This window comes from Chromobacterium sp. CCUG 76385, assembly GCF_059916625.1.
On sequence record NZ_JAUCGU010000008.1, the window covers coordinates 54,060 to 137,607 of the forward strand.

General features: G+C 62.5%; 76 protein-coding genes and 1 other RNA gene. 37 read left to right on the plus strand and 40 right to left on the minus strand.

What is annotated here, in order from left to right; genetic code table 11:
- Positions 1–158: 158 nt before the first annotated feature.
- An RNA gene (ffs, locus tag QUG01_RS07710) (signal recognition particle sRNA small type) lies at positions 159–257 on the minus strand.
- A gap of 159 nt (positions 258–416) precedes the next feature.
- On the opposite strand from ffs, the gene argE reads away from it, so the two are divergent.
- Positions 417–1,583 carry an acetylornithine deacetylase gene (argE, locus tag QUG01_RS07715; RefSeq protein ID WP_500829613.1) on the plus strand — a complete coding sequence of 389 codons (1,167 nt, stop codon included), beginning with the start codon at positions 417–419 and terminating at the stop codon, positions 1,581–1,583.
- Between the two features lie 130 nt (positions 1,584–1,713).
- Positions 1,714–3,096, plus strand: coding sequence for a sodium-dependent transporter (locus QUG01_RS07720; protein WP_500829614.1), 1,383 nt, complete (start codon positions 1,714–1,716; stop codon positions 3,094–3,096).
- Between the two features lie 45 nt (positions 3,097–3,141).
- On the opposite strand, the gene QUG01_RS07725 is transcribed toward QUG01_RS07720, so the two are convergent.
- On the minus strand, positions 3,142–3,675 hold the full coding sequence (locus QUG01_RS07725) for a hypothetical protein (RefSeq protein ID WP_500829615.1): 534 nt from the start codon (positions 3,673–3,675) through the stop codon (positions 3,142–3,144).
- Between the two features lie 10 nt (positions 3,676–3,685).
- Between QUG01_RS07725 and QUG01_RS07730 the strand changes: the two genes are divergently transcribed.
- Entirely contained in the window at positions 3,686–4,891 is a 1,206-nt protein-coding gene (locus QUG01_RS07730) for an amino acid aminotransferase (RefSeq protein ID WP_500829616.1), read from the plus strand.
- A 341-nt stretch (positions 4,892–5,232) separates the two neighbouring features.
- Positions 5,233–5,586, plus strand: coding sequence for a hypothetical protein (locus QUG01_RS07735; protein WP_500829617.1), 354 nt, complete (start codon positions 5,233–5,235; stop codon positions 5,584–5,586).
- A 56-nt stretch (positions 5,587–5,642) separates the two neighbouring features.
- Here QUG01_RS07735 and QUG01_RS07740 read toward each other — a convergent pair whose 3' ends face one another.
- From QUG01_RS07740 to QUG01_RS07750, 3 genes are all read right to left on the minus strand, one after another.
- Entirely contained in the window at positions 5,643–6,299 is a 657-nt protein-coding gene (locus QUG01_RS07740) for a TetR/AcrR family transcriptional regulator (RefSeq protein ID WP_043625371.1), read from the minus strand.
- A gap of 69 nt (positions 6,300–6,368) precedes the next feature.
- Complete coding sequence (locus tag QUG01_RS07745) at positions 6,369–7,214, minus strand: mechanosensitive ion channel domain-containing protein (RefSeq protein WP_500829618.1); 846 nt, start codon at positions 7,212–7,214, stop codon at positions 6,369–6,371.
- Positions 7,215–7,221: 7 nt separating this feature from the next.
- Positions 7,222–8,832, minus strand: coding sequence for a peptide chain release factor 3 (locus QUG01_RS07750; protein WP_500829619.1), 1,611 nt, complete (start codon positions 8,830–8,832; stop codon positions 7,222–7,224).
- A 170-nt stretch (positions 8,833–9,002) separates the two neighbouring features.
- On the opposite strand from QUG01_RS07750, the gene QUG01_RS07755 reads away from it, so the two are divergent.
- The 8 genes from QUG01_RS07755 (at position 9,003) to QUG01_RS07790 (ending at position 17,296) form a co-directional block, all read left to right on the plus strand.
- Positions 9,003–9,620: a riboflavin synthase subunit alpha gene (locus QUG01_RS07755; RefSeq protein WP_500829620.1), complete on the plus strand. Its 618-nt coding sequence runs from the start codon at positions 9,003–9,005 to the stop codon at positions 9,618–9,620.
- Positions 9,617–10,279, plus strand: coding sequence for a Dph6-related ATP pyrophosphatase (locus QUG01_RS07760; protein ID WP_500829621.1), 663 nt, complete (start codon positions 9,617–9,619; stop codon positions 10,277–10,279). The genes QUG01_RS07755 and QUG01_RS07760 overlap by 4 nt, the downstream gene beginning before the upstream one ends.
- The gene (gene ribBA / locus QUG01_RS07765; protein WP_500829622.1) at positions 10,188–11,432 is read left to right on the plus strand and encodes a bifunctional 3,4-dihydroxy-2-butanone-4-phosphate synthase/GTP cyclohydrolase II; all 1,245 of its coding nucleotides are present in this window, start codon (positions 10,188–10,190) and stop codon (positions 11,430–11,432) included. The genes QUG01_RS07760 and ribBA overlap by 92 nt, the downstream gene beginning before the upstream one ends.
- A gap of 61 nt (positions 11,433–11,493) precedes the next feature.
- Complete coding sequence (ribH, locus tag QUG01_RS07770) at positions 11,494–11,961, plus strand: 6,7-dimethyl-8-ribityllumazine synthase (protein WP_043625362.1); 468 nt, start codon at positions 11,494–11,496, stop codon at positions 11,959–11,961.
- A 71-nt stretch (positions 11,962–12,032) separates the two neighbouring features.
- On the plus strand, positions 12,033–12,482 hold the full coding sequence (gene nusB, locus QUG01_RS07775) for a transcription antitermination factor NusB (protein ID WP_043625360.1): 450 nt from the start codon (positions 12,033–12,035) through the stop codon (positions 12,480–12,482).
- A 69-nt stretch (positions 12,483–12,551) separates the two neighbouring features.
- The gene (gene thiL / locus QUG01_RS07780; protein ID WP_500829623.1) at positions 12,552–13,502 is read left to right on the plus strand and encodes a thiamine-phosphate kinase; all 951 of its coding nucleotides are present in this window, start codon (positions 12,552–12,554) and stop codon (positions 13,500–13,502) included.
- Positions 13,486–13,986, plus strand: a complete 501-nt coding sequence (locus QUG01_RS07785) for a phosphatidylglycerophosphatase A family protein (RefSeq protein WP_500829624.1) — start codon at positions 13,486–13,488, stop codon at positions 13,984–13,986. Before thiL ends, QUG01_RS07785 begins: the two co-directional genes overlap by 17 nt.
- Before the next feature lie 163 nt (positions 13,987–14,149).
- Positions 14,150–17,296: a DNA translocase FtsK gene (locus tag QUG01_RS07790; RefSeq protein ID WP_500829625.1), complete on the plus strand. Its 3,147-nt coding sequence runs from the start codon at positions 14,150–14,152 to the stop codon at positions 17,294–17,296.
- 70 nt (positions 17,297–17,366) lie between these two features.
- On the opposite strand, the gene QUG01_RS07795 is transcribed toward QUG01_RS07790, so the two are convergent.
- The 3 genes from QUG01_RS07795 to QUG01_RS07805 form a co-directional block, all read right to left on the minus strand.
- The gene (locus QUG01_RS07795) at positions 17,367–17,846 is read right to left on the minus strand and encodes a hypothetical protein (RefSeq protein ID WP_500829626.1); all 480 of its coding nucleotides are present in this window, start codon (positions 17,844–17,846) and stop codon (positions 17,367–17,369) included.
- Between the two features lie 194 nt (positions 17,847–18,040).
- Entirely contained in the window at positions 18,041–18,178 is a 138-nt protein-coding gene (locus QUG01_RS07800; RefSeq protein WP_161792991.1) for a hypothetical protein, read from the minus strand.
- 115 nt (positions 18,179–18,293) lie between these two features.
- The gene (locus tag QUG01_RS07805) at positions 18,294–19,490 is read right to left on the minus strand and encodes a vWA domain-containing protein (protein WP_500829627.1); all 1,197 of its coding nucleotides are present in this window, start codon (positions 19,488–19,490) and stop codon (positions 18,294–18,296) included.
- Positions 19,491–19,673: 183 nt separating this feature from the next.
- On the opposite strand from QUG01_RS07805, the gene QUG01_RS07810 reads away from it, so the two are divergent.
- Genes QUG01_RS07810 through QUG01_RS07820 form a run of 3 tightly spaced genes read left to right on the plus strand, consistent with a single transcriptional unit; the run spans position 19,674 to position 23,231 of the window.
- The gene (locus QUG01_RS07810) at positions 19,674–21,104 is read left to right on the plus strand and encodes a coniferyl aldehyde dehydrogenase (RefSeq protein ID WP_500829628.1); all 1,431 of its coding nucleotides are present in this window, start codon (positions 19,674–19,676) and stop codon (positions 21,102–21,104) included.
- 1 nt (position 21,105) lies between these two features.
- Positions 21,106–21,624 (plus strand): twin-arginine translocation signal domain-containing protein, encoded by a 519-nt coding sequence (locus QUG01_RS07815; RefSeq protein ID WP_500829629.1) that lies wholly within the window; start codon positions 21,106–21,108, stop codon positions 21,622–21,624.
- On the plus strand, positions 21,621–23,231 hold the full coding sequence (locus tag QUG01_RS07820; protein WP_500829630.1) for a GMC family oxidoreductase: 1,611 nt from the start codon (positions 21,621–21,623) through the stop codon (positions 23,229–23,231). The genes QUG01_RS07815 and QUG01_RS07820 overlap by 4 nt, the downstream gene beginning before the upstream one ends.
- Positions 23,232–23,319: 88 nt before the next feature.
- Here QUG01_RS07820 and QUG01_RS07825 read toward each other — a convergent pair whose 3' ends face one another.
- A complete protein-coding gene (locus QUG01_RS07825) occupies positions 23,320–23,688 on the minus strand; it encodes a CZB domain-containing protein (RefSeq protein WP_500829631.1) in 369 nt (122 codons plus the stop codon).
- Between the two features lie 360 nt (positions 23,689–24,048).
- Positions 24,049–26,091 carry a site-specific recombinase gene (locus QUG01_RS07830; protein ID WP_500829632.1) on the minus strand — a complete coding sequence of 681 codons (2,043 nt, stop codon included), beginning with the start codon at positions 26,089–26,091 and terminating at the stop codon, positions 24,049–24,051.
- Positions 26,092–26,236: 145 nt separating this feature from the next.
- Between QUG01_RS07830 and QUG01_RS07835 the strand changes: the two genes are divergently transcribed.
- Genes QUG01_RS07835 through QUG01_RS07845 form a run of 3 tightly spaced genes read left to right on the plus strand, consistent with a single transcriptional unit; the run spans position 26,237 to position 28,176 of the window.
- A complete protein-coding gene (locus QUG01_RS07835) occupies positions 26,237–26,821 on the plus strand; it encodes a TetR/AcrR family transcriptional regulator (protein WP_500829633.1) in 585 nt (194 codons plus the stop codon).
- A 51-nt stretch (positions 26,822–26,872) separates the two neighbouring features.
- Positions 26,873–27,364, plus strand: coding sequence for a DUF4442 domain-containing protein (locus QUG01_RS07840; RefSeq protein WP_500829634.1), 492 nt, complete (start codon positions 26,873–26,875; stop codon positions 27,362–27,364).
- Positions 27,361–28,176 (plus strand): crotonase/enoyl-CoA hydratase family protein, encoded by an 816-nt coding sequence (locus QUG01_RS07845; RefSeq protein WP_500829635.1) that lies wholly within the window; start codon positions 27,361–27,363, stop codon positions 28,174–28,176. Before QUG01_RS07840 ends, QUG01_RS07845 begins: the two co-directional genes overlap by 4 nt.
- Positions 28,177–28,255: 79 nt before the next feature.
- Here QUG01_RS07845 and QUG01_RS07850 read toward each other — a convergent pair whose 3' ends face one another.
- The 5 genes from QUG01_RS07850 to QUG01_RS07870 all read right to left on the minus strand — a co-directional run bounded on the left by QUG01_RS07850 (position 28,256) and on the right by QUG01_RS07870 (position 35,685).
- Positions 28,256–29,458 (minus strand): branched-chain amino acid ABC transporter substrate-binding protein, encoded by a 1,203-nt coding sequence (locus QUG01_RS07850; RefSeq protein ID WP_199152774.1) that lies wholly within the window; start codon positions 29,456–29,458, stop codon positions 28,256–28,258.
- Positions 29,459–29,746: 288 nt separating this feature from the next.
- Complete coding sequence (hemH, locus tag QUG01_RS07855) at positions 29,747–30,835, minus strand: ferrochelatase (protein WP_500829636.1); 1,089 nt, start codon at positions 30,833–30,835, stop codon at positions 29,747–29,749.
- A 48-nt stretch (positions 30,836–30,883) separates the two neighbouring features.
- Positions 30,884–33,187: a DNA translocase FtsK gene (locus QUG01_RS07860; RefSeq protein ID WP_500829637.1), complete on the minus strand. Its 2,304-nt coding sequence runs from the start codon at positions 33,185–33,187 to the stop codon at positions 30,884–30,886.
- A 57-nt stretch (positions 33,188–33,244) separates the two neighbouring features.
- A complete protein-coding gene (locus tag QUG01_RS07865) occupies positions 33,245–34,348 on the minus strand; it encodes an anhydro-N-acetylmuramic acid kinase (protein WP_500829638.1) in 1,104 nt (367 codons plus the stop codon).
- Positions 34,348–35,685 carry a peptidoglycan DD-metalloendopeptidase family protein gene (locus QUG01_RS07870; RefSeq protein WP_500829639.1) on the minus strand — a complete coding sequence of 446 codons (1,338 nt, stop codon included), beginning with the start codon at positions 35,683–35,685 and terminating at the stop codon, positions 34,348–34,350. The genes QUG01_RS07865 and QUG01_RS07870 overlap by 1 nt, the downstream gene beginning before the upstream one ends.
- A gap of 200 nt (positions 35,686–35,885) precedes the next feature.
- Between QUG01_RS07870 and QUG01_RS07875 the strand changes: the two genes are divergently transcribed.
- The 6 genes from QUG01_RS07875 (at position 35,886) to QUG01_RS07900 (ending at position 43,445) form a co-directional block, all read left to right on the plus strand.
- Positions 35,886–36,884, plus strand: a complete 999-nt coding sequence (locus QUG01_RS07875) for a hypothetical protein (RefSeq protein WP_500829640.1) — start codon at positions 35,886–35,888, stop codon at positions 36,882–36,884.
- Positions 36,885–36,890: 6 nt separating this feature from the next.
- A complete protein-coding gene (recJ, locus tag QUG01_RS07880) occupies positions 36,891–38,579 on the plus strand; it encodes a single-stranded-DNA-specific exonuclease RecJ (RefSeq protein WP_500829641.1) in 1,689 nt (562 codons plus the stop codon).
- 113 nt (positions 38,580–38,692) lie between these two features.
- Complete coding sequence (locus tag QUG01_RS07885) at positions 38,693–40,243, plus strand: DNA recombination protein RmuC (RefSeq protein ID WP_500829642.1); 1,551 nt, start codon at positions 38,693–38,695, stop codon at positions 40,241–40,243.
- Positions 40,236–40,397 carry a hypothetical protein gene (locus QUG01_RS07890; RefSeq protein ID WP_500829643.1) on the plus strand — a complete coding sequence of 54 codons (162 nt, stop codon included), beginning with the start codon at positions 40,236–40,238 and terminating at the stop codon, positions 40,395–40,397. The genes QUG01_RS07885 and QUG01_RS07890 overlap by 8 nt, the downstream gene beginning before the upstream one ends.
- Before the next feature lie 393 nt (positions 40,398–40,790).
- Entirely contained in the window at positions 40,791–41,801 is a 1,011-nt protein-coding gene (locus QUG01_RS07895; RefSeq protein ID WP_500829644.1) for a BMP family lipoprotein, read from the plus strand.
- Between the two features lie 231 nt (positions 41,802–42,032).
- A complete protein-coding gene (locus tag QUG01_RS07900; protein ID WP_500829645.1) occupies positions 42,033–43,445 on the plus strand; it encodes a cytochrome P450 in 1,413 nt (470 codons plus the stop codon).
- 34 nt (positions 43,446–43,479) lie between these two features.
- Here QUG01_RS07900 and QUG01_RS07905 read toward each other — a convergent pair whose 3' ends face one another.
- The 7 genes from QUG01_RS07905 to QUG01_RS07935 form a co-directional block, all read right to left on the minus strand.
- Positions 43,480–44,448: a diguanylate cyclase domain-containing protein gene (locus tag QUG01_RS07905; RefSeq protein WP_500829646.1), complete on the minus strand. Its 969-nt coding sequence runs from the start codon at positions 44,446–44,448 to the stop codon at positions 43,480–43,482.
- Between the two features lie 221 nt (positions 44,449–44,669).
- Positions 44,670–44,849, minus strand: a complete 180-nt coding sequence (locus QUG01_RS07910; protein ID WP_500829647.1) for a hypothetical protein — start codon at positions 44,847–44,849, stop codon at positions 44,670–44,672.
- Between the two features lie 501 nt (positions 44,850–45,350).
- A complete protein-coding gene (locus QUG01_RS07915) occupies positions 45,351–48,428 on the minus strand; it encodes an ATP-binding protein (RefSeq protein ID WP_500829648.1) in 3,078 nt (1,025 codons plus the stop codon).
- A 3-nt stretch (positions 48,429–48,431) separates the two neighbouring features.
- Entirely contained in the window at positions 48,432–49,334 is a 903-nt protein-coding gene (locus tag QUG01_RS07920) for a transglycosylase SLT domain-containing protein (protein ID WP_500829649.1), read from the minus strand.
- A gap of 25 nt (positions 49,335–49,359) precedes the next feature.
- Positions 49,360–50,268, minus strand: a complete 909-nt coding sequence (locus tag QUG01_RS07925) for a type 2 periplasmic-binding domain-containing protein (RefSeq protein WP_500829650.1) — start codon at positions 50,266–50,268, stop codon at positions 49,360–49,362.
- Positions 50,269–50,300: 32 nt separating this feature from the next.
- Complete coding sequence (locus tag QUG01_RS07930) at positions 50,301–50,672, minus strand: response regulator (RefSeq protein WP_500829651.1); 372 nt, start codon at positions 50,670–50,672, stop codon at positions 50,301–50,303.
- Between the two features lie 26 nt (positions 50,673–50,698).
- Positions 50,699–51,631: a GGDEF domain-containing protein gene (locus tag QUG01_RS07935; protein ID WP_500829652.1), complete on the minus strand. Its 933-nt coding sequence runs from the start codon at positions 51,629–51,631 to the stop codon at positions 50,699–50,701.
- Positions 51,632–51,896: 265 nt separating this feature from the next.
- Here QUG01_RS07935 and QUG01_RS07940 point away from each other — a divergent pair, with 265 nt between their 5' ends.
- Positions 51,897–52,217 carry a hypothetical protein gene (locus QUG01_RS07940; RefSeq protein WP_500829653.1) on the plus strand — a complete coding sequence of 107 codons (321 nt, stop codon included), beginning with the start codon at positions 51,897–51,899 and terminating at the stop codon, positions 52,215–52,217.
- Positions 52,218–52,328: 111 nt separating this feature from the next.
- A complete protein-coding gene (locus tag QUG01_RS07945) occupies positions 52,329–53,534 on the plus strand; it encodes an MFS transporter (protein WP_500829654.1) in 1,206 nt (401 codons plus the stop codon).
- Between the two features lie 268 nt (positions 53,535–53,802).
- Here QUG01_RS07945 and trpE read toward each other — a convergent pair whose 3' ends face one another.
- The 4 genes from trpE to rpe form a co-directional block, all read right to left on the minus strand.
- The gene (trpE, locus tag QUG01_RS07950; protein WP_500829655.1) at positions 53,803–55,269 is read right to left on the minus strand and encodes an anthranilate synthase component I; all 1,467 of its coding nucleotides are present in this window, start codon (positions 55,267–55,269) and stop codon (positions 53,803–53,805) included.
- Between the two features lie 130 nt (positions 55,270–55,399).
- Positions 55,400–56,068, minus strand: coding sequence for a phosphoglycolate phosphatase (locus tag QUG01_RS07955; protein WP_500829656.1), 669 nt, complete (start codon positions 56,066–56,068; stop codon positions 55,400–55,402).
- A gap of 59 nt (positions 56,069–56,127) precedes the next feature.
- Positions 56,128–56,880, minus strand: coding sequence for an SDR family oxidoreductase (locus tag QUG01_RS07960; protein WP_500829657.1), 753 nt, complete (start codon positions 56,878–56,880; stop codon positions 56,128–56,130).
- A gap of 40 nt (positions 56,881–56,920) precedes the next feature.
- Positions 56,921–57,604, minus strand: coding sequence for a ribulose-phosphate 3-epimerase (gene rpe / locus QUG01_RS07965; protein WP_500829658.1), 684 nt, complete (start codon positions 57,602–57,604; stop codon positions 56,921–56,923).
- A gap of 103 nt (positions 57,605–57,707) precedes the next feature.
- Here rpe and apaG point away from each other — a divergent pair, with 103 nt between their 5' ends.
- Both apaG and QUG01_RS07975 read left to right on the plus strand, forming a co-directional pair.
- Positions 57,708–58,088 carry a Co2+/Mg2+ efflux facilitator ApaG/CorD gene (apaG, locus tag QUG01_RS07970; protein ID WP_071108910.1) on the plus strand — a complete coding sequence of 127 codons (381 nt, stop codon included), beginning with the start codon at positions 57,708–57,710 and terminating at the stop codon, positions 58,086–58,088.
- Between the two features lie 171 nt (positions 58,089–58,259).
- Positions 58,260–60,047 carry an ABCB family ABC transporter ATP-binding protein/permease gene (locus QUG01_RS07975; protein WP_500829659.1) on the plus strand — a complete coding sequence of 596 codons (1,788 nt, stop codon included), beginning with the start codon at positions 58,260–58,262 and terminating at the stop codon, positions 60,045–60,047.
- A 203-nt stretch (positions 60,048–60,250) separates the two neighbouring features.
- Here the strand turns inward: QUG01_RS07975 and QUG01_RS07980 are convergent, their stop codons facing one another.
- The 9 genes from QUG01_RS07980 to rluD all read right to left on the minus strand — a co-directional run bounded on the left by QUG01_RS07980 (position 60,251) and on the right by rluD (position 66,661).
- Positions 60,251–60,868 (minus strand): nucleotidyltransferase family protein, encoded by a 618-nt coding sequence (locus QUG01_RS07980; RefSeq protein ID WP_500829660.1) that lies wholly within the window; start codon positions 60,866–60,868, stop codon positions 60,251–60,253.
- Positions 60,865–61,263, minus strand: a complete 399-nt coding sequence (locus tag QUG01_RS07985; RefSeq protein WP_043628080.1) for a VOC family protein — start codon at positions 61,261–61,263, stop codon at positions 60,865–60,867. Before QUG01_RS07985 ends, QUG01_RS07980 begins: the two co-directional genes overlap by 4 nt.
- 53 nt (positions 61,264–61,316) lie before the next feature.
- A complete protein-coding gene (locus tag QUG01_RS07990; protein WP_500829661.1) occupies positions 61,317–61,718 on the minus strand; it encodes a hypothetical protein in 402 nt (133 codons plus the stop codon).
- 53 nt (positions 61,719–61,771) lie between these two features.
- Positions 61,772–62,494, minus strand: a complete 723-nt coding sequence (locus QUG01_RS07995) for a metallophosphoesterase (RefSeq protein ID WP_500829662.1) — start codon at positions 62,492–62,494, stop codon at positions 61,772–61,774.
- 23 nt (positions 62,495–62,517) lie between these two features.
- Positions 62,518–63,171: an HD domain-containing protein gene (locus tag QUG01_RS08000; RefSeq protein WP_500829663.1), complete on the minus strand. Its 654-nt coding sequence runs from the start codon at positions 63,169–63,171 to the stop codon at positions 62,518–62,520.
- A 78-nt stretch (positions 63,172–63,249) separates the two neighbouring features.
- A complete protein-coding gene (locus QUG01_RS08005; protein ID WP_500829664.1) occupies positions 63,250–64,095 on the minus strand; it encodes a GNAT family N-acetyltransferase in 846 nt (281 codons plus the stop codon).
- Entirely contained in the window at positions 64,092–64,700 is a 609-nt protein-coding gene (locus QUG01_RS08010; RefSeq protein ID WP_500829665.1) for a type 1 glutamine amidotransferase family protein, read from the minus strand. Before QUG01_RS08010 ends, QUG01_RS08005 begins: the two co-directional genes overlap by 4 nt.
- A 139-nt stretch (positions 64,701–64,839) precedes the next feature.
- On the minus strand, positions 64,840–65,577 hold the full coding sequence (gene pgeF, locus QUG01_RS08015; RefSeq protein WP_500829666.1) for a peptidoglycan editing factor PgeF: 738 nt from the start codon (positions 65,575–65,577) through the stop codon (positions 64,840–64,842).
- On the minus strand, positions 65,567–66,661 hold the full coding sequence (rluD, locus tag QUG01_RS08020) for a 23S rRNA pseudouridine(1911/1915/1917) synthase RluD (RefSeq protein ID WP_500829667.1): 1,095 nt from the start codon (positions 66,659–66,661) through the stop codon (positions 65,567–65,569). Before rluD ends, pgeF begins: the two co-directional genes overlap by 11 nt.
- Between rluD and QUG01_RS08025 the strand changes: the two genes are divergently transcribed.
- The 3 genes from QUG01_RS08025 to QUG01_RS08035 all read left to right on the plus strand — a co-directional run bounded on the left by QUG01_RS08025 (position 66,660) and on the right by QUG01_RS08035 (position 69,277).
- On the plus strand, positions 66,660–67,454 hold the full coding sequence (locus QUG01_RS08025; protein ID WP_043628095.1) for an outer membrane protein assembly factor BamD: 795 nt from the start codon (positions 66,660–66,662) through the stop codon (positions 67,452–67,454). The genes rluD and QUG01_RS08025 overlap by 2 nt on opposite strands.
- Positions 67,455–67,571: 117 nt before the next feature.
- Positions 67,572–68,513, plus strand: coding sequence for a substrate-binding domain-containing protein (locus tag QUG01_RS08030; protein ID WP_500829668.1), 942 nt, complete (start codon positions 67,572–67,574; stop codon positions 68,511–68,513).
- Positions 68,510–69,277 carry a substrate-binding periplasmic protein gene (locus QUG01_RS08035; RefSeq protein WP_500829669.1) on the plus strand — a complete coding sequence of 256 codons (768 nt, stop codon included), beginning with the start codon at positions 68,510–68,512 and terminating at the stop codon, positions 69,275–69,277. Before QUG01_RS08030 ends, QUG01_RS08035 begins: the two co-directional genes overlap by 4 nt.
- A 15-nt stretch (positions 69,278–69,292) precedes the next feature.
- Here the strand turns inward: QUG01_RS08035 and QUG01_RS08040 are convergent, their stop codons facing one another.
- Positions 69,293–69,619: a hypothetical protein gene (locus tag QUG01_RS08040; protein WP_500829670.1), complete on the minus strand. Its 327-nt coding sequence runs from the start codon at positions 69,617–69,619 to the stop codon at positions 69,293–69,295.
- Positions 69,620–69,881: 262 nt separating this feature from the next.
- On the opposite strand from QUG01_RS08040, the gene QUG01_RS08045 reads away from it, so the two are divergent.
- Both QUG01_RS08045 and QUG01_RS08050 read left to right on the plus strand, forming a co-directional pair.
- Complete coding sequence (locus QUG01_RS08045) at positions 69,882–71,384, plus strand: alanine/glycine:cation symporter family protein (RefSeq protein ID WP_500829671.1); 1,503 nt, start codon at positions 69,882–69,884, stop codon at positions 71,382–71,384.
- A 503-nt stretch (positions 71,385–71,887) separates the two neighbouring features.
- On the plus strand, positions 71,888–73,201 hold the full coding sequence (locus QUG01_RS08050; protein WP_500829672.1) for an aerolysin family beta-barrel pore-forming toxin: 1,314 nt from the start codon (positions 71,888–71,890) through the stop codon (positions 73,199–73,201).
- Positions 73,202–73,260: 59 nt separating this feature from the next.
- Here QUG01_RS08050 and QUG01_RS08055 read toward each other — a convergent pair whose 3' ends face one another.
- A complete protein-coding gene (locus QUG01_RS08055) occupies positions 73,261–73,956 on the minus strand; it encodes a glutathione binding-like protein (protein ID WP_500829673.1) in 696 nt (231 codons plus the stop codon).
- 193 nt (positions 73,957–74,149) lie between these two features.
- Here QUG01_RS08055 and QUG01_RS08060 point away from each other — a divergent pair, with 193 nt between their 5' ends.
- Positions 74,150–74,758, plus strand: a complete 609-nt coding sequence (locus tag QUG01_RS08060) for an SOS response-associated peptidase family protein (protein ID WP_500829674.1) — start codon at positions 74,150–74,152, stop codon at positions 74,756–74,758.
- Between the two features lie 27 nt (positions 74,759–74,785).
- Here the strand turns inward: QUG01_RS08060 and QUG01_RS08065 are convergent, their stop codons facing one another.
- The 3 genes from QUG01_RS08065 to QUG01_RS08075 form a co-directional block, all read right to left on the minus strand.
- Positions 74,786–76,048, minus strand: a complete 1,263-nt coding sequence (locus QUG01_RS08065; protein ID WP_500829675.1) for a Y-family DNA polymerase — start codon at positions 76,046–76,048, stop codon at positions 74,786–74,788.
- On the minus strand, positions 76,045–76,464 hold the full coding sequence (locus tag QUG01_RS08070) for a LexA family protein (RefSeq protein WP_500829676.1): 420 nt from the start codon (positions 76,462–76,464) through the stop codon (positions 76,045–76,047). Before QUG01_RS08070 ends, QUG01_RS08065 begins: the two co-directional genes overlap by 4 nt.
- Positions 76,465–76,538: 74 nt before the next feature.
- On the minus strand, positions 76,539–79,382 hold the full coding sequence (locus tag QUG01_RS08075; RefSeq protein WP_500829677.1) for a diguanylate cyclase domain-containing protein: 2,844 nt from the start codon (positions 79,380–79,382) through the stop codon (positions 76,539–76,541).
- A 293-nt stretch (positions 79,383–79,675) separates the two neighbouring features.
- Here QUG01_RS08075 and QUG01_RS08080 point away from each other — a divergent pair, with 293 nt between their 5' ends.
- From QUG01_RS08080 to QUG01_RS08090, 3 genes are read left to right on the plus strand one after another with little or no spacing between them, the layout of a single operon-like run.
- Positions 79,676–81,469 carry an ABC transporter substrate-binding protein gene (locus tag QUG01_RS08080; protein ID WP_500829678.1) on the plus strand — a complete coding sequence of 598 codons (1,794 nt, stop codon included), beginning with the start codon at positions 79,676–79,678 and terminating at the stop codon, positions 81,467–81,469.
- A 21-nt stretch (positions 81,470–81,490) separates the two neighbouring features.
- Positions 81,491–82,432 (plus strand): ABC transporter permease, encoded by a 942-nt coding sequence (locus QUG01_RS08085; protein ID WP_500829679.1) that lies wholly within the window; start codon positions 81,491–81,493, stop codon positions 82,430–82,432.
- Between the two features lie 16 nt (positions 82,433–82,448).
- A complete protein-coding gene (locus QUG01_RS08090; RefSeq protein WP_500829680.1) occupies positions 82,449–83,516 on the plus strand; it encodes an ABC transporter permease in 1,068 nt (355 codons plus the stop codon).
- The last annotated feature ends 32 nt before the right edge of the window (positions 83,517–83,548 follow it).

Sequence of the window (83,548 nt, forward strand, 5' to 3'; positions counted from 1 at the left end):
CAGGGAAATTAGTGAAGTTCCATGAATTTGAAAATTCAGTTTTGCTAATGTTAGCGCAATCTTATTGTCAAGGACAATGGGATTTTGCGAGGTCGGCGAAAAAAGACGCCTGACTGTCGCAAATCTGCAATCATCTTGACGGGTAATTCTGGGGGAGGGGTGGCGAGCCTGAACCCCGGCACTTGCACTAAGTAACTGTGGCTGCTTCCTTCCGGACCTGACCAGGTTCGCTACCGTGCAATGCGGGGAGGCCCGCCATAGAGAAAACGGATTGTATTCAATATTCGACTATTTGACAAGCATTTTTATGCGGCCGCTCTTGGCGCAGATGCGAATGATTCGCCGCTATTGCCGACCGCCGGGCTTGGGTGCAGACTCAACGGCAACGCCATATCCAGAATTCGCCGAGTCCGACTATGAATCCAACCGTTGTCCCGTTGCTGGCCGAACTGATCCGTTTCGATACCACCAGCCGCCACTCCAATCTGCAATTGATAGAGTGGGTGCAGGCTTATCTTGCCGGCTTTGGTCTGGCCTGCAGGCTCACCTACGATGATGATGGCGGCAAGGCCAATCTGTTCGTGCGCATCGGCAAGCCGGGATTGCCGTTGATCGTGCTGTCCGGGCATAGCGATGTGGTGCCGGTTGATGGGCAGCAGTGGCGCTACCCGCCGTTCGAACTGACCGATGGCGGCGATGGCCGGCTCTATGGCCGCGGCAGCGCGGATATGAAGGGCTTCATCGCCTGCGTGCTGGCGCAGGTGCCTTTGTTTGTGCAATTGGCGAATGAGGACCGATTGAGGCAAGGCATAGGCATTGCCTTGTCCTACGACGAGGAGGTGGGTTGCCTCGGCGTGGGGAGGCTGATCGATGGGCTGCTTGCCGATGGCGAGTCGATTGCCGGCTGCCTGGTCGGCGAACCCACTTCGATGCGTCCGGTCATCGCGCACAAGGGCATTGCCCATTACCGTTGCAAGGTGAAGGGGCGCGCCGCGCACTCCTCGTTGACGCCGCATGGGGTCAACGCCATCGAATACGCCGCCAGGCTGATCACCCATGTCCGCAAGCTGGCCGACGCCGAAGCCGCGTTCGGCCATCAGCAGCCGCTGTACGATGTGCCGTTCACCACCATGCAGACAGGGTTGATCCATGGCGGCGTGGCGTGCAATATCGTGCCGGCAGATTGCGAATTCATGTTCGAGTGCCGCTGGCTGCCCGGCGACGAGCCGCAACGCTTGGTCGCCTCGGTAGCGGATTATGCCGAGACGCTGCTGGTGGAGATGCGTCAGGTCGCGCCGGAGGCGGACATCGTGATCGAGCCTGTGGTGTATAGCCCGGCATTCGAGTCCGACCCGGCTTCGGAAATACGCCATTACGTGGCCAGCCTGTGCGGTTGCGAGGGCGGCGCAGGGGTGGCTTACACCACCGAGGCGGGGTTGTTCAGCCAGGCGGGCATGCCATGCGTGGTGCTGGGGCCGGGCTCGATAGAACAAGCGCATCGACCGGACGAGTATATAGAGAAGACCCAGTTATCGGCCTGCTTCGACTGGCTGGGAGCGTTGACTAGCAAGCTGATCAAATAGACTCAAAAAAAGTTTTGCCTGGAGCTGCGTTAGGCCTCAAAATCCCGGCCTTGTAGTATCGAAGGTCAATGAGAGCCCGCCCGGACGACCTCCGCGCGGGCTTCTTTCTTAGGTGGTAGAGAGAAAAACAATGAGTCAGGACAAAACAAAATCGGGTGGAGCGGCCAAGGCGCGTGACGGATTCACTTCCAGCTTCGGCGTGCTTGCGGCCACCTTGGGGTCAGCGGTCGGTCTGGGCAATATCTGGAAATTCCCATATCTGACCGGCACCAATGGCGGAGCAGGTTTCTTGGTGGTGTATGTGCTGGCCACGCTGGTGGTCGGCTTGCCGGTGATGATTTCCGAGATCATGCTGGGCCGCAAGGCCAAGCGCGACGCGGTGACCACGTTGGCGACGCTGGCCCCGAAGGGGCAGCCGTGGTGGTTGATCGGGGCATTCGGCGTGTTTGCCGCCTTCCTGATCATGGCCTTCTATTCCGAAGTGGCGGCCTGGGTGTTCGCCTACATCTTCAAGGCCATTGGCGGCGATATCCTGTCGCGCGATCCCAAGGTGACGTCGGGCGCATTCACCGCCTTGATTTCCGATCCGGTGCAGTCGCTGCTGTGGCAGTGGCTGGTGCTGGCGTTGATCGGCGGCATTCTGCTATTGGGCGTTTCCAAAGGCATTGAGGCGGTAACCAAGAAGCTGATGCCGCTGCTGTTCGTGCTGCTGGTGGTGATAGGCGTGCGCAGTTTGATGCTGCCGGGCGCCAGCCAAGGCTTGGCCTTCCTGTTTACGCCTGATTTTTCCAAGATCAGCGCCGGCGTGGTGCTGACGGCGGTGGGTTTGGCCTTCTTCAAGCTGTCCATCGGCATGGGCACCATGATCACCTACGGCAGTTATTTCCGCGACGATCAGAACATCCCGGCCACTACCTTCCGCGTGATGTGCGCCGACTTGTTCGTGTCCTTGCTGGCCGGCATCGCGATCTTCCCGGCGGTATTCGCTTTTGGCTTCCAGCCGGCGGCGGGGCCGTCGCTGCTGTTCATCACCATTCCGGCGGTGTTCGCCAGCATGCCGCTGGGCCACGTCTTCATGGTGGTGTTTTTTGTGCTGACGGCGATTGCCGCCACCGGCGCGATGCTGTCCATTCTGGAGGTGCCGGTATCGGTGCTGAGCGAGCGTTTCGGCATCAGCCGCGTCAAGGCGACCGTGATCAATCTGCTGCTGTTGGCCGTGGTGGGCTCGGGCTGCGCCTTGTCCAATAGCCTGGCGGCGGATTTCAAGCTGCACGGCATGACCATGTTCGATCTGTTCGACTTTGTCACATCGAATGTGCTGATGCCCTTGGGCGGGATCTTCCTGTGCCTGTTCACCGGCTGGGTGTGGGGCTATGACCGCTTCCGCGACGCGTTGAGCAATGGCGGCAAACTGAATAACGAGGGCTTGCTCCGGGTGCTGTTCATCGTGTTGCGCTTCGTATCGCCGGCCTTGATTCTGGTGGTGATGTTGAAGGGCTTGAAAGTGTTCTAAAAAACAAGGGCCGGACCATGCAGTCCGGCCTTTTTTCTGGCGGATTCAAGTCGGGGAGCCGTCTTCGTCGCCGCTGATGACGGGCGGAGGCGCGAAGCCGTTGATGTCGCGGGCGCTTTTCTCCAGCAGCAGCACGATGGAGGTGTTCAGCGCGCCGAAGGCCCAGCTGATCAGCATGAATACGGAATAGGCCGTCAGCTTGTCGGCGAATAACGGGTGTCCATGCAGGGTGAGTTCGGCAGGGCCGAATACGGAGTAGAAGACGACGGTTGCGAGCACGGCGATGATGAATGAGGGCCAGAACAACAGAATGCCTTTTCTCATGTTTGTCTCCATGTGGCGTAAAATCGGCAGGATGACGACGGATAGGGCTTTTTGCTTGTCGATCTTGCCATCATAGGCGATTTGGACGCCGAGTGGCGCAATATCCTGCCGCGCTGGCCAGGCGTCGGGCCTGTCGGCGCCGGCCCTGGCCGTGTTAGACTGTTGTTCGACAGCGAACAACGTGCCTTCGAAAGGCAACAACGCAATCCGTTTTTCATGGTCGACTGAAGCGTGTCGGCCCATCTGCAAATTCATGGAGTCTGATATGACCTCTTCGATCTTCGCCGGCGTGGAGCTGGCGCCCCGCGACCCCATTCTTGGTCTGAATGAAGCCTTCAATGCCGATGCCCGCAGCACCAAGGTGAATCTTGGCGTGGGCGTCTATTCCAACGATGACGGCAAGATTCCGCTGCTGGCGGCGGTGCAGGCGGCGGAGAAGGCCAGGCTGGAGGCGCTGCCCGCGCGCGGCTATCAGCCTATCGAAGGCTCCGCGGCTTACGACGCGGCGGTGCAGAAGCTGCTGTTCGGCGCCGACAGCGAGCTGCTGTCGGCTGGCCGGGTGGTGACCGCGCAGGCCTTGGGTGGCACCGGTGCCTTGAAGATAGGCGCGGACTTCCTGAAGCGGCTGAACCCTGCTGCCAAGGTTTACATCAGCGACCCGTCGTGGGAGAACCATCGCGCCTTGTTCGAGTCGGCCGGCTTTGAAGTGGAAAACTATCCGTACTACGAGGCGGCCACGCGCGGCGTCGATTTCGCCGCGATGAAGGCGCGTCTGGCATCGCTGGCCGCCGGCTCCGTCATCGTGCTGCACGCCTGCTGCCACAATCCGACCGGCGCCGATCTGTCCGCCGCGCAATGGGAAGAAGTGGTGTCCGTTTGCCGCGAGCGCGGCCTGGTGCCGTTCCTGGACATGGCTTATCAAGGCTTCGCCGACGGCATCGACGCCGATGCGCTGGCGGTTCGCCTGTTCGCTGTGTCCGGCCTGCAATTCTTCATCGCCAGTTCCTTCTCCAAGAGCTTCTCGCTGTATGGCGAGCGCGTGGGCGCCTTGTCCATCGTAACGTCCGGCAAGGATGAGTCGTCTCGCGTGCTGTCGCAGCTCAAGCGAGTGATCCGCACCAACTATTCCAATCCGCCTATCCATGGCGCGGCCATTGTGGCGGCGGTGCTGTCCAGTCCGGAACTGCGTCGCCAGTGGGAGGAAGAGCTGGCCGGCATGCGAGACCGCATCCGCGCCATGCGCGTGGCCTTGCTGGAAGCGATCAAGACGCATGGCGTGGCCGCCGATTTCTCGTTCATCACGGCGCAGCGCGGCATGTTCTCGTATACCGGCCTGACCGCGGCGCAAGTCGAGCGTTTGCGCGAAGAGTTCGGCATCTATGCCGTTTCCACCGGACGGATCTGCCTGGCTGCGCTGAACAGCAAGAATGTCGATTACGTGGCGTCGGCGATCGCCAAGGTGCTGGTCTGAGGCCTTGTCGCGTAACGATGGAAAAAACCCGGCTAGCCGGGTTTTTTTACGCGCGTCGCTAAGTAAATAAACTGAATTTCTTTGTCAATTTTTATTGCTTTTGTCATTTATTGGTTTCGGGTGTGACATGCGCGCCATGCCGCCAGTGTCCAAAAGTACAGTTCTAATCCCTTGAGTATGGGTTTTCCCTAGGCGGGCATTGTCTCGGCAGGCAATTGTCCGCATGATGAGGGTAGACATCAGTGAATGTCGGATTGCCGAGCCTGGGCCACAAGCCTTGCGCGATGCAGTCACAATAATCCAATAGCTTGTTTATGAGGGGGAACCCTCGGGGTAGAGCCATGACTACAACTTTTCCTGAAGTGTTGGTGCTGCAGGCTTTGACTGCAGGTGCTTTTGATGCGGACGATGCCGATGTCCGCAACAACTTGGGGCTGCTGGGATTGCTGGATGTGTATTCCCGCGATGGCCGCTTCCGTTTGACTGTGTCGTTGGAGCCTGTGGACCCGGATGCGCCGTCGACGCTGTGGAATCTGGAGGCGGAGATGGAAGTGTGCGCGGATGGCGCGGTGGCGCGGCAGGGCGGGCGTCAGCTTGAATACATCGGCACCAAGCCGGGCAATTATTTGCGCGAGCTGCTGGCTGCCGGCGAACTGGGTGACTACCTGGTGCCGGGGGCGGCTCAGGCGGCCTGACGCATGCGGTAAAGCATAAACAGCAAAGCCACCTTGGGGTGGCTTTGCTGTTTTGGTCATGACGCTTTTTGCGCAGTGTGTCTTTCGTACAAAGACCGGAAGGCGTGCATGTATTCCGGCTGCACATAGGGCTTGAGCAGGGCTAGCACCTGCAGGACACCGCGGTGGCCGGACTCCTCGGTGATGGGCGCCTTGGGGCGGGATGTCTGCTCGAAGGCGAACCAGAATTTCACTACCAGCCAGATATTGATGCTGACCGCCTCGATATCCTCTTCATCCATTTTCAACAGTCCCAGGCGGATGAATTCGCGGAAGTGTTCGCCCAGTATGTTCTTCAGCTCGGTGTTGACGAACTGATGGTACTCGGACTGCATCTGCGGATTGCGAGCCAGTAGGCCGGGCAAATCGTAGAACATGAAGCGGAACTGCCACATGGCCAGGAAGGCGGTGTCCAGATAGTTGACCAGATCATCGACCGTCATTTTGCGGTCTTCCGGCACGGCCAGACGCTGGTTAATGAACTCCCTGTACATTATGAAAATCTGATATACGATTTCCTCTTTATTGCGGAAATGGTAATACAGATTGCCCGGGCTGATGCCCAGGTGGGCTGCGATATGGTTGGTGGTGATGCTGCGCTCGCCCTGTTCGTTAAACAGCTTGAGGCTTTCCTGGATGATGCGGTCGTAGGTTTTGATTCTGGTTTTACTCATGAGGCACCGGCTGGTGAGGGCTTCGCGTAGCGCAATTGTATACGATGTTTGGAGTTCTTACTCTATTTCTTAGTCGGCGGCTGCCGGATAGCAGGCGCCCATGAACTGATGCAGGATGGCCTGTTCGATACGTTGCCTTTCGCGGGCGGGAATGGCGATGCGCAAGATCAACTGATAGCGCTTTTCGTCGACTGGCTGAATGGAAATGCGCGGCTCCACCGACGGGATGTCCACCAGGTAGCGTTTGGCCATTTCTTCCATGTGCTGGCGCGCCAATTCCATATGCGGCAGGCAGGTGTTTTCCGCGGCCGCCATCAGCAGGCGCTCGGCCTGGACTGGCGGCACGATGTAGGCGAGCGGCACATTGATGATGTGCATCACGTATTCGCCCATATAGTTTTCCCGTATCACCGGCGTTGACAGCAGCAGGCTGTTGGGGAAGGTCAGCGCGCGGCCGGTCATTTGATGCGAGCTGTGATTGGGGCCGATTTCCATCACGGTGGTCGACAACAGGCCGATGTCGACCACGCGGCCGCGCACCGCGCCCAACTCGATATGATCGCCCAGGCCGTAGCTGTTGGACATCTGGCGGACGACGCCGCCGGACAGGCACATGATCAGCTCCTTGGTGGCCAGGATCAGCGCGGCGGCGAAGGCCAGCATGGAAACGGCCAGCGTCTGCAGCTCATTGGCCCAGATGAAGCCGATGCCTGCCAGTCCGGTAAGAAACAGGCCGTTGCGGGTGTTGATCGACCAGCGGCGGCGCTCCTCGACCGGCACGCCCTGATTCGCCGCCAGCAGCCGGTCGACTACGATGCGGATGATCAACAGCGTCAGGATCAGCAGCAGCGAGCGGGTAATCTCGTGCGAGTAGTTTTCCCGCAGGAAGGCGATCAGGTCGAGGAAGGTGCGCATGGGCCGCTTAGTCGTTCAGTTTGACCGCGTGTTCGCGCGTCTCGTGGAACACGATGTCCGGCCAGCGCTCCTGCGTCAGCTGCAGATTGACGCGGTTGGGCGCCAGATAAGCGAGGTTGCCGCCGGCGTCGGTGGCGATGTTCATCTGCAGCGTCTTGACGAATTCATCCAGCTTCTTGCGGTCGTCGCAGGTGAACCAGCGCGCCGACCAGATGCTGGCCGATTCAAAAATCGCGTCCACGCCGTATTCGGCGGCCAGACGGCTGGCTACCACCTCGAACTGCAGCACGCCGACCGCGCCCAGGATCAAATCGCCGCCGCTGTGCGGTTTGAACACCTGCACCGCGCCTTCCTCGCCCAGCTGTTGCAGGCCTTTTTGCAGCTGTTTCAGCTTCAGCGGGTTCTTGATGCGCACCGAGCGGAACATTTCCGGCGCAAAGAACGGGATGCCGGTGAAGGCCAGCTCTTCGCCTTCGGAGAAGCTGTCGCCGATCTGGATGTTGCCGTGGTTGGGGATGCCGATGATGTCGCCGGCAAACGCTTCTTCCACGATCTCGCGGTCGTGCGACATGAAGGTCACCACCGAGCTGGCGGAGATTTCACGGTTCAGGCGCAGATGCTTCATCTTCATGCCGCGCTCGAACTGGCCGGAGCAGACGCGCAGGAAGGCGATGCGGTCGCGGTGCTTCGGGTCCATATTGGCCTGGATTTTGAACACGAAGCCGGAGAACTTGGCTTCCTTCGGGTCCACGCTGCGCACGGTGGCGTCGCGCTGTTGCGGCGCCGGCGCCCAGTCGATCAGCGCGTTGAGGATCTCGCGCACGCCGAAGTTGTTGATGGCGGAGCCGAAGAATACCGGCGTCAGCTCGCCGGCCAGGAATTCGTCCAGATTCCACTCGTTGGACGCGCCTTTGACCAGTTCGATCTCCATGCGCAGCTGTTCCATTTCCAGCGGGAACAGTTCGTCCAGGCGCGGGTTGTCTATGCCTTGGATCACTTCGATGTCGGATACCAGCTTCTCGGCGCCGGCCTCGAACAGGATCACCGCGTCGTTCAGCAGGCTGTACACGCCGCGGAAGGTCTTGCCCATGCCGATGGGCCAGGTGATGGGCGAGCAGCGGATCTTCAGCACGTTTTCCACTTCGTCCAGCAGTTCCAGGCTGTCGCGGACTTCGCGGTCGCACTTGTTCATGAAGGTGACGATGGGCGTGTTGCGCAGGCGGCAGACATTCAGCAGTTTGATGGTCTGCTCTTCCACGCCCTTGGCCGCGTCGATCACCATCAGCGCGCTGTCCACGGCGGTCAGCACGCGATAGGTGTCTTCGGAGAAGTCCTGGTGGCCCGGGGTGTCCAGCAGGTTGACCGTGTGCTCGCGGTAATCGAACTGCATCACCGACGACGCCACCGAAATGCCGCGCTGTTTTTCGATCTCCATCCAGTCGGAGGTGGCGAACTTGCCGCCTTTCTTGCCCTTCACGGTGCCGGCCATCTGGATGGCGCCCGAGAACAGCAGCAGTTTTTCCGTCAGCGTGGTTTTACCGGCGTCGGGGTGGGAGATGATGGCGAAGGTGCGGCGGTGCGCAACTTCTTCGGCGATGCGGGCGAGTTCGACGGACATGGAGTGACTTGCTTGGAATTCGATAAAGCCGACTATTTTACCGGACTTGCCGCCCCACGGAAATCCTGTTGTCGCGGCTTTTTCGACGGATTTCAGGCTGCGAATATGGCGACGGCCTGCGCGATAGCGGGGTACAATGACGGTACTTAAGCAGATTGAAGGAGCGTTCCGTGTTCACCGGCATTGTCCAGGGCGTGGCCGAAGTGGTCGCCATCGAAGAAAAGCAGGATTTCCGGACCCACATCGTACGTTTGCCGCAGGCCATGCTGCCCGGCTTGCAATTGGGAGCCTCGGTGGCGCACAACGGCTGCTGTCTCACCGTTACCCGCGTTGACGGAGATCGGGTTCACTTCGATCTGATGCGGGAAACGCTGCGCGTCACCAATCTGGGCGCGCTGAAGGTGGGCGACGGGGTCAATGTCGAGCGCGCGGCGCGCTTCGGCGACGATATCGGCGGCCATGCGATGTCCGGCCATGTGATGGGGCTGGCCACGGTGGTGGAGGTGGTCGAGTCGCCGAACAACCGCACCGTCTGGTTCGAGCTGCCGGCCGGCCTGGAAAAATACGTGTTCACCAAGGGCTATATCGGCATAGACGGCATCAGCCTCACTATAGGCGCGGTTGAAAACCGCCGCTTCTGCGTCCATCTGATCCCGGAAACGCTGTCGCGCACCAATATCGCCGGCCGGGCGCCGGGCGATAAGATCAATATCGAGATCGATCCGCAAACCCAGGCCATCGTCGATACGGTGGAGCGGGTGCTGGCACAGCGCGGAGGCGCGGTGTGACGCTGGCCGGCGAGCCGGCGCTGGCGTCTTGGAGCGGCGGCAAAGATAGCTGCCTCGCCTTGTGGCGCGCGGTGCGGCTGGGCGTCAAGCCCGTCCTGTTGTTGACCATGTGCGACGAAAGCGGCGAGCGCTCGCGTTCGCATGGCGTGCGGCCGGAAGTGCTGGCGCTTCAGGCGGCGGCGCTGGGTTTGCCGCAGCGCCTGGGGCGGGCGAGCTGGGGCGATTATCGCGAGGTGTTCGTCGAAGCCTTGCGCCGTGCCGTCGACGACGGCGTCAGGCTGGCGGTGTTTGGCGACATCGATCTCGACGCGCATCGCGAATGGGAAGAGCAAGTCTGTCTTGAGGCCGGCCTGCGCGCTTTTTTGCCGCTATGGCAACAGCAGCGGGCCGACCTGGCGCGCGAGTTCGTCGCCGCCGGCTTTGTCGCCCGCATCGTGATGGTCAATACGGCATTGGCGGATGAAAAATGGCTGGGCCGCGTGTTCGACGCGGCCCTGATCGAAGAAATGCTGGCCGAGGGCGTCGATCCCTGCGGCGAAGCGGGAGAATTCCACACGCTGGTGGTGGATGGCCCGCTGTTCAATCGGCCGCTGGCGCTGCGCGACGGCGAAGTGGCGAAGCTCGGCGAATACCGGGCGCTGGATCTGCTGCCCGCGTAGAACGGGCGAACCGACAAAGGAAGAGAGCATGGCCATATCCCCGATTCAAGACATCATTGCCGACATCAAGGCCGGCAAGATGGTGGTGCTGATGGACGCGGAAGACCGCGAGAACGAAGGCGACCTGGTGATGGCGGCGGAGTATGTCACGCCGGAGGCGATCAACTTCATGGCCAAGCATGGCCGCGGCCTGATCTGCCTGACGCTGAGCGAGGAGCGCTGCAAGCTGCTGAACCTGCCGATGATGACCGGCAACAACGGCACCAGTTTCGGCACCAACTTCACTGTGTCCATCGAGGCGGCCGAAGGCGTCACCACCGGCATCTCCGCCGCCGATCGCGCCCATACCATCAAGACCGCCGTGGCGCGGCTGGCCAAGGCCAGCGACCTGGTGCAGCCGGGCCATGTGTTCCCGCTGAAAGCGCAGAACGGCGGCGTGCTGGTGCGCGCCGGCCATACCGAGGCCGGCTGTGACCTGGCGATGCTGGCGGGCGCCGAGCCTGCCGGCGTGATCTGCGAAATCATGAATGACGACGGGACCATGGCGCGTCTGCCGGAGCTGTTGAAGTTCGCAGAGGAGCATGGCTTGAAGATCGGCACCATCGCCGACCTGATCCAGTACCGCAGCCGCACCGAATCGCTGGTGGAGAAAGTGGGCCAGCGCGAGGTCGATACCCCGTTCGGCTGTTTCGATCTGCACGTGTTCCGCGATATCACTACCTCAGCCACCCATCTGGCGCTGAGCAAGGGCAAGATCCGCGCCGATCATGACACCCTGGTGCGGGTGCACGAGCCGCTGTCGGTGATCGATATGCTGGCCCCGCTGTGCAGCCATCATTCGTGGACGCTGCCCAATGCGCTGGAAACCATAGAAGAAGAGGGGTGCGGCGTGGTGGTGCTGTTGTACCGCGACGAAACCGGCGCCGACTTGGCGCAGCGCGCCCTGGGCCAGGAGCCGCCGCGGCAGAAGTGGGACAGCAAGACTTTCGGCATCGGCGCGCAGATGCTGAAGGCGCTCGGCGTCGGCAAGATGCGGCTGATGTCCAGCCCGGTCAGCCTGCCGTCGATGACGGGGTTCGAGCTGGAGGTGACCAGTTTCTGCCAGCCGCACCATTTTCATGTCGATGGCGAGGGCGGTCCGGGCGTGGCTTAATCGCCGCGTTTGCGCTACAATTGCCGGCTTTCCTTAGTGTTTTCGCCGCGAGGACTTTCCGATGCTTGAAGCTATCCAGCGTATTGAACCCAATCTGTCCGGCCAGGGCCTGAAAATCGGCATCGTGATGGCGCGTTTCAACACGCCGGTGTGCCACGGCCTGCGCGACGCCTGCCTGTCCGAACTGAGCAAGCTGGGCGTGTCCGAGCAGGACATCACCCTGGCTACCGTGCCGGGCGCGCTGGAAGTGCCGCTGGTGCTGCAGACCATGGCCAAGACCGGCCGCTTTGACGCGCTGGTGGCGTTGGGCGCGGTGATCCGCGGCGAAACCTATCATTTTGAACTGGTATCGAACGAATCCGGCGCCGGCGTCACCCGCGTCGGCCTGGATTTCGACATCCCGGTAGCCAATGCCATCCTGACCACCGAGACCGACGAGCAGGCGGAAGTCCGCATGCAGGAAAAGGGCGGCGACGCCGCTCGCGTCGCGGTGGAGATGGCCAATCTGCACAAGACGCTGCGCGGCTGAGCCAGTCGCCGCCAGCCATTACAGGGAGGCGCAACACGCGCTTCCCTTGTTCTTTCCAAGGAATCGCCACCATGAAAACCGCTCGCCGCCGCGCACGCGAATTCGCAGTGCAAGGCATCTACGAATGGGAGCTGAATCCGGATCGCCCGGCTTCGCTGATCGAAAAACACCTGCGCGAGAACGAATACTTCGTCAAGGCCGACGAGGCGCTGTTTCGCGGCATCCTGTACGGCGTGTTGAAGGATGTGGAAACGCTGTCTGCCCAGGTCAGCCGCTACTACGAGCGCGCCGACGACGAAGTCAGCCCGGTGGAGCGCGCCGTGCTGCTGATGGCCGCGCTGGAATTGACGCAAAGCCCGGAAACGCCGTACCCGGTGATCATCAATGAAGCCATCGAAATCACCAAGACCTTTGGCGGCACCGATGGCCACAAATTCGTCAACGGCGTGCTGGACAAGCTGGCCGCCGATGTGCGCGGCGACGAAGTGCTGGCGCAGAAGCAGCGCCGCAAACAGGACTGAGCGCAGCGCCTCGCGGCGTGCCGCCATCGACGACACCCGCCGCCGGCGGGTGTTTTTGCGTGAGGGGTCATGAACGAGTTTGAACTGATAGGCCGCTATTTCAAGCGGCCGACGCCATCGGCGCTATTGGGTGTCGGCGACGACGCCGCCATCGTGCGGCCGACGCCGGGCCATGATCTGCACATGTCGGTGGACATGCTGGTGGAGGGGCGGCATTTCTTCGCCGACGTCGCGCCGCGCGCTCTGGGCCACAAGGCGCTGGCGGTCAATCTGTCCGATCTGGCGGCAATGGGCGCGCGCCCGCGCTGGGCCTTGCTGTCTCTGGCGCTGCCCAAGGCCGATGAGGCCTGGGTGGCCGAGTTCGCCGCCGGCTTCCTGGCGCTGGCCGACGCGCATGGCGTGGAGCTGATAGGCGGCGACACCACCTGCGGCCCGCTGGCGCTGTCGGTCACGATATTGGGCGAGGCGCCTGCCGGCCAGGCCTTGCGCCGCGCCGCCGCAAAAGCCGGCGACGACATCTGGGTCTCCGGCGAATTGGGCTTGGGCGCCTTGTCGATGCGGCAGCGCTTGGGTTGGCTGAATGTAAACGACGCGGAACTGTTGGCCGCCGCCCGTTACAAACTCGAATACCCCGAGCCGCGTTTGGCATTGGGCGCGGCCTTGCTGCCGCTGGCGCATGCCGCGGCCGACGTGTCCGACGGTTTGATGGCGGACTTGGGACATATTCTCGACGAATCCGCCGTCGCGGCCGAGGTGTGGGCCGATGCGCTGCCGTCGCATCCTGCGCTGGAAGCGCGGCGCGGCGAGTTTCTGGCCTGCCTGGCGGCCGGCGGCGACGATTACGAACTGGTATTCACTGCCGCGCCTGCTAAGCGCGCCGCCATTGAAGCGGCCGCTGCGGCGCGCGGCTGCCGCGTCAGCCGCATCGGCCGGATTGTGGCGGGGAAGGGCGCGCGGCTGCTGGATTCGGCCGGCGCAGAAATCAAATTGGACAAGGATGGTTATGACCACTTCGGCTGAAACGCTGAACATTACGCCGGACTGGCGTTTTCTGCTGCGCAATCCGGCGCATTTGCTGGCTTTCGGCTTCGGCAGCGGCCTGATGCGCAAGGCGCCCGGCACATGGGGCACGCTGGCGGCGTATCCCCTGTTCTTTCCGCTGCACGCCTTGGGCATAAATGGCTGGACCCTGGCCGCGTTGTGCCTGCCGCTTTTTCTGATCGGCGTCTACGTTTGCGATGTCACCGGCAAGGCGCTGGGCGTGCATGACTACGGCGGCATCGTTTGGGACGAAGTGGTGGGCATGCTGCTGGTGCTGGCCTTTGCGCCGGCCACCTGGGCGGGCTGGCTGCTGGCTTTCGCGCTGTTCCGGCTATTCGACATCGTCAAGCCATGGCCGATCCGCTGGTTTGATCAGCGTGTCGGCGGCGGTTTCGGCGTGATGATCGACGATGTGATCGCGGCCTTGTTCGCGATTGCCGTGCAGGCGCTGATCTGGCGTTGATCCGGCGCTGGCTAGGCATGCCCGCTGCCGCCGCGCCGGTAAAACCGTTACAATTCGGACGTAAAGTGACGGACGGCTTGACGGATGCATCCCATCATCAGGCTGCCATGAATAATGCTGCCGCGCGCCTGGCGCGGGCGGATTCGATTCGGGGTTTGCGATTGTGTGGTTTGTAGTCATTGTGTTGGTATTGATGGGGCTGGCCGGCTGGCTGATCAAGAGCGGCCGAATGCCGCTGGATCGTTTGAAGCAAAAGCTGGATAGTGTGCTCGGCGTGGAGGGGCGCGCCGAGCGTTACGAGCCGGATTATTTCGCAGAAGAAGCCGAGCGGCCGTCGAAAGATGAACCAGCCATGGCGCCGATGCCTCCTCGCGAGCCAGCGGCGCCGGTCGCGGCTGCGGAGCCGTCACCCGCCGCGCCGGCGTCGCTTGAGCCCCCGCTCGCCACCCCGCGGCCCGCTCCCCGTCAGCGTCCGGCCCCATTCCATGCCAGCGCGGAAAAGCCGCGCGAGACCATCACCTTGCCTAAGCGGCAGCCGCCGCAGTCCAACCCTCCGCCGGCGGATCTGCCGACGCTGGAGCTGTCCCGCGAGCACCGCAAGAAGCCGCGCCAGCAGCCGCGCCTGCCCGAGTCCAGTGATCTGCCGGTAATCGGCCTGTCTGAAATGCAAAGCAATATGCGGCAGGATTATCGACGCCGCCAACGCGTGCGTGGCATCGAGCCGGCGGGCAAAGATGAGAGGCCCTTGCCGACGATAGCCAGCCAAGAAGTGCGCGCCGCTGTGGCCAATCTGCATGCGCATCGGCGCGCTCCGGAGCCCGTCTCCAAGCCCCTGCCGCCGGTGGAGCTGGTGCCGATTCCGCGGTCCAAACCGGAGGCCAAGCCAGAGCCGGTCCGACCCCTGGTGGTGTTGGAGCCCCTGCGCAAGCCGGAGCCGGCGGCGCCGCGAATCACCGCAGACCCGATATGGCGCATCACGCCGCCCGAGATCCCGCCGCAGCCTGCCCAAGCCGCGCAGACCGCTCCCGGAGATGCCGCTCCTCGCGAGCAGATTGTAGTCAGCGCAACGCCGCAGGCTGAAAGTGCAGCCGAGCCAGCGCTGCAGTCGCCGACGCCCCTCCAGATCGAGGCAGAGGGCGCCTCCGCCGAGCCTTGGCCGGTGTTGGGCGCGACTGAGGAATCCGGGGTCCAGGGGCAGGCGGCGGAGTCGCAGCCCGCCGCATCGGAGGCCATCGTTCTTGTGGATGGTGAAGCTGAGGCGGCGGCCGAGTCGACGATGCTTGCGCCACCGATGGAGCCGGAACGAGAACCGGTGCCGGCGCCTGTGGCGACGGAACGCGCCGAGGCGACGGCCATGCGCACGCCGTGGCGCTGGCCGCAGACCCGCGAGGTGTTGTCGTCGCCATCTGACACCAAGCCGGAAATTGAGCGGAAAGCCGCCGCGCCTGCGGGCATCGAACCTGCCACCCCGACCCTGGCTGCGGCTGCCGCCAGCCTGGCTGCCACCCCCATGCCGTGGGTGCTGGTGGAGGGGCCGGTCGTTGAGCCGGCATCGGAGCCTAAGGCGGAGGCTCCGTCGCGGCAGGCCGTGCCCACCGTCATGACGCCGGCGGCGGCGGGGGCTGAGCCTGTCACGGAGACTGCGCCGCAACCGCTTGCCGTCGCCACATCGGCCGAGCAGGAGGAGCTCGCCTCGGTGGCTGAAGCCGAGTCCGCTGTTTCTTTGCCCTGGGTCTTGATCGACAAGCCTGCGCCAGTTGCCGCCAACGCGCCGCAATCGGAGTCGGCGCCTATGGCGGAGCCGGCCGCGCGGCCAAGTTACGATGAAGCCATGCTGCCGGGCTTGGATTTGCTGAGACCGGCCGATGGCGTGCAGGAAGCGTGCAGCCAGGATGAGCTGATCGAGCGTGGCATCGTGATCGAGGAAAAGTGCGCCGAGTTCAAGGTCAAGGTCAGCGTGGTCGATGCCTACGCCGGCCCGGTGATCACCCGTTACGAGGTGGAGCCGGCAGTGGGCGTGCGCGGCAACCAGGTGGTGAACCTGATGAAAGACCTGTCGCGCGCGCTGGGCCTGGCGTCGATCCGCGTGGTGGAAACGATACCGGGCAAGACTTGCATGGGGCTGGAATTGCCGAACCCCAAGCGGCAGATGATCCGCCTGTCGGAAATCTTCTGCGCCGACGTGTTTCAGCAGAACGCCTCGCGCTTGACCTTGGCGCTGGGCAAGGACATCACCGGCGAACCGGTGGTGATGGACCTGGCCAAGGCGCCGCACCTGCTGGTGGCGGGCACCACCGGCTCCGGCAAGTCGGTGGGCGTCAACGCGATGATTCTGTCCATGCTGTACAAGGCCACGCCGGATGAAGTGCGCTTCATCATGATCGACCCGAAGATGCTGGAATTGTCGGTCTACAACGATATTCCGCATTTGCTGGCGCCGGTGGTGACCGATATGAAGCTGGCCGCCAACGCGCTCAACTGGTGCGTGGGCGAGATGGAGCGCCGCTATCGGCTGATGAGCGCCATGGGTGTGCGCAATCTGGCCGGTTACAACCAGAAGGTGGCGGAAGCCGCTGCGGCCGGGCGGCGCATCGCCAATCCGTTCAGCCTGACGCCGGAAACGCCGGAGCCATTGGACAAGCTGCCTTTCATCGTGGTGGTGGTGGACGAGTTTGCCGACTTGATGATGGTGGCCGGCAAGAAGATCGAGGAGTTGATCGCGCGCCTGGCGCAGAAGGCCCGCGCCGCCGGCATCCACTTGATTCTGGCTACCCAGCGGCCTTCGGTGGACGTGATCACCGGCCTGATCAAGGCCAATATTCCGACGCGGATCGCCTTCCAGGTGTCCAGCAAGGTCGATAGCCGGACCATTCTGGACCAGATGGGCGCCGAATCGTTGCTGGGCCAGGGCGACATGCTGTTCCTGCCACCCGGCACCGGTTACCCGCAGCGCGTGCACGGGGCCTTCGTCACCGACGACGAAGTGCATGCCGTGGTGGAGCACCTGAAGCAGTTTGGCGAGCCGGATTACGTGGAAGGCCTGCTGACCGGCGAGAGCGAGGCGGACGAGGAGTCGGCCGCCGCCACCGCCAAGGCGCAGGCGGCGACGGAAACCGACCCGCTGTACGACGAGGCGGTGGAGATCGTGCTGCGCACGCGCAAGCCGTCGATTTCCGGCGTGCAGCGCCATCTGCGCATCGGCTACAACCGCGCGGCGCGGCTGATAGAGGAGATGGAAGCCGCCGGCATCGTCAGTCCAATGGAAAGCAACGGCAACCGCACCGTGCTGGTGCCGCAACGCGATTTCTAAACCCGATGCGATGGCGAAGCAAAAGCGCACCCTAGGGTGCGCTTTTTTCATGGCTGCCGCAGAGGCGGGCTTACGGCCACAGCTGGCAGTATTCGGTATTCGCTTCGTAGTTGCCGCTGACCGAACCATCGGCATTGATCTTCTTGACCCAGCCGTTGGGCTGGCGGCGAGTCGGCTGCGCGCCGCAATTGGTATGCACCCAGTGGATGCCGACGCCGCTGGTATACAGCTGGCCGCACAGTTGCAGGCGGTCTCCCGTCTGGATGGTGTTCAGCGGGTACGGCACGTCTTCGCCGGCGGAGTCGTAACCGGAGGCGAATACATTGTCCATGGCCACGTCATAGGTGCGGCCGTCTTGGTCCGCTTTCAGGCGGACGTGGGTATGGGATAGTTCTACGCCGTTCAGGTTCTGGCCAGAGGCGAAAGACGGGCCGCTCACCACCGTGCCGGTCAGGTAGCTGCCGGCGGCGGCGCGACAGTCGGATTTGGCATCGGCCAGGGCGGCCAGCGGCAGGGCGAGCAGACAGGCAGCAAGAACGAGTTTCTTCACGACAGGATCCTTTGCAGTTATGAATGACATTGTTTTAATGCGCGGCCATTCTAGTGGCAATCGGTCGTGATTGTGTTGCAGCTTTAAGAAGACATGTGAATTTGTATTTCAAGCGGTTTGCAATGGATGTTTGACGCGGCAGCAACAAAAAAGCGCGCCTGAGGCGCGCTTTTGCGGAACAAGACGCGATGGGATCAGCGGCGGCGACGAGCTTGCTCGTCAGTCCGGATGCGGATCGGCACCAGCTTTCCTTGCTGTTGAACCGGGGTAGCCAGCAATTTGGCGACAGCGATCACCGCAATGAACAGGGCGGCTAAGAGAAGGATTTGCATGGTATGACTCCCCGTGGCTGAATCCGAGGCGGGTTTCGGATCATGTGTGGCCGCCTCTGAGTTCATTCTGGGCTACAACTTGCTTGAGACTCAAGCAAAAATTTGTGTGCCGACGTTAATTTTTGACTGGAGCGGCGGTTTTTTTCAGATCGCGCATCGCTTGGTCCAGTCCGGCCAGCGTTAGCGGATGCATTCGTTCTCCCATCAGCTGCTTCAGCATGCTCACCGACTGGGTGTAGGGCCAGGCTTCTTCGGCCAAGGGGTTGAGCCAGACGGCATGCTTGAAGTGCTCCAGCAGCCGGCGCAGCCAGACTTCGCCGGACTCCTCGTTCATGTGTTCGACGCTGCCGCCGGGGAAAGTGATTTCGTACGGACTCATGCTGGCGTCGCCGACGATGATCAGCTTGTAGTCGCGGCCGAAGGTGTGGATCAGATCCCAGGTGGGGAAGCGCTGGCTGTGGCGCCGGTTGTTGTCCTTCCATACCGATTCGTAGACGCAGTTGTGGAAATAGAAATACTCCAGGTGCTTGAATTCGGTCTTTACGGCGGAAAACAGTTCCTCGCAGGCGCGGATATGGTCGTCCATCGAGCCGCCCACGTCGAACAGCACCAGCACCTTGACGCTATTGTGCTGTTCGCGCTGCATCTTGATATCCAGCATGCCGGCCTTGCGCGCGGTGGCGGCGATGGTGGCGTCGAGATCCAGCACTTCTTCGGCGCCGTCGCGGGCAAACTCGCGCAGCCGGCGCAGCGCCAGTTTGATGTTGCGGGTGCCCAGCTCCACCTTGTCGTCGAAGTTGCGGAATTCGCGCTGGTCCCACACCTTGACCGCGCGGCGGTGGCGCGATTGATCCTGACCGATGCGCACGCCTTCCGGATTGTAGCCATAGGCGCCGAACGGGCTGGTGCCGCCGGTGCCTATCCACTTGTTGCCGCCCTGGTGGCGTTCCTTTTGCTCCTCCAGCCGCTGGCGCAGGGTTTCCATCAGCTTGTCCCAGCCCATGGCCTGCAGCTTCTGCTTTTCTTCTTCGCTGAGATATTTTTCCACCTGCTTGCGCAGCCAGTCCTCGGGAATGGCGCGCTGCAGGTCGTCCAGCGCCATTTCCAGTCCTTGGAAGTGATGGCCGAACACTTGGTCGAAACGGTCGAAGTATTTTTCGTCCTTGACCAGTGCGGCCCGCGACAGATAGTAAAACTCATCCAGATTGCCGAAGGCGACATTGCGTTGCAGCGCCTCCAACAGCAGCAGGAATTCCTTCAGGGTGACCGGCAGGCCGGCATTGCGCAGCGCGTAAAAGAAATCGATCAGCATGGAGTCAGGCGATGGCTAGAGTGGCGATACTGCCGACGATGATACTACGGACGAGGCAGCGTGGCTGTTTGGGCTGAGACATAAGCGGCCGGCATAGTGACAGGCGAGGGGGCTGGTGCTAATCTAGGCTAGAGCGCGAACTCTAAACGGTTGTTCGGCTCTAGCAAGCAAGAAGGATCATACATGGACGCCATCAAAATGCCCACAGAAGCCGAGAGCGCGCTGCTCGAGTCGTTTTCCCGGCTCAAGGCCGTCGCGCGGGCGGCGCCGTATCCATCGGCGGAAACCCGGCGCGCCTGGCTGGCCGCGTTGGAACGCTTGATGCAGGAAAACCGTCAGGCGCTGGTTGACGCCGTCAGCCGCGATTTCGGCCATCGCAGCGATGTGGAAACCCGCCTAGCCGAGCTCTTCCCTTCGCTGGAAGGCGCGCGCCATGCCCGCCGCCATCTGCGAAACTGGATGAAGCCTCGCCGCCGCAGCGTTTCCATCTGGTTCCAACCGGCCAGCGCCAGCGTGATTCCGCAGCCGCTGGGCGTGGTCGGCGTGGTGGTGCCGTGGAACTATCCGCTGTTTCTGTCTTTTGGCCCTATCGCCGCCGCGCTGGCGGCGGGCAACCGGGTCATGGTCAAGATGTCGGAATTCACGCCCGCCACGGGCGAGTTGCTTCAAAAATTGGCGCGGCAGTATTTCGGCGATGATCTGCTGACGGTGGTGAACGGCGACGCCGAACTGGCCCAGGCCTTTACCCGGCTGCCGTTCGATCATCTGCTGTTCACCGGTTCCACCGCGGTAGGCCGCCATGTGATGCGCGCGGCGGCGGAAAACCTGACGCCGGTGACGCTGGAGCTTGGAGGCAAGTCGCCGGCGCTGGTGGCGCGCGGCGCCAATCTCAAACGCGCGGCGGAAGCCATCGTCGCCGGCAAGATGCTGAACGCCGGGCAGACTTGCGTGGCGCCGGATTATCTGCTGGTCAATGCCAAGGATTGCGAGGCGCTGCTTGAGGAGATCCGCGCCGCCGCCAAGCGCATGTACCCGACGCTGGCGGGCAATCCGGATTACAGCGCCATCGTCAACCAACGGCATTACAGCCGGCTGCAAGGCTGGTTGGATGCCGCCCGCCAGGCCGGCGCCCGCATCGAGAGCCTGAATCCTGACGGGGAAGCGGCTGCGGACAACCGCAAGCTGCCGTTGACGCTGGTGCAAGACTGTCCGGATGACTGCGAATTGATGCGCGAGGAGATCTTCGGCCCCATCCTGCCGGTGGTCAGCTACGACAAGTTCGACGAGGCGTTGGCCTATATCAACGCCCGGCCGCGGCCGCTGGCCTTGTATTTGTTCGACGACGACGCTTTGCGCATCGAACGGGTGCTGAAAGAAACGGTTTCAGGCGGCGTCAGCGTCAACGATACCCTGCTGCATGTGGTGCAGGAGAGCCTGCCGTTCGGCGGCGTCGGCCCTTCCGGCATGGGGCATTACCATGGGCGCGAGGGTTTTCTGACCTTTTCCAAGCTCAAGCCGGTATTCCGGCAGAGCCGTCTGGCCGGCACTTGGATGACCCGGCCGCCTTATGGCCGCCTGGTGGAGTGGATGTTGAAGTTGATGCTGCGGCGCTGACATGCCAAGTAGACGACAGTTCTTGCAGACGGGCGCGCTGGGCGCGGCGGCCTTGGCGCTGGCAGGCTATCTGGCGGCGCCGGCAGTGGACGACTCGGCTCAAACGGAATGGGGCGCGCTGCGCTGGCTGCAGCCGGCGGATGCGCAGATCATCGCCGCGCTGGCGCCGGTGATGCTGGGGCTGCGTGATCTGCCGCTGGCCGCCGTCGTCGCCGGCGTGGACCAGGCGGTGGCCGGACTGCCGCCGGCCAGCCGCGACGAGGTGCGGCAGCTGTTTGATCTGTTGGGCAATCGTTGGGCAAGGCGTTGGCTGGCCGGCGTGCCTGCGCCGTGGGGGCAGGCTGCGCCGGATGCGCTGGCCAGCTTTCTGCAAAGCTGGCGCAACAGCCGCTTTCTGCTGCTGCGCAGCGCCTATCAAGGACTCCATCAATTGATCAATGCCGCCTGGTATGGGAATCCGGCAAGTTGGGCCGCCATCGGCTATCAGCAGCCGGCCATGGTGATGGAGCGTTTGCCGTGAGCGATAAAATAGTCGATCCCATTCGGCAGGGCATCGCGGGAGGCTGGAAGGTCATCGATGGCGCGGCGCAGCGCCAGGATCTCAAGCTGGAAGCCGATGTGGTGATCATAGGCAGCGGCGCCGGCGGCGGCCTCACGGCCGAGGTGCTGAGCCAGGCTGGGTTGGATGTGCTGATTCTGGAAGAAGGCGGCCTGTATAGCTCGTCCGATTTCCGCCTGAGCGAGGCGAAAGCCTATCCGCAGTTGTATCAGGAGTCCGCCGCGCGCCAGACGGCGGACAAGGGCATATCGATTCTGCAGGGGCGCGCGGTTGGCGGCGGCACCACGGTCAATTGGACCAGTTCGTTCCGTACGCCGGGCGATACCCTGCGCTGGTGGCGGGATCAGCACGGCCTGACTGCGCTCAGCGAAGAAGCCATGCGGCCGTGGTTCGACAAAGTCGAGCAGCGGTTGGGCATCGGGCCTTGGGAGGGGGAGCCGAACGCCAACAATCAGGTGCTGGAGCGCGGCTGCCTGGCGTTGGGGCTGCGCCATGCCCGCATCCGCCGCAATGTGCGCGGTTGCTGGAACTTGGGATATTGCGGCATGGGTTGCCCGACCAATGCCAAGCAGTCCATGCTGGTGACCTGTATTCCGGCCGCCCTGGACAAGGGCGCGCGGCTGTTGACGCGGGCTCGGGTAGACCGCCTGCAGCCTGACCAGGCGCAGCGCCGCATCGCCGAGGTGCGGGGCAGCCTGCTGTCGGCCGACGGGGTGACGCCGAGCGGGCGCACCTTGTCGGTGCGCGCGCGCCATGTGGTGCTGGCGGCCGGCGCGATCGGCACGCCCGCCATCATGCTGCGCAGCGGACTGGCCGACCCGTCCGGCTTGACCGGAAAGCGCACCTTTCTGCATCCGGTGGCGCTGTCCGCAGCGCTGATGCCGGAGCGGGTGGAGCCTTACAATGGCGCGCCGCAAACCGTCTATTCCGACCATTACATGCATACCCAGCCGCTGGATGGCCCGCTTGGCTTCAAGCTGGAGGTGCCGCCTATCCATCCCCTGCTCGCCAGCGTGACGTTTCCGGGCTTCGGCCCGGAGCAGGCGGGGCTGTGGCGCAAGTTCCCGCATTTGCACGCCACCTTGGCGCTGCTGCGTGATGGCTTCAATGAAGACAGCGTCGGCGGCGAAGTGAAGCTGCGCGGCGATGGCTCGCCGTTGCTGGATTATCCGCTGAATGACGTGTTGTGGGATGGTGTGCGGCGCAGCTGGCTGGCGATGGCGGAGATACAGTTCGCGGCCGGCGCGAAAGTCGTGCTGCCCTTGCATGAACAGTCCAATCCGGCAAGCCGTCTTGGCCAGGCCAAGGCGATGATAGAAGCATTGCCCTTGCAGGCGCTGCAGGCCAAACTGGTCAGCGCCCATGTCATGGGCGGCATGGCGATGGGCGACGATCCGGCGCGCAGCGTGGTCGATGACCATGGACGCCACTGGTCATGGCGAAATCTGACGGTGGCGGATGGTTCGATATTTCCCACCAGCATAGGCGCCAATCCGCAGCTTTCCATCTATGCCTTTGCCTGGCGGGCGGCGATGACCTTGTCTGCGCAGCTGGCGAGGCAAAGTTAGGGCGGCTCGCTCGCCAGGCTTGATGGGGCTGGGCGCACTGGCTGCACAATCGATTCTGGAAAGCCACATCCAAACGCGGCAGAGATGTTCATGCAGACTCTGGCTTGTCCTCGCCTATCGCCTGCCGCAGCAGGTGGATTGACGACGCGGCCGCGCTGATCGCCACATCCAGGGCATCATCGTCCAAGGCGCGCGCCGCGTCTTGAAACCGGCGCTGATTGATCAGGCGCGCGATCTGGCCGGCTTCGCGATGGAGCATGGCATGGCGGCTGATGCAGGTCTGCAGGATGCCCAAGCGGCCATAGGCGCCTTTGGCATGACTGTGCAACCATTGGCCCAGTTCGCAGCGGTCGTCACGGGAGACCGTGTCAGCATCCAGGCTGTTCTGCCTGGACAGCGCTTCTTTCAGGCATTGTTTCAACTCGGCGTGGTTGGCTAGTTCTTGTTCCAAATCCATGGCTACCTCGGCAGGCCGGTGGCGACCGGGCGAGCCATCCTGCGCAACTCGCCGGGTTCGAGACATGAGTATCCTAGCGGCTGTTGATGTTTGGTGAGTGGATCGCGTTTGCGCTACGCCAAACCCGCAGGGCCGGGCGCCTTTCACGCCGATTCTTCGTTGTTTCGCGCTGGCAGAGAATGACTATGCGGCGCGCGAAACGCCTCGATTCGGCGCAAAACGCATCCTGGCGCGACCGCTCTCCAAACGTCAACAACCCCTAGGTATTTATAACTAGAAGATCGCAGATTGTCTGCGTTAGAACTTGTATTTTGGCGTGAAGAACCAAGCGCCAGGGTATGCGCCAGCGCTTGGCGCGGGTCAGTTCTTGGTGGTGTCGGCCGGCGCGGTTTCGGCTTCCGCGGCCGGCGCCGTTGAAGCGGGGGGGATGAAGAAGCGCAGCGGCTGGCGCAGGAAGCTCTTGGCCAGCATGGGAATCAGCGGCAGCAGCAGCGAGCCGGACAGCTTGCGCGAGCGCAGCGCCACCCACAGCGCCAGGAAGAAGCTGACCGCCAGGTTGACCACGCCGATCAAGGCTACCCCGGCGATGCCCAGCAGCACGACGGTCAGCGGCACCTGGAAATCCAGCGCCACGGTGGCGAAGGCAAGGTTGGCCGACGAGAAGGTGATGTGGCGGATGTCCAGCGGCAGACCCAGTATGGTGCCTACGGTGCCGGTCAGCCCCAGGAACATGCCGAAGTAGAAGTTGCCGGCCAGCGCGCCCAGATTATGCTCGATGTAATGCCCAAGCCGCCAGGCGCGGTTCTCGCCCAGCACTTTGCGCAGCAGGCGGTGGCCGGCGATCCGCTCCGGAATGCGCCGGTAGATGGCCTTGTTGTCGTAGTAGCCGGCGATCAGGCCTGACAGGAACAGGAATATCCCGGCGATGGCGGCGTGCGGCAGGGCCAGGCTGTGGATCGGATCGATTTCGTGCAGCAGCTTTTGCGCCTTGGCCGCGTCGACCACCGGCGCGCCGAACAGCGCGTTCCAGCCCAGCGCGATCAGCGCCGCCGTCGGGATGGCCAGCAGCACGTTGCCCATGATGGCGACGAACTGGGTGCGCACCACCTTGACGATGAGCTCCGCCAGTTGTTCCAGTTGCTTTTTGCGGCCGTGCTGTTCATGCAAGACCGCGGCCAGCCGGGCCGCCGTCATCGCCGGCTGCTTGGTGGCGATGGTGAAGTGCAGGATCTGCACGATGATGAAGCCGATGGCGTAGTTCAGGCCAAAGCCTATGCCCTCCCACAGCAGCGGAAGATGGCCGCGCGCCAGCATCAGCTTGATCAAGGCCATGAAGCCGACGATGAAGCCGGCGCCCATCGCCGCCTTGCCCATCTTGGACCAGTCGCGGCGGTCTTCCGCGATGTAATGCTCGCCGTGGCGGCCGGCGTGCTCGGTCACCTGCAGCGCCAACAGTTCGGTATTGGATTTGAACAGGTCGCGCACGCTGTACTTGCGGTTTTCGGCGCGGGCGAAATCCACCAGCAGGCGGAACAGCTGCGGTCGCTGCGCCGGATCATGTTCCGGAGATAGCAGCTCCAGCAGCGCGCGCAGCCGCGCGATGCTTTGCGCCAAGCGCAGGCTGTGATAAGTCAGATTGACGGAGATGCCGTAGCGCGCGGCGTTTTTGCGTACCCGGCCCAGGATGGCCTCGCATTGCTCCAGCAGCACCAGCACCTGTTTTTCGTCTTCCGGCGGCGGCACGCCATCCACCAGCGCCTGCCGATAGCTGTCGACGTAACGCTGCACTTCGGCGTTCAGGTGCATGAAAGGCGAGGCGAAGCGTTCCACTTCCGGGCATACCCGCACCAGTTCCGGCTCCAGGCCGATGGCGGTGATGCGCGCCGACAGCACCTGCACCGATTCCAGCAATTGCAGGCGCGTCTGGCGCTCGCTGTCCTGACGCGGCGTTTCGTGCCAGGCCATGGCGCGCCACAGGGCGTGCCAGGTGGCGTCCGGCACCGCGCCCAGCCATTGGTAATCATCCTGGCGGTTGAACAGCAGGCCGAAGCGGTCGCGCAGCGAATCGGGGTTGTAGGGCATGGGCAGCATGCGCTCGCCCAAGCGGTGCAGCAGGGTGGAGCCGAACCCGTCATTGGCCAGAATGCCGGCCTCGGTGTACAGCGGAATCTGCCGGCTCTCCGCCAGCAGCGTGCTCAGCGACTGCCGCAATGCCTGGCGGTAGTCGGCGTGATGTTCCAGCAGGAAGGACAGCGCCTGCAGGCTGATGGTCGCCTGTTGCGGCGCTTGTCGTTTATCGGGTCGCAGCGCGGCGATCAGCCCCGCCAGGGCTTCGGTCTGGCCGGGTTCGCGGCACAGGCGGCGCAAGGCGGATTCCAGATCGGGAGCAATGTGTTCGGTCATGTTTTGCCAGAATGGGCGCGCGGGGCGCGCGTCTCGGGAATGGGAGCAGCCATCATTTTAGTTTATGCGGCACCGCTCCGAACAGAGGAACGCCGCAGCGGGAGCGGCGATTGACACCTTACTAACCAGTAAGTAGAGTGTTTCGATGCATAATGGTTCCGACAGCAAAACCGACACCCGCAAGCGCATTCTCGACCTGGCCGAGGAGTTGCTGCTGACGCGCGGCTTCAACGGTTTCAGTTACCAGCACATCAGCAGCGAGCTGGGGGTGCGAAATGCCGCCATCCATTACCATTTTCCCAAGAAAAACGATCTTGGCGTGGCGTTGATCCAGCGCTATCGCCGGCGTTTTCAACGCTTCATCGAGCAGCAGGCCGACTGGAGCGCCGCCGAGCAGTTGGAAAGCTACTTTGGACTGTCGGACCAGTATTACCAGCAACGCAAGCAGATCTGCCCCAGTGGAATTTTCAGCACCGAATTCCAAACGCTGCCGGAAGACATGCGGCAGGAAGCCGCCGCCTTCATCGACGAGATGAGGCAGTGGGCGGTGGCCATCGTGCGCAAGGGCCGAGAAGCGGGCGCCATGCGCTATGCCGGCACCCCGGAAGCGGCGGGCATGCTGCTGTTCGCCGCGCTGCAGGGCGGCTTGCAGTTGGCGCGCATCGACGAGAACGCCTTGCCGTTGCTGAAGGAGCAGGCAAGGGTGATGCTGGGCCTGAAACAAATATAACGACACGAGAACCATAATAGAGGGGGTAGCATGGAGTATCGCAAGAACAGCATGAGTCGTATCGCGGACAAAGTCGGCAAGTTGCCGGTAGGCTGGCGCCGGCCTGTGCTGTCGATGATGTTCGGCAAGATCGTCCCGTTCCTGGCCACCGCGGGCCTGCGCTTCGAGGAAGTCGGCCATGACCGGCTGACGGTCTCGATCCGCAACCGCAAGAAAGTGCAGAACCATATCCGCGGCGTCCACGCGGCGGCGATGGCCTTGCTGGCGGAAACCTCCACCGGCTTTGTGGTGGGGATGAATATGCCCGATGACAAGCTGATGCTGCTCAAATCGATGAAGGTCAACTACATCAAGCGCTCGCAGGGCGATATGCGGGCCGTGGCGACGCTGACCCCGCAGCAGATCCAGTCCATGTACGATCAGGACAAGGGCGAGGTGCTGGTTGCCGTGAATGTCACCGACGAATCGGGCGAGTCGCCCATCGTCTGCGAGATGCTGTGGGCCTGGATCCCCAAAAAACGTCCTGAGGTGGCTGCGGCATGATCTCCTTGCAAACGCTGACGGTAGAGCTTGACGACAAGGTGGCGCTGATCCGTTTCAATCGCGCCGACAAGGCCAATGCTTTGAATTGGCAGATGTGGCAGGACTTGCGCAGCGCCATGGACTGGGCTGATGGCGAGCCTGCGGTGCGCGTGGCGGTATTGGCCGGCAATGGCAAGCACTTTTGCTCCGGCATCGATCTGGCCATGATGGCGGGGCTGCAGTCGCAGGTCGACGATAAATGCGAAGCCCGCAAGCGCGACAAGCTGCGCCGCTTGATCATCGATTTGCAGGACTGCGTCAACAGCCTGGAGCGTTGCCGCAAGCCGGTGATCGCCGCTATCCACGGCGCCTGTCTGGGCGGCGGGCTGGACATCGCGCTGGCCGCGGATTTCCGACTGGCGGCCAAGGATGCGGTGTTCGGCGTGCGCGAAGTCGATATCGGCATGGTGGCCGATGTCGGTTCCTTGCAGCGGCTGCCTCGGGTCGTCGGCGAAGGCGTGGCGCGCGAGATGGCGCTGACCGGACGCGACATGGTGGCGGACGAGGCGCTGGATGTCGGCCTGGTCAACCGGGTGCTGGCGGACGAAGAGGCCCTGCTGGCCGCCGCCATGCAAAGCGCCTGGCTGATTGCCGGCAAATCGCCGCTGGCGGTGCGCGGCACCAAGGAAGTGATGAATTACAGCCGCGATCACAGCGTGGCCGATGGGCTGCAGTTTGTCGCGGGATGGAATGCGGCGATGCTGATTTCGGAAGACATCCAGAAAGCCGCGATGGCGGCGATGATGAAGCAGCAGGTCAGCTTCCGCGATTGATGGTCGGACATGGCCGCTGGATCGGGCGGAATAAAAAAAGAGGCGCCGTTGGCGCCTCTTTCTGTTCCCGTTTCTGCGCTTACTTGGCTTCGCCGCCGACGGTGGACACCACTTCCCATTTGCCGTTCTTCACCTGGTACACGGTGACGGCGCCGTTCTTGATGTCGCCCTTGTCGTCAAAGGCGATGTGGCCGGTCACGCCCTGATAGTCGGTCTTGCCCACTTCCGGCAGATAGACTTTAGGGTCGGAGGACTTGGCGCGCTTCATCGCGTCAACCAGCACCATCACGGCGTCGTATTCAAACGGCGCGTAAATCTGCACGTCGGTGTTGAATTCCTTCTTGAACTTGTCGTCGAAGGCCTTGAAGCCCGGCATCTTGTCGCGCGAAATGCCGCAGCTGGAGGCGTATTGGCCGTCGGAAGCGTCGCCGGCCAGCTTGATGAACTCCGGAGTCTGCCAGCCGTCGCCGCCCATCAGCTTGGCCTTGATGCCCAGGCGCTGCATCTGCTTGGCCAGCGGGCCGGCCTGCGCGTCCATGCCGCCGTAGAACACCAGATCAGGTTTGGTGGACTTGATCGAGGTCAGGATGGCGTTGAAGTCGGTGGCGGTGTTGTTGGTGAACTCGCGCTTGACCACTTCCGCGCCATTGGCTTTGACCGAACCCTCGAACTGGTCGGCCAGGCCTTGGCCGTAGGCGGTGCGATCGTCAATGATGGCGATCTTCTTGGCCTTCAGCTCCTTGGTGGCGAACTCGCCCAGCGCCTTGCCTTGCTGCACGTCGTTGGCGATCACGCGGAAGGTGGTCTTGAAGCCCTGCTTGGTGTAGTCCGGGTTGGTGGCGGACGGGGAGATTTGAGGAATGCCGGCATCGGAGTAGATCTTGGAGGCCGGGATGGTGGTGCCGGAGTTCAAGTGGCCGACGACGCCCACTACGCCGGCGTCAACCAGGCGCTGCGCGACTTGCGTGCCGATTTTCGGGTCGCCCTGGTCGTCTTCCGACACCAGTTCGAACTTGACCTTCTTGCCGCCGATCTCGACGCCTTGGGCGTTCAGGTCTTCGATGGCCAGCTTGGCGCCGTATTCGTTGTCCTTGCCCAGGTGGGAGATCGGACCCGACATCGGCGAAACCTGGCCGATCTTGACGGTGGCGCTGTCGCCGCCGGAAGCGGCTTGGGCAGGAGCAGAGGCGGCCTGTCCCGAGGCCGGCTGTTCCTGTTTGCTGCAGGCAACCATGGCGAGCGCGGCGGTGGCGATCAGGCTGAGGCGAGCATATTTATTCATAGAGATTTCCCCTGAATCTTTCTGTGTAGACTTTGATGATCTCTTTCGGTAAACCAACTACACCTAATTTGCGGTGGTCAGTTGCAACTGATTATGGTGACCAGTTTATCGGGGTGTCAATGTGGAATGCCGCAGACCTAGTGAATATAGGATCATTATTTACATTTTGCGCAAAACAAATTGAAAACGGGCATATCGCGGAAATTGCAATATGCCCGGTGACGGTTTTTTGTGTTTGATTTATAAGGATTTGTCCAGGTCGAGTGCGCCGGCGGCGCGCACTTGATGTCAGTGGCTTGCCCCCATGTCATGCGCGCGCGCCGCGCGGGCGCGGCCATCTTCTGCCGTATTTTCCAGCCAACCCGTCAGATTGTTTTTTACAATTGCCGCCAAGCCGGTGATCCATTGCGGGTCTTCGTTCAGGCAGGGAATGTAGCGGAATTCGCCACCGCCGTTGTTGAGAAAGGTTTCCTTGCCTTCCATGGCGATTTCTTCCAGCGTTTCCAGACAATCGCCGACAAAGCCTGGGCAAATGACATCCACTTTGGCGGTCTTTTCCTTGCCTAGCTGGGTCAGCACTTCGCTGGTATACGGTTTGAGCCATTCGGTGCGGCCGAAACGGCTCTGGAAACAGATGACATATTGATCCTTCCGCAGTTGCAGCGCCTCGGCCAGCAGGCGGCCGGTTTTCTGGCATTCGCAGTGATACGGATCGCCCTTGTCGCGGGTGAAGCGCGGCACGCCGTGGAAGCTCATCACCAGCTTGTCCGGCTGTTGGCCGTATTGCCAGTGCTTGCGCACTTGCGCAGCCAAGGCGGCGATATAGCCCGGATCGTCGTGAAAATGCCGCACGGTGCGGATTTCCGGCATATTGCGCAGCCGAGTCAAGACGCGGAAGGCTTCATCCAGCGCGGTGGCGCTGGACGAGGCGGCGTATTGCGGATACAGCGGCAGCAGGAGCAGCTTTTCCACGCCTTGCTCGCGCATCTTGCCGATGACGCTTTCGATGGACGGATTGCCGTAGCGCATCGCGTAATCGACCACCAAGTCGCGCAGCCCCATTTCTCCCAGCTGGCCTTTCAGCAGCTTGGCCATGTTGCGGGTGTGCAGCAGCAGCGGCGAGCCGTCCTTGGTCCAGATGCTGGCGTACTTCTTGGCCGATTGCTTGGGTCGGGTGTTGAGAATGATGCCGTTGAGGATCAGCCACCATGGCAAGCGTGGAATCTCGATCACGCGCGGATCGGACAGGAATTGCTTCAGATACGGGCGCAGCGCTTGCGGGGTGGGCGCTTCGGGCGTGCCCAGATTCATCAGCAGCACGCCGATTTTGGGCGTGTAATCGTGGCGGAATGCGGGTTCGGGCAGATAGCGGGGCATGGCCATCCTTATTGATATCGAAGAAGGGGCGCGCGGCGCCCCGAGGGCTTAATCGTCTTGCCGGGCCGGCGCCAACACGGTGCGGTTGCCGTTGTTTTCCATCGGCGACACCAGGCCGGCGCTTTCCATCTGCTCGATCAGCCGCGCCGCGCGGTTATAGCCTATGCGCAGATGGCGCTGCACCGAGGAGATCGATGCTTTGCGCGTTTTCACCACGATGGCGACGGCTTCGTCGTACAGCGGGTCGGACTCGGCATCGCTGTCGCCGTCGATGCCGGCGCCGGCGGCGCTGTCGTCTCCGTCAGCCTGGCCGGTGAGGATGCCTTCGATGTAGTCTGGTTCGCCGGTTGTCTTCAGGAACTCGACCACGTGGTGGACTTCCTCGTCGGATACGAAGGCGCCGTGCACGCGGTTGGGGTAGCCGGTGCCCGGCGGCAGGAACAACATATCGCCCTGTCCCAGCAAGGCTTCCGCGCCCATCTGGTCCAGAATGGTGCGGCTGTCTATCTTGCTGGATACCTGGAAGGCGATCCGCGTCGGAATATTGGCCTTGATCAGGCCGGTGATGACGTCCACCGATGGACGCTGAGTGGCCAGAATCAGGTGGATGCCGGCGGCGCGGGCCTTCTGCGCCAGACGGGCGATCAACTCCTCTATCTTCTTGCCCGCCACCATCATCAGGTCGGCCAGCTCGTCAATCACCACCACCACCAGCGGCAGGGTGTCCAGCGGCTCGGGCGTTTCCGGCGTCAGGCTGAACGGATTGGGAATCTTCTCGCCGCTCTTTTCGGCATCTTTGATCTTTTGGTTGAAGCCCGCCAGATTGCGCACGCCCAGCTTGGACATCAACTTGTAGCGGCGCTCCATCTCGCCTACGCACCAGTTCAGCGCATTGGCCGCCTGCTTCATATCGGTCACCACCGGCGCCAGCAGGTGCGGGATGCCTTCGTAGACCGACAGTTCCAGCATTTTCGGGTCTACCATGATCAGCCGCACTTCCTTGGGCGTGGCCTTGTACAGCAGCGACAGAATCATCGCGTTGATCGCCACCGATTTGCCGGAGCCGGTGGTGCCCGCCACCAGCACGTGCGGCATCTTGGCCAGGTCGGCCGATACCGGCTGGCCGGCGATGTCCTTGCCGAAGGCGATGGTGAGCTTGGACGCCATGTTCTGGTAGCTGTCCGAGCCGATGATCTCGGTCAGGCGGACGATCTGGCGTTTGGGGTTAGGCAGTTCCAGGCCCATATAGGTCTTGCCCGGTATGGTTTCCACCACCCGGATGGAGACCAGCGACAGCGCGCGCGCCAAATCCTTCATCAAATTGACGATCTGCGCGCCCTTGACGCCGACGGCGGGCTCGATCTCGTAGCGGGTGATCACCGGGCCGGGATAGGCGGCGATCACCTTCACCTCCACGCCGAAGTCGGCCAGCTTGCGCTCGATCAGCCGCGACGTGTACTCCACGGTTTCCTGCGAGACCGGCTCCTGTTGCTCCTTGGGCGCGTCGAGCAGGCTCAGGCCGGGCAGGGCGGCGTCCTTGGGGTCGGCGAACAGCGATTGCTGCACCGGCTTCTGCGCCTTGGCCGATACCGGCACGTCCAGCACCGGCGGTTCGATGCGAACCGGCGCGGCTTCTTCAATCTTTTTCTTGGCGACGGAAACCTTCTCTTCGCGCTTCTGCGCGGTTTCCTTGCCGATTTCGCGGTCTTTTTTCGCTTGCCAGCTCTGCCAAAGATTAATGACTCCGTCTTCGATCGCGCCGCCTATCTTTTCCATCAGGTCCAGCCAGGACAGGCCGGTGAACAGCGAAAAGCCGATGGCGGACAGCACGCCCAGCAACAAATACGCGCCGGACAGTCCAAGACCGTGGGCGATGTGCTTGCCCAGGTAGTGGCCGAGCATGCCGCCCGCGTCCAGCGGCAGCGTCACCAATTTGCCATCCAGCACAATGGCTTCGAAGCTGGCGCTGGAAAGCAGCAACAGGAAGAAGCCGCCGACGGCGGCGGCGGTGATGGGATTGAACTTGAAGCCCAGGCTTTCGATGCGGCGGTAGCCCCAGCCTATGGCTACCAGGCAGAACACCACCAGCCACCAAGCGGAGAAGCCGAAGACATACAGCAGCATGTCGGACAGCCACGCGCCGAATGAACCGCCGTAATTGCGCACGGTGGGGTCGGACGAGCTGTGCGACCAGGACGGGTCAAGCGGCGAATAGCTGGCCAGCACCAGCACCAGATAGACAGCCGCTACCGCCATCAGCAGCCACCATGCCTCGCGGAGCAGGGAGACCAACTGCGGCGGCAGCGGTGTTTGATTATTCTTGACTACGGCCTTGCGCTTGAAAAATCGCATTTTTTTCATATTTGGCTATGACAGCTGCTGATTATAGCCTGATGTGCCGTTTTCAGCTCACCGCGGATGCAACACCCCCAGAATGCGCGGGCCTTGCGCGCCTGTCACTGCCGGCAGGTTGCCCGGCTGGCGGTGGACGAAGCGCCAACCCAGCCAGGCGAAGGCGATGGCCTCGATCAATTGCGCCGGCATGCCCAGGGTCTCGATCGGCAAGACGCGCTGGCCATCCAGCAGTCGCGCGATCTGCGCCAGCAGCGCGCCGTTGCGCGCGCCGCCGCCGCAGACGTAGACCGCCTGATTGCCGGGGCAGTGTGCCAGGATGGCGTCGGCGATGCTGCGCGCGCTGAAGGCGAGCAGCGTGGCCTGCACGTCTTGCGGCGCCGGCATGGACTGCTGCGCCGCCAGCTTGGCTGCCAGCCAGGCATCGCCGAACAGGTCGCGGCCGGTGCTCTTGGGCGGAGGTTGCTGAAGATACGGCTCGGCCAGCATGGCCGCCAGCAAGGGGGGGTGAATATTGCCGCCAGCGGCCCAGCGGCCATCGTCGTCAAAAGGCTGGCCAGTGTGGCGCAGACACCAGGCATCCATCAGCATATTGCCGGGGCCGCAGTCGAAGCCGATGGCGGGCTGGCCGTGGTGCAGCCGGGCGAGGTTGCTGATGCCGCCGATATTCAGGATTACCCGTTTCTCATCGGGTGACGCGAACACGCTTTGCTGGAAGGCCGGCACCAGCGGCGCGCCGTGGCCGCCGGCCGCCACATCGCGGCTGCGGAAGTCCGCTATCACGTCGATGCCGGAGAGCTCGGCCAGCCGCGACATATTGCCCAGCTGTATCGTGTAGCCGTCTTGCGGCGCGTGGCGTATGGTCTGGCCGTGGCAGGCGATGGCGCGGATGGCGTCGGCTTGCAGGCCGGATTTGGCCAGCAATTCGCCGACGGTCCGGGCGTAGATTTCGGCCAGACGCGTGGCCAGCGTTGCGCTGCGGTGCAGTTCATCGTGGCCGCGCGGCTGCAGCGCCAGGACGTCGGCCTTGATCTCGGCCGGATAGGGCAGGGCATGGTCGGCCAGCAGCTCGGGGCGCCCGGCCTCGTCAAAGCGCGCCAGCACGGCGTCCACGCCGTCCAGGCTGGTGCCGGACATCATTCCAATATAAAGGTCGTTCATCAATCGATCATGGCAATGTTGGCCGGGATGCTTTGCAGCAGATTCAGCTTGGCGCTCAGCGCGACGCGTTTGGCGCCGAACTGGGCGAGCTGGGTCTGGCTTAGCCCCGGCGTGGGCAGGGCGTTGGTGGCCGGATCCACCGGCTGATCATTGATTCTAACCTCAAAATGCAGATGCGCGCCGGTGGAGCGCCCCGTGCTGCCGACATAGCCGATGATGTCGCCAGCCTTGACCTTGGCGCCCGGCTTCATGCCCTTGCCGAAGGCGCTCATGTGGGCGTACAGGGTGGTCAGCCTGCCGTTGTGGCGTATCATCGCCACATTGCCGTAGCCGCTCTCGCGTTGCGCCTTCACCAGTTCGCCGTCGGCCGGTGCCACGATGGGCGTGCCGGCGCTGGCGGCGTAGTCGATGCCGGAATGCATGCGCAGCGTGCGCAAGATGGGATGCTTGCGCAGGCCGAAGCCAGAGCTGATGCGGGCGCCGGCCACAGGCTGCCGGCTGAAGCCCTTTTTCACCGGCTTGCCGGCGGCGTCGTAGAAGGCGCCGCTTTCGCTGTCGTGGGCAAAGTAAAAAGCCTGGTGCAGCTGCCCCGCGCGCTGAATGGAAACCGCCAGCAGGTTGCCGCTGGCGATCGGAGTGCCGGCGTAGACCATGGTCTCGTATACCAGATTGATGCTGTCGCCCGCCTTCAGGCTGGACAGTTCGAACTGGTCGGAGAACACTTCGGCCAGTTGATTGCGTATGTCGGCCGGGACGCGGGCGGCGGCCAATTCGCTGGCCGCGTTGCGTTTGATGGTGAGAGAGCGCACGGTCTCCATGCTGTCCGCCGCCACCGGATCGGCGCTGGCCTGCCATTTGCCGTCGCGCTGTTCCAGCGCCACCAGGTTTTGCTCGCCGTTGTCGTCATCCTGCAGGAAGCGCAGGCCGAACAACTCTCCGGCATCGTTGGTCTGCACCGACAGCGTCGCGCCGACCTTCAGCTTCAGCAGATTCTTGGCTTGCGCGTTGTCGCCGTAGAGCAGGGCGCGCACCTCGTTGGCGCGTATGCCCACGCGGTTCAGCACGCGGGCGATGGTGTCGCCGCGTTTGACGGACTCGTCGCGCCAGTATCGGGTTTGGCTGTCCACAAAGCGGAACTCGGGCAGCGCCAGCCGCTCCACCACCTGTTGCTGTAGGATCGGCGGCGGCAGGGTTTCCTCAGCGCCGTTGGCCACGGCGAAGGCGGTGGCGGTGCCCAGCAGCGGCAGGCAGGCGGCCGCGCCCAGCCAGCTCAGGTGGTGGTTGATCAAGCGGTTGGCGCACTTTTGCGGGATGTGTAGCAGTTTGCGATAATCCATCACTTTTCCAGGCGGGCGGCGGCCCGCCTTGATGCAAGATATTGACGAGGTTGGGCGCCGCGGCGGCGAATGCCAAAGCGTGTTTGGCGAGCGGCCGGGGCGATAGTTCCAGCTAGAGGCGACAGTTTGCCTGATATCATGGTCCCCGCCTAATTCCTATCGGCCAAAATGGCCTTTGCTTTCAATCATTTGGCAAGAAGATGAAACTGACTCTGTTATTACCCGGCCTGTGTTGGCTGGATGCGCACGACGGCGCGGAAGTCAGCAAGGGGCTGAGCCTGCCTGCGCTGCAGCGGCTGCTGGGCCAAGGTGTCCTGCAGCGCCGCGGGCAGGGCTTTTCGGCCAGCATCGCCGGCCTGTGGGGCGCGCCGCCGGCTGGCCTGGCCCGGCTGGCCGCGCGCCAGGCCGGCCTGGACGCGGGCGCGGGCGAGTGGCTGCTGGCCGATCCGGTGCATCTGCGCATAGACCGCGACCGCGCGCTGCTGGCCGATGTCGGCGTGATGCAGGTGGCGCGCGACGAGGCCGTCAAGCTGACCGACGCGCTGAACAGGCACTTCGGCGAGGATGGACTGACTTTCCATCCGCTGCAGACCGGGCGCTGGCTGCTGCAGGCGGCCAAGCCGCTGGCCGCCAGCTTCACGCCCTTGTGGGACGTGGTGGGAGAGGACATCAATCATCATCTGCCGCAGGGCGAGGCCGGCCTGGCCTGGAGCCGCATGTTGAACGAGCTGCAGATGCTGCTGTACACCCAGCCGGTCAACGACGAGCGCGAAATGCGCGGCGAACTCGCCATCAACAGCGTGTGGCTGTGGGGCGAGGGCCAGCCGGCCGCGTGGCGCGCGCCGGCGCCGCGCCTGTTGGCGGACGACGAGGCTTTGCACTGGCTGGCCGCCGAAGCCGGCATGCAGGCCGACGGCGCGCCATTCGCCTTCGATGGCTTGGAAGGCGAGGCGGACAGCCTGCTGGTGCTGGACGCCTTGCAGGCGGCGGCGCAATACCGCGACGCCTGGGGTTGGCGCGAGGCGCTGGAGCGCCTGGAGCGCGACTGGTTTGCCCCGCTATTACAGGCTTTGCGTCGCGGAAAGCTGGCGCAGCTGACGATTATCGCCACCGGTCCGGCCGGTTTTGAACTGAGCATCGCGCCGGCGGATCTGTGGAAATTCTGGAAACGCGCGCGGCCGCTGGCGGCGCTGTATTGAGAGACCATGTCGCAAATCGTTACCCGAGAAGTCCCCGCCGAGCTGCAGCAGAAATTGCTGGGGCAAGGCCTGACGCCGCTGCAGGCGCGGCTGTACGCCGCCCGCGGCATTGCCGACAGCACGGAGCTGGATTATGGCCTGAAAGGCCTGCTACCTTATCAAACGCTCAAAAACGCCGAGGCGATGGCGCGCCGCCTGGCCGACGCCATCGCCGCCGGCCAAAAGCTGCTGGTGGTGGCCGACTATGACGCCGACGGCGCCACCGCCTGCGCGGTGGCGGTAAAGGGCCTGTCCGCCCTGGGCGCGACCATAAGCTACATCGTCCCCAACCGCTTCGAGTACGGTTACGGCCTGACGCCGGAAATCGTCGAACTGGCGGCGCAGAAAAGGCCCGACATCATCGTCACCGTGGACAACGGCATCGCCAGCGTGGCCGGCGTCGAGGCGGCCAGGGCGCGCGGCATCGAGGTGCTGGTGACCGACCACCACTTGCCGGGCGACACCTTGCCGGACGCGCTGATCGTCAATCCCAATCAGCCCGGCTGCGAGTTTTCATCGAAAAACCTGGCCGGCGTCGGCGTGATGTTCTACGTGCTGATGGCGCTCCGCGCCGAAATGCGCGCGCGCGGCGCGTTTGCCGGCAAGCCGGAACCGAATCTGGGCGAACTGCTGGACCTGGTGGCGCTGGGTACGGTGGCCGACGTGGTGCGTCTGGACCGCAACAACCGCACGCTGGTGGAAAACGGCCTCAAACGCATGCGCGCCGGCCGGATGGCGCCTGGCATCGCCGCCTTGTTCCGCGTGGCCGGCCGCGCCCACTTCAAGGCCAATACCTTCGACCTGGGCTTCACCCTGGGGCCGCGGCTCAACGCGGCCGGCCGGTTGGACGACATGAGCCTGGGCATCGCCTGCCTGTTGGCAAGCAACGAAGAGCAGGCAGTGCGCCTGGCGCAGGAGCTGGACAAGCTGAACCGCGAGCGGCGCGGCATCGAGGCCGGCATGCAGGACGAGGCGCTGGCCGCGCTGTCCGGCATCGACGCCGGCAACCGCTACACGCTTAGCCTGTACCGCGACGACTGGCACCAGGGCGTAGTGGGGATTGTGGCTTCGCGTTTGAAGGAGCGCTTTCATCGGCCATCCATCGTTTTCGCGCCAGGCGACGAAGGCGAGATCAAGGGCTCCGGCCGCTCGATTCCCGGCTTTCACCTGCGCGACGCGCTGGATCTGGTGTACAAGCGCCATTCGGGGCTGATCCTGAAGTTTGGCGGCCATGCGATGGCGGCTGGCCTGAGCCTGGACGAAAGCCGCTTCGGCGAATTTCAGCAGGCTTTCGAGGCGGTGGCGCGCGAACTGATGGATGAGAAACAGTTGACCCGCACCATTGAAACCGATGGCAGCCTGCCGGCGCGCGAACTGAGCCTGAATCTGGCGGAGACCTTGGCGGCGGAGGTATGGGGCCAGGGCTTCCCCGTGCCGTACTTTCACGACCAGTTCATGGTGGTCAACCAGAAGCTGGTGGGCGACAAGCACTTGAAACTGCGGCTGGCGCGCGAAGGCTGCGAGTTCGACGCCATGCTGTTCAATCACGCCGACTGGCTGCCGGAGCGCATCCAGGCGGTATATCAGCTGATCGCCAATGAATGGCAGGGGCGCAAGGAGCTGCAGGTCTATCTGCAGCATTGGGCGGCGGCTTGACGTAGGGCGGAAGCCCGGCAAAGCCGGGCGTTCCGCCTGTTTATGGCAAGCGATACATGGCGGATCGCCGTTCGGGTATCCGCCCTACGCCTGGCATCGATGGGGAAAATTGAATGGAAATGTTGATCATCGGCCTGCTGGTCGGTTTGATGGGCGGCGGCGCGGCCTGGTTTGCCGCGCGCAGCAGGGCGGCCAGGGAGCTGGCGCAAATCAGCCAGCAGGCCGCTCAGTTAGACGCGCAATGCCAGGGATTGCGCATGCAACTGGATGAGGCGAGGGCGCGCGAGCAGGAGGCTGTTCGCGCGCAGCAGGCGCAAGCGCAGCAACTGGCCGAAAGCCAGACCCAGCTTGGCGCGTATATTGCACGCGCGCAGCGCGTGCCGGAACTGGAGAAGCAGCTGCAGGAGCGCGAGCAGGCGCTGGCCTCGGCTCAGCGCGAGCTGCGCGAGCTGGCGTCGCAACTCGCGGCGCGCGAGGAGCAGGGCCGGGTGCTGGAGGCCTTGGAGGCGCGCAGTCTGCAGCAGGGGCAGGACATCGTGCGCCTGACCGCGCGCGAGCAGGAGCTGGCCACCACGCTGCAGCAGGAGCGCCAGCAGAGCCAGGAAAAGCTGGCTTTGCTGATGGAGGCGCGGCAGACCCTGTCCGACCAGTTCAAAGCCCTGGCTGGCGACATCCTGGAGGAGAAGTCCAAGCGCTTCACCGAGCAGAATCAGCAAAACCTTGGCGCGCTGCTGACGCCGCTGCACGAGCGCATCCAGAACTTCGGCAAGCTGGTGCAGGACACCTATGACAAGGACAGCAAGGAGCGGCTGACGCTGGAAACCGAGCTGAAACGCTTGCAGGAACTGAACACGCGCCTGGGCGACGACGCGGTGGCGCTGACCAACGCGCTGACCGGCGCCAGCAGCAAGGCCCAGGGCACCTGGGGCGAAATGGTGCTGGAGAAGGTGTTGGAGACCTCTGGCCTGACCAAGGATCGCGAGTATCGGGTGCAGGTGTCGGACACGCTGGAAACCGAAGATGGCAGCAAGCGTTACCAGCCGGACGTGGTGATAGACCTGCCGGAAGGCAAGCAGCTGGTGGTGGACTCCAAGGTGTCGCTGAACGCCTATGTACGCTACACCGCCGCCGACAACGACGCCGCGCGCGAGGCGGAGCTGAAAGGCCATATCGCCGCCATCCGCGCCCATATCCGCGCCTTGTCGGAAAAGCGCTACCAGGACTTGTACAAGCTGAACACGCTGGACTTCGTGTTCATGTTCATCCCGGTGGAGCCGGCTTATCTGCTGGCGGTGCAGCACGATATGAGCCTGTTCAACGAGGCCTTCGAGCGCCGCATCATGATCGTCGGCCCCAGCACGCTGCTGGCCACGCTGCGCACGGTCGCCAGCATCTGGCGCTATGAATACCAGAACCAGAACGCGCAGGAGATCGCGCGCCAGGGCGGGGCGATGTACGACAAGTTCGCAGGCTTCGTCGCCAATATGGAGAAGCTGGGCAAGCAGCTGGATGCCGGTCGAGACACCTTTGCCGACGCGATGAAGCAGCTGTCCAGCGGCCGCGGCAACTTGATGACCAGCGCGGAAAAATTGCGCAAGCTGGGCATACGCAACAACAAGCAGTTGACTGCCCCGCTGCAGCTGGAAGACGATGGTGATGAGTGAAGGCTGCGGCGAGATCGTGCTGAACGAGGCTGGGCAAGATGTTCAACTCATTGATCGCCATCTCGCCATCTCGCCATCTCGCCATCTCGCCATCTCGCCATCAGGCGTCAGGAACACATTAGCTCCGGCCATGTCGCTGCATTTCAGTACCTGAAACGCCTTATCAGCATCAGCATGTGTCCCATGGTATGGCAGGCCGCCGGCTTGTCTTACCGCGATCTGATCAGCGCCCTGATCGAGCTGGCCTTGGAAAAAGGCAGGCAGGACGCGGCATTGTGCCGCAGCGCGGAGCTGCCGATGTGAGCGCTTGTTTTTAGATTTTCAGACAATCTTATCTATATTTGTTTACACGAGGGGTGGCGCTGGGTAGAATCTCGCCGCTTCAATTGGCGAGTTGTATGCGCCGCCCGCGGGCGGCGCTTTGCATATGCCATCTGTCCCGTTCGCCGCGCTCCAGGGAGCTTCCGGCGCGACGCGCGCCTCGTTGAAGCGCCGGTTCGACCCGATCGGCCGGCAGTCCATCTCAAAACTACTACTAGAAAAGTTGATGAAAATGACATTTGCGATCAAGACCGCAGCTTGCGCCGTAGCCGCAGCTCTGGTGGCCGGCCCGGCGCTGGCCAAGGACTTCTCCGTTGCCGTGGTCTACGACCAGGCCGGCAAGTTCGACAAGAGCTTTAACGAAGCCGCCTACACCGGCGCGGAACGCTTCAAGAAAGAGTTCAAGATTGATTACCGCGAAGGTCAGCCCACCAACGACGCGCAGAAGGACCAAGTGCTGCGCAATATGGCGCGCAAAGGCGCCGATCTGGTAGTGGCAGTCGGTTTCGCTTACACCCAGTCCATCGAGACCGTGGCCAAGGAATTCCCCAACACCAAGTTTACCCTGGTGGACGCCGTGGCCAAGGGCCCCAATGTGCAGAGCATCGCCTTCAAGGAGCAGGAAGGCTCCTTCCTGGTGGGCATGGCCGCCGCGCTGAAGTCCAAAACGGGCAAGGTGGGCTACCTGGGCGGCATGGATGTGCCGCTGATCCGCGCCTTTGGCTGCGGTTACGCGCAGGGCGCGCGCTATGTGAATCCCAAGGCCGTCGTCCTGCAGAACATGCTGGGCACCACCCACACCGCTTTCAACGATCCGTCCCGCGGCAACGAACTGGCCAAGAGCCAGTTTGATCGCGGCGCCGACGTGATTTTCGCTGCCGCCGCGCTGTCCAATGTGGGCGTGATCCAGGCCGCCAAGGGCGCCGGCAAGTTCTACATCGGCGTGGACAGCAACCAGAACTACATGCAGCCGGGCACGGTGCTGACCTCCATGGTCAAGCGCGTGGACAACGCCGTGTATGAAACCATGCGCGACGCCAAGAACGGCACCTGGAAGCCCAGCGTCAAGCTGATGGGCCTGAAGGAAAACGGCGTGGATTGGGCCTTGGACAAATACAACCGCGCGCTGATCACGCCGGAAATGGAAAAGAAGATCGTTGCCGCGCGCCAGGATATCATCGCCGGCAAGATAAAGGTGGTGGACTACCGCGCCAACAACAGCTGCCCGGTCAACTGATCAGTAGCCGCGTCAGACAATTAACCCCGTGAGGGGGCAATGCCGTTCACTTAGGCGAGTGAGCGGCATTTTTTTTGACGCGTCGCGTTCGCCGTGCGGGCAATTTTCCATGGCGTTCCTGCGTGCCAGGCATGGGTAGTTATATTTGAAATGCATTTTGTTGGCGGGGTGGGTGGTTGTTTGTCGTTTTCACTGTGCACGGTCTGCAACAGGAATGATATGATTTTGCCCATGAAAACGTCATCCGATTCCTCCTGCCCGTTTCATGCCGGCGGTCAGCCGCCTGTTCCCACTCAGCATCCGATTGGCCGCTGGCCGCCCGGGCCTAGGTCAGGCTTGACCGGCTGGGGGCTGCTTGGGCAGATGTCGCGCGATTTGATGGGCACCCTGGCGGCTTGGCAGCGCGAGTTTGGCGACTTGGTGCATGTGCGGACTTGGCCCGAGCATCAAATCATTGTGGCCTATCCGCAGTTGGCGCGGGAGCTGCTGGTCAATCAGGCCGATGCGCTGCAGCGCTGGGAACGCGCCTTGAGCGTGTACCGGCGGGTGCATGGCCATAGCGTGCTGATTGCGGAAGGCCAGGCCTGGCGCGATAAGCGGCAGGCTCTGCAGCCTGATTTCACGCGCAAATCCGTCCAGGCTTTTTCGCCGTCGATTGTCGAGGCGGCGCGCCTTGCTTTCGCGCAATGGCCGGCGGGCGACAAGGCCTGGCCCATCGAGAGCGAACTGACGTCGCTGACGATGGAGGTGATTCTCCGCATGATGTTCTCCAGCGGCATGGGCGATGAGGCCCTGCAGGCGGAGGAGGCGGTGCATACCTTGATGGTGGCCTCCACCGCCGAGTTATGGCGGCCGGCCAGTTTGCCGGATTGGGTGCCGTGGCAGCATAAAAGACGCCGCGCGCGCCTGCTGCTGAATGGATTGATCGAACGGCACTTGCAGGCCCGGCTGGCTATGCCGCAGGATGCCTGGCCGGATGACCTGCTGGGCCGGCTGCTGCACCTGCATCGACAGCACCCGCAAGACTGGCCTTTGCAAGCGGTGCGGGATGAATGCAAGACGGCTTTTCTGGCTGGACATGAAACCGTTGCCGCCTCCTTGGTCTGGTGGTCATGGAGCATGGCTGCCCACCCGGAAATTCAGGAGCGGGCTCGCGCAGAGGCGCGGGCGGCCTGGCCTGGCGCGGAAGACGACGCGGTGGAGATGTCCGCTTTGCAATACGTGAGCCAGACGCTTCTGGAGTCCATGCGCTTGCATCCGGCAGTGCCGTTGCTGATGAGCCGGCGCGCAGTCAAGCCGGTAACGCTGGGGGCGTGGACTTTCCCGGCCAGAACGGTCTTTATGGTGCCTATGCAATTGATGCAGCATGACGCGCGCTGGTTTCCGGAGCCGCTGGCCTATCGCCCGGAGCGATTCGATCCGGATGCGGCCAAGCCGCCGCAGGGGGCTTACCTCCCCTTTGGCGGCGGGCCGCGCGTGTGTCTTGGCCAACATCTGGCTTTGGCGGAGATGACGCTGGTGGCGGCGCAGCTATTGCGTCGTTACCGACTGTCCATACCCGATGGCGCTTTGCCGCCGAAGCCCGTGTTTCATGTATCGCAGCGGCCTGATCAACCCTTGAGACTGCGTATCGAGCGGGTGTGAGGGACGCGATGCCTGCGCGGCGGCGACTGCGCATTCATGCTTGCTGGCGATGGTAGACGATGCGATTTCCGCCTTGAGCCTTGGCGCGATACATCGCCATATCGGCCAGGGCCAGCAGGGTGTCGGCCGTGGCGGCGTCGGCTGGATACATCGCCACGCCTATGCTGGCGGCGGGAAATGCCACGGTGTGCTCAAGGGCGATGGGTTGGCAGGTTGCCTGCATGATGCGCTCGAGAATTTGAGGGCACTCCTCGGCTTGCTTCATTCCCCACAATAACAATACAAATTCATCGCCGCCCAATCTGGCGATGGTGTCGCCATTCCTCAAACTGGAGCTGATGCGCATGGCGACCTGTTGCAGCACGGTGTCGCCGCTTTGATGGCCATAAAGGTCATTGATGCTTTTGAAATGATCCAGATCCAGAAAGCAGATCGCCAAAGTTGTGTCGGTTCGATCAGCTTGCGAGATGGCCTGCAGCAGGCGGTCGCTGAACAGTAGGCGGTTGGGCAAACCGGTTAAAGGGTCGATATTGGCGTTTTTTTCCAGCGCTTCCAGATGAAGTTTTTGTTGTGTGATGTCTTCCATAATGCCGACGTAGTGCGATACATCGCCATGCGCGTCGCATCCGACGGAAATATTAAGCCTGACGGCGTATAAAGCGCCGCAAGCATGACGATTCCACACTTCGCCCTGCCACTGTCCTTGCTGCTGGATGGCTCGCCAAATGTTTTCGTAAAATTCTTTGTCGTGGAGTCCTGAGGAAAAGATCCGTGGCGTTTTTCCTAGCAGGATCGAGCGCTCAAAACCGGTGATTTTGCAAAGCGTGGGATTGACTTCGAGTATCCGCTGATTCAAGTCGGTGATGCATACGCCTTCGCTGGCATTATGAAATAGCGAGTCTGCCAACCTTAGCCGGCTTTGCATGGACCATTTGCCGGTGGTGGATTCGTCATCCTCCTCCGGGCTGTGGACTTTTGCCAAGGCATCGGCTGATAAATTCATTATCATTCCTTGATGGGGCATATTTGTTGGCGGAGCTGTCGTCCAGGACATTCTCGCCAATCAAGGATTTAATCATTTATCCAAACTCGATAATGTGCAATTATAAAATTTACTTAAGTATTTTCATTTTGAAAATTTCAAGATAAATCCTATTTGTATGCTAAGTCATTCCCTTGAGCCGCTGTTAACGCGCTGCTTGTCTGGCCTGAGCGACGGTTTGCTTAAATTGCCGTAACAAAGGAGTCGCCTTGATAGCTTGCTGTGGCAATGCCGTAGGCCGAGCGGAAAGTCACCAGAAAACGGCGGCCAATTTGTTTGATGGACAGTACTTCAAACAAGACAGTGGAGTTGTCCAAATGCTGGGTGATTTTGTCGCCCTGTTTTAATTCTTGGATTTTCATTTTATGTTTCCTGAAGCCCATGTTGGTGGGCTTTGATAATGATCCTCGCTAAAAGCATGGCGGGAAATGCCATGGCTGTGGCTTATGGAATGAGCTTCCACGTGGGATCGTAAAGTGGTCCCTTGCTGCTTCAATCTATCTTTGGATAATCGATGTGCTGTCGCTGCGTCATCTCGTTTTTGTAACGGAGGCTGAGGCGACATTGGATTGCAGCAAGTGCTGAGCCAGCTGCTGCATGAAAGACAAGACATGGCGACGAGATTATTAACAATCGCAGCGCCATTATTGTTTTGATAGAATTTCAAACGAAATTCACAGGCAGGAACAAGGCAGGTATCTTCGCCCGGCGACAGACTTATTAAGAGCAATATGTCGTTGGACTGTGCGTGAGACTTTTCTGATGAATCGACTCCACGATGAACCGATTATCTAGTGAAAATTTTCATTTGTCAAGTTTGTTGCGCCGGAGATGGCGGCGCGGCATAACGCAGCGTTGCTTTGTTACGCGGCCAGCGGCAGGCAGAACACGATGAAACGCCCGGCCGCGCCATGGCCGCAGATGCCTTGGCATTCCCCATGGTTGAAGCGGCTGCGCGCTTCGCCATGGATCACCTCCGGCGTGCCCATGTCGACATGGCGGGAGAGGTGGGTCAGGTACGGCGTGATCTTGCCGACGATGGTATTGGCGATTTCCGCGCCCACGCTGTCGGCGAGTCCGGCGATCTCCTCGTCCGCGCAGTCCGGCTCAAAGCGCCGCGTCATTTCCAACAGCAGCGGACGGTCAACGGAAATGCCCATGGCGATGCCGACGCCGCTGCGCAAGGGCACCATGGCGGTGAATTCCAGCAGGTCCGCGGCGGCGAGTTGACGGCTGTCGCCATCCAGCGCCACGGCCATGTCCAAATGGCCGCGGCAAAAGTCCGCGGTAAGCTGCGCAAGCGCTTGCAGCAGCTCGCCGCCGGCGCCGGCCGACCGCGGGGGACGCTGCGGCTGCAGCGCAGCTTCATAGGGCAGGATGAAGCTCATGCGGGTGCCTTGGCCTATGGAGGATTCAATGCGTAGTTCGCCGCCCAGGCGCAGCAGCGCCTGGTACGCGGCGGACAGGCCCACGCCGCGGCCGGATACGGCGTTGGCAGCGGAGGCCGTGGACAATCCATCCGCAAGCACCAGCCTCAGCGCTTCGTGATCGTTCATATTGCTGGCGTCGGCGATGCTGACCACGCCCTTGTCGATGGCGACGGCGCGCACTGCGGCCGGATCCATGCCTTGCCCGTCATCCGAAATGGCTATCGTCAGCGTTTCTGCCGATGCCGAGATGTGGCAGCGTATGGCGGCAAGTTCGCTTTTATCGGCCAGCAGGCGGGTATCGGCGTCTTCTATGCCGTGGTCAACCGCATTGCGGAACACATGGATCAGCGTTTTGCAGAATGCGCCGTAGCGCAGCGGGTCCACCAAGGGGTCGTCGCCCTCGCACGCCAGCGGGGCCAATGGCTTGCTTTGCCGCAAGGCGAGCTGCTCCGCGGCCTTGAAATGCGGCGCGATCATCCGGCTGATAGGCACGAAGCGCAATTGCCGGACCAGCGCGGCCAGGCGGGAGTCTGGCCCGCAGGTCTGGCGCACCTCGGCTTCCAGATCGTCCAGAACCGGAGCGGGCACCTGGATCAGACGCTCTGCATCAAGGTAGTCGGCGCCGAGTTTTTCACGCAGCACGGCCAAGTCCGCCTCCAGCGCCGCGCCCAGATCGGTCTGGCCTAGGGCGAGCTTGATGTCGTTGAAGTCCGTTTCCCGCTCCCGCAACGGACTCAGGCGGGACTCCAGCTCATGCAGGGCGCGCGGCAGCGTGGGAAGACAGGCCTGGGCGAACAAGCCTTTGAAGGTATGGACGCGGCGAAACAGCTCGGCGAGCAAGGCCTTGGCGTCGGGCTGGAAATTGAGCAGATTGGGCAGCGCGCAGCGTCGGAAGTCATCGAAGTCGCGCAGCATTTCCAGCAGGTCATCGCGATTTTCCAGCGCGTTGACGATGAAGGCCAGCCGCAATTGCTCGCTGGCCAAACGAGCTTGCAGCTTTTTCTGGGCGCTGACGTCAGTGAGGATCAGCATCATCTGATCGCCGCTCAGCAAACGGTATTCCGCTCGGAGAAATTGCTCGCCCAACTGATATTCCGCAGGCAATAGATTGAGATAGGCGTCGCGGCGCAGATCGTTGCCTGCGCTGTCTAAGGCCAGGCGCAAGGTCTTGGCGACGAATTCCCGCTGTCCGGCGTCGTCAGGCGCCAGCAGCTCGGGCAGCGGCAAGCCCTGGATTTCGCAGCCGAAGATGCGGGTGCATTCGCGGCTGTAGCCTGGGTGGACAGTTAAATCTGCGCCGAAGGACAAGAAGCCCTGCCCGGAGTTATCCAGCAATCGGGCGACTTCTTCGCTCTTTTGCAACAAATCGCGCGTGCGTCGCCGCACGCGAGACTCCAACGCCTCGACCTGGCCGGCCAGCGCTTGGCGGCTGGATTCCAGGCTCTGCGCCAACTGGCCTATCTCGTCCTCGCTGGCGCAGACAATCGGGTCGGTCAGATTGCCTTGTTTCAGCGCCAGCGCGGCGCGGGCCAGATCGAGTATCGGTTTGGTTAGCCGCTCCGAGTAGAGTATGGCGCCCAGCGTGCCGATGGCGAGAGCAAGCAGGCCAAACAGGCCTGAGTACAGAATCAGTTGGGCGACGGGTTCCCGAATGTCATCTCGGGAGGCTACGCCGATCAGGGTCAGCGGCCCGGCTTGCAGCGGGTGGCGGCGGATGACCAGCGAGCGGAACTGCTCGGGCAAATCGGCGGCGCGCCGCAGCTGTGACGTGACGGCATGGAAATCGGCAAGCGATTTCGCGTTGCCAACGATGCGGGAGGGGACCGCGATGCCGCCATTCGGCAGCGAGGCGGCGATGGCGACGAAACCATGGCCGCCGATATGCATCCTTTCGAACAATGCCCGCTGCACTTGGTCCAGGTCCAGCACCAGGGCGATGAATGCGCCCTGCAAGGCTGCGCCTTCCTTGAGCAGCGGGCGCTTGAGCACCAGGGCGTAGCGGTCCGATCCGCCATCCAGCCGCTTCAGGTTCAGGACCGAGACCCCGTCATCCGGCAGGCCGCGCAGCCAGCTCGCTACGGAGCGGCCCCCGGGGGAGGACTGGAGGGTGCCGCTGTCGTCATAGACCAGCTGATTGTTTCGCAGCAGCAGGATGTGCGCGATCCAAGGCTCGTGCGCTCGCGCGTTCGCAAAATAGTTGCGCAGGCTGGGCGCGAACACCGCCGCCAGGGCGGGATCGTTAAACATGGCTTCGGATAGCGGATTGGCGGCCCACAGGGTCAGATTCGATTCGCGCACGGCGAGGAAGTTGGACATCAAGGCGGCGCTCTGCTCCAAGCCTTGCGTCAGTTGGCGTTCCGATGCTTGGCGCAGCATGCTGGCCGCTGCCATGGCGATGACCAGCGTCAGCGCCCAGACGATGCCTACCACGATGAGGCAGGTCATCGCGATCAGTCGGGCGCGGATGGAATGGCGTAGCCGGGCGCGTAGCGCATGGATCAAGAAGGGCATGGCTTATTCGGTAGAATTCACCAGCGTGATCATTTTGTTCAGGCTCAGGCCATAGTAGCGAGTCCATATCCGATTCAGGTCGGAGTGTTCGAATTTTCGCTGTTGCGCGAAAAATTCCGCCACGGCTGCCTGCAGATCCTTGTCCTCCTTGCGCATGCCCCAGCCTATCTCGTCCTTGCCGCCCACCGGGAACGCCACATAGGCGTGTTTGAACTGATGGCGGGTGCTCCAGATCGCGATATCCGAATCCAGTAGCGTGAAATCCACTTGGCCATCGTCTACCGCGCGCAGGCTGTCTTCCACGCTCATCAATTGCAGGCGCACCGGATTGGCGCGGTAGCGAGATGCGTTCTGCTCCAGCAGCCAGGTGTAATAAGTGCTGTTCTTCAGGACCGCGGCGCGCCTGCCGGCCAATTGATCCGCGGACAGCAGCCTGCCTTGCTGCGAGGCGTGCGCCACCACCATCAGCCGGCTGGAGAACAAGGTGACAAAGTCCATTTTCTTCAGACGCCATGCATTCTTGGTCAATCGGTTGGGGAAGACGTCGCAGCTGCCATCGGCCAGCAGCTTGGGGGTGTAGCTGGCTTCACGGTCGGTTTGATCATGCTGGTTGAAGAACTGCTCATCCCATTCCACGCGCAGCGTTCTCAGCCGGATGGCTTTGCCCAGATGGCGGGAGAAGGTTTGCACTTCATCGTATACCGGTCCAGAGAAGTGGCAGTTTTCGCGGCAAGCGGGCGGTGCGGCGGTGGCGGCTGCGGGGTGAAAGGCTACGATGCAGGCGCGCAGCTCATGCGTCCTGACAATTTCCGCCAGCGATCGGGCCGGCGCGGGCGCCGACAAGCACAGCATGGCGAAGCATGCCGATACTGGCGGCAATTGGCTCAAGTGGAGGCGGCGTGCCATGGTGGTATTCTCGTCGCGCCCGCGCTCAGTGCACCGCCGCCACCAGCGCGATGAAGTCGGTCAGCGAGTGGCCGTGGTAACGCAGCCATATCCGGTTCAGCTCCGAATCGGGACGCTGGCGCTGCTCATCGAAGAATTTGGCCGCGGCGGCTTGCAAGTCCTTGTCGTCTTTGCGGAAGGCCCAGCCTATCTCGTCCTTGGGGCCCACCGGAAACGCCACGTAAGTGTTCTGCAATTGATGATGGGTATGCCAGATCGCCACATCGGCATCCATCAGCATGAAATCGACTTTTCCGCCATTGACCGCCTGCAGCGCTTCGTCCGAAGTCATCAACTCTATTTTGATCGGGTTGGCGGAGAAGGCGCTCCGGTTCTGCTCCTGCAGCCAAGTGTGGTAGGAGGTGTCCTTGGTGGCGGCGGCGCGCAGTCCGGCCAGTTGCGCGCTGCCATGCAGCCGTTCGCGCAGGCTGGCATTGGCGATCACCATCATGCGGCTGGGAAACATGGTGACGAAATCGAGCTTTTTCAGCCGCCAGGCTGTCTTGGTGAGGTGGTTGGGATAGAGGTCGCAAGCGCCCGAGGCCATCAATTGCGGGGTATAGCTGGCTTCCAGCTCGGTCTTGCCGGTCTTGTCGAAGAACTGTTCATCCCATCCCACGCGCAACGCCTTGATTCGCACGTCCTTGCCCAGGTAGTGCGTAAAAGCCAGCGCCTCTTCATAGACCGGGCCGGAAAAAACGCACTGTTCGCGGCAATCCTTGGGCGTGGCCTGCGCCACTGCGGGGTGAAGCGGCGCAATGCAGACTCTGAGCTGATGGGTTTTGAGGATGTCCGCCAGGGAGCGCGCCTGCGCGGGCATGGCCAGCAGGCAAACGGCCAGCAGCGCCGAGGCGCGACGCAGGGCGGCGGTAAGCAAGTCAACAGGCGGTTTCATGGGGCTATCCTCTGAGGGGCGCGGCGTCGTACTCAATCGTCCCGGAATACCTTGTTCAGCACATCCTCCACCTTGTCTTTCTCGATAGGTTTGCAGATGAAGTATTTGGCGCCGGCGGCGATGGCATCCACCACCGTACTTTCCTGACCATGGGCGGTAATGATGATGACCGGTCTGTCCGGTTGCTCATGCAGGATGTGGCGGGTGGCTTCCAGCCCGCCCATTTCCGGCATCTGAATGTCCATGGTGATGGCATCCGGCCGCAGCGATCTGGCTTTGTCTATCGCCTCCAAGCCGTTGGCGGCTGAGCCGACCACCCGATGGCCGAGGGATTCCAGAATCAGGCTCAGTCGTTTGACCACGGCCGGGGAGTCATCGACGATCAGGAAGCTTTTCTTGCGCATGCCTCGTTTCCAAAGATAGGGCCCGGCTAGGCCAAGGCTTCGACGCGATTGCGGCCATTGGCCTTCGCCAGATATAGCGCCTGGTCCGCGCGCGCCACCAGGTCCTTGATGTTTTCGTCCGGCCGGATCTGCGCGATGCCGAAACTGGCCGTCTTGTGGCCTACCGCGGGGAAGACGTAGGCGGAAATGGTCGCGCGCAGTTTCTCCGCCAATTGCGAGGCATTGTCCAGCCCGGTTTCCGGCAGGATGGCCAGGAACTCCTCGCCGCCCCAGCGGCCCAGCGTGTCGGTAGCGCGGATATTCGATTGCAGCAATCGGGCAAGATCGATCAGCACCGCGTCCCCTGCGGGGTGGCCATAGGTGTCGTTGACCTGCTTGAACTGGTCGCAGTCGGCCAGCAGTACCGAGAAAGGCTTGCCATAGCGGCGAAAGCGCTGGAATTCGCTGGTGATCACCTGATCCAGTTGATAGCGGTTGTACAGGCTGGTGAGCCGGTCCGTGCGAGCCGAGATTTCCAGTTCGCGATTTTTGAAGGCCAGCGTGGCATGGGCCTCGGTCAGATCTTTCTGCAGCCGCTTCAACGCGTTGATTTCGCTCAGTACGAATACGATCTTGGGCGATCCGTCTATCCAGGCGATCTGGCGCTGCTGGACGTGATACCAGTTTTCGGAGTCATCGTCGTAGTACTCCGATTGCAGAGGCGGCGCCGCCGCTTCGGCGCCATGCTGCTGGTTGTAGCTGATGAAATGCTGCGCCCCGCCGGCGCCGGAGAATTGCTCGGCGAAGCGGCGGCCCACGCAGTCTGCCCCCAGCGTGTCCCGCATGTATTGATTGGCGTAGACGATGGTGCCGTCGCCTTGATCCACCACGAAGATCAGGTTGGCAAGGTCATAGACGACGGTCAGCAGAAAACGGTCGAAGTCCTGCATGGCGAATTCCGAGTGAGTCCATGGGGCCATAGAACATGGCTTCACTATAGGCAACGGATCAAAAGTATGGCTGGGAAGCGCATCCACCGCTTGGCACGTAGCGAGCGAGGATAGGCATGGGCAATAGAGGGGTGATGAATGAGATATGCTCATGATTGAATGCTAAATGAGATTTTGTTGCATTAAAGTAACAACTCAAGAGGCAAGCGACCGGATTCGGACAGTTTTCTCCACAAGTTGTGCTTTTGCTTCTAGTATTAGACTTTGTTAATAATTGTTGCAAAAGTAAATTTGTATGAATAAGAAGACAGCGCCGTTCCTGATAACGGCACTCATCGTGGCATTGACGGCTTGTGGAGGAGGGGGGAGCGGCTCCGACTCCCGCCAAGACGGCGGGCTTGGCGCGGCCGTTTCTCAGCAGGGCATGCCGCCGTTTGCCGCCGCAGAGGCGGCGTCGGGGGAAATCGTTTGCATGGGCAATCGCTGCCAGTTGCCCAACGAAGCGATCGCTGCGCCGGGAGGCTCCATCTACCGATTTCACAACGCCTCGAACGATGAGCAGGAGCTGGTGGTGTCGGGCCTTGCGTCTGGAATGTGGCAGGCGGCTTTTGCATAAGTGAGTGGCGCGGGCGTGCCGGCAGCGAGCCGGGGCGTGCAGAGCCAAGTCGTGACATTTTCATGACGTTTGTTTAGTATTCGCCCACTCCCATCCCTACGCAAAGCTGTCATGTCCGAAGCAAAAAGCCTTACCTTGCCGGAGGCGTTGCCTGCTTCCAAAGAGGGTTTGCCCCGCCGCGCCATGTGGGCCGCCTGCGGCGCGCATGCCGTTCACGATGGCCTGACCGACCTGATCTATGTGCTGTTGCCGATCTGGCAGGCGCAGTTCGCCATCAGCTACGCCATGGTGGGACTGCTGCGCGGCAGCTATTCCGGCATGATGGCAGGCTTCCAGCTCTTGGCCAGCCGGCTGGCGCGGCGTTGGGGGCGCAAGCGGCTGCTGGTCGGCGGCACGGCCTTGGCCGGTGTCGCTTATCTGCTGGCCGGCCAGGCCGGCGGCTTGGCGATGTTGTTGCCGGCGCTGATGCTGGGCGGGCTAGGCGCCAGCGCGCAGCATCCGTTGGCGTCGTCGCTGGTGGCCGACAGCCATGAGGCCGGCGGCGGCGTCAAGCAAGCGCTGGCGCAGTACAACTTCGCCGGCGATGTCGGCAAGATGCTGATCCCTGCCGCGGCGGGGCTGTTGCTGACGGTGGCGAGCTGGCGGCTGAGCGTGATGCTGGCCGGCCTGTTGGGCCTGGCTGCGGCGGGCGCGCTATGGCGCTTGGTGCCGGCCACGCCGGGCGGCGCCTATAAGGAAAAACCGGGCAAGGCCGCTGGCCAGGGATCGGCCGGCGGGTTGCGCGCGCTGCTGGCTACCGGAGCCATCGATAGCGCGGTGCGCATGGGTTTTCTGACTTTCTTGCCTTTTGTATTGAAGAGCAAGGGGGCCGGCAGCGCCGGCATCGGCCTAGCCTTGTCGCTGCTGTTCGTTGGCGGGGCGTTCGGCAAACTGTTTTGCGGCTATCTGGGCGCGCGCATCGGCATGATGAAAACCGTGTGGCTGACCGAATCCATGACCTCGCTGCTGATCATGGCGGCGCTGGCCTTGCCGCTGGCGGGCGTGATGGCGATGCTGCCGCTGCTGGGCCTGGCGCTGAACGGCACTTCATCGGTGTTGTATGGCACGGTGGCGGAACTGGCTGGCGCCGGCCGGCGCGAGCACGCCTTCGCCTTGTTCTACACCGGCACCATAGGCGGCGGCGCGCTGTCGCCGGTGCTGTTCGGCCGCCTGGGCGACATGGCGGGTGTGCCTTCGGCCTTGCTGACCTTGGCGGCTATCCTGCTGCTGACCTTGCCGCTGTCGTGGCGGGTGCAGCGAGGATTGGACGCGCACTAGGGGTTGTTGACGTTTGGAGAGCGGTCGCGCCGGGATGCGTTTTGCGCCGAATCGAGGCGTTTCGCGCGCCGCATAGTCATTCTCTGCCAGCGCGGAACAACGAAGAGTCGGCGCGAAAGGCGCGCGGCCCTGCGGGTTTGGCGAAGCTCAAACGCGATCCACTCACCAAACGTCAACAGCCCCTAGGTTCTGTTGATTCGAAACCGGCGAAAACGAAAAACGCCTCCAGCCATTACGGCGGAGGCGTTTTTGCCTGCCTGGCAAGGCGTCAGGCATCCAGCCCATCGCGCACCATTTGCGCGGCGCGCAGCACGGCGCGGGCCTTGTTCTGCGTTTCCTGCCATTCCGATTGCGGCACCGAGTCGGCGACGATGCCGGCGCCGGACTGGACGTAGAGCATGCCATTTTTCAGCACCGCGGTGCGGATGGCGATGGCCAGGTCCATATCGCCGTTGAAGCCCAGGTAGCCCACGGCGCCGCCATAGATGCCGCGCTTGGTCGGTTCGAACTCGTCGATGATCTGCATCGCCCGCACCTTGGGCGCGCCGGACAGCGTGCCGGCCGGGAAGGTGGCCTTGATCACGTCGATATTGCTGATCTGTCTATCCACCGTGCCTTCCACATTGGACACGATGTGCATGACGTGGGAGTAGCGCTCGATGGCCATATTGTCGGTGATCTTCACCGTGCCGATGTCCGCCACGCGGCCGATGTCGTTGCGGCCCAAGTCCATCAGCATCACGTGCTCGGCGATTTCCTTCGGGTCCGCCAGCAGCTCGGCGGCCAGGGCCTCGTCCTGCTCGCGGGTCTGGCCGCGCGGGCGGGTGCCGGCGATGGGGCGCACCGTCACGGTTTCGCCGTCGCGGCGAACCAGGATTTCCGGCGACGCGCCCACCACGTGGAAATCGTCGAAGTGGTAGAAGAACATATACGGCGACGGGTTCAGATTGCGCAGCGCGCGGTACAGCGCGATGGGCGAGCCGCCAAACGGCTGCTGCATGCGCTGGGCCAGTACCACTTGCATGATGTCGCCATCGTGGATGTAGCGCTGACAGGCGGTGACGGCTTCCTTGAAGGCGTCTTCGCCGTATTCGGACATCGCTTCGCCGTTTCGGTCCAGCGGCAGCGACAGCGGAATGGCCAGCGGCTCGCGCAGCATCGCGCGCAGCTGAGCCAGCCGGGCTTGCGCTTTGGGTAGGGCGTTGGGGACTTCCGGATCGGCGTACACCACCAGATAGAGCTTGCCGGACAGATTGTCCACCACGGCGATTTCCTCGGATAGCATCAGCAGGATGTCCGGCGTGCCCACCGGGTCCGGCTTCTGGGTGTCCGCCAGCCGTTTTTCCACGTAGCGTATGGTGTCGTAGCCGAAATAACCGACCAGGCCGCCGGAGTAGCGCGGCAGGCCGGGCAGCTCGGGGATGCGGAAACGGTTCTGGAATTGTTCGATGAAGGCCAGCGGGTCGCCATCGTGGCGCTCGATCACCTTGTCGCCGCACTCCACCTGCACCCGGCGGCCATTGACGCGCAAGCGGGTGTCGGCCGGCAGGCCGACGATGGAGTAGCGGCCATGGCGCTCTCCGCCGACCACCGATTCCATCAGGTAGCTGTAGGGACGGTTGGCCAGTTTGAGATAGATGGACAGCGGGCTGTCCAGGTCGGCCAGCAACTCTTGGACGACGGGAATGCGGTTGTAGCCGGCGGCGGCCAGGCGATCAAAGTCTTGCGCGTGCATGGGATTCTTCCTTGAGGGTGTCAGTTGGGGCGCGGGCGTGCGAAGCGTAGTGCGGGCGACGCCATCGCCAGCTGGCGGGGCAGGGAAGAAAAGCCATGGATGCGTGCATTCCTTTTAGCGTTGAAGCGGATCAGTCATTCTTCATCAAATCGTATAGCTCGGCAATACTGCCCAGCGTCAGGTCCGCGCCCAGCGTGGCGGCGTCGGCATAACCGTAACGGACGGCGATGGCCGCGCTGCCTGCCGCGCGCGCGGCCGCCACGTCGTTGGCGGAGTCGCCCACCATGGCCAAGTCCTGCGGCGGGATGCCCAGCACCTGGCAGGCGTGCAGCAGCGGCAGGGCGGACGGTTTTTTCTCCGGCAGCGTGTCGCCGCCCAGGATCAGGCTGAAGTGGTCGCGCAGGCCCAGCTCTTCCACCAGCGGCACGGCCAGCCGTTCCGATTTATTGGTGATCAGCACCAGCGGCAACTGGCGCGCGCGCAACAGGGCGAGGCCGTCGCGCACGCCGGGATAGACGGTGGTGTGGTCGGTCAGGTGCTGGCGGTAGTGCTGGATGAAGTAGCGGTAGCCGCGCTCCCATTCCGGGCCGTCGGCCTCGGCGTGGCGCTCGTCGGTGATGGCGCGGTGCACCAGGCTGGCGATGCCGTCGCCGACATGGCTCTGAATGCGTTCGGCGGCGAGCGGCGGCAGGCCCAGGTGTTCGCGCATGGCGTTGGCGGCATTGGCCAGATCAGGGATGGAGTCGACCAGGGTGCCGTCCAGATCAAAGGCGACGGCTTGGATATGCTTGAGATTCATGTGCTTGCTTCGCAGGCCGCGGCCTGGCGGCCGCGGCGAAATGGTGATGGTAAAGGCGCTTACAGCTCGCGGATATCGACGACTTGCAGCTGGCCGAAGGCCGGGGAGACCAAGTAATCGACGATTTGGCGGGCGGCGGAGGCCGGCGCGGCCAGCGCGCCTTCGGCTTTGTAAGCGTCGAAACGGCCCTTTTGCGGGAACTGGGCTTCATCGCTGCCGCGGATATTGCCCTGCATGTCAGTGTCCACCACGCCCGGATACAGCGCGACGATTTGCGCCGGATTGGCTTTGTCCTGCTGTTCCAGCGCCACGCTGCGGCTGAAGTGGTCCAGCCCGGCCTTGGTGGTGCAGTACACGCTCCAGCCCGGATAGGCCTTGGCGGCGGCGCCGGACGAGATGTTCAGGATGCGGCGGCGGGCCGGCAGATGGTCCGTGGCCGATAGCAGCGCATTGGTGGCCAGCAGCGGCGCGGTGACGTTGATGGCAATCGCTTGCACCAGCTGATCGGTCGGATAATGGCCAGCCTGGGCGATGGGCGTCACCACGCCGGCGTTGTTGACCAGCGTGATCGTCGCGCATTCCGGCAGCGGCAGCTGCTGCAAAGCGGTATGGACCGCTGCGTTGACTTGCGCGGCATCGGACAGATCGGCGTTGATCGCCAGCAGGCGCTCCGGGTGGCGGCCGGCCAGGCCTTCCAGCGCCGGGCCGGCGTTGCGGGCGATGCCGACCACGAAGTAGCCGTCGTTCAGCAGCGCCTCGCAGATGGCGAAGCCCAGGCCGCGGGAGCCGCCGGTGACGATGAATGCGTGCATTGCTTAACCCCTTGATGATTGGAATGAAACGGCTGCGTACTTATCCTTGCACGCGAGCCAGTTCGGTGCGCATGGCGTCGATGACGGCCTTGTAGTCCTTCTGGCCGTAAATGGCGGAGCCGGCCACGAAGGTGTCGGCGCCGGCAGCCGCCACCTGGGCGATATTGTCTACCTTGATGCCGCCATCCACTTCCAGCCAGATTTCGCCGCCGTGCTTGGCGGTGTATTCGTCGATGCGCTGGCGCGCCAGCTTGATCTTCTCCAGCGCGTGCGGAATGAACGATTGTCCGCCAAAACCCGGGTTCACCGACATGATCAGAATCATGTCCAGCTTGTCCATCACGTGGTCCAGGCAGGACAGCGGCGTGGCAGGGTTGAACACCAGGCCAGCCTTGCAGCCCGCATCCTTGATCAAGCCCAGCGTGCGATCGATGTGCTCCGAGCCTTCGGGGTGGAAGGTGATGATGTCGGCGCCGGCCTTGGCGAAGGCGGCGGCCAGCGCATCCACCGGCTTCACCATCAGGTGGACGTCGATGGGCGCGCTGCTGTGCGGGCGGATGGCCTCGCAGAACATCGGGCCCATGGTCAGATTGGGGACGTAGTGGTTGTCCATCACGTCGAAGTGGATGATATCGGCGCCGGCGGCGATGACATCGCTGACTTCCTGGCCCAGACGGGCAAAATCGGCGGACAGAATGCTGGGGGCGATACGGAAAGTGCGCATGGCGAGGCTCTGGAACGAAAAACAAGGGATGCCGGGCATTCTACCGCGCCAAAAGCGCTTTGGCCGGATAAAATGAAAGACATATTGATCCGGAGGAGCCGAAATGGCCGAGAAAGTCTATCAAGTTGAAGTGGAGGCGGAGCCCCAGTACATCGCCGAACAGTCGAATATGGCCAACGACATCTATGTCTTCGGCTATCGCGTCCGCATCGTCAATACCGGCAGCGAGCCGGCCCAGCTGGTGAGCCGCCACTGGATCATCACCGACGCCAACCAGCAGGTGCAGGAAGTGCGCGGCATGGGGGTGGTGGGCGAGCAGCCGCACCTGGAGCCGGGCCAGGCTTTCGAGTACACCAGCGCCACTCATCTGAAGACGCCTTACGGCAGCATGAAGGGCAGCTACCAGATGGTGGCGGACGACGGCCAGCGCTTCGAGGCCGACATTCCGGAGATGACGCTAGTGGCGCCGCGGGTGCTGCATTAATCGCGTTTACAGGATGGGTCCTCGTCCTTGCGCGGCCAGGTCCACCAGACAATGAAGGAGGCGAGCGCCCCGGCGCCCAGTGCTTCCAGCAATAGAATCCACATGATGTCTGCCCCTTTGCGAGTGTAGCCTTTTCACTCTGGGCCAGACCCCAGCCACAGGCAAGCTTTTATGCGCATTACCCATACCGGCCCGGCGCCGACAGACCGCAACGACTGGCAGACCCTTAAAACGCTGTTTCCCTATTTATGGGCCTTCAAGTGGCGGGTGATGCTGGCGCTGGCTTGCATGGTGCTGGCCAAAGTGGCGGCGGTGACGGTGCCGCTGTATCTGAAGGACATCGTCGACCAGCTGTCGGTGCCGGCCACGCTGCTGGCCATCCCGGTGCTGGCCCTGACCGGCTACGGCGTCGCGCGGTTGCTGTCCGGCGTGCTGGGCGAGTTTCGCGACGCCATCTTCGCCCGCGTGATCCAGGGCGCGGTGCGCAGCGTGGCGCGCAATGTGTTCCGCCATCTATTCAGGCTGTCGCTGCGCTTTCATCTGGAGCGTCACACCGGCGGCATGAGCCGCGATATCGAGCGCGGCACCAAGGGCATAGGCTTTTTGCTGAACTTCACGGTGTTCAACATTCTGCCCACGCTGCTGGAAATCGCCATGGTCACCGGCATCCTGTTGCACCGCTATTCCTGGACTTTCGCTGTGGTGACGCTGGGCACCATCGCCATCTACATCGCGTTCACGTTGCTGGTCACGGAATGGCGCACCGTCTACCGCCGCACCATGAACGATCTGGACTCCAAGGCCAATTCCAAGGCGATAGACGCCTTGCTGAACTACGAAACGGTGAAGTACTTCAATAACGAGGAGTACGAATCCAAGCGCTACGACCGCAATCTGGAAGCCTGGGAGTCGTCGGCGATCAAGAATCAGGTGTCGCTGTCGCTGTTGAATGCCGGCCAGGCCGCCATCATCGCCGTCGGCGTCACCCTGGTGATGGTGCTGGCGGCGCGCGATGTGGTGGCGCACAAGATGACGGTGGGCGATGTGGTGCTGGTGGCGACCTTCATCACCCAGCTGTATGCGCCTTTGAATTTCCTGGGCTTCGTCTACCGCGAGATCAAGCATTCGCTGGCCGATATCGAGCGCATGTTCAAGCTCTTGGGCGTGAATCTGGAAGTTGCGGATGCGCCGGATGCGCAAACCCTGGACACCCGCAGCGCGACGGTCCGCTTCGAGCGCGTCGGTTTCGCCTATGAGTCCAAGCGGCAGATCCTGCACGATGTCGACTTCACCATCCCGGCCGGTCAGACGCTGGCGGTGGTCGGCGCCAGCGGCGCCGGCAAATCGACGCTGGCGCGGCTGATGTTCCGCTTCTATGACGTCAGCGCCGGCGCGGTGAAGATCAACGGCCAGGACATCCGCCAGCTGACGCAGGATTCGCTGCGCGCGCACATCGGCATCGTGCCGCAGGACACCGTGCTGTTCAATGACAGCGTCTATTACAACATTGCCTATGGCAAGCCCGGCGCGACGCGGGAGGAAATCATCGAGGCGGCCCGGTCGGCGCATATCCACGATTTTGTCAGCAGCCTGCCGGACGGCTACGACACCCTGGTGGGCGAGCGCGGGCTGAAGCTGTCCGGCGGCGAGAAGCAGCGCGTGGCCATCGCCCGCACCATCCTGAAAAACCCGCCCATTCTGATCTTCGACGAGGCCACCAGCGCGCTGGACTCGCGCACGGAAAAAGCCATCCAGCACGAACTGGCCGCCATCTCCGCCAACCGCACCACGCTGATCATCGCGCACCGGCTGTCCACCATCGTCAACGCCGACCGCATCCTGGTGCTGGATGCGGGCAGAGTGGTAGAGCAGGGCAACCACCGCGAGCTGCTGGAAAAAGGCGGCCGCTACGCCGAGATGTGGCGCTTGCAGCAGGAGCGGGAGGCCGTGGCGGAGTAGCGGGCGCTGTGGCAGGTCTAGGCTTTGGCGCGTTGTCGCGTCACGCGCGCAGGGTTGCCGCTTGGCGAGGGTCAACAGCCTCTTGCTTGTGGAAAACACGTTTTCGATGCGCCCCCGTACTTTCGGTTAACGTCGATTGCGGCATAGGAGTGGCTGGGCGCCAAGCAGCTGCTGGCAATTGGTGAGGACGCACTGTCGATGTGCTATGGCGTCGGCGGAGTGGAGGGTTCGGGATCGATCACTACATTGGGCCAGCGTTCCTGATAGCGTTTTTGCAAGGTCCGCTGGCGGTAGGTCTCCGCGCTGGCGCGCACAGGATTATGCCGGATTCGCATCTGAAGCAGATCTTGCAGGCCGTGCGGCGCGATGATGCGCAGCCGGTCTGCGTCGTCCAGATGGATGCCCACCGCTGTGGCGTACTCCGGCCAGGTGGCGATGGCCTCAGCCAGCGAGCTCAGCGGGGCGACGTCGTAGTCGAAATAACTGCCGAACCATAGATGGACTGCCGCCTGGTTGGTGACTTCCCATGGCAGGTCCGGCGCCATGCTTTGCAGCGCGGCCAGCAGTTCGTCATCGTGCTGTTGCGTGAGGTTCTCGGGGGCGAAGTAGGCGAGGTCGATATCGGCCAGCCTCGACGAAGCAGAATAACCGTGCAGGTGGTCCCATACTGCGTTGCGCAGCGCGCCGGCGCCTATGCACCATGACGCCAGGCCCAGGCTGCGCGCGATGCGCAAAGCATGCATCAGCCATGGCGTCTGGCGGACGATGTCGCGCAGGGCTTGTTCGTCAGGCCGCGCAGCGGCGTCGAGCGGAGGCCTCACACCGGGCTCTTGGCGTTCTGCAGCACAGTGCGGTAGCCGTCGTGGTCGATGAAGGTGGCGCCGTGGACGTCCCAGTAGGGATTGGCCGATGGCGTCTGAGCGAAGCCCGCCGCGCGCATGCAGGCGCAAGCCGCTTCCCATTCGGGATGATCCGGCAGATACAGCACCAACAGGTCTTCCTCCGTCGGGGCGGGCCTGACCGGATGACGGCGGCTGACGACGAATTCCAGATGGAAGCCGGCGCCGGGCAGGCCCAGCATCACGCCGTCGAAACCATCATGATCCTTGAAACTGCCCAGCAGCTGCAGATTCAAGCCCTCGCAATACATGGCTTTGCTCAGGCCCAGGCTGCTGACCGGGCGCGCGACGCGGAGGTGGGGAGTCTGCTTGTACATGGCGATGTCGGCGAGAGGTGGGGGTGTCCTCATCATGCCATGCGCTTGGAGATTCAGCCAGCCTTCCCGGCCTTGATCTGACGCATCTGCTCGATGACCAGGTCGCCTTGGCGCAGGGCCTGGCGCAGCGCATCCGCCTGCGGCAAATCGTCAAAGGCCAATGTCGGGTCCAGCGCGGCCAGCGCGCGGCGCGAGCAGGCGCACACTTCGGCCGCGGCGGTGAAATCGGCCGGGCCCATCACCTTGCCGTTGCGGATGCGGCGGTAGTAGGCGCGGGTGGAGTTCAGATATTGGGCGGCGGTTTCGCTGCCGTCCAGTCCGCCGGCGGCGGCCATGGTTTCCAGCAGGCTCACCAGCTGGCGGCAGGCTTGTTCGGCCTGGGCGAAGCGCTGTTCCTGCGCCCGCCTGTCTTGCTGGCCCGGCTTGTTTGCGTTTTTTTTCTTGGGCTCGGCCATGGTTTTTCCTTGCGTGGGAGAGCGCGCATTCTAGCGGCGCAGGCCGGCAGCGTCTAATGCAGTTGGAAGCGCGCCGCATGTTCCGCGCCGGCCGGCAGCGAGACTTCGACGAAATCGTCCAGGCAGAACAGCGTCAGTTTGCCGCCATAAACCGCGCCGGTGTCCAGGTGCATCACATTGTCGTAGCGGACGGCGTGGTCTTGCGGCGTGTGGCCAACCAGCAGCAGCGCCACGCCGTTGACGTGGCCGGCGCCGCGGTCGAACACGCGCTCGCGCGACCACAGCAGCGCATCGTAGTCTTCTGCGCTGGGGCAGTTGGCCGCCAGCCGCTCGGCCAGCGCGCTCCAGTCGTTGCCGGGGCAGTCGGCGTGGACCACGCCTATCTTGCCGACTTCGCTGTCTATCTCTATCGCCAGCGGCAATTGCGCGAGGGCGGCGACGCAGGCGTCGCGCTCCGCGGCCGGCATTTCGCTGAGCCAGCGCCCGCCGTTGCGCAGATGGCGGTCCAAGTCCTCCAGCGGATTGCGCATCGCGTCCAATGCCATTTGCTCATGGTTGCCGCGCACCGCGTGAAACCAGGGCTGGGCCAGCCATTCGCCGACTAGATGGCTGTCCGGTCCGCGATCCACCAGATCGCCCACCGAGATCAGCCGGTCGGTTTGCGGATTGAAGCCGATGGTTTTCATCAAGCGCCGCAACAGTTCGAAACAGCCATGCAGGTCGCCCACCACCCAGTCTCGTCCCGCGCGGTTGCGCGGAAGCTTCTTGATCATCATGGCGGCGACCGTCCTTTCTCGGCTTAGCGGGCCATCCAGTCCTGGCAGAACTCGTCGCGGAAGCTGAGCAGCCATTGCAGCTTGCGTTCCGCCAAGGCGCGTCCGGCCTCCGTTTGCATCATGCCCGGCAGCTTGGCGAGCTTGACATCGATATGGTCGATCGCCCAGGCCTGGTCGTCCAGGCCGCGGTGTTCGGCCAGCGGGTCCAGCGGGTGGGCCAGCGCGCGGCCCATGCGGCCGGAAACATAGAACATGCGGGCCAGCCCCACCGGGCCCAGCGCGTCCATGCGGTCGGCGTCCTGCACGATGCGGGCCTCCAGCGTGCGCGGTTCGATGGCGGCGGAATAGCTGTGCGCCTCGATGGCATGCGCGAGATTATCCAGCTGCGCCGGCGTCAGGCCGCTGTCCGCCAGCAATTGGCGCGCGCGCTCGGCAGACCAGTGCGAGGCCAGCTGGCGTTGCGGGTGGTTCTTCGGCAGGTTGACCAGATCGTGTAGATAACTGCCGGCCATCACCACGACGGGGTCGGCTTCCGGGTAATGCTGCAGCAGCTGGCGCGCCACCGCCCATACGCGGTGCAAGTGGCTCAGATCATGGGCGCCGTCGTTGTCCGGCGGTTGTTGTTCCAGCAGGGCGATCAGCCTCTGCTGCCATTCGTTTTGTAATTGCGGGTGCATCGGGAAACGCCTTGTTTGAGAGCCGCCGCGGCGGGGTGGCCATACTCTCATTTTAACATCGCCTTGGCCGGCCGCTTTTCAATCGTCGATTGTCTTGACGAGCTCCCATTGCGATAGCCGATAGCTGGCCTGGTGTTTCAGCAGCAGGCTGATCAGCGCCAGATCGCGGCTGTCGACATTGTTGAAACTCAGCCGTCCATCAGCCGCCAGCTGTTGCCCGGCGCGCAGCAGGCTGGCGGCCATGCCGCGCCGACGGCAGTCCGGCGCGACCTGCAGCTCCACCACCTCGCCATCGCGCGACATCAGCAGCGAGCCTTGGAGATCGCCATCGCGGCGAACCGTCAGCCAGCGCAGCGGCGGCTCGGCGCGCAGCAGCGATTCGCGGCGATTGGGCACGGCCGGCGGATAGGCCAGCGCATCGGCCGGCCATTCAGCGGTGTCGTGAACCGCATGGGCAGTGATGGGCCAGAATCCGCGCGCGGCGACGGGCTCGAGGATTTGATAGCAATCCAGCCGGCGCAGAGTGGAGAAGCCCAGCCGTTCATAAGCCCGTTGCGCGCGCGTGTTGCCGTCTATGACTTCCAGTCTTTGCTTATGAATGCCATGTTCGGCCAGCAACGCGGTCACCAAGGCCGCCATGTCGGTCAGCGCGTGGCGGCGGCGGCCGTCCGGCGCGACGCCGGCGGCGATGCAATAGCCTTCCCGCTGGCCGTCGATATCCGGCGTGGCGGTCAGCCAGAATCCCGCCAGCTTGCCGTCCAGCCAGGCGCCTGCGCTCAACTCCGGCTGCCAGCCGCGCCGCTTCAGCATGGCTGACATTTGTTCCAGCGTCGGCTGGGCGGGAATGATGTAGTCGCTGAAGGCGGCCAGAAAGCAGGGGTGCAAGTCGGTCGGGCTAAGCTGGGATAACGGTGCAATCTTCATGACAGCGCGGCTTCCGGCGTGGAGACGAGGGATAGGGCGCGCTCGACGTAGTCGCGCTCTTCGCCCACCGGCGCGACATACGAGAGCACCTCGCGCGCGCGCGCCTCGCCGGCCAGCCGCAGCAGCACCCAGGCCGCCAGGTATTGCGAGGCCAGACAGCCGCCGGCGGTGGCGATATTGCCAACCGCGCGGAAAGCGCCGGGCGCGACGGCGATCCCCAGCTGTTCCAGCATGGGGCGGGTCATGCCGTCGGTACAGGCGATGCCGTCTTCGAGCAGCCCCAGCTTATGCAGCACCAGCGCGCCGGAGCATTGCGAGCCTATCAGCTGGCGCGAAGGGTCCAGCCGCAGCTGGCTCATGATGGCGTCGTCGGCCACCCAGTCGCGGGTGCGCCAGCCGCTGCCGATCAGCACTGCGTCGGCTTGCGCGGCGTAGGACAAGTCTTCCTGGCGTTCGACGCGGGCGCCGGAGCGCGATTGCACAATCGGCGCCGGCGCGCAGATGCGCACCGTCCAGCCGTGCGGCGTCATCCGTCCCAGGATGCCGGAGGCGATGAAGGAATCCAGTTCGTTGAAACAGTCCAGCGTGACGATGGCGATCTGCATGGGGCGCGTGCCTGGCGGATGGGTAAAAAAAGATGATGTCCGCGTAATGGCGGCGGGTCAACGCGACGGCGATTGTCCGTAGGGAAAAGGGATGGCGAGTGGATAAAAACAAACACCCCGCCGGGCGGCGGGGCGGGGGTCAGGCTTCCAGCCAGATCAGCGAGGCCATGCGGCCGGTGATGCGGTCGCGGCGGTAGGAGAAGAAACGCTCGCGGTCTATCACGGTGCAGAAGTCGCCGCCGTGTATGCGCGAGACGCCCAGTTTTTCCAGGCGCAGGCGGGCCAGAGCATAGATGTCGGCCAGATATTTGCCATGGTCGATTTCGACGAAGGCGGCAGCGGCCGCCGCTTCTTTTTCGACAAAGGCCTGACGCACTTCGGCGCCGACCTCAAACGCGTCCGGGCCGATGGCTGGACCCAGCCAGGCCATCAGCCGCGTAGGCGGCAAGCCCATCGCCGCCACGGTGGCTTCGATCACGCCATCGCATAGTCCGCGCCAGCCGGCATGGGCGGCGGCCACGGACTGGCCCTGCTCGTCGCATAGCAGCACCGGCAGGCAGTCCGCGGTCATCACCGCGCAGACCACGCCCGGCGCGCGGGCGACGCTGGCGTCGGCTTCGGGCGGGATCGCGCCTATGCTTGCCGCGTCCGCCACCGCCACGCCATGCACCTGATTGAGCCAGGCGGGCTCGGCCGGCAGTTCGTCGCGCAACAGGGCGCGGTTGGCGGTGACGGCTTCCGGCGCGTCGCCGACATGCGCGCCCAGATTCAGGCTGGCGTAGGGCCCTTGGCTGACGCCGCCGGCGCGCGTGGTGACCAGCGTGCGCACCTTGGGCGGCGCGGGCCAGTCGGCTTCGATCCAGTCCTTAGCGGGCATAGATCACCTCGACGTCGCCATCGTCGTCTTCGTCGTCCCAGTCTTCATCGTCCTCGCCTTCGCCGTGGGCGAAGGTTTCTTCGTCGGCCACGGCGCCATCGCCGCGCAGCACGTCCAGCAGGGCGCGGAAATCATCCGGCAGCGGCGCCTTCCAGCTGCGCTCCTCGCCGGTGGCGGGGTGGATCAGGGCCAGCGCGTAGGCGTGCAGCGCCTGGCGGCCCAGCGTCTTCACGGCCGCCGCGATCTCTTCATCCATTTTGTGCCGCACATTGCCGTATACCGGGTCGCCGGCCAGAGGATGGCCGGCCTCGCGCATGTGGACGCGGATCTGGTGGGTGCGGCCGGTTTCCAGCTTGCACTCGATGTGGGAATGGCTGGCGAAGCGCTCCAGCACCCGGATATGGGTGATGGCCGGTTTGCCGCCGAACTTAAGCACCGCCATTTTCAGGCGGTTGTTCGGGTCGCGGCCGATATTGGCTTCGATGGTGCCGTCGAACGGCACCACGCCGTCGGTGATGGCGCGGTAGATCCGTTTGACGGTGCGCGCCTGCAGCTGGCGCACCAGCTCGGTTTGCGCCGGCAAGGTCTTGGCCACCACCATCAGGCCGGAGGTGTCCTTGTCCAGGCGGTGGACAATGCCGGCACGCGGCACATTGGCCAGCGCCGGGCAGTGGTGCAGCAAGCCGTTCAGCAGCGTGCCGCTCCAGTTGCCGGCGGCCGGGTGCACCACCAGGCCGGCCGGCTTGTTGATGACGAGGATGTGGTTGTCCTCGAATACGATGGGCAGATCCATGGCTTCCGGCTGGAAGGCCATTTCCTCATGCGTCAGCTGCAAAGTGACGTCCAGCTTCTCGCCGCCCAGCATCTTGGTCTTGGGCGCCACCACCTTGCCGTCCACCAAAACCAGGCCGTCCTTGATCCATTGCGTCAGCCGGCTGCGGGAGTAATCCGGCAACAGTTTGGCCAGCACGGCGTCCAGCCGGTCACCGCATAGCGTCAGCGGGACTTCAAGATGTTGCGTGGTGGATACCTCGTTTTCCGAGATGTCGCTATAATCGTCCGGGTCAATGTAAGGATCAGTCATGAAAAGATACGTTGTTGCTGCAATGTTGGTGATGGTGGGGCTTGCCGGGTGCGCCTCCACGGAAACCTACGACGAAACGCGCGGCTGGACCGTGGAGAAACTGTATGCGGAAGCTCACGACGAGTTGAACAGCGGCAATTATACCCGCGCAGTCAAGCTCTACGAAACGCTGGAGTCGCGATTCCCGTATGGCCGCTATGCGCAACAGGCGCAGATGGACCTCGCCTATACCCATTACAAGGATGGGGAGCCGGAGCAGGCCATCGCCTCGGCGGATCGCTTCATCAAGCTGCATCCGACTCATCCCAACCTCGATTACATCTATTATCTGAAAGGTTTGGTGTATTACAACGACGATTCCGGTCTGCTCGCCAAATGGGCTGGCCAGGACATGAGCGAGCGCGATCCGCGCGCCGCGCGCGAGGCCTTCGCCGCCTTCCGCGAGCTGACCACCCGTTTCCCCAACAGCACCTACGCCCCGGATGCCCGCGCCAAGATGACCCGTCTGGTCGACGCGCTGGGCGGCAACGAGATGCATGTGGCCCGCTACTACATGAAGCGCGGCGCCTATCTGGCCGCCGCCAACCGCGCCCAAGGCGTGGTGAAGGACTTTTCCAACACCAAGTATCCGGAAGAGGCGCTGGCCATCATGGTGACGGCCTACGACAAATTGCAGATGCCGCAACTGCGCGACGACGCCCGCCGCGTGTTGGCGCTGAACTATCCGCAGAGCCAATATCTGACCAAATCCTGGCAGACGGAGGAGATGCCGTGGTGGAAGCTGTGGAAATAACGCCAGCAACCTAGCCAAAAAGCCGCCGAGGGCGGCTTTTTTGTTTGACGTGGCGCGGCGTGCTCCCGGCTTGAACTTGGCTATAGTTTCAAGTGATTCGAACGAGGGGAGAGGGCGATGAGGCGGCGTCAATTCCTGCTGGCCGCGCTGGCGAGTGCCGGCGCCTGGCGCTGGGCTGCGGCAGCCAACCGCAAGTTTGCCGTGACAGTGGTGGTCAAGTCGCTGCGCAACCAGTTTTTCACCATCATGCTGGATGGCGCGCGCAAGCATCATGCCGATCATGCCGCAGAGTATCAGCTGCGGCAGGAAGGCTTGCAGAGCGAGGGCGATGTCAAGGCGCAGGTGGCGATGCTGCAGCGCGCGATAGATCGCCGGGACGATGCCTTGATCGTCGCGCCGGCCGATTCGCGGGCGGTGATGCCTTTGTTGTTGAAGGCCATCGCGCAGGGGATGTTGGTGGTCAATATCGACAACAAGCTTGACGAGCGTGTGCTGGCGCATGAAAACGTGAACATCCCCTTTGTGGGGCCAAGCAATTTCAGCGGCGCGCGCAAGGTGGGCGATTATGTGCTGGCGGCGCTGAAGCCGGGCAGCAAGGTCGGCATCATCGAAGGCCTGCCGCAGGCGATCAACGCCAAGTCGCGCAGCGACGGATTCCGCGAGTCGATACGCATCGCCGGCATGGAACTGGCCGGGATGCGCTGGGGAGACTGGGAGGCCGACAAGGGTTACCAGGCCGCGTCGGCTCTGCTGGATGCCGTTCCGGACCTGTCGGCGCTGCTGTGCGGCAACGACAATATGGCGATAGGCGCGGCCAAGGCCGTCGCGGAGCGGCATAAAACCGGCAAGGTGCTGATAGGCGGTTACGATAATATCCCCGCGGCGGCGCCGTATATTGCCAGCGGCGCCATCTATGCGACCGCCGACCAGCACCCGGCGCTGCAGATGCAATATGCGCTGGACCTGGCATTGCAGGCGCTGTCCAAGCACCTAGGGCAGGCCGAGCTGCAATCGATCGTGCAAACACCGGTGGAGCTGATTAAAAGAACCGCGACATGATGGGGCTGAGCCGATTGCGCTGGGTGGCAGCGATTTTTCTCTTTTTCGGCCTATCGCGCGCCGAAGCCGCATCGCCCGCGACCATCCGGGTCTTGGCGGACGACTATCCGCCATTCCTGCTGAAGTCTGCCGGGGGGCTCAGCGGCCCTTATGCCGACGCCTTCCGCTTGCTGATGCGCAAGGCGGACATCGAGGTGGTCTTTCAGAGCGTGCCTTTCAAACGGGCCTTTCTAAGCCTCGCCAACCAGGATAATACTTGCGCGCTGGCGGTCAATTTTGATCAGGGCGAGAGTGAAACCGTCAATTTCATCAGCGTCATCGCGCCGATTACGCTGACGGCCTACAAGCGTGGCGACAACAAGAACCAATTGGCCAATCTGGGCGCGCTGAAGGGGTATTCGATGGGGGCGGTTGACATGGCCGAGGTGCGCGATATTCTCAGCAGCGCCGGCATGCCGTTCACGCCGGTAAAAAATTCTGCCACGGGTTTTCTGATGCTGAACGCCGGCCGGTTCCAAGTGCTGGTCAGCGACCTGCCCCCCGGTCCGTTGTCCGGCGACAAGCAGGTCGTCAAACTGTTTGTGGTGGCCCAGGTCGAGCGCTGGCTGGCCTGCGGCCCGCGGGTGCCGCCTGCCTTGCAGAGGCGCATGCGCGCGGTCCTGAAGCAGGGGCTGTTCGCGGAGGATGCCGCGCCGGTATGGAAGCGCTACGGCATGCTCGACTATTACCGAGAGATGCGCAAGAGCTGGCTGAAAGCGTCGTAAGCCGGGCTGTCCGCGCTACTGCCGATCCAGCCGGCAGGCTAATCCGGTGCCGGCCAACCCGCCGTACAATTTCATCTGATCGGGCGTCTTGCGCGAAATGTAGAAACTGTCAGGCAAGCCCGTTCCAGCCTTGTCCTTGGGCCAGGTCAGCAGCCCCTTCTCATCCATGAAACCCTGATGGGTGGCATCCCCTTGTTTCAACTCAACGGTCTGCCCGCGGCGGTCGAAGCGGAATTGTATCTGCTGATCGCAGTGGTAGCTGGCTTGGATGCGTTGCGGCGGCTGGCAGGCGCACAGCGCGGCGGCGATCAGGCAAGCCGCCAGGCGGGCTTGAGTGGGCATGGCTTAACGTTTCCGTGTTCTGATTGCGTGGGCCGTCACTATATCATGGGGCTGGTTAGGTTTTTCGGGCCTTTATATGCCGGCATGATTTCTTGCGCTTGGCAAAGCGCATGGCTGTTTTTTGTTGCAATTTAGAGTTTTTACACTCTGTTTACTGGAGTTGACAGGGGTTTGCTCCTTATCTTTCGGTTTGCAGTCCGACAATCGGCATGTAAGGCAATGATAAAGCCGGTTGCGAACCTTCGCAGACAAAGGAGAAACCATGGATCAGCTGGTCAACGCCATCAACGGCGTGGTCTGGAGTCCGGCACTGATTTATCTGTGCCTGGGCGCCGGCCTGTATTTTTCGATTCGCACCCGCTTTTTGCAGCTGCGGCATTTCAAGGCGATGTTGCGGCTGATGTTCAACCGCCAGAGCAGCAGCGCGGGCGTGTCGTCGTTCCAGGCGCTGGCGATGACGCTGGCGGGGCGCGTCGGCACCGGCAACATTGCCGGCGTGGCGACCGCCATTACCTTCGGCGGCCCCGGCGCGATGTTCTGGATGTGGCTGGTGGCCTTCCTGGGCGCCAGCTCCGCCTTCGTCGAGTCCACGCTGGGCCAGGTGTATAAGGAAAAGATTGACGGCCAGTATCGCGGCGGGCCGGCGTTCTATATCGAGAAGGGCTTGGGCATGAAGTGGTATGCCTGGCTGTTCGCCATTACCACCGTGGTGGCGACCGGCGTGCTGTTGCCGGGCATCCAGTCCAACTCGATTGCCGCATCGATGGAGTCTGCCTTCGGCGTGGCGCCCACCGTCACCGCCGCGCTGCTGGCCATTCTGCTCGGCTTTATCATCTTCGGCGGCGTCAAGCGCATAGCGGTATTCGCCGGCGCGGTGGTGCCGTTCATGGCGCTGGGCTACATCATCGTCGCCTGCGTGGTGATCGCGCTGAACATCGAGCAGTTGCCGGGCGTGGTGGCGCTGATCTTCAAGAGCGCCTTCGGGCTGGAGGCCGGCATGGGCGCCATGCTGGGTTTTGCCATCCAGTGGGGCGTCAAGCGCGGCATCTATTCCAACGAGGCCGGGCAGGGCACCGGGCCGCACGCGTCCAGCGCCGCGGCAGTCAGCCATCCGGCCAAACAGGGCCTGGTGCAAGCGTTCTCGGTCTATATCGATACCTTGTTTGTCTGTTCCGCCACGGCTTTCATGCTGCTGATCACCGGCCAATACAATGTGCAGGGGCCGGATGGCCAGGCGGTCTTCACCGGCATCGCCGGGGTGGCGGCGGGGCCAGGCTATGTGCAGACGGCGATGGAGAGCATCATGCCGGGCTTCGGCTCCGCTTTCGTGGCGCTGGCGCTGCTGTTCTTCGCCTTCACGACCATCATCGCCTACTACTACATCGCCGAAACCAATATCGCCTACCTGACACGCAAGCAACGCCGCCCCTGGCTGGCGTTCGTCTTGAAGCTGGCGCTGATGGCGGCCACCGTTTACGGCACGGTCAAGACGGCCGATCTGGCCTGGGGGCTGGGCGACATCGGCGTGGGCCTGATGGCCTGGCTCAACATCGTGGCTATCATTTTGCTGCAGAAGCCGGCGCTGGCTTGCCTGCGCGACTACGAGGCGCAGCAGGCGCTAGGTTCGGATCCGGTGTTCCATCCGGAGAAGCTCGGCATCGCCAATGCAGCCTACTGGGAGGGCCGCCGCGCCGAGGAGAATCTGGCGGCAGAACAAGATGATCAGGTGCCGGAGGGCAAGCCCGCAACCAGCCAGGTCAATTGAGATGACGGACTCGCGCGTGCCGGGCCGATTGCCGGCAGGCTAGAAAAATGATTGGCAAGCCCTCCGTACGCGGAGGGCTTTTTGCGATATGTCGCGCGCGAATCTGGTTCTGTGCGCGTACGATCTGATTTGTTGTGCGCTAAACACCTGTCCAAAAGAACGGATTTGATGCGATGCATGCTGTGTTGGTCGCATTGATATAAGTCATTGGTGCCGATAAGGCTCCGGCCTATCGCATTGCTATTTCTAACGTTACGACGTAAGCATTTTTACTTATTAAATTTAATCAAAATAAATGTAAATAATTCAATGTAAGTATTTACAAATATGCCATTAATGATTGTTGCGATAAGTAAGGGGGGATGATTACGATGATCTTGCGTTGTGGAGTTTTTGCTCTATTTCGTGATGGCATTCGAAAATTGCTCCGTCTGATGTGTGTTTAGGACAGAACGAGACGGTTATTGCAATTATTCATCTTGTTACCTCCGAAGGGATAAAACATGAAGTCGATAAAAACCATCCTTCCCGTCGCCGTATTGCTGGTTGCGCATCAGCAGCCAGCATGGGCGGCGGATACGGTTCCGCAATTCAGTGATGTGATTTATACCGAAATGTCTCCGGACAATGAGTCCACCATCCAGAAAATCGTCACATCGGACGTGTTTTTCAAACCCTGGGCCTATCTGGCGCATTATCTGGGCTACGGTTGGGTGGGCGGCAATACCAATGGCAATACTGCGGTGGGTAAAGAGTTTGAATATCGCCGCATCGACACCATGCTGGATAATTTGTCGATGCCGGACAACAAATACCGCTACATGATGAACGCCAAATATGATCCGAAAGGACCGGGCGGTTATTGGGCTGACAAGCGTTTTCGCATGGCCTTCTCCAATATCCAGTGGATGATGGAGCCGGACGATATGAAATTAGGCACGCCGGAGCTGTATAACAAGAAACCGCTGAAAGTGGTGAATGTGCTGCTGGAGAATTTCAGCGATCAGTCCGATACCGGGGTGGCCAATATCAAGTACGACTCCACTGTCAGCTGGTCCAAGGCGGACAAGATCAGCGTCAGCGGCAAGGTCACGGTGACCAATAAGTTCAGCGCGGGCTTGCCGCTGATCGGCGGCGCCGAGTCGTCGGTGGCGGTGGAGATCGCTTCCGGCGCGGATTGGACCACCACCAACGGCACCAGCAGCACCACGTCGCAAACCGCGGAATACCGGGCGGTGCTGCCGCCCAAGAGCAAGCGGATGATCACGCTGACGCTGTTCGAGCAGAAAGCCAACATCCCTTATACCTCCAGGATGTATCTGACCTACGAGGCCGAGCTGTACAACTTCCTGCGCTATAGCGACAACGCGCTGAACGGCCATCCGTCGAACCGTCCGTACTACCTGGCCAAGTTTGGCGGCAAGGACGGCCTCAACGGGGCGCAGGATCTGCTGTCGCAGTACCTGAACCCGGCAACGTCGAAGTGGGATTGGCCGTGGGCGGTGAACCAGTATTCGCGCGGCACCATCGAGTACTACATCGGCTCCATCTCCAAGCGCAAGTTCAAGCAGCAATTCACCGGCGTGTTCACCGCGGTGGATTCCACGGCCTATACCGTTACCGCCGGGCCGGTGGAGCCGCTAAGCTCGCAGGCATTGGCCGCGCGCTCCGCCAGCCTGGGCGCGGCGGCTGCGGGAGGCATCCAGTACCGCGTGGTGGGGGGCGATCTGAAGGATGTGCCTGGCAAGATCAAGAATCTGCGCATCAGCGTGGACAAGCCAAAGGCCGCGCCGTCCGCTGCGTCGCCGTTGCGGTAAGCGCGCCTGCCATCAAACGACAAACCCGGCTTTCGCCGGGTTTTTTAGTTTGCGCCACCTTATCGCGGCCGGTCGTCCTGGCCAAACAGAATCGCCCGCGATTTCTCGTCAACCGTCGGCGCGCTATTGACTTCCGCCGCGCGGGCGTAGGCGCGCTGCACGGCAGGCCTGGCGGCCATGTGATCGAACCAGCGCTTAAGCGCCGGGAAGTCGTCCAGATTCTGCCGTTGCCGCTCATGCGGCACGATCCACGGATAGCATGCCATGTCGGCGATGGAATACGCGCCGGCGATGTAATCGCGGCCGTCGGCCAATTGCGTGTCCAGAACGCGGTAGAGGCGGGCGGTTTCGCGCACATAGCGGTCTATCGCGTACGGCAGCTGCTCCGGCGCGTACTGCGCGAAGTGGTGATTCTGACCCGCCATGGGCCCCAGGCCCGCCATCTGCCAGAATAGCCACTGCAGCGTTTCGTTGCGGCCGCGCAGCGTCTGCGGGATGAAGCGCCCGATCTTGTCCGCCAGATACAGCAGGATGGCGCCGGATTCAAACACGCTGAGCGGCTCGCCGCCATCGGCCGGCGCGTGATCGACGATGGCCGGGATGCGGTTGTTTGGCGCGATGCGCAGAAAGTCAGGCTGGAATTGCTCCCCTTGGCCGATATTGACCGGGACGATATGGTAGGGGAGGCCGGCCTCTTCCAGGAAGATCGTGATCTTGTGGCCGTTGGGAGTGGTCCAGTAGTACAGGTCTATCATGGCTGCCTTTCCGTGGAGAGAGCCGTTAACCTAACCGTGCTGCTGGTGCATTCTGCGTCGGCGCGCCTCGGCTCAGGGATTCTGCAGGGCATGGTCAGCGACTCTGGGAGTGGGTGATACGGTGGCGCGCTGTCCGCCATCCCTTGATAATGCCACGATGTGTGTAAATTTTCAGACTCCATCGCCAAACCAGTTGCGGACATTCTTTGCTGTTGAGCCAGGAGAGGGGCAATGGCAGGACGAGGCCTGGCAGGACTATCTGGCGCCGATTATTACCCGCGACGGCGTGCGGCTGGCGTCCTATGGCTTCATCCCCAAGCGCCATCAGCTAGCCGAGGTGCGGTTATCCACCATGAACGCGCGCGCAGAAACCACAGGCCAGTTGCGCAGCTACCGCGATGCCTGGCGCAACTGTCAGTTTTGTCTGGTGCCGATGCGGGCGTTTTTCGAGCCGAGCTATGAGAGCGGCCGCGCCGTGCGCACGCGCATCGGATTGGCGGACGGCGCGCCGTTCGCCGTGGCCGGACTATGGCGGGAGTGGCGCGAGGCCGATGGTTCGGTCAGCGCCGCTTTCACACAGATCACCATCAATGCCGATCATCATCCGCTGATGCGGCGCATGCACCGGCCTGGCGACGAAAAGCGCACGCTGGTCATCGTCTCGCCGTCGCAATACGATGCCTGGCTGAATTGCCGCGACCCGGAGGCGGCGCGCGCCTTTCTGGCGGCCTGGCCGGCCGCATTCATGGCGGCGGAGCCGGAAACCCCTGATCCGCCTTTGCAAGGCTCGTTATTCGATTGAGCCTGGGTAAGTCAGGTTTAAGCATGGCTATTTCACTATCAACAGGTCTTGCAACCGGGTGGTGTAGCATGGCGAGCGCTGGTCCTGGCGCATTTCCCAGTTATTGGTCAGCGCCTCCGCCGCCAGCTTGACCCGGCCGCGGCCGAATTCGCGGTTGATGGCATCCATGGTCTGCATCAGCTTTTGCCGGCGCGGGTCTGGCGGCGCGGCGAACAGGTCGGCCTGGCCGACGTCGCGCGGCGAAATTTCCATCAGGATGACCCCGGCTTTTTGGTAGAGCGGGCCGCGGCGGTAGATGGCGCGCAGACCGGCGAGCGCGGCTTGCGCCAGCGTCAGCGTATCGTCGCTGGCTTGCGCCAAAGGCACGACGGTGTAGCCGTGGTAGCCGCCGTCGATGAAGGGGCTGGTGCGGATGCTGACGCCCACCAGCCTTGCCGCGCCGCGCTGCTTGCGCAGCTTTTCCGCGGCGGTGCTGATGTGATGGCTGATGGCGGCCGCCAGCACATTGAAATCTCGCGGCTTTTCGCCGAAGGAGCGGCTGGCGATGATCTGCTGCCGCTCCGGCGCGGCGTCGTCCAGCTCCAGGCAATTGACGCCGTTGAGCTCGGCCACGGTGCGCTCCAGCATCACGCTGAACTGGCGCCGGATGGCGCGCGGATCGGCCCGCTTCAGCTTCAGCGCGGTGTCGATCTCCATTTTTTCCAGCTGGGCCGCCAGCTTGCGCCCCACGCCCCAAATCTTGCCGACGGCCAGTTGTCCCAACAGCGTGTCGCGTTCGGCCTCGGGCAGCCAGCTCCAGTCGAAGACGCCGCTGTCCCAGCCCGGCACCCGCTTGGCGACATGGTTGGCCAGCTTGGCCAGGGTCTTGCTGGGGCCGACCCCGACGCTGACCGGAATGCCGATGCGTCGCCGCACGTCGTCGCGCATGCGCCGCGCCAGCGTTGCGATGTCGCTCACGCCGCTCAGATCGAGAAAGCATTCGTCAATCGAATACACTTCCTGGCCCGGCGCATATTCGGCCAGGATGGCCATCATGCGCCGGCTCATGTCGCCGTACAGCGTGTAGTTGCTGGAGAAAACCGTTACGCCATGCTGGCGGCACAGGCCGGCGATCTCGAAAAACGGTCCGAACATTTTCAGGTTCAGCGCCTTGGCTTCCGCGCTGGCCGCCACCACGCAGCCATCGTTATTGCTGAGCACCACGATGGGCCGGCCTTCCAGGTCCGGCCGGAACACACGCTCGCAGCTGGCGTAGAAATTGTTGCCGTCCACCAGCGCATAGGTCGTCACCGGAATTTCCTCACGCAGGCCGTCACCACGCCCCAGATTTGCAGCTCCTGATCGCCGGCCGGCACGATGGGCGGATAGTCTGGATTGGCCGCCAGCAGCATGCAGCGTCTCCCTTGGAGATGCAGCCGCTTGACGGTGAATTCGCCATCTATCGCCGCGATCACGATGTCGCCGTGGCGCGGCGCCAGGCCTTTGTCGACGACCAGAATGTCTCCCTCCTGAATGGCGGCGTCGCGCATCGAATCGCCGGCCACCCGAAGCAGAAACGTGGCCAGCGGATCGGCCACCAGATAGGCCTGCAAGTCGATGCCGGTCTCCATGCGGTCCTCCGCCGGCGAAGGGAAGCCGGCGCGGACGGGCGATAGCGCCAGCGGCAGGGTGGGCGGCGCAAGGGCGGGAGCATGGACAGAAATCATGGCGCTATTTTGAAATGGTACAAATTCAAGATAGACCATTTTGCCTGGATAGGCGATGCCGCCGCAAGCCGTTTTTATCCCACGCGATGTAGGCGGTAGGTATTGCGTCCGGCAGCTTTGGCCTGGTACAGCGCTTCGTCCGCGATCTGCAGCAGGCGCTCGGGGGTAATATCGGGCATGGCAGCGTAGGCCACGCCTATGCTGGTGGACAGCTTGCGTCGCTGCCCGGCCAGCTCGACGTCATGGGATACCGCTTGCAGCAGCTTTTCCGCCACGCCGATGGCGGTGCGCTCCGATTCCAACCCGGCCAGCAGAATGACGAACTCGTCGCCGCCCAGCCGCGCCACGTGGTCGGTGGCGCGCACCTGGCTGCGCAGCCGGCGGGCAAACTCCCGGATCAACTCATCGCCTGCGGCGTGGCCCATGGTGTCGTTCACCTGCTTGAAGTGGTCGATGTCCAGAAACAGCAGCGCCACCGCCAGCCGTTTCACATAGTGGTGCTTGATTTCGTCGTCCAGCATGTCCATGAAGGCGGAACGGTTCAGCAAGCCGGTCATGCCGTCCAGGGTGACCTTGTTGCGCAGCTCGAGCTCGCGCGCCCGCGATTGGGTAATGTCCCAGATCATCACGTAAAAGCCGGAAACCGAGCCATCGGCATGTTGCTGCGGAATATAGCGCCCCTCTACGTAACGATTTTCGCCGCGCACCGACATGTCGCGTTCAAACGATGACGGTTGTCCGGACAAGGCTTGTTCGACTTCCGGCCGCTGCTGCTGATAGGCCTCGTCGCCCAGGAAGTCGCGCATGTGTACGCCGATGATCTGTTCCGGCTGGATGCCGAACAGCCGCATATAGGACTTGTTGCAGTAACGGTAGCGTTCCTCGCGGTCGATGAAGGCCACCAGCGCCGGGATGGAGTCGGTAACGGTTTTCAGCAGCGCTTCGCGCAAGGCCAGGTCCAGTTCCGCCAACTTGCGCTGGGTGATGTCGCGCATGCTGACGCTGACGCCGTCGCCGGCTTTGACGATTTCGTGATGCATCCAGGAAGGGTGATCGATATTGAAGGCCATGGGAATTTCTTCGGATATCGCCTGCCCGTTTTCCACCACGCGGCGGCAGCTATCGAAAAAATCCGGTATCTGCAGGGCAATGCCGAGTTGCCGGAACTGGCTGCCGATGGCCTCGCGGCGGCTGATCTGCCACATGCGCTCGGCTTCGGCGTTGATATAGACCACGCGGAAGTCCTCGATCTGGCCGTCCGCATCCCGCAACGCTTCCATGATGGCAAACGCGTCCATATTGGCCTCGGCGGCGTTGCGGAACCGTTCCGCCGCCAGTTCCGCCATCAGATTGGATTGCTGCACTTCGCGCAGCAGGGGATACGTGCGCCAGCGCAATAGCAGAGCGCCGAGGGCGATGACAACCGACATGACGAACAGACCCACTTCCAGATCATGGCGGATGGGCGCCAGCAGTTTGCCGACTTCTATCTTGTAGCTGAAGGCCAGGCCAGTATCGGATACCGGCTCGTAGGCGCCGATCACGTTGCGGTGGGAATAGTCTATGGTGTGCATCGTGCCGCGCTGGCCGGAAAAGGCCGGCCAGACGGTGAAATGATGGATATTGCCTGCCAGGGGGATGGTGGAACCCTTGTCCTGCGGCGATTGCGAGAAACAATGCAGGTATCGCTCATCATGGCCGCAGAGAGAGTAAATGCCGCTCAAGCCATCATGCGGCGCAGTGTCCTGGACAATGCGGTTGAACATGTCCAGCCTTTGCTCCAGCAGCAGCCGGGCGGAGCCAGCCGATGTCCGGTAGACATGGGTAGTCCGGTACGAATAGCTGCCATCCCATAGCAAGATCGCGCCAGGCGGAGAGCGCAAGGCAACGGCCTGCAGCGGCCGGTTGACGAAATAACCGACCTGCACCAAGGTCCTGCCCGCGCCATCCTGAATCGCTATGCCATTGAAGCTGCGGTTGTTCTGCATGCCCAACGCCGCTGCGGCTGCGGCATCGGCCTGCTTCAACTGCCCGTGCGAAGCCGCCTCCAGCAGCGATTGCGTCGCCGGGTGCTGGTAAAGCTGACGGGCCGTGTCGTTGCTGATGTCGAACTGCGCGCTGAGCAGCGCGGCGCGTTGCCGGGCGCTGTAGGACATTACCGTTTTCAGGCTCTGCTCATGCGCGTGGCTGGCCAGGCGATAGATCAGCAGCCCGGTTGTTCCGGCGATGACGATCAGCAGAATGCATGCGGTGGCGAAGACCGAGTTTGCCATGTCCTGAGAGCGCAGGCGGCGCGACTGGTCGCGCGCGGCCAATCCATACAAGCCGGCGCTGGCTGTCAGCAGCCCCACCGCGGTGGAGAGCGCCATGCGCACCGTGGCGCCCCAGCTATACAGCAGCTCCAGGTCCACCAGATACGCTATGCCCCCCAGCAGGCCGCATAGCAAGGGAATCGCGGCGCAAACCTGGATGATGCGCGTTCTGGCTGGCGTGGTGGCGGGCAGCCAAAACATGCCCACGCCCAGCGCGAGCAGCGCGGTCGCGGTCAGGGCCGCCATCCGTCCCGAATTGGGCAGCATGTCGTGCCGCCAGGCGTGCAGATTGGGGAAGTCTATTCCGGTGCTCTGGCCGGTGGCGTGTTCCAGCAATGCCAGGCAGGCTATGCCGATCACCATCACGGCCAGCAGGCGATGAGTCTGCCCGCGCGGGCGCCACAAGGCCAGCGCCAGCGCCGCCCCATACAGAGCCAGGCAGGCGGCCGTGGAAATCACCATATGGATGTTTTCCGGCACGGCCGATTCGACATGCCACAGCCAACCGGCCAGCACATCGCATCCCAGAGCCAGCAAGAGCAAGCTGGCCAGCCCCGTCAGCAGCGTGTAGCGGCTGCGGAACAGGCGGGACGAATATTGGGACATCACGGAATGATTGTTTTGCACAGGCCACGTTCTGCCAAGAAAAGTGGGAAGTCCTTATTTCCCATGTTAGGACAAATATCCGTATCTTCACGTGCCCATGGCGTTTGCTGCGGCGCGGCAATCCGGCGCGGCGGACAATTTCATTTTTTTGATGCCGTCTTGATATTTTCTTGTTGATCCTAGTGGCCGATTGGCCTTACATTCATTCCCGCCCGTCATGGCTCATGACCATGGCGAGGAGAACAAGGGAAGGCCCACGCAGGCCTTCCGGCTACGAAGGAGAACAGAACAAGATGAAGCACCTCAAATGGTTGCCCATGCTGCTGGTGGGCGCCTCGCTCATGCCTTTTGCGCATGGGGCGGACCCGGCTAAAGTGCTGAGAGTAGCGTTTGCCGCGCCGGAAACCGGTTTTGACATGGTTAAAGTGCACGACGTCTACTCTATGGCGGTGGGCGAAAACATTTTCGATCCCTTGCTGACTTATGACTACCTGGCCCGGCCCTTGAAATTAGTGCCCAACACCACGGTCGCCATGCCTGAGGTGTCGCCGGACGGCAAGGAGTTCACATTCAAGATCAAGCCAGGCATCTACTTTGCCGATGATCCCGTATTCAAAGGCAAGAAGCGCGAGCTGACGGCGGCAGACTATGCCTATACCTTCAAGCGCTTCGCGGACCCGTTGAACAATGCGCCCAGCGGCGCGGCTTATACCGACTTCATTCTTGGCTTGGAGGCGGCGGCGCAGAAGGCGGCCAAAACCGGCAAGTTCGATTACGACACGCCCATCCCCGGCCTGCAGGTGCTGGATCGCTATACCCTGCGCATCGTATTGAAAAAGCCGAATTTCGGATTCCTGTATACCATCGCCGCCAAGGACTCCGGCGCGGTGGCGCGCGAGGTGATCGAGGCGTATAGCAAGGACACCTTGTCGCATCCGGTGGGCACTGGACCTTTCATGCTGAAGGAATGGAAGCCCGGCAACCGCATCGTGCTGGTGGCCAACCCAGGTTTCCGCAAGACCGTATACAACGGCCAGCCTGGCAATGATCCCGATGACGCGGCTGTCTACCAGGCGATCAAGGGCAAGACGCTGCCGCAGGTGGGAAGAATTGAAATCCGCATCATCGAAGAAGACCAGCCGCGCTGGCTCTCCTTCATGAACAAGCAGCTGGACTGGATCGTGGTGCCGAAGTCGGCGATGAAGTCCGCCTTGAAAATCAACCCGAGCGATCCCTACGACACCACCCTGAGGCCGGCCATGGCCAAGCGCCATATCCATCTCAGCCATACCGTGGGCTTGGATTGCACTTACGCCTACTTCAATTTGAAAGACCCCGTCGTAGGCGGTTACAGCAAGGCCAAAGTGGCGCTGCGCCGCGCCATCGCCATGGCCTATCCGCTGCAGAAGGAAGTGATTCCGATGATCTACGGCAACCAGGCCATACCGATGCAGGGCGTGGTTCCGATTGGACTCGTAGGCTTCGATCCGCATTTTCAGGCCCAGGTCCCGTACGATCCCGCCACCGCCAATGCCTTGCTTGATGAGTTCGGCTACAAGATCGGCCCTGACGGTTACCGCACGCAGCCTAACGGCAAGCCCTTGGTCATCGTGCAGGCAAGCCAGTCTTCCGCCTCCGATAAGCAATTCAATGAGATCTGGCAGAAAGCCTTTGACAGCATCAAGGTGCGGTTGCGCTTCAAGACCGCAAAGTGGAACGAAAACCTGAAGGCAGCCTACGCGTACAAGCTGCAGATGTGGAGTCTGGGCGGTTCCGCCTCCACGCCGGATGGGGATGACTTCGTCTCCAGCTTCTCTTCTCGCGCCATCGGTCAAGGCAATCTGCCGGGCTATCAGGTTGCCGCCTTTGACAAGCTGTACGACGCCTCGCAGGTTTTGCCCGACGGCCCGGAACGCCAGGAGTTGTTCCGCAAGATGAACCGGATGATCGCCGCGCAGCAGCCTTACATCCTGGGCGTCACGCGTTTCTACAACGAGTTGACTCAAGGCTATGTCACCGGCTTCAAGCGCCACCCGATTTCCGCGCAGGCGGGTTTCTGGCGCTATGTCGACGTCGCTCCGCATTGATCGCCTGAACGAGGGAAAATCATGTTTGCATATATCGTTCGCCGTCTCTGGCAAATGATTCCCACCATGCTGGGCGTCATGTTGCTGGTGTTCGTGCTGTTCAACTGGGTGGGCGGCGATCCCACTTTCATTCTGGAAGGCAAGCGGCTTACGCCGGAAATTCTGGCCAATATCCGCGCTCAGCTTGGTCTGGATAAGAGCTTGCCCGAGCAGTTCCTGTTGTTCGTCAAGCAAGTGCTGACCTACGACTTTGGTAACTCTTGGGCGACGCAGCATTCCGTGACCCATACATTGGCTAACCGAGTCGGTCCGTCCTTGATGCTCGCAGGAAGCCTGCTGGTGCTGGAACTGCTGACCGCCTTGCCGATTGCGGTTGCCGTGGCCTACTTCCGCGGCAGCCTGACCGACCGCCTGGTCACGATGATCTGCACGGTCGCCATGTCCGTCAGTTCGCTGGTCTACATCATCGTCGGCCAGTATCAGTTGGGCTTCGCATTGGACTGGTTCCCGGTGATGGGCTGGGACGACGACAGCATGCTGACCAATCTGCTGGTGTACCTGCCGCTGCCCTTGTTGCTTGGCCTGCTGGTGTCCTTGGCGCCTAGCGTCCGCTTCTACCGCAGCTTCGTGGTGGAAGAGCTGAACCATGACTATGTCCGTACTGCCCGCGCCAAGGGCTTGTCCGAGCCGAAAGTGCTGTTCAAACACGTGCTGCGCAACGCGCTGATTCCGGTTGTCACCAATATCACCATGTCCTTGCCCTTCCTGATGCTGGGTTCCATGCTGCTGGAGCGCTTCTTCGGCATTCCCGGCATGGGCAATGAGCTGCTGAACGCCGTGGACAAGAGCGATTTCCCAGTGATCAAGGCCATCACCATCACCATTGCCGGCGCGGCCATGGTGTTCAACCTGCTGGCGGATGTCCTCTACAAGTGGATTGATCCGCGCGTACAACTGAAGTGAGCGGGGGAGAACAATAATGACGACATTGCAACATACCGCCGGCGGTGCGCCGGCAGCCGCGCCATCCCGCAGTTTGTGGGGCTTGGGTTGGCAGCGTCTGAAACGCGACCGCATCGGTTTTGTATCGCTGTGGATCGTACTGGCCTTCATGCTGTTGGCGCTGACCAGCTGGGTCGGATTGACGGGACGGGGCTGGAACGATGAAATCGCGGTTTCGTACGCGCCGCCCACGTTTATCTATCAGCAGCTGCATTCAGAGGCTTCCGTTGAACAGGCTCCGCTCAAGGCAAGCACCGCTTCTGAGCCGCAGGGATTGCGTCCCTCGGAGGACCCAATTTGGGCCGAAACCCAGAAGGCGCGCCAGAATCGCGACAAGTACGTGGTGCCGGAAGTGAAGAAGGCTGAGTCGTTGACCTTCGGCGCAGACCAACGCGGCCGCGACATTCTGGACAAGGTGATCAAGGGGACTTCCACCTCGCTGTTTGTCGGGGTCTCCGGCGCCTTGCTGTCCATACTGATCGGCACGGTGTTGGGCGGGATGGCTGGCTTTCTTGGTCGCAAGATCGACGATTTCCTGATGTGGTTTTACAGCGTGTTCACGGCTATGCCGGACATGTTGTTGTTGCTGGCCTTCGCCGCCGTGGCTGGCCGCGGCTTGGGCACGGTGGTTCTGGTGCTGTCGCTGACCAGTTGGACTGGCACGTTCCGGCTGGTGCGCGCCGAGTTCATCAAACTGCGTTCGCGCGAGTTCGTGCTGGCTGCCGACGCCATCGGCGCCAGCAGCGCGCGCCGGATGTTCGTCCATATCCTGCCCAATATCTCCCACCTGCTGCTGGTGCAGTTTTCCCTGCTGATGGTGGGCCTGATCAAGTACGAGGTGATCCTGTCCTTCCTCGGCTTCGGCGTCGACGTGCGCCAGGTGAGCTGGGGTTCCATGCTGGCCGAGGTGCCGGAGGAGTTGCTGCAGGGCTATTGGTGGCAACTGGCCATGGTGGTGGTGTTCATGTCCGTGCTGGTCACCGCCTTCAGCATGCTGACCGACGCCCTGCGCGACGCGCTGGACCCGCGCGCGGCGGCGAAGTGAGCGGGACGAGGAGAAAGCAATCATGAGCAATC

Bases quoted from the DNA above. Each gene is read 5' to 3' on its own strand.
- QUG01_RS08075 (WP_500829677.1), bottom strand. From the start codon at position 79,382: ATGTCCCAATATTCGTCCCGCCTGTTCCGCAGCCGCTACACGCTGCTG.
- QUG01_RS07845 (WP_500829635.1), top strand. From the start codon at position 27,361: ATGATCTCCTTGCAAACGCTGACGGTAGAGCTTGACGACAAGGTGGCG.
- QUG01_RS07745 (WP_500829618.1), bottom strand. From the start codon at position 7,214: ATGCGCACCTTCCTCGACCTGATCGCCTTCCTGCGGGAAAACTACTCG.
- QUG01_RS07850 (WP_199152774.1), bottom strand. From the start codon at position 29,458: ATGAATAAATATGCTCGCCTCAGCCTGATCGCCACCGCCGCGCTCGCC.
- QUG01_RS08090 (WP_500829680.1), top strand. From the start codon at position 82,449: ATGACGACATTGCAACATACCGCCGGCGGTGCGCCGGCAGCCGCGCCA.
- QUG01_RS07810 (WP_500829628.1), top strand. From the start codon at position 19,674: ATGGACGCCATCAAAATGCCCACAGAAGCCGAGAGCGCGCTGCTCGAG.
- trpE (WP_500829655.1), bottom strand. From the start codon at position 55,269: ATGCACGCGCAAGACTTTGATCGCCTGGCCGCCGCCGGCTACAACCGC.
- QUG01_RS08010 (WP_500829665.1), bottom strand. From the start codon at position 64,700: ATGCAGATCGCCATCGTCACGCTGGACTGTTTCAACGAACTGGATTCC.
- QUG01_RS07735 (WP_500829617.1), top strand. From the start codon at position 5,233: ATGACTACAACTTTTCCTGAAGTGTTGGTGCTGCAGGCTTTGACTGCA.
- QUG01_RS07825 (WP_500829631.1), bottom strand. From the start codon at position 23,688: ATGGATTTGGAACAAGAACTAGCCAACCACGCCGAGTTGAAACAATGC.
- QUG01_RS07740 (WP_043625371.1), bottom strand. From the start codon at position 6,299: ATGAGTAAAACCAGAATCAAAACCTACGACCGCATCATCCAGGAAAGC.
- thiL (WP_500829623.1), top strand. From the start codon at position 12,552: ATGAACGAGTTTGAACTGATAGGCCGCTATTTCAAGCGGCCGACGCCA.
- apaG (WP_071108910.1), top strand. From the start codon at position 57,708: ATGGCCGAGAAAGTCTATCAAGTTGAAGTGGAGGCGGAGCCCCAGTAC.
- QUG01_RS07945 (WP_500829654.1), top strand. From the start codon at position 52,329: ATGTCCGAAGCAAAAAGCCTTACCTTGCCGGAGGCGTTGCCTGCTTCC.
- QUG01_RS08070 (WP_500829676.1), bottom strand. From the start codon at position 76,464: ATGATTTCTGTCCATGCTCCCGCCCTTGCGCCGCCCACCCTGCCGCTG.
- QUG01_RS07925 (WP_500829650.1), bottom strand. From the start codon at position 50,268: ATGAAACCGCCTGTTGACTTGCTTACCGCCGCCCTGCGTCGCGCCTCG.
- rpe (WP_500829658.1), bottom strand. From the start codon at position 57,604: ATGCGCACTTTCCGTATCGCCCCCAGCATTCTGTCCGCCGATTTTGCC.
- QUG01_RS07835 (WP_500829633.1), top strand. From the start codon at position 26,237: ATGCATAATGGTTCCGACAGCAAAACCGACACCCGCAAGCGCATTCTC.
- QUG01_RS08050 (WP_500829672.1), top strand. From the start codon at position 71,888: ATGAAGTCGATAAAAACCATCCTTCCCGTCGCCGTATTGCTGGTTGCG.
- QUG01_RS07725 (WP_500829615.1), bottom strand. From the start codon at position 3,675: ATGAATTTGCAGATGGGCCGACACGCTTCAGTCGACCATGAAAAACGG.
- QUG01_RS08025 (WP_043628095.1), top strand. From the start codon at position 66,660: ATGAAAAGATACGTTGTTGCTGCAATGTTGGTGATGGTGGGGCTTGCC.
- QUG01_RS08080 (WP_500829678.1), top strand. From the start codon at position 79,676: ATGAAGCACCTCAAATGGTTGCCCATGCTGCTGGTGGGCGCCTCGCTC.
- QUG01_RS07815 (WP_500829629.1), top strand. From the start codon at position 21,106: ATGCCAAGTAGACGACAGTTCTTGCAGACGGGCGCGCTGGGCGCGGCG.
- QUG01_RS07935 (WP_500829652.1), bottom strand. From the start codon at position 51,631: ATGGCCCCATGGACTCACTCGGAATTCGCCATGCAGGACTTCGACCGT.
- QUG01_RS08085 (WP_500829679.1), top strand. From the start codon at position 81,491: ATGTTTGCATATATCGTTCGCCGTCTCTGGCAAATGATTCCCACCATG.
- QUG01_RS07785 (WP_500829624.1), top strand. From the start codon at position 13,486: ATGACCACTTCGGCTGAAACGCTGAACATTACGCCGGACTGGCGTTTT.
- QUG01_RS07975 (WP_500829659.1), top strand. From the start codon at position 58,260: ATGCGCATTACCCATACCGGCCCGGCGCCGACAGACCGCAACGACTGG.
- pgeF (WP_500829666.1), bottom strand. From the start codon at position 65,577: ATGCCCGCTAAGGACTGGATCGAAGCCGACTGGCCCGCGCCGCCCAAG.
- recJ (WP_500829641.1), top strand. From the start codon at position 36,891: ATGTCGCAAATCGTTACCCGAGAAGTCCCCGCCGAGCTGCAGCAGAAA.
- QUG01_RS08045 (WP_500829671.1), top strand. From the start codon at position 69,882: ATGGATCAGCTGGTCAACGCCATCAACGGCGTGGTCTGGAGTCCGGCA.
- QUG01_RS07885 (WP_500829642.1), top strand. From the start codon at position 38,693: ATGGAAATGTTGATCATCGGCCTGCTGGTCGGTTTGATGGGCGGCGGC.
- hemH (WP_500829636.1), bottom strand. From the start codon at position 30,835: ATGCCCCGCTATCTGCCCGAACCCGCATTCCGCCACGATTACACGCCC.
- QUG01_RS07905 (WP_500829646.1), bottom strand. From the start codon at position 44,448: ATGAATTTATCAGCCGATGCCTTGGCAAAAGTCCACAGCCCGGAGGAG.
- QUG01_RS07720 (WP_500829614.1), top strand. From the start codon at position 1,714: ATGAGTCAGGACAAAACAAAATCGGGTGGAGCGGCCAAGGCGCGTGAC.
- QUG01_RS07900 (WP_500829645.1), top strand. From the start codon at position 42,033: ATGAAAACGTCATCCGATTCCTCCTGCCCGTTTCATGCCGGCGGTCAG.
- QUG01_RS07920 (WP_500829649.1), bottom strand. From the start codon at position 49,334: ATGGCACGCCGCCTCCACTTGAGCCAATTGCCGCCAGTATCGGCATGC.
- QUG01_RS07830 (WP_500829632.1), bottom strand. From the start codon at position 26,091: ATGACCGAACACATTGCTCCCGATCTGGAATCCGCCTTGCGCCGCCTG.
- QUG01_RS07890 (WP_500829643.1), top strand. From the start codon at position 40,236: ATGAGTGAAGGCTGCGGCGAGATCGTGCTGAACGAGGCTGGGCAAGAT.
- QUG01_RS07865 (WP_500829638.1), bottom strand. From the start codon at position 34,348: ATGAACGACCTTTATATTGGAATGATGTCCGGCACCAGCCTGGACGGC.
- nusB (WP_043625360.1), top strand. From the start codon at position 12,033: ATGAAAACCGCTCGCCGCCGCGCACGCGAATTCGCAGTGCAAGGCATC.
- QUG01_RS07875 (WP_500829640.1), top strand. From the start codon at position 35,886: ATGAAACTGACTCTGTTATTACCCGGCCTGTGTTGGCTGGATGCGCAC.
- QUG01_RS07840 (WP_500829634.1), top strand. From the start codon at position 26,873: ATGAGTCGTATCGCGGACAAAGTCGGCAAGTTGCCGGTAGGCTGGCGC.
- QUG01_RS07985 (WP_043628080.1), bottom strand. From the start codon at position 61,263: ATGTACAAGCAGACTCCCCACCTCCGCGTCGCGCGCCCGGTCAGCAGC.
- QUG01_RS07730 (WP_500829616.1), top strand. From the start codon at position 3,686: ATGACCTCTTCGATCTTCGCCGGCGTGGAGCTGGCGCCCCGCGACCCC.
- QUG01_RS07995 (WP_500829662.1), bottom strand. From the start codon at position 62,494: ATGATGATCAAGAAGCTTCCGCGCAACCGCGCGGGACGAGACTGGGTG.
- QUG01_RS07805 (WP_500829627.1), bottom strand. From the start codon at position 19,490: ATGCTGATCGATTTCTTTTACGCGCTGCGCAATGCCGGCCTGCCGGTC.
- QUG01_RS08035 (WP_500829669.1), top strand. From the start codon at position 68,510: ATGATGGGGCTGAGCCGATTGCGCTGGGTGGCAGCGATTTTTCTCTTT.
- QUG01_RS08000 (WP_500829663.1), bottom strand. From the start codon at position 63,171: ATGCACCCGCAATTACAAAACGAATGGCAGCAGAGGCTGATCGCCCTG.
- QUG01_RS07990 (WP_500829661.1), bottom strand. From the start codon at position 61,718: ATGGCCGAGCCCAAGAAAAAAAACGCAAACAAGCCGGGCCAGCAAGAC.
- QUG01_RS07800 (WP_161792991.1), bottom strand. From the start codon at position 18,178: ATGCAAATCCTTCTCTTAGCCGCCCTGTTCATTGCGGTGATCGCTGTC.
- QUG01_RS07960 (WP_500829657.1), bottom strand. From the start codon at position 56,880: ATGCACGCATTCATCGTCACCGGCGGCTCCCGCGGCCTGGGCTTCGCC.
- QUG01_RS08055 (WP_500829673.1), bottom strand. From the start codon at position 73,956: ATGATAGACCTGTACTACTGGACCACTCCCAACGGCCACAAGATCACG.
- QUG01_RS07910 (WP_500829647.1), bottom strand. From the start codon at position 44,849: ATGAAAATCCAAGAATTAAAACAGGGCGACAAAATCACCCAGCATTTG.
- ribBA (WP_500829622.1), top strand. From the start codon at position 10,188: ATGGCCCGCTGTTCAATCGGCCGCTGGCGCTGCGCGACGGCGAAGTGG.
- QUG01_RS07915 (WP_500829648.1), bottom strand. From the start codon at position 48,428: ATGCCCTTCTTGATCCATGCGCTACGCGCCCGGCTACGCCATTCCATC.
- argE (WP_500829613.1), top strand. From the start codon at position 417: ATGAATCCAACCGTTGTCCCGTTGCTGGCCGAACTGATCCGTTTCGAT.
- QUG01_RS07940 (WP_500829653.1), top strand. From the start codon at position 51,897: ATGAATAAGAAGACAGCGCCGTTCCTGATAACGGCACTCATCGTGGCA.
- QUG01_RS07870 (WP_500829639.1), bottom strand. From the start codon at position 35,685: ATGGATTATCGCAAACTGCTACACATCCCGCAAAAGTGCGCCAACCGC.
- QUG01_RS07860 (WP_500829637.1), bottom strand. From the start codon at position 33,187: ATGCGATTTTTCAAGCGCAAGGCCGTAGTCAAGAATAATCAAACACCG.
- ribH (WP_043625362.1), top strand. From the start codon at position 11,494: ATGCTTGAAGCTATCCAGCGTATTGAACCCAATCTGTCCGGCCAGGGC.
- QUG01_RS07895 (WP_500829644.1), top strand. From the start codon at position 40,791: ATGAAAATGACATTTGCGATCAAGACCGCAGCTTGCGCCGTAGCCGCA.
- rluD (WP_500829667.1), bottom strand. From the start codon at position 66,661: ATGACTGATCCTTACATTGACCCGGACGATTATAGCGACATCTCGGAA.
- QUG01_RS08040 (WP_500829670.1), bottom strand. From the start codon at position 69,619: ATGCCCACTCAAGCCCGCCTGGCGGCTTGCCTGATCGCCGCCGCGCTG.
- QUG01_RS08030 (WP_500829668.1), top strand. From the start codon at position 67,572: ATGAGGCGGCGTCAATTCCTGCTGGCCGCGCTGGCGAGTGCCGGCGCC.
- QUG01_RS08005 (WP_500829664.1), bottom strand. From the start codon at position 64,095: ATGAAGATTGCACCGTTATCCCAGCTTAGCCCGACCGACTTGCACCCC.
- QUG01_RS07750 (WP_500829619.1), bottom strand. From the start codon at position 8,832: ATGTCCGTCGAACTCGCCCGCATCGCCGAAGAAGTTGCGCACCGCCGC.
- QUG01_RS07930 (WP_500829651.1), bottom strand. From the start codon at position 50,672: ATGCGCAAGAAAAGCTTCCTGATCGTCGATGACTCCCCGGCCGTGGTC.
- QUG01_RS07955 (WP_500829656.1), bottom strand. From the start codon at position 56,068: ATGAATCTCAAGCATATCCAAGCCGTCGCCTTTGATCTGGACGGCACC.